General features: G+C 70.4%; 117 protein-coding genes, 1 pseudogene and 2 riboswitches (1 of these 120 running past the window's edge). Of the genes and pseudogenes, 59 read left to right on the forward strand and 59 right to left on the reverse strand.

Annotated features, from left to right (window positions below):
• Positions 1 to 289: 289 nt before the first annotated feature.
• Together OWR29_RS22695 and OWR29_RS22700 are read right to left on the reverse strand one after the other, a co-directional pair.
• Positions 290 to 1,567, reverse strand: a complete 1,278-nt coding sequence (locus tag OWR29_RS22695; RefSeq protein ID WP_267565142.1) for a sensor histidine kinase — start codon at positions 1,565 to 1,567, stop codon at positions 290 to 292.
• A 144-nt stretch (positions 1,568 to 1,711) separates the two neighbouring features.
• On the reverse strand, positions 1,712 to 2,101 hold the full coding sequence (locus OWR29_RS22700) for a hypothetical protein (RefSeq protein ID WP_267565143.1): 390 nt from the start codon (positions 2,099 to 2,101) through the stop codon (positions 1,712 to 1,714).
• Positions 2,102 to 2,222: 121 nt separating this feature from the next.
• Here OWR29_RS22700 and OWR29_RS22705 point away from each other — a divergent pair, with 121 nt between their 5' ends.
• The 4 genes from OWR29_RS22705 to OWR29_RS22720 all read left to right on the forward strand — a co-directional run bounded on the left by OWR29_RS22705 (position 2,223) and on the right by OWR29_RS22720 (position 6,651).
• The gene (locus OWR29_RS22705) at positions 2,223 to 3,101 is read left to right on the forward strand and encodes an alpha/beta hydrolase (protein WP_267565144.1); all 879 of its coding nucleotides are present in this window, start codon (positions 2,223 to 2,225) and stop codon (positions 3,099 to 3,101) included.
• Positions 3,098 to 3,931 (forward strand): sigma-70 family RNA polymerase sigma factor, encoded by an 834-nt coding sequence (locus OWR29_RS22710; protein ID WP_267565146.1) that lies wholly within the window; start codon positions 3,098 to 3,100, stop codon positions 3,929 to 3,931. The genes OWR29_RS22705 and OWR29_RS22710 overlap by 4 nt, the downstream gene beginning before the upstream one ends.
• Before the next feature lie 18 nt (positions 3,932 to 3,949).
• Complete coding sequence (locus OWR29_RS22715) at positions 3,950 to 5,875, forward strand: Xaa-Pro dipeptidyl-peptidase (protein ID WP_267565147.1); 1,926 nt, start codon at positions 3,950 to 3,952, stop codon at positions 5,873 to 5,875.
• Between the two features lie 98 nt (positions 5,876 to 5,973).
• Positions 5,974 to 6,651: a YoaK family protein gene (locus OWR29_RS22720; RefSeq protein WP_267565149.1), complete on the forward strand. Its 678-nt coding sequence runs from the start codon at positions 5,974 to 5,976 to the stop codon at positions 6,649 to 6,651.
• 72 nt (positions 6,652 to 6,723) lie between these two features.
• On the opposite strand, the gene OWR29_RS22725 is transcribed toward OWR29_RS22720, so the two are convergent.
• Positions 6,724 to 9,333, reverse strand: coding sequence for an Hsp70 family protein (locus OWR29_RS22725; protein WP_267565151.1), 2,610 nt, complete (start codon positions 9,331 to 9,333; stop codon positions 6,724 to 6,726).
• Between the two features lie 336 nt (positions 9,334 to 9,669).
• The gene (locus tag OWR29_RS22730; protein WP_267565152.1) at positions 9,670 to 10,026 is read right to left on the reverse strand and encodes a DUF6223 family protein; all 357 of its coding nucleotides are present in this window, start codon (positions 10,024 to 10,026) and stop codon (positions 9,670 to 9,672) included.
• Between the two features lie 324 nt (positions 10,027 to 10,350).
• On the opposite strand from OWR29_RS22730, the gene OWR29_RS22735 reads away from it, so the two are divergent.
• Positions 10,351 to 11,454, forward strand: coding sequence for a sensor histidine kinase (locus tag OWR29_RS22735; protein ID WP_267565153.1), 1,104 nt, complete (start codon positions 10,351 to 10,353; stop codon positions 11,452 to 11,454).
• Positions 11,451 to 12,107 carry a response regulator gene (locus tag OWR29_RS22740; RefSeq protein WP_267565154.1) on the forward strand — a complete coding sequence of 219 codons (657 nt, stop codon included), beginning with the start codon at positions 11,451 to 11,453 and terminating at the stop codon, positions 12,105 to 12,107. The genes OWR29_RS22735 and OWR29_RS22740 overlap by 4 nt, the downstream gene beginning before the upstream one ends.
• On the opposite strand, the gene OWR29_RS22745 is transcribed toward OWR29_RS22740, so the two are convergent.
• Positions 12,074 to 12,844 (reverse strand): class I SAM-dependent methyltransferase, encoded by a 771-nt coding sequence (locus tag OWR29_RS22745; RefSeq protein WP_267565155.1) that lies wholly within the window; start codon positions 12,842 to 12,844, stop codon positions 12,074 to 12,076. The two genes, OWR29_RS22740 and OWR29_RS22745, sit on opposite strands and share 34 nt — an antisense overlap.
• Positions 12,845 to 13,020: 176 nt before the next feature.
• On the opposite strand from OWR29_RS22745, the gene OWR29_RS22750 reads away from it, so the two are divergent.
• From OWR29_RS22750 to OWR29_RS22790, 9 genes are all read left to right on the forward strand, one after another.
• Positions 13,021 to 13,299 carry an MSMEG_0570 family nitrogen starvation response protein gene (locus OWR29_RS22750; RefSeq protein ID WP_267565156.1) on the forward strand — a complete coding sequence of 93 codons (279 nt, stop codon included), beginning with the start codon at positions 13,021 to 13,023 and terminating at the stop codon, positions 13,297 to 13,299.
• Positions 13,296 to 14,594, forward strand: coding sequence for an MSMEG_0569 family flavin-dependent oxidoreductase (locus tag OWR29_RS22755; RefSeq protein WP_267565157.1), 1,299 nt, complete (start codon positions 13,296 to 13,298; stop codon positions 14,592 to 14,594). Before OWR29_RS22750 ends, OWR29_RS22755 begins: the two co-directional genes overlap by 4 nt.
• Positions 14,595 to 14,700: 106 nt before the next feature.
• Complete coding sequence (locus OWR29_RS22760) at positions 14,701 to 15,504, forward strand: amidohydrolase family protein (protein WP_267565159.1); 804 nt, start codon at positions 14,701 to 14,703, stop codon at positions 15,502 to 15,504.
• 12 nt (positions 15,505 to 15,516) lie between these two features.
• The gene (locus OWR29_RS22765) at positions 15,517 to 16,029 is read left to right on the forward strand and encodes an MSMEG_0572/Sll0783 family nitrogen starvation response protein (protein ID WP_250029383.1); all 513 of its coding nucleotides are present in this window, start codon (positions 15,517 to 15,519) and stop codon (positions 16,027 to 16,029) included.
• Positions 16,030 to 16,056: 27 nt separating this feature from the next.
• A complete protein-coding gene (locus tag OWR29_RS22770; RefSeq protein WP_267565161.1) occupies positions 16,057 to 17,124 on the forward strand; it encodes an MSMEG_0568 family radical SAM protein in 1,068 nt (355 codons plus the stop codon).
• A 19-nt stretch (positions 17,125 to 17,143) separates the two neighbouring features.
• Positions 17,144 to 18,505, forward strand: a complete 1,362-nt coding sequence (locus OWR29_RS22775) for an MSMEG_0567/sll0787 family protein (RefSeq protein WP_267565164.1) — start codon at positions 17,144 to 17,146, stop codon at positions 18,503 to 18,505.
• Positions 18,506 to 18,730: 225 nt separating this feature from the next.
• Positions 18,731 to 19,552 carry a carbon-nitrogen hydrolase family protein gene (locus tag OWR29_RS22780; protein WP_267565165.1) on the forward strand — a complete coding sequence of 274 codons (822 nt, stop codon included), beginning with the start codon at positions 18,731 to 18,733 and terminating at the stop codon, positions 19,550 to 19,552.
• Positions 19,552 to 20,376, forward strand: a complete 825-nt coding sequence (locus OWR29_RS22785) for a carbon-nitrogen hydrolase family protein (protein ID WP_267565166.1) — start codon at positions 19,552 to 19,554, stop codon at positions 20,374 to 20,376. The genes OWR29_RS22780 and OWR29_RS22785 overlap by 1 nt, the downstream gene beginning before the upstream one ends.
• Positions 20,373 to 21,413 carry an MSMEG_0565 family glycosyltransferase gene (locus OWR29_RS22790; RefSeq protein ID WP_267565168.1) on the forward strand — a complete coding sequence of 347 codons (1,041 nt, stop codon included), beginning with the start codon at positions 20,373 to 20,375 and terminating at the stop codon, positions 21,411 to 21,413. Before OWR29_RS22785 ends, OWR29_RS22790 begins: the two co-directional genes overlap by 4 nt.
• A 731-nt stretch (positions 21,414 to 22,144) precedes the next feature.
• Here OWR29_RS22790 and OWR29_RS22795 read toward each other — a convergent pair.
• Both OWR29_RS22795 and OWR29_RS22800 read right to left on the reverse strand, forming a co-directional pair.
• Positions 22,145 to 22,852 (reverse strand): anti-sigma factor family protein, encoded by a 708-nt coding sequence (locus OWR29_RS22795; protein WP_267565169.1) that lies wholly within the window; start codon positions 22,850 to 22,852, stop codon positions 22,145 to 22,147.
• Entirely contained in the window at positions 22,849 to 23,814 is a 966-nt protein-coding gene (locus tag OWR29_RS22800) for a DUF1996 domain-containing protein (RefSeq protein WP_267565170.1), read from the reverse strand. Before OWR29_RS22800 ends, OWR29_RS22795 begins: the two co-directional genes overlap by 4 nt.
• Positions 23,815 to 23,893: 79 nt before the next feature.
• Here OWR29_RS22800 and OWR29_RS22805 point away from each other — a divergent pair, with 79 nt between their 5' ends.
• Positions 23,894 to 24,901 carry an NAD(P)-dependent alcohol dehydrogenase gene (locus OWR29_RS22805; RefSeq protein WP_267565172.1) on the forward strand — a complete coding sequence of 336 codons (1,008 nt, stop codon included), beginning with the start codon at positions 23,894 to 23,896 and terminating at the stop codon, positions 24,899 to 24,901.
• Between the two features lie 4 nt (positions 24,902 to 24,905).
• Here OWR29_RS22805 and OWR29_RS22810 read toward each other — a convergent pair whose 3' ends face one another.
• Positions 24,906 to 25,469, reverse strand: coding sequence for a TetR/AcrR family transcriptional regulator (locus OWR29_RS22810; protein ID WP_267565173.1), 564 nt, complete (start codon positions 25,467 to 25,469; stop codon positions 24,906 to 24,908).
• Positions 25,470 to 25,539: 70 nt separating this feature from the next.
• Complete coding sequence (locus OWR29_RS22815) at positions 25,540 to 27,453, reverse strand: zinc metalloprotease (RefSeq protein ID WP_267565174.1); 1,914 nt, start codon at positions 27,451 to 27,453, stop codon at positions 25,540 to 25,542.
• Positions 27,454 to 28,135: 682 nt separating this feature from the next.
• Between OWR29_RS22815 and OWR29_RS22820 the strand changes: the two genes are divergently transcribed.
• Positions 28,136 to 28,942 (forward strand): tetratricopeptide repeat protein, encoded by an 807-nt coding sequence (locus tag OWR29_RS22820; protein ID WP_267565175.1) that lies wholly within the window; start codon positions 28,136 to 28,138, stop codon positions 28,940 to 28,942.
• 190 nt (positions 28,943 to 29,132) lie between these two features.
• Here OWR29_RS22820 and OWR29_RS22825 read toward each other — a convergent pair whose 3' ends face one another.
• The 8 genes from OWR29_RS22825 to OWR29_RS22860 form a co-directional block, all read right to left on the reverse strand.
• Entirely contained in the window at positions 29,133 to 30,152 is a 1,020-nt protein-coding gene (locus OWR29_RS22825) for a lysylphosphatidylglycerol synthase transmembrane domain-containing protein (protein ID WP_267565176.1), read from the reverse strand.
• 79 nt (positions 30,153 to 30,231) lie between these two features.
• Positions 30,232 to 31,560 carry an L-serine ammonia-lyase gene (locus OWR29_RS22830; RefSeq protein ID WP_267565177.1) on the reverse strand — a complete coding sequence of 443 codons (1,329 nt, stop codon included), beginning with the start codon at positions 31,558 to 31,560 and terminating at the stop codon, positions 30,232 to 30,234.
• Positions 31,561 to 31,583: 23 nt separating this feature from the next.
• Positions 31,584 to 31,693: riboswitch (glycine riboswitch) on the reverse strand.
• Positions 31,694 to 31,805: riboswitch (glycine riboswitch) on the reverse strand.
• Between the two features lie 105 nt (positions 31,806 to 31,910).
• Positions 31,911 to 33,116 (reverse strand): glycosyl hydrolase, encoded by a 1,206-nt coding sequence (locus OWR29_RS22835; protein ID WP_267565178.1) that lies wholly within the window; start codon positions 33,114 to 33,116, stop codon positions 31,911 to 31,913.
• Between the two features lie 42 nt (positions 33,117 to 33,158).
• Complete coding sequence (locus tag OWR29_RS22840) at positions 33,159 to 33,947, reverse strand: carbohydrate ABC transporter permease (RefSeq protein WP_438872650.1); 789 nt, start codon at positions 33,945 to 33,947, stop codon at positions 33,159 to 33,161.
• A gap of 83 nt (positions 33,948 to 34,030) precedes the next feature.
• Positions 34,031 to 34,921: a carbohydrate ABC transporter permease gene (locus OWR29_RS22845; RefSeq protein ID WP_267565181.1), complete on the reverse strand. Its 891-nt coding sequence runs from the start codon at positions 34,919 to 34,921 to the stop codon at positions 34,031 to 34,033.
• Positions 34,921 to 36,258: an N-acetylglucosamine/diacetylchitobiose ABC transporter substrate-binding protein gene (ngcE, locus tag OWR29_RS22850; RefSeq protein ID WP_267565182.1), complete on the reverse strand. Its 1,338-nt coding sequence runs from the start codon at positions 36,256 to 36,258 to the stop codon at positions 34,921 to 34,923. The genes OWR29_RS22845 and ngcE overlap by 1 nt, the downstream gene beginning before the upstream one ends.
• A gap of 96 nt (positions 36,259 to 36,354) precedes the next feature.
• Positions 36,355 to 37,107: a sugar isomerase domain-containing protein gene (locus tag OWR29_RS22855; RefSeq protein WP_267565184.1), complete on the reverse strand. Its 753-nt coding sequence runs from the start codon at positions 37,105 to 37,107 to the stop codon at positions 36,355 to 36,357.
• Positions 37,104 to 38,030 carry a MurR/RpiR family transcriptional regulator gene (locus OWR29_RS22860; protein WP_267565185.1) on the reverse strand — a complete coding sequence of 309 codons (927 nt, stop codon included), beginning with the start codon at positions 38,028 to 38,030 and terminating at the stop codon, positions 37,104 to 37,106. The genes OWR29_RS22855 and OWR29_RS22860 overlap by 4 nt, the downstream gene beginning before the upstream one ends.
• A gap of 86 nt (positions 38,031 to 38,116) precedes the next feature.
• Between OWR29_RS22860 and OWR29_RS22865 the strand changes: the two genes are divergently transcribed.
• Positions 38,117 to 39,031 carry an N-acetylglucosamine kinase gene (locus tag OWR29_RS22865; protein WP_267565187.1) on the forward strand — a complete coding sequence of 305 codons (915 nt, stop codon included), beginning with the start codon at positions 38,117 to 38,119 and terminating at the stop codon, positions 39,029 to 39,031.
• 850 nt (positions 39,032 to 39,881) lie between these two features.
• Here the strand turns inward: OWR29_RS22865 and OWR29_RS22870 are convergent.
• Positions 39,882 to 40,628: a S1 family peptidase gene (locus OWR29_RS22870; protein ID WP_267565188.1), complete on the reverse strand. Its 747-nt coding sequence runs from the start codon at positions 40,626 to 40,628 to the stop codon at positions 39,882 to 39,884.
• A 183-nt stretch (positions 40,629 to 40,811) separates the two neighbouring features.
• On the opposite strand from OWR29_RS22870, the gene OWR29_RS22875 reads away from it, so the two are divergent.
• Positions 40,812 to 41,396: a dihydrofolate reductase family protein gene (locus OWR29_RS22875; RefSeq protein ID WP_267565189.1), complete on the forward strand. Its 585-nt coding sequence runs from the start codon at positions 40,812 to 40,814 to the stop codon at positions 41,394 to 41,396.
• Here the strand turns inward: OWR29_RS22875 and OWR29_RS22880 are convergent.
• Positions 41,369 to 41,776 (reverse strand): DoxX family protein, encoded by a 408-nt coding sequence (locus tag OWR29_RS22880; protein WP_267565190.1) that lies wholly within the window; start codon positions 41,774 to 41,776, stop codon positions 41,369 to 41,371. The genes OWR29_RS22875 and OWR29_RS22880 overlap by 28 nt on opposite strands.
• A 53-nt stretch (positions 41,777 to 41,829) precedes the next feature.
• Here OWR29_RS22880 and OWR29_RS22885 point away from each other — a divergent pair, with 53 nt between their 5' ends.
• Together OWR29_RS22885 and OWR29_RS22890 are read left to right on the forward strand one after the other, a co-directional pair.
• Positions 41,830 to 42,402 carry a GNAT family N-acetyltransferase gene (locus tag OWR29_RS22885; RefSeq protein WP_267565191.1) on the forward strand — a complete coding sequence of 191 codons (573 nt, stop codon included), beginning with the start codon at positions 41,830 to 41,832 and terminating at the stop codon, positions 42,400 to 42,402.
• Between the two features lie 81 nt (positions 42,403 to 42,483).
• Entirely contained in the window at positions 42,484 to 43,131 is a 648-nt protein-coding gene (locus OWR29_RS22890) for a hypothetical protein (protein ID WP_267565192.1), read from the forward strand.
• Here the strand turns inward: OWR29_RS22890 and OWR29_RS22895 are convergent.
• Complete coding sequence (locus tag OWR29_RS22895) at positions 43,115 to 44,125, reverse strand: LacI family DNA-binding transcriptional regulator (protein WP_267565193.1); 1,011 nt, start codon at positions 44,123 to 44,125, stop codon at positions 43,115 to 43,117. The two genes, OWR29_RS22890 and OWR29_RS22895, sit on opposite strands and share 17 nt — an antisense overlap.
• A 52-nt stretch (positions 44,126 to 44,177) precedes the next feature.
• Between OWR29_RS22895 and OWR29_RS22900 the strand changes: the two genes are divergently transcribed.
• Positions 44,178 to 44,975: a phytanoyl-CoA dioxygenase family protein gene (locus OWR29_RS22900; RefSeq protein ID WP_267565194.1), complete on the forward strand. Its 798-nt coding sequence runs from the start codon at positions 44,178 to 44,180 to the stop codon at positions 44,973 to 44,975.
• A 52-nt stretch (positions 44,976 to 45,027) separates the two neighbouring features.
• The gene (locus OWR29_RS22905) at positions 45,028 to 45,555 is read left to right on the forward strand and encodes a hypothetical protein (protein ID WP_267565196.1); all 528 of its coding nucleotides are present in this window, start codon (positions 45,028 to 45,030) and stop codon (positions 45,553 to 45,555) included.
• Here OWR29_RS22905 and OWR29_RS22910 read toward each other — a convergent pair.
• The gene (locus OWR29_RS22910) at positions 45,539 to 47,971 is read right to left on the reverse strand and encodes a tetratricopeptide repeat protein (RefSeq protein ID WP_267565197.1); all 2,433 of its coding nucleotides are present in this window, start codon (positions 47,969 to 47,971) and stop codon (positions 45,539 to 45,541) included. The genes OWR29_RS22905 and OWR29_RS22910 overlap by 17 nt on opposite strands.
• A 110-nt stretch (positions 47,972 to 48,081) precedes the next feature.
• Here OWR29_RS22910 and OWR29_RS22915 point away from each other — a divergent pair, with 110 nt between their 5' ends.
• A complete protein-coding gene (locus OWR29_RS22915; protein ID WP_267565198.1) occupies positions 48,082 to 48,435 on the forward strand; it encodes a hypothetical protein in 354 nt (117 codons plus the stop codon).
• Here the strand turns inward: OWR29_RS22915 and OWR29_RS22920 are convergent.
• Entirely contained in the window at positions 48,351 to 50,813 is a 2,463-nt protein-coding gene (locus tag OWR29_RS22920; RefSeq protein WP_267565199.1) for a M36 family metallopeptidase, read from the reverse strand. The genes OWR29_RS22915 and OWR29_RS22920 overlap by 85 nt on opposite strands.
• A 69-nt stretch (positions 50,814 to 50,882) precedes the next feature.
• Complete coding sequence (locus OWR29_RS22925) at positions 50,883 to 51,560, reverse strand: hypothetical protein (protein ID WP_267565200.1); 678 nt, start codon at positions 51,558 to 51,560, stop codon at positions 50,883 to 50,885.
• Between the two features lie 222 nt (positions 51,561 to 51,782).
• Between OWR29_RS22925 and OWR29_RS22930 the strand changes: the two genes are divergently transcribed.
• Positions 51,783 to 52,004, forward strand: coding sequence for a hypothetical protein (locus OWR29_RS22930; RefSeq protein WP_267565201.1), 222 nt, complete (start codon positions 51,783 to 51,785; stop codon positions 52,002 to 52,004).
• 9 nt (positions 52,005 to 52,013) lie between these two features.
• Here the strand turns inward: OWR29_RS22930 and OWR29_RS22935 are convergent, their stop codons facing one another.
• Positions 52,014 to 52,829, reverse strand: coding sequence for an AfsR/SARP family transcriptional regulator (locus OWR29_RS22935; RefSeq protein ID WP_267565202.1), 816 nt, complete (start codon positions 52,827 to 52,829; stop codon positions 52,014 to 52,016).
• Positions 52,830 to 53,149: 320 nt separating this feature from the next.
• Here OWR29_RS22935 and OWR29_RS22940 point away from each other — a divergent pair, with 320 nt between their 5' ends.
• The 3 genes from OWR29_RS22940 to OWR29_RS22950 are packed head-to-tail and all read left to right on the forward strand — an operon-like array spanning position 53,150 to position 57,478.
• On the forward strand, positions 53,150 to 55,447 hold the full coding sequence (locus OWR29_RS22940) for an alpha-amylase family glycosyl hydrolase (protein ID WP_267565203.1): 2,298 nt from the start codon (positions 53,150 to 53,152) through the stop codon (positions 55,445 to 55,447).
• Between the two features lie 10 nt (positions 55,448 to 55,457).
• Entirely contained in the window at positions 55,458 to 57,242 is a 1,785-nt protein-coding gene (locus OWR29_RS22945) for a carbohydrate-binding module family 20 domain-containing protein (RefSeq protein WP_267565204.1), read from the forward strand.
• A 17-nt stretch (positions 57,243 to 57,259) separates the two neighbouring features.
• Entirely contained in the window at positions 57,260 to 57,478 is a 219-nt protein-coding gene (locus tag OWR29_RS22950) for a hypothetical protein (protein ID WP_267565205.1), read from the forward strand.
• A gap of 54 nt (positions 57,479 to 57,532) precedes the next feature.
• On the opposite strand, the gene OWR29_RS22955 is transcribed toward OWR29_RS22950, so the two are convergent.
• Positions 57,533 to 58,270, reverse strand: a complete 738-nt coding sequence (locus OWR29_RS22955; protein ID WP_267565207.1) for a siderophore-interacting protein — start codon at positions 58,268 to 58,270, stop codon at positions 57,533 to 57,535.
• Positions 58,271 to 58,300: 30 nt separating this feature from the next.
• Between OWR29_RS22955 and OWR29_RS22960 the strand changes: the two genes are divergently transcribed.
• Positions 58,301 to 58,978, forward strand: coding sequence for an HAD family hydrolase (locus tag OWR29_RS22960; protein ID WP_267565208.1), 678 nt, complete (start codon positions 58,301 to 58,303; stop codon positions 58,976 to 58,978).
• On the opposite strand, the gene OWR29_RS22965 is transcribed toward OWR29_RS22960, so the two are convergent.
• Positions 58,960 to 59,283: a hypothetical protein gene (locus OWR29_RS22965; RefSeq protein WP_267565210.1), complete on the reverse strand. Its 324-nt coding sequence runs from the start codon at positions 59,281 to 59,283 to the stop codon at positions 58,960 to 58,962. The two genes, OWR29_RS22960 and OWR29_RS22965, sit on opposite strands and share 19 nt — an antisense overlap.
• 33 nt (positions 59,284 to 59,316) lie before the next feature.
• On the opposite strand from OWR29_RS22965, the gene OWR29_RS22970 reads away from it, so the two are divergent.
• Positions 59,317 to 59,859, forward strand: a complete 543-nt coding sequence (locus OWR29_RS22970; RefSeq protein WP_267565211.1) for a carboxymuconolactone decarboxylase family protein — start codon at positions 59,317 to 59,319, stop codon at positions 59,857 to 59,859.
• A 7-nt stretch (positions 59,860 to 59,866) separates the two neighbouring features.
• Here OWR29_RS22970 and OWR29_RS22975 read toward each other — a convergent pair whose 3' ends face one another.
• Positions 59,867 to 60,760 (reverse strand): GNAT family N-acetyltransferase, encoded by an 894-nt coding sequence (locus OWR29_RS22975; protein ID WP_267565212.1) that lies wholly within the window; start codon positions 60,758 to 60,760, stop codon positions 59,867 to 59,869.
• A gap of 105 nt (positions 60,761 to 60,865) precedes the next feature.
• Positions 60,866 to 61,453, reverse strand: a complete 588-nt coding sequence (locus OWR29_RS22980) for a TetR/AcrR family transcriptional regulator (RefSeq protein ID WP_267565213.1) — start codon at positions 61,451 to 61,453, stop codon at positions 60,866 to 60,868.
• Between the two features lie 74 nt (positions 61,454 to 61,527).
• On the opposite strand from OWR29_RS22980, the gene OWR29_RS22985 reads away from it, so the two are divergent.
• Complete coding sequence (locus OWR29_RS22985) at positions 61,528 to 62,163, forward strand: NAD(P)-dependent oxidoreductase (RefSeq protein ID WP_267565215.1); 636 nt, start codon at positions 61,528 to 61,530, stop codon at positions 62,161 to 62,163.
• Positions 62,164 to 62,235: 72 nt separating this feature from the next.
• On the opposite strand, the gene OWR29_RS22990 is transcribed toward OWR29_RS22985, so the two are convergent.
• The gene (locus tag OWR29_RS22990) at positions 62,236 to 63,015 is read right to left on the reverse strand and encodes a hypothetical protein (protein ID WP_267565216.1); all 780 of its coding nucleotides are present in this window, start codon (positions 63,013 to 63,015) and stop codon (positions 62,236 to 62,238) included.
• A gap of 105 nt (positions 63,016 to 63,120) precedes the next feature.
• Here OWR29_RS22990 and OWR29_RS22995 point away from each other — a divergent pair, with 105 nt between their 5' ends.
• On the forward strand, positions 63,121 to 63,825 hold the full coding sequence (locus OWR29_RS22995; protein WP_267565218.1) for a DUF4232 domain-containing protein: 705 nt from the start codon (positions 63,121 to 63,123) through the stop codon (positions 63,823 to 63,825).
• Positions 63,826 to 63,910: 85 nt separating this feature from the next.
• Here OWR29_RS22995 and OWR29_RS23000 read toward each other — a convergent pair whose 3' ends face one another.
• The gene (locus OWR29_RS23000) at positions 63,911 to 65,047 is read right to left on the reverse strand and encodes a DUF4386 family protein (protein WP_267565219.1); all 1,137 of its coding nucleotides are present in this window, start codon (positions 65,045 to 65,047) and stop codon (positions 63,911 to 63,913) included.
• 41 nt (positions 65,048 to 65,088) lie between these two features.
• Between OWR29_RS23000 and OWR29_RS23005 the strand changes: the two are divergent.
• Positions 65,089 to 65,238, forward strand: a pseudogene (locus OWR29_RS23005) (TetR/AcrR family transcriptional regulator); the annotation flags it as partial.
• On the opposite strand, the gene OWR29_RS23010 reads toward OWR29_RS23005, so the two are convergent.
• Positions 65,235 to 66,335 carry a GGDEF domain-containing protein gene (locus OWR29_RS23010; protein ID WP_267565221.1) on the reverse strand — a complete coding sequence of 367 codons (1,101 nt, stop codon included), beginning with the start codon at positions 66,333 to 66,335 and terminating at the stop codon, positions 65,235 to 65,237. The pseudogene OWR29_RS23005 and the gene OWR29_RS23010 sit on opposite strands and share 4 nt — an antisense overlap.
• A 126-nt stretch (positions 66,336 to 66,461) precedes the next feature.
• On the opposite strand from OWR29_RS23010, the gene OWR29_RS23015 reads away from it, so the two are divergent.
• Positions 66,462 to 68,354, forward strand: a complete 1,893-nt coding sequence (locus tag OWR29_RS23015; RefSeq protein WP_267565223.1) for a Na+/H+ antiporter NhaA — start codon at positions 66,462 to 66,464, stop codon at positions 68,352 to 68,354.
• Here the strand turns inward: OWR29_RS23015 and OWR29_RS23020 are convergent.
• Positions 68,351 to 69,325 (reverse strand): hypothetical protein, encoded by a 975-nt coding sequence (locus OWR29_RS23020; RefSeq protein ID WP_267565225.1) that lies wholly within the window; start codon positions 69,323 to 69,325, stop codon positions 68,351 to 68,353. The two genes, OWR29_RS23015 and OWR29_RS23020, sit on opposite strands and share 4 nt — an antisense overlap.
• 96 nt (positions 69,326 to 69,421) lie before the next feature.
• Here OWR29_RS23020 and OWR29_RS23025 point away from each other — a divergent pair, with 96 nt between their 5' ends.
• Complete coding sequence (locus tag OWR29_RS23025) at positions 69,422 to 71,047, forward strand: MFS transporter (protein WP_267565227.1); 1,626 nt, start codon at positions 69,422 to 69,424, stop codon at positions 71,045 to 71,047.
• On the opposite strand, the gene OWR29_RS23030 is transcribed toward OWR29_RS23025, so the two are convergent.
• Entirely contained in the window at positions 71,039 to 71,497 is a 459-nt protein-coding gene (locus OWR29_RS23030) for an EVE domain-containing protein (protein ID WP_267565228.1), read from the reverse strand. The genes OWR29_RS23025 and OWR29_RS23030 overlap by 9 nt on opposite strands.
• A 118-nt stretch (positions 71,498 to 71,615) precedes the next feature.
• On the opposite strand from OWR29_RS23030, the gene OWR29_RS23035 reads away from it, so the two are divergent.
• Positions 71,616 to 72,107, forward strand: a complete 492-nt coding sequence (locus tag OWR29_RS23035; RefSeq protein WP_267565229.1) for an anthrone oxygenase family protein — start codon at positions 71,616 to 71,618, stop codon at positions 72,105 to 72,107.
• 4 nt (positions 72,108 to 72,111) lie between these two features.
• Here OWR29_RS23035 and OWR29_RS23040 read toward each other — a convergent pair whose 3' ends face one another.
• The 6 genes from OWR29_RS23040 to OWR29_RS23065 form a co-directional block, all read right to left on the reverse strand.
• Positions 72,112 to 73,143: a hypothetical protein gene (locus OWR29_RS23040; RefSeq protein ID WP_267565230.1), complete on the reverse strand. Its 1,032-nt coding sequence runs from the start codon at positions 73,141 to 73,143 to the stop codon at positions 72,112 to 72,114.
• 71 nt (positions 73,144 to 73,214) lie between these two features.
• On the reverse strand, positions 73,215 to 73,841 hold the full coding sequence (locus tag OWR29_RS23045) for a response regulator (RefSeq protein ID WP_267565232.1): 627 nt from the start codon (positions 73,839 to 73,841) through the stop codon (positions 73,215 to 73,217).
• The gene (locus OWR29_RS23050; protein ID WP_267565233.1) at positions 73,838 to 75,004 is read right to left on the reverse strand and encodes a sensor histidine kinase; all 1,167 of its coding nucleotides are present in this window, start codon (positions 75,002 to 75,004) and stop codon (positions 73,838 to 73,840) included. Before OWR29_RS23050 ends, OWR29_RS23045 begins: the two co-directional genes overlap by 4 nt.
• Complete coding sequence (locus OWR29_RS23055; protein WP_267565234.1) at positions 74,994 to 75,365, reverse strand: hypothetical protein; 372 nt, start codon at positions 75,363 to 75,365, stop codon at positions 74,994 to 74,996. Before OWR29_RS23055 ends, OWR29_RS23050 begins: the two co-directional genes overlap by 11 nt.
• 71 nt (positions 75,366 to 75,436) lie before the next feature.
• Positions 75,437 to 76,849 (reverse strand): pyridoxal phosphate-dependent decarboxylase family protein, encoded by a 1,413-nt coding sequence (locus OWR29_RS23060; RefSeq protein ID WP_267565235.1) that lies wholly within the window; start codon positions 76,847 to 76,849, stop codon positions 75,437 to 75,439.
• A gap of 20 nt (positions 76,850 to 76,869) precedes the next feature.
• Positions 76,870 to 77,088, reverse strand: coding sequence for a DUF2278 family protein (locus tag OWR29_RS23065; protein WP_267565236.1), 219 nt, complete (start codon positions 77,086 to 77,088; stop codon positions 76,870 to 76,872).
• Positions 77,089 to 77,205: 117 nt separating this feature from the next.
• On the opposite strand from OWR29_RS23065, the gene OWR29_RS23070 reads away from it, so the two are divergent.
• From OWR29_RS23070 to OWR29_RS23095, 6 genes are all read left to right on the forward strand, one after another.
• Positions 77,206 to 77,508 (forward strand): peptidoglycan-binding domain-containing protein, encoded by a 303-nt coding sequence (locus OWR29_RS23070; RefSeq protein WP_267565238.1) that lies wholly within the window; start codon positions 77,206 to 77,208, stop codon positions 77,506 to 77,508.
• Between the two features lie 244 nt (positions 77,509 to 77,752).
• Positions 77,753 to 78,550: an alpha/beta hydrolase gene (locus tag OWR29_RS23075; protein ID WP_267565239.1), complete on the forward strand. Its 798-nt coding sequence runs from the start codon at positions 77,753 to 77,755 to the stop codon at positions 78,548 to 78,550.
• 10 nt (positions 78,551 to 78,560) lie between these two features.
• The gene (locus OWR29_RS23080) at positions 78,561 to 79,013 is read left to right on the forward strand and encodes a carboxymuconolactone decarboxylase family protein (protein WP_267565240.1); all 453 of its coding nucleotides are present in this window, start codon (positions 78,561 to 78,563) and stop codon (positions 79,011 to 79,013) included.
• A gap of 145 nt (positions 79,014 to 79,158) precedes the next feature.
• The gene (locus OWR29_RS23085) at positions 79,159 to 80,451 is read left to right on the forward strand and encodes a reverse transcriptase family protein (protein WP_267565241.1); all 1,293 of its coding nucleotides are present in this window, start codon (positions 79,159 to 79,161) and stop codon (positions 80,449 to 80,451) included.
• A gap of 5 nt (positions 80,452 to 80,456) precedes the next feature.
• A complete protein-coding gene (locus tag OWR29_RS23090) occupies positions 80,457 to 80,801 on the forward strand; it encodes a VOC family protein (protein WP_267565242.1) in 345 nt (114 codons plus the stop codon).
• Positions 80,798 to 81,466 (forward strand): HAD family hydrolase, encoded by a 669-nt coding sequence (locus OWR29_RS23095; protein ID WP_267565243.1) that lies wholly within the window; start codon positions 80,798 to 80,800, stop codon positions 81,464 to 81,466. The genes OWR29_RS23090 and OWR29_RS23095 overlap by 4 nt, the downstream gene beginning before the upstream one ends.
• Here OWR29_RS23095 and OWR29_RS23100 read toward each other — a convergent pair.
• A complete protein-coding gene (locus OWR29_RS23100; protein ID WP_267565244.1) occupies positions 81,460 to 82,029 on the reverse strand; it encodes a TetR/AcrR family transcriptional regulator in 570 nt (189 codons plus the stop codon). The genes OWR29_RS23095 and OWR29_RS23100 overlap by 7 nt on opposite strands.
• An 80-nt stretch (positions 82,030 to 82,109) precedes the next feature.
• Here OWR29_RS23100 and OWR29_RS23105 point away from each other — a divergent pair, with 80 nt between their 5' ends.
• From OWR29_RS23105 to OWR29_RS23135, 7 genes are all read left to right on the forward strand, one after another.
• A complete protein-coding gene (locus tag OWR29_RS23105) occupies positions 82,110 to 82,835 on the forward strand; it encodes an SDR family oxidoreductase (RefSeq protein ID WP_267565246.1) in 726 nt (241 codons plus the stop codon).
• A gap of 113 nt (positions 82,836 to 82,948) precedes the next feature.
• Entirely contained in the window at positions 82,949 to 85,027 is a 2,079-nt protein-coding gene (locus tag OWR29_RS23110) for a sensor histidine kinase (protein ID WP_267565247.1), read from the forward strand.
• Complete coding sequence (locus OWR29_RS23115) at positions 85,024 to 85,449, forward strand: roadblock/LC7 domain-containing protein (protein ID WP_267565248.1); 426 nt, start codon at positions 85,024 to 85,026, stop codon at positions 85,447 to 85,449. Before OWR29_RS23110 ends, OWR29_RS23115 begins: the two co-directional genes overlap by 4 nt.
• Complete coding sequence (locus OWR29_RS23120) at positions 85,446 to 85,856, forward strand: DUF742 domain-containing protein (RefSeq protein WP_267565250.1); 411 nt, start codon at positions 85,446 to 85,448, stop codon at positions 85,854 to 85,856. The genes OWR29_RS23115 and OWR29_RS23120 overlap by 4 nt, the downstream gene beginning before the upstream one ends.
• A complete protein-coding gene (locus OWR29_RS23125) occupies positions 85,840 to 86,436 on the forward strand; it encodes a GTP-binding protein (RefSeq protein WP_267565252.1) in 597 nt (198 codons plus the stop codon). The genes OWR29_RS23120 and OWR29_RS23125 overlap by 17 nt, the downstream gene beginning before the upstream one ends.
• On the forward strand, positions 86,430 to 87,383 hold the full coding sequence (locus OWR29_RS23130) for an ABC transporter substrate-binding protein (RefSeq protein ID WP_267565253.1): 954 nt from the start codon (positions 86,430 to 86,432) through the stop codon (positions 87,381 to 87,383). The genes OWR29_RS23125 and OWR29_RS23130 overlap by 7 nt, the downstream gene beginning before the upstream one ends.
• A 38-nt stretch (positions 87,384 to 87,421) precedes the next feature.
• A complete protein-coding gene (locus OWR29_RS23135; protein WP_267565255.1) occupies positions 87,422 to 87,757 on the forward strand; it encodes a nuclear transport factor 2 family protein in 336 nt (111 codons plus the stop codon).
• A 3-nt stretch (positions 87,758 to 87,760) separates the two neighbouring features.
• On the opposite strand, the gene OWR29_RS23140 is transcribed toward OWR29_RS23135, so the two are convergent.
• The 11 genes from OWR29_RS23140 to OWR29_RS23190 all read right to left on the reverse strand — a co-directional run bounded on the left by OWR29_RS23140 (position 87,761) and on the right by OWR29_RS23190 (position 97,869).
• On the reverse strand, positions 87,761 to 88,318 hold the full coding sequence (locus tag OWR29_RS23140; protein ID WP_267565256.1) for a DUF1349 domain-containing protein: 558 nt from the start codon (positions 88,316 to 88,318) through the stop codon (positions 87,761 to 87,763).
• A gap of 18 nt (positions 88,319 to 88,336) precedes the next feature.
• A complete protein-coding gene (locus tag OWR29_RS23145; RefSeq protein WP_267565257.1) occupies positions 88,337 to 88,624 on the reverse strand; it encodes a barstar family protein in 288 nt (95 codons plus the stop codon).
• A gap of 335 nt (positions 88,625 to 88,959) precedes the next feature.
• Entirely contained in the window at positions 88,960 to 90,276 is a 1,317-nt protein-coding gene (locus OWR29_RS23150) for a nitrate/nitrite transporter (protein WP_267565259.1), read from the reverse strand.
• Positions 90,273 to 90,575, reverse strand: a complete 303-nt coding sequence (locus tag OWR29_RS23155; protein ID WP_267565260.1) for a Rieske (2Fe-2S) protein — start codon at positions 90,573 to 90,575, stop codon at positions 90,273 to 90,275. Before OWR29_RS23155 ends, OWR29_RS23150 begins: the two co-directional genes overlap by 4 nt.
• Positions 90,572 to 93,028: a nitrite reductase large subunit NirB gene (nirB, locus tag OWR29_RS23160; RefSeq protein WP_267565261.1), complete on the reverse strand. Its 2,457-nt coding sequence runs from the start codon at positions 93,026 to 93,028 to the stop codon at positions 90,572 to 90,574. Before nirB ends, OWR29_RS23155 begins: the two co-directional genes overlap by 4 nt.
• Positions 93,028 to 93,375, reverse strand: coding sequence for a molybdopterin oxidoreductase (locus OWR29_RS23165; RefSeq protein WP_267565262.1), 348 nt, complete (start codon positions 93,373 to 93,375; stop codon positions 93,028 to 93,030). Before OWR29_RS23165 ends, nirB begins: the two co-directional genes overlap by 1 nt.
• Positions 93,376 to 93,396: 21 nt before the next feature.
• Positions 93,397 to 95,445, reverse strand: coding sequence for a molybdopterin oxidoreductase family protein (locus OWR29_RS23170; protein ID WP_267565263.1), 2,049 nt, complete (start codon positions 95,443 to 95,445; stop codon positions 93,397 to 93,399).
• A 68-nt stretch (positions 95,446 to 95,513) separates the two neighbouring features.
• A complete protein-coding gene (locus tag OWR29_RS23175; protein ID WP_267565264.1) occupies positions 95,514 to 96,284 on the reverse strand; it encodes a sirohydrochlorin chelatase in 771 nt (256 codons plus the stop codon).
• A gap of 25 nt (positions 96,285 to 96,309) precedes the next feature.
• Entirely contained in the window at positions 96,310 to 97,413 is a 1,104-nt protein-coding gene (locus tag OWR29_RS23180; RefSeq protein ID WP_267565265.1) for a uroporphyrinogen-III synthase, read from the reverse strand.
• A gap of 72 nt (positions 97,414 to 97,485) precedes the next feature.
• On the reverse strand, positions 97,486 to 97,683 hold the full coding sequence (locus OWR29_RS23185) for a hypothetical protein (protein ID WP_267565266.1): 198 nt from the start codon (positions 97,681 to 97,683) through the stop codon (positions 97,486 to 97,488).
• A complete protein-coding gene (locus OWR29_RS23190) occupies positions 97,684 to 97,869 on the reverse strand; it encodes a hypothetical protein (protein WP_267565267.1) in 186 nt (61 codons plus the stop codon).
• A 245-nt stretch (positions 97,870 to 98,114) separates the two neighbouring features.
• On the opposite strand from OWR29_RS23190, the gene OWR29_RS23195 reads away from it, so the two are divergent.
• Positions 98,115 to 98,591: a GyrI-like domain-containing protein gene (locus tag OWR29_RS23195; protein WP_267565268.1), complete on the forward strand. Its 477-nt coding sequence runs from the start codon at positions 98,115 to 98,117 to the stop codon at positions 98,589 to 98,591.
• On the opposite strand, the gene OWR29_RS23200 is transcribed toward OWR29_RS23195, so the two are convergent.
• Positions 98,559 to 99,461, reverse strand: a complete 903-nt coding sequence (locus tag OWR29_RS23200) for an AurF N-oxygenase family protein (RefSeq protein ID WP_267565269.1) — start codon at positions 99,459 to 99,461, stop codon at positions 98,559 to 98,561. The two genes, OWR29_RS23195 and OWR29_RS23200, sit on opposite strands and share 33 nt — an antisense overlap.
• Positions 99,462 to 99,515: 54 nt before the next feature.
• On the opposite strand from OWR29_RS23200, the gene OWR29_RS23205 reads away from it, so the two are divergent.
• The 5 genes from OWR29_RS23205 to OWR29_RS23225 are packed head-to-tail and all read left to right on the forward strand — an operon-like array spanning position 99,516 to position 103,596.
• Positions 99,516 to 100,202 (forward strand): TetR/AcrR family transcriptional regulator, encoded by a 687-nt coding sequence (locus tag OWR29_RS23205; protein ID WP_267565271.1) that lies wholly within the window; start codon positions 99,516 to 99,518, stop codon positions 100,200 to 100,202.
• Positions 100,192 to 100,473: a DUF4873 domain-containing protein gene (locus OWR29_RS23210; protein WP_267565272.1), complete on the forward strand. Its 282-nt coding sequence runs from the start codon at positions 100,192 to 100,194 to the stop codon at positions 100,471 to 100,473. Before OWR29_RS23205 ends, OWR29_RS23210 begins: the two co-directional genes overlap by 11 nt.
• Entirely contained in the window at positions 100,470 to 101,903 is a 1,434-nt protein-coding gene (locus OWR29_RS23215; RefSeq protein ID WP_267565274.1) for a flavin-containing monooxygenase, read from the forward strand. Before OWR29_RS23210 ends, OWR29_RS23215 begins: the two co-directional genes overlap by 4 nt.
• Positions 101,900 to 102,730, forward strand: a complete 831-nt coding sequence (locus OWR29_RS23220) for an SDR family NAD(P)-dependent oxidoreductase (RefSeq protein ID WP_267565276.1) — start codon at positions 101,900 to 101,902, stop codon at positions 102,728 to 102,730. The genes OWR29_RS23215 and OWR29_RS23220 overlap by 4 nt, the downstream gene beginning before the upstream one ends.
• Positions 102,727 to 103,596: an alpha/beta fold hydrolase gene (locus OWR29_RS23225; protein WP_267565277.1), complete on the forward strand. Its 870-nt coding sequence runs from the start codon at positions 102,727 to 102,729 to the stop codon at positions 103,594 to 103,596. Before OWR29_RS23220 ends, OWR29_RS23225 begins: the two co-directional genes overlap by 4 nt.
• Here the strand turns inward: OWR29_RS23225 and OWR29_RS23230 are convergent.
• Positions 103,532 to 103,888: a cupin domain-containing protein gene (locus tag OWR29_RS23230; RefSeq protein WP_267565279.1), complete on the reverse strand. Its 357-nt coding sequence runs from the start codon at positions 103,886 to 103,888 to the stop codon at positions 103,532 to 103,534. The two genes, OWR29_RS23225 and OWR29_RS23230, sit on opposite strands and share 65 nt — an antisense overlap.
• 9 nt (positions 103,889 to 103,897) lie before the next feature.
• Positions 103,898 to 104,731 carry an alpha/beta fold hydrolase gene (locus tag OWR29_RS23235; RefSeq protein WP_267565280.1) on the reverse strand — a complete coding sequence of 278 codons (834 nt, stop codon included), beginning with the start codon at positions 104,729 to 104,731 and terminating at the stop codon, positions 103,898 to 103,900.
• Positions 104,732 to 104,823: 92 nt separating this feature from the next.
• On the opposite strand from OWR29_RS23235, the gene OWR29_RS23240 reads away from it, so the two are divergent.
• The gene (locus OWR29_RS23240; protein ID WP_267565281.1) at positions 104,824 to 105,393 is read left to right on the forward strand and encodes a mycothiol transferase; all 570 of its coding nucleotides are present in this window, start codon (positions 104,824 to 104,826) and stop codon (positions 105,391 to 105,393) included.
• 13 nt (positions 105,394 to 105,406) lie between these two features.
• Here the strand turns inward: OWR29_RS23240 and OWR29_RS23245 are convergent, their stop codons facing one another.
• The gene (locus tag OWR29_RS23245) at positions 105,407 to 105,916 is read right to left on the reverse strand and encodes a hypothetical protein (RefSeq protein WP_267565282.1); all 510 of its coding nucleotides are present in this window, start codon (positions 105,914 to 105,916) and stop codon (positions 105,407 to 105,409) included.
• 70 nt (positions 105,917 to 105,986) lie between these two features.
• Positions 105,987 to 106,274, reverse strand: coding sequence for a DUF1905 domain-containing protein (locus OWR29_RS23250; RefSeq protein WP_267565283.1), 288 nt, complete (start codon positions 106,272 to 106,274; stop codon positions 105,987 to 105,989).
• A 129-nt stretch (positions 106,275 to 106,403) separates the two neighbouring features.
• Here OWR29_RS23250 and OWR29_RS23255 point away from each other — a divergent pair, with 129 nt between their 5' ends.
• A complete protein-coding gene (locus OWR29_RS23255) occupies positions 106,404 to 107,003 on the forward strand; it encodes a TetR family transcriptional regulator C-terminal domain-containing protein (protein WP_267565284.1) in 600 nt (199 codons plus the stop codon).
• Here OWR29_RS23255 and OWR29_RS23260 read toward each other — a convergent pair.
• Complete coding sequence (locus OWR29_RS23260) at positions 107,000 to 107,398, reverse strand: VOC family protein (RefSeq protein ID WP_267565286.1); 399 nt, start codon at positions 107,396 to 107,398, stop codon at positions 107,000 to 107,002. The genes OWR29_RS23255 and OWR29_RS23260 overlap by 4 nt on opposite strands.
• A 98-nt stretch (positions 107,399 to 107,496) precedes the next feature.
• Here OWR29_RS23260 and OWR29_RS23265 point away from each other — a divergent pair, with 98 nt between their 5' ends.
• Positions 107,497 to 108,510 (forward strand): glutamate-cysteine ligase family protein, encoded by a 1,014-nt coding sequence (locus tag OWR29_RS23265; protein WP_267565287.1) that lies wholly within the window; start codon positions 107,497 to 107,499, stop codon positions 108,508 to 108,510.
• On the opposite strand, the gene OWR29_RS23270 is transcribed toward OWR29_RS23265, so the two are convergent.
• Positions 108,491 to 108,928, reverse strand: coding sequence for a CBS domain-containing protein (locus OWR29_RS23270; protein ID WP_267565288.1), 438 nt, complete (start codon positions 108,926 to 108,928; stop codon positions 108,491 to 108,493). The two genes, OWR29_RS23265 and OWR29_RS23270, sit on opposite strands and share 20 nt — an antisense overlap.
• 88 nt (positions 108,929 to 109,016) lie before the next feature.
• Positions 109,017 to 109,580: a TetR/AcrR family transcriptional regulator gene (locus OWR29_RS23275; RefSeq protein WP_267565289.1), complete on the reverse strand. Its 564-nt coding sequence runs from the start codon at positions 109,578 to 109,580 to the stop codon at positions 109,017 to 109,019.
• 85 nt (positions 109,581 to 109,665) lie between these two features.
• On the opposite strand from OWR29_RS23275, the gene OWR29_RS23280 reads away from it, so the two are divergent.
• On the forward strand, positions 109,666 to 110,891 hold the 5' portion of the coding sequence (locus OWR29_RS23280) for a glycoside hydrolase family 3 C-terminal domain-containing protein (protein ID WP_267565290.1). Its footprint extends 958 nt past the window's final position; only the first 1,226 of its 2,184 coding nucleotides appear in the window; the start codon lies at positions 109,666 to 109,668; the stop codon falls past the right edge of the window.

The following is a 110,891-nucleotide window of genomic DNA, read 5'->3' on the forward strand; positions in this document are numbered from 1 at the left end:
CCCCCCCCCCCGCCCCCCCCCCCCCCCCGACCCGCCCGCTCACCACACGGCCCCTGCCGACACCGCGACCCGCCCGCTGACCACACGGGCCCGCCCACACCACGACCCGCCACTCACCACATGGCCTCTGCCGACACCGCGACCCGCCTGCTCATCACGGGGCTTCCAGCCACGCGGCGATCCACCCATCAGCCGCCACCCCCGGCCAACGAGCTCCGCCGCATGACACCGCCGGACAGCCGCGCCAGCCGGACGAGGGTCATATCGTCCGCTGAAGGCATTCACGGGTTCACCGCGCCCTCTCGTCCGCCGCGGACATCGGCGACGGTCCAGCGGGCGACGGACAAGCGGACTCGGCCGGGAGTGTCGCCGCGACCACGAAAGTGCCGTCCGGAGTTGGGCCCGCGGTCAGGTCACCGCCGAGCAAAGCTGCGCGTTCGCGCATTCCGCGCAAGCCGTGCCCACCGTGGCCTGTGCTCGTGGCGCCGCCGTTCACGACTCGGATGGCCAGCTCAGCCGGGCGATAGGCGAGGGTGAGCCGCACCGGATTGCCAGGTGCGTGCCGCCGCGCGTTTGTGAGCGCTTCTTGCACGATGCGGTACGCGGTTGCTTCGACCACCTGCGGCAACGATCGCTCGCGTCCCTCCACGGCCACTTCGACCGGCTGGCTGTCGATCAGCTCGTCGAGCCGCCTGAGACTGCCGACCGACTCGGCCGTCCAGCTGCCGACCGTCTGGTCGGTCCGATCTCGGCTGCCGGGCGGCCCCGGCTCGAAAGGCTGACCGTCGACCGGCCTGCCGGGTCGAGCGGGACTGACGACGGGCTCGCTGTCGATCGGCTCGAGCTCGGCCAGGCGTTCGATCGGGCTCGATCGGAGCGCGCCGACCGTCCCGCGCAGCTCGCGGGCCGCGCCCCGGCCGGCTTCCTGGACGCGCCCGACCGCCGTACGGGCGGCTTCGGTGTTGCCGTCCTCGATGGCCTCGGCGGCGACGTCGGCGTGCAGGGTCACCACCGACATGGTGTGGGCGAGCACGTCGTGCAGGTCGCGGGCCAGCGCCAGCCGTTCGTGCTGCACCTGCCGCTCGGCCTCGCGCACCGCCCGCCCCGCGACCTCGGCGCGCCACAACCGCCGGGACCGCACGACCTCGCCGAACAGGATCGCGGCCGCCATCACCGACACGGTTGTGGGCAGCTCATAGCCGTACAAGTAACCAGGGTCTTCGCCCCCGAGCGACCGCGCCAGCGACGAGACGGCGACCAGCGACGCGCCCGACCCCACCGCCCACCACAGCCGGCCCGCCTCCGTGGCCGAGTAGAGCGCCGCCCCGACCGGCAACGCCAGGCCGATGGGCGGTAACCCCAACGCGTAGTAACCGAGCAATCCGGCGCCCGACGCCAGCAGCACAGCCACCGGCCACCGGCGTCGCACCAGCATCAACGCGCCGAACCCCAGCGCGAACAGGTACGCCACCGGCGGAGCGCCGCTGCCCCGCACGTCGACGGCGACCGCGATGCCGACCACCACGGCGGTGGTCCCTCCGAGCAGCAGATCCGTCCGTCGGCCCATGAAGCCAGCCTCCCACCGCAACGGGGCCACGAGCCGCCCGATCAACCCCGAGCGCGTCAACGGTTCAGCGATCGATCCAGTTCAACGATCAGCGAGCAGCACCGCTCAGCACCACCGGACGGCGATGACCATGACTTCGGCCTGTCAGCGGAGCGGCGCAACTTGCCGCTTGGTCACCCTCAGCACCAGCCACGCGATCACTCCGAGCACCGCACCCTGGACGGCGTTGAAGATCAGGATTCCGAAGTAGCCGGGCAGCGGGATCGTCTCGGCCGAGTCCAGGAACGGCTGCAGCGCCCAGTTGAGCAGGATCGCGGCAATCCCGTAGGCGACGCCGGCCGCAACCGTCGTCAGCACCGGCTTGGCCGGCTTGACGATCACCACGGCAGCGATCCAGACCAGCGACACGAGCGCGGTAAGCACCAGCGGGCCGACCGGCTTGGCCAGCGGGCCGCTGTCGTACGCGCCGACGATGCTCAGCACCGGCCGGGCCAGCCCCACCAGCCCGAGCAGCACGGCGAGTCGAAGATTCATGAGGTCGACGGTAGAAGTGCGCGCAGGTGAGCGAATCCGCTCGATGTTGACAGCTTCGGTCAACAAACGACGTTCTTGGAGTGCGCGATTCCTTTCGCCGGCCGTCGTGGTCTGTACGGGCATGACGACTGGATCAGATCTGAATCGGGTGCTCTGGCAGGAGCGGGCCGCAGGTGACGCGAGCCGCGCCTGGGAGTCGCTGACCACCGAGCCCGAGGGCTTGCGCGAGGAGATGAGCGAGGACGGACTTTGGCTGCGGCCGCCCGGCGCTGCGGACGACCGCGTCGTGCTGGCCATCCACGGCGGCGGGTTCGTCAGCGGGTCGATCGCCACCCACCGCCGGATGTTCGGCCATCTGGCGCTGGCCTCGGGGCTGGCGACCCTTGTCGTCGACTACGGCCTGGTTCCGGACTTCGTCTACCCGTCGCAGATCGAGCAGGTGAGCGCGATCTACCGGCGACTGACCGGGCGGCTTGTGGCGGGCCGGCGGCAGGCGGCAGGCCAGCAGCCGGCCGAGCAGCATGAGGTGGGCGGGCAGCAGGTGGCGGGCCGGCGGCCAACCGGGCGGCGGGTGGCGTTGGTCGGTGACTCGTGCGGCGGAACTCTGGCCCTCGAAGTGGCGCTGCGTGAAGACGTACCGGAAACGCTTGTTCTCTTCTCGCCCTGGGTCGACTTCGAGACGTCGGGCGCGAGCTACGAAACCGGGAGCGACCCGTTCTTCACGCCGGAATTGGTGCGCGGTTTGGCGAAGCAATATCTGGCCGGCGCCACACCGGGCGACCTGGATTTGGCTGCGCTGCCACCGACGTACGTGCAAGTTGGCGGTGAGGAGGCCTTGTTGGACGACGCCCGAATGCTGGCCGCGCGGTCGGCGGCGGTCGAACTGGACGTCTTTCCGGGGCAGTTGCATACCTTTCAGATGGCGGCCGGGAACTCGCCGGTCGCCGACGAGGCCATCCGGAAGGCGGGATCGTGGCTGCGCCGCACAATGGCGTCATGACCGAGCCCGGCTTCGAGGCGGCGACCGAGGACCTGCGGCGCGAATTGACCGCGCACTGCTACCGCATGCTGGGTTCGTGGGATGAGGCCGAGGACGCCGTCCAGGAGACGTATCTGCGCGCCTGGCGTGGCTGGGAGAAATTCGAACACCGTTCCTCCGTACGCACGTGGCTGTACCGGATCGCCACGAATGTCACATTGACCGCGTTGAAAGGCCGCTCCCCGGCGGTGAGCCCCGCTGTCGACGAGCCGGCCATTCAGCCGTACGCCGAAAATCGGGACGATCTGCGGCTGGCTCTCATCGCCGGGTTGCGAACGCTCACGCCCGGTCAACGGGCCGTCCTGCTGCTCCGCGACGTACTGGCGTTCCCCGCGACCGACGTGGGCCGGATGCTCGACCTGACGCCGGGCGCGGTGAAGAGTGCCCTGCAACGCGCCCGGGCCCGGCTCGGCGAGGCCGCCCACCGCCCCGACGACGTGGCCGAGCCGACCAGCCCGGCCGCCCGCCGCCAGCTCGACGCCTACATGACGGCCTTTCGCACGGCCGACATCACCGGATTGACCGCCATGCTGCGCCAGGACGCGCGCCTCGAAATGATTCCCGGGGACACGTTCGACGGTTTCGAGAAGTGCGTGCCGGTGTTCGCCGCGGCGGTCGGCGAACCCGGCGACTGGCAGATGGAACCGGTCGTCGCCAACGGTCAGCCGGCGGCCGTGGTCCATTTCCGGGGCGAGCCGATGGGCGTGGCCGTCCTCGACTGCCGCCTCGACGGCATCGCTGCCGTCACCGTTTTCAGCGATCCCGGATTGGTCGCTCACTTCCGGTCATAGATGTTTTACGATGCGTCGATGTCAGGGCTACGAATGCGCACGCTCGCCGTCGCCGTCGTCGCGGGGGTCGGGGCCACACTGACCATCGCCGTCGCGCCGGCCGAGGCCGCCGGCACACCGCACGTCCGGGCCGGGGAGACAGTTCCGGTCTATTCCTACGAGAACGCCGTACGGGAAAGCGTCTGGGTGCAGACCACTCTGGACAACGATGACGACGGCGTGCCCGACCGGGTCGCCGTCGACATCGTGCGGCCGCGCGAGGCCGCCGACAAACGCATCAAGGTGCCGGTCGTTCTCGAGGCGTCGCCGTACTACTCGTGCTGTGGGCGCGGGAACGAAAGCGAGCTCAAGCAGTACGACGCCAACGGCACGATCACCAAACAGCCACTGTTCTACGACAACTACTTCGTTCCCCGCGGGTACGCGTTCGTGGCGGCCGACCTGGCCGGGACCAACCGCTCGACCGGGTGCGAGGACGTCGGCGGGCGCGAGGAGGTGCTCAGCGCCAAGGCCGTGGTCGACTGGCTGAACGGCCGGGGTCGTGCAACGTACGCCGATGGAACGCCGGCTGTCGCCACCCGCTGGACCAATGGCAAGACGGGCATGATCGGCAAGTCGTGGGACGGCTCGGTGGCCAACGGAGTGGCCGCGACCGGCGTCGAAGGTCTCGAGACGATCGTGCCCATCTCGGCCATCTCGAGCTGGTACGACTACCAGCGCTACAACGGCGTGCTACGGGCTGAGGACTACCCCGAGTATCTGCACCAGGCGGTCAGCGGCCGGCCCGAGAGCGTGTGCGACGCGACGCTCAAGGAACTCGACGAGGGCAGCGACGACGCGACCGGCAACTACAACGCCTACTGGGCCGAGCGCGACTACCGGCCGGATGCACGAAAAGTGCACGCTAGTGTCCTCATCGCTCATGGGTTGAACGATACGAACGTCACCACCGCGCAATTCGCTCAATGGTGGAACAGGCTGCGCGTTCCCAAGAAGATGTGGCTCGCCCAGCAGGGACACGTCGACCCGTTCGACATCCGCCGCGCGCAGTGGGTGGACACTTTGCACCGGTGGTTCGATCGTTACCTGCAAGGTCTGCGCAACGGCATCGACCGTGAGCCGGCGGTGTCGATCGAGACGGCGCCGGGCACGTGGGTGAACGAGCGCACGTGGCCCGCCTCCGCTGCGCGATCGGTCAAGGTCGCGCTGGGTGACGGTGATGGGACGACGGGCACTCTGGGTGGCCGGTCGGGCAGCGGTTCCCGTACGTGGACCGACGCGCCCGATCTGAGCGAGGCCACCGCGGTCGCCGCTCCCAACACCGCGGTTCCCGGTCGGGTGGCGTTCCTGTCGGCCCCGCTCTCCCAGCCCGTACGGATCTCGGGCACCCCGTCGGTCAAGCTGCGCGTGCAGGTGGACAAGCCGACGACCGAGCTCACCGCCCGGCTCGTTGACTACGGCACTGCGACGCGGGTCAACTACGTGGCCGCCGGCGAGGGCATCACGACGCTGACCACGGAGTCGTGCTGGGGCGCCTCGACCGCGGCCGACGACGCCTGTTACCGCGACACCGTCGAGAACGTCATCACCAGCGACCACGCCATCCTCACCCGCGGCTGGCAGGACGCGGCGCACCGGGTCTCGCTGCGGTTCGTGACGCCGCTGCAGCCCGGCCGCTGGTACGACGTGACCGTGCCGATGCAGGCGACCGACCAGCGCCTGGCGGCCGGTCACGTGCTCGGGCTCATCCTGCAGGCCAGCGACAACGAGTACTCGACGCCGCAGTCGACGGGGGCGACGATCAAGCTCGACCTGCGCGGTAGCTCGCTGACGCTTCCGCTGGTCGGCCGGCTGCCCGCGCCAGGCGCGACCGCCCCGACCGTACCGGCCGCGCCCGCCGCCACCAGGCTGGCGCCGCAGAAGTTCCAGCCCCTGCTCCCCTGAGGTCCGTTCCCGTCACGGTGGCTTCGGGCCACCGTGACGGGCGGAACAGTGTGGCGGCCGCCGTTGCCCGGCGAGGGCGGCGGCGACAGGATCGTGCAATGAGCGAGGCTGTCACGTCCGCCCCGGCCACACCGGTCGCGCAGGCCCGTCCGGCCGTCGCCGTCGTGCTGTCGTTCGCCGCGGGCGCGACCGACGCGTTCGCGTTCCTGCAGCTCGGCGGCATCTTCACGGCCAACATGACCGGCAACCTGATCCTGGTCGGGCTGTTCCAGCGGCCCGGCTACACGACGACGCTGATCGGGGCGACGGTGGCGGTGATCGTGTTCGCGCTGGTGGCCTATCTGGGCTTCCGGCTCACGCTGTCCCGGGTCGGCCCGTCCCGCGGCGCGCGCCTGTTGCTCATCACAGCGACGGTCGTCCAGGTGGCCGTCCTGGCCGGCTACGCCTTGACTGATCGCCCGCTCGAACGCGCATTGTTGTGCGTTTTCATCGCGCTGTCATCCGTGGCCATGGCCTGCCAGACGGTGATCGGCCGCACGATCGAGGCCCGCTCCGGCGTCACGACGACGTTCGTCACCGGCACTTTGACCAGCCTCATGCAGAACCTGGCCAACGGCAAACGCGATTTCCGTACGGTACGGACTCTGTCGATCGTGGCTTTGGTTGGCGGCGCCCTGTCCGGCGCGCTGGCCGTCGCGACCGATCCCTTGCTAGGCGCGGCGCTGCCCCTGGTGCCTTCACTCGTCGCGCTGGCCCTGCTCGCCACCCGCCGCTGAACCCCACGACATCAGCACACCGGCCGCCCAAGTTCGTCGCTCATCGCCGCGCGCTGCCGACCTAGACGACGTTCAGCGTCTCGAGCGAGCGCTGGAACGTGAGCGGCTGGCAGCCCGCGAGCGGCTCGGCACCCCGCTTTCGCCTGCGGCGCCCTGCGCTCCCCCGGCTTTCGCGCGAACCTCCGCCTTCGAGCGGCCCGATCCCGCGATGAGCAGCACGATGCCGACGAACGCGGCCGCCACCCCCGGCACGAACCAGGTGACGCCGGAGAGCTCGGCCACCACGAGGACGGGGAACCAGACGAGACCGGCGAGCAGAAGCCCCAGCCCGGCCACCATCAGCTTGTTCTCCTCCGGGCCGGTGTCAGCCTCCTCCGAGGCAACTGCGGCCTCGCGAGCGATGCGCGGCATCGTCCCGGTGAAGGCACGGAACGAGCCGGACGCCTCCATACCCACCGACGCCTCGGCCGGCCGCGGCCCGCCACCGTTGCCGGTCCGAACCACACCGGAAGCCTGAGCTTGCCCATCTCCTTCGACAGGGCTCGTGCTGAAAACTCCCGAGTTGCCCGACCGGAAAACGCCGGAATCGCTCACATCGCCGGAACGCTCAGCCTGCCGACCGTTCACGACCGCACCGGACTGGAACTCGCCCGTCGACCCGGCCCGGCCATTGCCGGCAACCGGGTTCGTTCGGAACGCACCGGAGCCGCCCGAGCGGAAGACGCCCGACTCGCTCAAGTCTCCCGAAGGCTCAGCCTGCCGACGGCCACCGGCGGCGCCAGGCCCGAACACGCCTGATTCGCTCAGGTCTCCCGAAGGCTCAGCCCGTCGACGCCCGCCAGGGGCATCCGTCCGATAGACGCCGGAATCGCTCAGATCGCGAGCACGGAACACACCCGACTCGCTCAAGTCACCCGGAGGTTCAGCCCGACGACGCCCGCCAGGGGCATCCGTCCGATAGACGCCGGAATCACTCAGATCGCGAGCACGGAACACGCCCGACTCGCTCACATCACCCGGGGGTTCAGCCCGCCGACGCCCGCCAGGGGCATCCGTCCGGTAGACGCCGGAATCGCTCAGATCGCGAGCACGGAACACGCCCGACTCGCTCACATCACCCGGCTCGGCGCCGTGACGGCCGCCCCCGGCACCGGGTCGGAAGACACCGGAGTCGCTCAGATTGCCGGAACTCTCAGCGCGTCGACGTCCGCCGGCACTACCGGGTCCAAACACGCCGGGATCGGCCGACCGCAAACCGCCGGCATCGCTCACAACGCCGGAACGCTCAGCAGCAAACTGACGCCCGGTTGCAGAGCCGGCCTCGAAAACGCCAGAGTCGCTCAGTTCTCGACCAGGGAAAACGCCAGAGTCGCTCAATCCGTGAGCCGGGAAAACGCCGGACTCGCTCAACCCAGGCGTCGATTCGGCCTGGCGTTGCCCACCGGCGATCGACCAGTCGTCGGCCGGTTCGACTCGGCGACGCCGGCCCGGAGCGGACGGCACGCCGAACTGACCGCTGTCCTCGCCGTCGGGACGGCCGTGGCGTCCCGGTTCGGACACGCTGTGCCGACCGCTTGCGCTCGCGTCCGGCTCGATCTGCGGCAGGGGCGCGCTGTGGCGCCCGGCCCAGTCGGCGTTCCGGTCGTGGGCATTGGGTTGCCGCGGCACCCGCCACTCCGAGTCCGCCGGCTCGTGCTCCCGCCGATCTGTGATCGGCAAGAGCCAGGTGGCACAGCCCTCGGCCACCACCAGCTCCGGCTCCGGCACAGCGGGAACAGTGGCGTACGGTCCGGCCGCGGCCGCCATGAGCTGGCCGAGCACTGGTACGCGGCTGGTCCCGCCGACGAGGAGCACGGTCACCGGCTCCTTCCAGTCGGCCAGCATCCCCGCCACCGCCCGCACCACGGGCTCGAACACCCGGGTGGCCACCGCCTCGAACTGCACCCGCGGCACAGTCACGCCCAGCTCGGCCAGCGGCACGAACAGGGCGGCGCTCTCCTGCCGGGACAACGCCTCCTTGGCCGCGACGATCTCGAGCATCAGCTTGCTGCTCGCGTTCTCGTCGTCCGGCGTGTCGGCCCGGTCCAGCCTTTCCCAAGCCGGCAGACCGCCCGAGGCGGCCACCCACGACCGGACGAGCTCCGTGAGCCCCGCGTCCAGCGCCTCACCCGCGGCGTCCGGAATGCTTTCGGCCGCCACCGGCTCGTACCCCACCGCCGTACGACGGAGAAGCGTGACATCCGCCGCCACCGCGCCCACATCGACGACCAGCACCGACGCCGTCTGCCCGAGCCGGCCCGCCGCCGCCTGCGGCTCCGGGACGACCTGGACGCGGCCCAGCCCCGCGACCGCCGCCGCCGAAGCCAGCGCCTCCCGCTCGCCGGCACTCCAGCCGAGCGGGCAGCTCACGACCGTTTCCACCGCCCCGCCGAGGCGCTGCAGCTCAGCCGCGATCGCCGCGAAGACAACCGGAAGCCTCTCCGGCCCCGGCCCGGCCGAAGGAAGCAGCCGCGACCCGCCGAACAGCAGCGGCCGCAGACCCCGGCCCGGCTCCGCCAGAACGACCACCGTGTTGCTGCTTCCGACACTGATGCCCAGACGCATGGCGCCCGGCGTCGCCCGCTCCTCCCCAGTCATTGGGGTGCAGTCTCGACCGCCGAGGCCCCGGGCAGCATCCCCCATCCAGGTGCGCTCCGCCGCCGCACCGGCATCAAAGCGCAGAAAACACCCAGTATGCGACCAAGATCACGCCTCCCTGACGCCGCTCCGGCTCCGTTTTTGCCGCCTGTGCCCCCGACCGATCAACCCCGAAGGCCATGCCGCCGTCCCATCCGTCACAGCCCAACGGCGACCAGCAGGATCGAGAAGGGCGCGATCCGCGAACCAACCACGTCCGTACGATCGGATCGTGGGTGTACGTGATGGCCACACCGAAGCAGACGCCTTCGGACAATTCGTGGTCTGTTCGAGCACCCAGATGCCTGGGACGTCCGAGGCCCGCAATCACGGTGGCCGGGCTTAACGAGGCGCTTGGGTCTCCGAGTGCCGCTCAGCCGGGGCTTCCCGCCGGGAGCGGATGAGAGCCAAGGCGCCCAGGCCCGTGCCGATCAAGCCGAAGGCCAACGCGGCCCAGGCACCGACCACGCCGTTACCCGTGCCGGGGCCGCCGTCGGCCACCGCGAGCACGAAGGCGCCCCCGAGCAAGCCGACCACGCCTGTGATCACCGCGGCCATCGGTCGACCGCGGCCGGCACGGCGAGCGACGGCCTGCCCACCGAGGACGACACCGGTCAGGGCGACCAGCGCGGCCGTGGTCGCCAGCAGGCGGCCTCCGGTCAAGTCATGGTTGGCCGCGAGCAGTTGCCAGTCGGTCATCGTTGTCCCCTCTCTGCGCGACCTTGCGCGCTCTCTGCGCGACACCGCACGCTCTCCGCGTGACGCCGCACGCTCCTGCGTGACATCGCACCTTTTCTGCGTGACACCGCACGCATCTGCGCGACACCGCACGCCTTCCGCATGACGCCGCACGCTTCTGCGCGACGTTGCACGATCGTGGCGGTTGTGGGCCCTCGCGCGCATCGAGCAGATGTGGACAGTTCGCGCTGCCGCGCGCGCATGATGCGACTACTACCGACGTGGTAGCGCGACTGCTTCGTTCGCACGAATCGCTGAGAGGCGTTGTGCGGTTATGGTGCCCGCATGAGCGCGACGCGCAGCGACCTGCGGGATGCGGCGGTCGCCGTCGGGGTGGCGGCGATCCTGCTCTTCGACGGGCTGTCGGGACCGCAGCGACCGGCCACCGGATACGCGTTGCTGGTGATCGGCGGCCTGGCATTGGCCGTGCGCGGCCGCTACCCGGTGGCCGTGCTCGTCGTCTGTGGATTGTGCGCTGTGGGCTATCGGGCGGCGGGTTTCGAGGTGTTCGCGGTCGCCTATCTGGTGGCGGTCTACTCGGCCGTACGGGCTGGACATCGCCTCACCACCGTGGTCATCAGCCTCGTGGTGCTGGTCGGGCTGCCCGGAGCGGCGCTGCTGTCCGGAGCCGAGGGCGCCGGCGCGGCAGTGAACCAGGCCCGGGGTGTGCTCGAGTTCGCCTGGCTGATCGCGGCCGGCGCGGCTGGAGAAGCTTTGCGGCAGGCCGAGCGGTGGGCGGATGAGGCCGAACGTACGCGGGAAGAGATCGCTCTTCGTCGAGCGGGCGAGGAGCGGCTGCATCTCGCGCGAGAGTTGCACGATTCGCTCACCCATCAGATCTCGGTCATCAAAGTGCACGCCGAGGCCGTCGTGCACCTGGCTCAGCGGCGTGGCGAGCAGGTGCCCGAGGCGTTGGTGGCGATCCGCGACGCCGGCCGCGAGGCATCACGCGAGCTGCGGGCGACCCTGGAGGCGTTGCGCGACGACGACAGCGCGCCGCCGCGCGGGCTTGCCCACGTTCCGGACCTCGTGCGTCAGGCGCAAACGGTCGGGCTGGAGGCCACGCTCACGGTCGAAGGCAGGCGGCTTGATCTGCCGGCCGCCGTCGACCGCACCGCGTACAGGATCGTGCAGGAATCGCTCACAAACGTCACTAGGCACGCAGCCGCGGCCACAGCGTCGGTTCGCATCGGCTACCAACCGGATGCGGTGTCCATCCGCGTCGACGACGACGGCCGGGCCGAACCCGGTCTGACGCCGGTGCCGGGCATCGGGCTGCTGGGGATGCGGGAACGAGTGACCGCGCTCGGCGGCCGGCTGCGGGCCGAGGCTCGCGATGAGGGTGGGTTCACCGTCCACGCCGTGCTCCCGGTGGAACGTACGCCATGATCCGGGTCCTGCTCGTCGACGATCAGCCGCTGATCCGCAGCGGGTTCCGTGCTCTGCTCGACGCCGAACCGGACGTCAGCGTCGTGGCCGAGGCCGGCAACGGCGAGGAGGGCCTGGCACTGGCCCGCCGGCACCGGCCCGACATCGCGCTGGTGGACATCCGGATGCCGGTCGTCGACGGCATCGAGACAACCCGGCGCATCGCCGCCGACGAAACGCTCACCGATGTGCATGTGGTGATCCTGACCAACTACGGCCTGGACGAGTACGTGTTCCGGGCGCTACGCGCGGGCGCGGCCGGTTTCCTCGTCAAGGACGTCGAACCGGAAGACTTTCTGCACGCGGTGCACGTGGCCGCGCGCGGCGACGCTTTGCTGGCGCCTTCGATCACGCGGCGGCTGATCGACCGGTACGTCGCCGAACCACCCAGCGTGCCTGGGCCGGCAGTGAGCGAACTGACCAACCGTGAGCGAGAGGCTGTCGCCTTGGCCGCCCGCGGCCTGTCCAACGACGAGATCGCCGCCCGGATGGTGATCAGCCCGGTGACCGCCAAGACCCACCTCAACCGGGCCATGACCAAGGTGCACGCCCGCGACCGGGCCCAGCTCGTGATCTTCGCCTACGAGTCCGGCCTGGTCGCGCCGCGCCGGTGAGTGCGCAGGACGCACGTCAGCATCGGCAAGGCGAACTCACCGTCCGCGGTCTCGGGGCGGCTCGCGAGGTAGGCGCGGATCCGGTCGAGCGTGGCGTTTCGTTCCTGATCCGGCATCACCAGCACGCCGGCCCGGGTCGCCAGTGTCGCTACCAGTGAGCCGGCGGAGCGACGTTGAGCATGCGGAAACGCTGCCTGTTCCGGTGAGCCGAACGGAAGTCGCATCGCGGCCGCCACGACCCGCCAGGCCGCCGGGGTGTCACGGGGACCGATCACTGCGCTTCCCGCGATCCGGGCCAGCTCCGCTACCCAGTCGACGCTGTCGTCGAGGACGTTCCAGAGGCCGGCCAGAACGCCATCGGGGGTCAGCACTCGAGTGATCTCGGGCCCGGCCACGTCCATGTCGAACCAGTGCAAGGCGTTGCCGGCCAGCACTGCGTCGACGGACGCCGCGGGCAGCGGGATCGCCTCGGCATTGCCCGGTAATGAGCGAACGCTCAACTGCGCGTTACGCAATTCGCTCAGCATCGCTCGATCGGGTTCGACCGCGGTCACTTGGGCGCCGAGGGCAACCAGCGTGGCGGAGAGCTTGCCCGTTCCGGCGCCGAGGTCGAGCACCCGCGGGCCCGACGCGTGTTCGAGCGCCCATCGCACTGCGGCCGGCGCATAGTCGGGGCGATGTTCGGCGTACGCGGAAGCGGCCGCGCCGAATGCAGAAGCGTGCGCGAGGTGTTCCATCCGATCACCGTAACGGCCGCAGCACGCTCGAAACGGCGTCGTCATCCGGGGCCGAAGTGAGCTGTTTCTAACGGCGGATTGTTCCGGTGGAAACTCCACGGAAACGCGCGATTCCTTGACTGTGAGCCATCACCAGCCGCTCTACCTGGGCGGACGGGCCGGTGGAGGGGTTCGCGATGCCGGAACGCTATGTGTTGGTGCGCTGGCCGGACGGCGATGCGCAAAGGATCTACTCGCCCTCGACGGTGGTCGAGGACTTCTTCTCCGCCGGGCAGCGGATGGCGGTCGGCGACTTCGTCGCGACCAGCCGGATTGCTCTTACGCAAGCGAGTGAGCGGGTGCGTCAGGCGTACGGATTCCCGTGCGGCAACGCGGCCCGGAGTCTCGCCTCGGTGGAGGCCAAAGCCGCCGCCCAGCCCGCCGGTGACGTCCTGGTCGAAGGGATCGAGTCGTGAGCGACGGACACGTCGGCGTCGCCGTGATCGGTGGCGGACAGGCCGGCCTCTCCATGAGCTGGCACCTGCGGCAGAGCGGCACCGATCACGTGGTGTTCGAACGTGATCGCGTCGGACATGAGTGGCGCGATCGCCGGTGGGACTCGTTCTGCCTGGTCACGCCGAATTGGCAGTGCCGGCTGCCGGGCTACATCTACAGCGGGGACGACCCGGACGGCTTCATGGCCGGCTCCGAAGTGGTCACTTTCCTCGAGAAGTACGCGGCCAGCTTCGATCCGCCGTTGCGCGAAGGTGTCCAAGTGAGCAGGTTGCGCCGCTCGGCGAACACCTTCGAACTGCTCACGAGCGACGGGCGGGTGACGGCCGATCAGGTGGTGATCGCGACCGGCGGCTATCACCGGCCGGCCATGCCCCGGCTGGCCGAGAAGTTTCCGCGCGGCATCGTGCAAGTGCACTCGTCGCAGTACCGGAACGCCGAGCAGCTGCCCGACGGCGACGTGCTGGTGGTGGGCACCGGCCAGTCCGGCTGTCAGATCGCCGAGGACCTGCACCTGGCCGGCCGGCGCGTTCACCTGGCCGTCGGCAGCGCACCCCGGGCCGCCCGGCGGTACCGCGGGCGGGACACGCTCGCCTGGCTCGAGGAGATGGGCCACTACGACAAGAACGTGCACGAGTTCGGCGACGCCGACGAGGTGCGGCTGCGCGCGAACCACTACATGACCGGGCGCGGCGGCGGGCGCGACATCGATCTGCGCCTGTTCGCCACGCAAGGGATGCAGCTTTATGGCCGTTTGCTGAGCGTCGACGACACCAACGTGCAGTTCGGTGACGACCTCGCGCGCAACTTGGACAACGCCGACGCGGTGGCCGAGGGAATCAAGAACGCGATTGACGCGTACGTGGAACGGGCGGGCCTCGACGCTCCGGAGGAGGCGCGGTACGAGCCGGTGTGGACGCCCGGCGTGCCGATGCCGAGTCTCGACTTGAGCGCGCTGGGCACCGTCGTCTGGGCAACCGGGTTCCACCGCGACCACCGTTGGATAGAGGTGCCGGTCTTCGACGGCCGTGGCTATCCGACACACGATCGCGGCGTCACGAGCTGCCCTGGCCTCTACTTCCTGGGTCTGCCGTGGCAGCACACGTGGGGCTCGGGCCGGTTCGCCGGCGTGGCTCGCGATGCCGAGCACCTGGCCGGCCAGATCGCCCGCGCCCGCCGCCGGCAGGTGACCGACGGCGTCAGCTGGCTCGCCGGCACACCGACCGAGACCTACCCCGACCTGGAGTGGGCGGCATGACCAACTGCACCAGAGGTCGCTGCGTCAGGAAGGCGTGCCCCACGAGGTCAAGCATGACCGCCTGCACCGGAGCATGGCCAGGCGGGCATGCGCCAGGAGGCACAGCATGACCAACGACGCCCACCGCCATCTCGGGGTTCTTCCGGCCTACCCGTTCTACGGCGGGCCGCCGGTCAAACCCGATGTGACCGCCCGCGCCACCATCGACGAGCTGATCAGCGATCTCGACCGCGAGAAGACTGAGCGCGCGTTGATTCTGCCCAACTACGGCGTACCCGATCCGGACGTGGCCTTCGGCTTCAACGACCTGGTCATCGAGGCCGCGCAGAAAGACGACCGGATCCGGTGCGGCCTGTGGGTATCCGCTTTGGAGCGCGACCGCGAACGGACGGCGCGCGCCCTGAAGAAGGCGGGCGAGCCCGGCGTACGGGCGTTGAAGATCAGTTTTCTGCTGGGCGGCAGCATCGACGACCCCGGGCTCGAACCGATCTTCGCGGCCGCTCGCGAGCACGACTTGGTCGTCCATGTGCACACTTCGCCCGGCGCGGCGTCGGATATCGACAAGGTCGGACAACTTGTCGAGCGCCACGGCGACGAAGTGAAAATCCATCTTGTTCATTTCGGCGGCGGGATGAGCGGCCACATCAAGCTGATCGGCGGCCGCTTCTTCGACTGGATCGCCGCCGGCAAGCAGGTCTACACCGACCTGTCGTGGGCGATCGGCTTCGCCCCGCGCTGGCTCGCGCAAGAGATCGACCATCGCGGCCTCGGCGCCGACCGGATCTTGTTCGCCAGCGACGAGCCGTGGGGCGACCACGCCGGTGAGCTGGCCCGCCTCAAAGCAGCGGCCGCCGGGCGGGAGCTCAGTGACGCCGTCTTCAAGACCAATTTCGACAAGCTGTACGCCTAGAAGGAGCACACCATGACCGACCTCACCGACCTCGAGCAGAAGAGCCTCAACGAGATCCCCCACCCGGCCCTGTCCGAGGGTTCCAGCATCTACGGCGGCACCAAGGTCTTCCCCGACTACAAGGCCGAGGAGGGACAGAGCTACTTCACGCTCGTGCACGGCATCGCGCACGAATCGTCGGTCAGCTTCGTCGCCGTCCTGCAGGCGACGCGCGCACTACGCAAGGGTTTCGAGGCGGCCATCTACTTCTACGGGCCGGGCTCGCTGAACTGCCTGGCCACCCGCGGCTTCCCGACCACCGGCACCTCGGCGTTCCCGGGCGAGCACAACATCAACAACTCGCTCAAGACGTTCATGGCCGAGGGCGGCAAGGTCTACTGCTGCCGGTTCGGGCTGTCGCTGCACGGCGCCCGCGAGGAGGACCTGATCGAGGGCGTCATCCCCACGCATCCGCTGGACGTTCAGGACGCATTGATCCACTACGCGCGCAAGGGCGCGATCATCAACTCGACCTACCAGCTCTGACCCGTCCAACCACCCCACCCACCACCCATGACCAGACTAAAGCGTTCTCTTGACGTCCGATCGGACCTGGCCGTGCGCGGCGTTCGGGTGGCCACACCTGTACGCCGGCCGGCCGGGGCCGGTCCCAGCGACGACGGTCACCTCGTGATCGACGGGGGCAATGCCGCCCTTCCGATCAACCCGCAAAGCCCTTATGAGGTGCGGGACAACAAGCTCTGGCTGGGCGAGTCCGACACTGGATTGTCGTTGTCCGTCGTACACCGACCGAAGTTCTACGACCTGACGACCGCCGACGGCATTCCGTACGAACAGATTGCGCGTTTGCACGGCAAGGACGTCCTGGCGACAACAGTTGTCCAAACGTGCATCCGGTACGCCGAGGACCAGCGCTGCCGGTTCTGCACGATCGAGGAGTCGCTTCGCGCCGGCGCGACGGTGGCCGCCAAGACCCCGGCCCAGCTGGTCGAAGTCGCCGAAGCGGCCGTACGCCTCGACGGTGTCCGCCAGATGGTCATGACGACCGGCACCACGACCGGCCCGGACCGCGGCGCGCGAAACCTGGTCCGCTCGGTGCGCGCCGTCCTGGAGGCGGTGCCGGGCCTGCCGATCCAGGTGCAGATCGAGCCGCCGGGTGACCTCGCGGTCATCAGGGACCTACGCGACGCGGGCGCAGTGTCGATCGGTATCCATGCCGAGGCGCTCGACGACGACATCCGCCTGAAGTGGATGCCCGGCAAGGGCTCGGTGCCGATGGCCGAGTACGAGGCGGCCTGGGACTACGCGGTCGAGGTGTTCGGGCGCAACCAGGTGTCGACGTACCTGCTGATCGGCCTCGGCGAGGACCCGGACGACCTCGTCGAGGGATGTCGCAAGCTGATCGACCGCGGCGTCTACCCGTTCGTCGTCCCGTTCCGCCCCATGGCCGGGACCCTGGCCCGCCGGGACGGCATATCCGGGCCGGCGCCCTCACTGGTACGAGATGTCTCGTCCCGGGTGGCCGCGCTGCTGCGGGAGGCCGGGATGCTCGGCAGCGACCAGGCGGCCGGCTGCGCCGCGTGCGGCGCCTGCGGCGTGCTCCAGGCGGCCGGCGGATGACCGGAGGAGGTTGCGCGACATGACTGATCTGGTGCCTGCACTGCTCGGATCGCCGCGTTTTCTGATCGAACCTGCACGAACGCTCACCGACTATCACCGGTTGCGCAGGCGTGTGTTCGTCGGCGAACAAGAACTGTTCGCGGTGAGCGATCTGGACGATCGGGATGACGATCCGCGCACGATCGTGCTCGAGGCGCGCGATTCGAGCGGAGCACTGCTCGGAGGTGTCCGGTTGGGGCCGGCTTCCGACGGGCCGGACATCGGGTGGTGGCAGGGCGGCCGTTTGGTCGTCGATCCGGCGGTGCGGGGTGCGCAGCGGATCGGGCCGGCACTTGTCCGGGCCGCCTGTGCGGCTGCGGAACAGGTGGGAGCGCTGCGGTTCGACGCGACCGTGCAGAGCCGGTTCCGGCGGATGTTCGAGCGGCTCGGCTGGGAGCCGGTGCGTCCGGTGACCGTTGCGGGGCGGCCGCACCACCTGATGCGGTGGCCCATCGGGCGGATCGCCGCGCTGGCCGGGGCGACGAAGAATCCGCTGGGTGCGCTGTTGGACGGGCTTCATCTCGGCGGGTCGGGATTCGTAGGAGACGACGGAGCGCCGGTACCAGGATCGGACCTGATCGCGGCGTGCGACGCGATCCTGCCGTCGATGGTGGAGCGCGACCCGGACTGGGCGGGCTGGTGCTCGGTGCTGGTCAACGTGAACGACCTGGCGGCGATGGGCGCGGCGCCGGTCGGGCTGCTCAACGCGGTCGGCGCCCGCGACGCCGCACATGCCGCCCGGATCATCGGCGGGGTGAGGCGGGCGGCTGACGCGTACGGAATTCCGGTTCTGGGCGGTCACACGCAGCTCGGAGTGCCGGCCGCACTGTCGGCGACGGCGCTCGGCAGGACCTCGAACCCGGTGCCGGGCGGAGGAGGCCGGCCTGGTCAGCGGGTCCGGCTCACGGTTGACGTCGGCGGCGACTGGCGGCCGGGCTACCACGGGCGGCAATGGGACTCGACCAGCCGCCGCACCGGCGAGGAACTGCGCCAGATGCAGGCGTACGCGGGAATCGCGCAACCCGACGCGGCGAAGGACGTGTCGATGGCCGGCATCGCCGGGACGCTCGGCATGCTGGCCGAGGCCAGCAGCTGCGGCGCCGTCGTGGACGTGGCGGCCGTACCTCGCCCGGCCGGCACCACCATGGGCGACTGGCTGACCTGTTTCCCAGGCTTCGCGATGCTCACGACCGGCGATCATCGCCCAGCGCCGACCGGCCCGGCCGTCGCAGCAGACTGCGGCGAACTGACAACCGGCGAGGGCGTCCGCCTGCGCTGGCCCGACGGCGAACTGACCACCGCCCTGCCCGGCCGCGTCACCGGAATGGGCCCCGCGAAATGAGCGAACGCGCATCCAACGAACAGCCTCGGACAACCGCCGGCACGGCGGCGGATGTCGCAATGAGCGAGCGCGCGCGAATGGAAGCGGAGAGATGAGCGAACGCGCATCAAGTGAACAACCCGCGGACAACGTTCGGCGCTGCGGCGGGGGTCGGGATGTAAGTGGACGCGCGCCAGCGAGCAGAAGCCATGTCATCAACGGGTACTGAAGCGTAGGAGGCAGAGCGTGATCAAGGTGGCTGCGGTCGCGGAGGCGTTCGACCGCGATCTCGAGGATGACTTTGGCCGCGTGGAGAAGTTGGTGGGGGCGGCGCGGGCGGACGGTGTGCGGCTGTTGGCGCTGCCTGAGGCCTGCTTGGGTGGCTATCTGGCCGATCTGAACGGGCAAGCGGAGCTGCCGCCGGCGTTGCGGGTGGACGGGCCGGAAATCGCGCGACTCATCGAGATCGCGGGCGACATGGTGGTGTGTGCCGGTTACTGCGAAGACGCGGGGGACGGCGTCCGCTACAACAGCGTGGTCTGTGTGGGTGACGGGCGGGTGCTCGGCAATCACCGGAAGGTGCACCAGCCGTTGCGCGAGGATGCCAGTTACGCGTCGGGGGAATCGTTCGCCGCGTTCGACACGCCGGTGGGCCGGGTCGGGCTGATGATCTGCTACGACAAGGCGTTTCCGGAGTCGGCGCGCTCCCTCGCCCTGGACGGCGCCGAGATCATCGTGTGCGTGTCGGCCTGGCCCGGCAGTCGCACCAACGCTCCGGCCGACCTGGCCGACGACCGGTGGACGCGGCGGTTCGACCTGTTCGACCGGGCTCGAGCGCTCGAGAACCAGGTCGTGTGGATCTCGGCCAATCAGGCGGGCACCTTCGGGTCGCTACGGTTCGTGTGCAGCGCGAAGATCGTGGATCCGGGCGGTGATGTGCTGGCCACTACTGGCTGTGCTCCTGGCATGGCCGTCGCGACCGTCGACGTCGCCGGATCGCTCACCGATGCCCGCCGCTACATGGGACATCTGCGCGACCGTCGCCCGGCCGCCTACGCCACGGCCTGATGGCAGTCACCCGGATCGCGGCCGCCGCGGCCCACTTCGGGCGGGACCTGGACCACGACCTCGGCCGGATCGAGAAGCTGATCGGTGACGCCCGCGAGGCCGGTGTCGCCCTGCTGGTGCTGCCCGATGCCGCGCTCGGCGGCTACCTGGCCGACCTGCGGCACCCTGACCCGGCCGCGTTCCCGCCCGCGCTCGATCCGGACGACCCCATGTTCAAGCACATCGCCGCGGCCGCTCGCGACATGGTCGTCTGCGTCGGTTTCTGCGAGGGCGACGGGGACGATCGCTACAACGCCGCGGTCTGCCTGAGCGGCGACGGTGTGCTCGGACGGCACCGGAAAGTGCACCTGCCGGCGGCGGAAGGCATCGTCTATCGCGCCGGCGACCGGTTCGGCGCCTTCGACACGCCGGTGGGCCGGATCGGCATGCTGATCGACTACGACAAGACGTTTCCCGAGTCAGCCCGCACCCTTGCGCGCGACGGCGCCGAGATCGTGGCCTGCCTGTCCGCGTGGCCGGCCAGCATCACCAACGCCGCGCCGAAGATGTCCCAGGACCGCCAATCCCGGCTGTTCGATCTGTACGACTGTGCGCGCGCCGCCGAGAACCAGATCGTCGTGGTGTCGTCGAACCAGACCGGCGCGGCGGGCGGCATGCGCTTCCTGGGCCAGGCCAAGGTGGTCGGTCCGGCCGGCAACGTCCTCGCCCGCACGTGGGCGAAGGCGGGCCTGGCGGTTGCCGAGTTGGACGTTTCGCTCGAGATCGCGCATGCGCGGCGCGTCCTCAGTCATCTGGCCGAACTGCGCCCGGGGGCCTACCGGTGAAGATTGCCCTGCTCACGTACTCGACCCGTCCGCGCGGCGGTGTCGTGCACACACTGGAATTGGCCGAAGCGCTCATAAAGCTGCATCACGAAGTGAGCGTTTGGACACTAGGGCGCGGCGGCGGCTTCTTCCGGCCGGTTGATCCACGAGTCCGCCTGGAAGTTGTTCCCTTCCCCGACCGGCCGGGCGAGTCGGTCGGTGAGCGCATCGTGCGGTCGATCGCGCTGTTGCGCGAAGCGTTCACTCCTGACGCGTACGACGTAGTGCACGCACAAGACTGCATAAGCGCAAACGCCGTCGACCGATGTGTGCGCACCGTGCACCACCTCGACCAATTCACCACGCCCGAGCTGGTCGCCTGCCACGAACGCGCAATCGTTCGTCCGTACGCGCACATTTGTGTTTCGTCGGCCGTCGCCGGCGAGCTGGCGGCCGGGTGGGGCCTGAACGCCACCGTGATCCCCAACGGCGTCGACTACGAGCGGTTCGCCTCGGCGGAACCGCTCAAGACCGAGCATCCGTATCTGTTGTCCGTCGGCGGCATCGAGCCCCGCAAGGGTTCGCTCGACCTGCTCGACGCGTACGCCGAGATGCACACCGACTTGCGTTTGGTGATCGCCGGCGGCGAGACCTTGTTCGACTACCGCGACTACCGCGCACGGTGGGACGCCCGGGCCGCCTCGCTCGACGTCGCGCCGACCGTGCTCGGTCCCGTGGATCATGACGCCCTGCCGTCGCTGGTCGCCGGTGCGGCCGCCTTCGCCTTCCCCTCCACCAAAGAGGGCTTCGGCCTGGCCGCCATGGAGGCGCTGGCCGCCGGCGTCCCGGTCGTCGTCCGCGACCTGCCGGTCCTACGCGAGGTCTTCGGCGACGCCGTCGGCTACGGCCACGACCCGTCGTCGCTGGCCGCCGCTCTCACCCAGGCCGTGAACCGGCCGAACGAGAATCGCCGCGCCGCCGGACGCGCCCTCGCCGCCGCCCACACCTGGGAGATCGCCGCCCGCCGCCACATCGACTTCTATTCGACGCTGCAGTGAACCGCGCACCCCGGAGACGCCGAGGCCAGCGCCTGCCAGCCGAACTGACCAGCGAGGATCGGCAGCCGCCCGGACGGCAGGCTTGCGGTGCTAGTCGATCGAGGCCGACCTGGGTTCGTCGTTGCGCATGTGACAGGCGCCGGTGTACAGCCGCAACAAACCTCCGCGCCCAGGTCGGCTCAGGCGGCGTGCATCCACAACGACCTCGGCCCCCGGGTCAGCTCAGCCGGAGTGCAGCCGCAACGCCTCCGCGCCCAGGTCGGCTCAAGCGGCATGCAGCCGAAACCCCCTCCACGCCGGTCAGCCCGGACAGCGTGCAGCCGAATCGACTGCCGCGCCGGGTCAACAACGAGCCAGACGCCGCAGTGCGGGCCGCCATCGCCACCACCCTGGCCCGGCGGGGACGCTCAGGTGGCGTACGGCCGCAACGACCTCCACGCCGGTCGACTGGCGCGGCATCCAGCCGCAACGACCTCTGCACCGGTCAGCCCAGAGAGCCCGCAGCCGCAACGACTCCCACGCCGGTCAGCCCGGACAGCGTGCAACTTGAACGACTCCGGCGCCGGTCAGGCCGGACAGCGTGCAGCCGGAACGATCTGCGCACCGGTCGACTCGCGCGACGTGCAGCCAAACGGTCTCCGCGCCGGTCAGCTCGGGCGGCGTGCACCCGGAACAGCCTGGCGGAACGGGCTCCTAAGCTGGTGCGACAACGGCGGGCTGCCGATACAGGCCTAGATGTCGACGCTGGCGAACTGTTTGCCTGCGGTGTTGACCACGCGGACTGAGCGGACGTCGGCCGGCGCCACCAGTGCGCTTCCGTTCAGGTTCGTGCCGCCTGCTTCGCCGGCTGGGGAGACCAGCCAGCTGCCGGCCTGGGCCACGTAGCCGTCCTTGGCGACAACCTCCAGCACGCACCGCTCGCCGGCTGGGATGCCGGACACGGCGGCGTTCACGCGCACCCAGCCGGCCGCGGGCGCCACCGCCACAGTGATGCGGGCGCCGGTGGTGGCGTCGACCGCCGTGGCCGTGCGCGTGCCGGGAACGGTGGTCGCCGGGGTGGTGGCCGCCGTCGTGGGCTGCGCCAGCGGGGTCTCGGGCGTGGTGGTGCGGCCGGCCAGGATGCCGCCGCCGATGGCCACCGCCACGAGCAGGGCCGCGGCTGAGGAAACCAACGCCGTACGGCGCCGGTTTCGATTGGTCGACTCGGTGCGCACCTGGCGCAGGGTGCGTTGCAGCAGCAGGTCGCCGCCGTCGGGTGGGCCCTCGAGCAGCATGGGCTCGGGCACCGCCTCCAGCGCGGCGCTCCACTCGCGCAGGGAGTCGACTTCCGTGCGGCATTCGGCGCAGGTCGCGAGATGCTCGTCGACCTGGCGCCTTTCCTCCGGCGTCAGCGTGTCGAAGAGGTAGCCGGCGATGTCGGCGTGCTCGGCCGGCGTCACGGCGCGGACCTCCGCACCGTCGTGTCGTCGCATTTCTGGCCGCGGTTGAGGCAGCTCACGACGCGGGCCATGGTCGCCTCGGGCATGAGGTTGACCAGGAAGCCGTGGTCGGTGGCGGGGTCGTGGTCCTGGTCGTCGAAGGCGTCGATCTGGTACCGGGTGCCATGGGGGATGGCGTACGCCATGGTGATCTGCAGCCGTGGGACGGCGAACGTGCCGACCGGGCACCCGCCGCCGGCGACCGGGAAGACCACGTGCTGGCGGTGGTTCTTGCTGTCGATCTGGCGGCCGTCCCAGCAGCTGGGGAAGTCGAAGATCCGCACCACGGCGGCGCCGTCGTCGCAGAGCGGGTACTTCATGGTCTGCCTCTCCGGAGTGTTCGAGCAGGTCCAGCGGCTGCGGGCGAGCGCCCCGCCGTTGGTGTGAGCGTAGGCGTCACCGACGGCCGCGCGCAGCAGTCGCGGCATCGGCAGCACCGGCCCGAGCGGGTTGCCGTAGTAGGTCATCGTCAGCGAGACCGGCACCTGCACCGGCCCGCCGTGCCCATTGTCGCTCGCCCCGGCAAGCCGCAGCACCGCCCAGTAGTAGGTGGAGGCGTCTCCGTTGGAACAAGTCGTCGGTTTTCCGGCCAGATCGGCGATGGTCGAGTCGGTCTGGACGCCCAGGTTGCCGATGTAGTCGTGCAGGTGGTGGACCGGCCCCGGCTTGCCCGGCGTGACCACGATGTTGGCCGTGTTGCGATGGCCCCGCTCGTTGCGGCCGCAGTTCCAGCTGTACGAGCCGGTGGAGGCGCCCGCGACCGGCCGGACCGCAGCCGGCACGTCCTGCGCCTCGTCCATGGTCGTGTAGTACGGCCCCCACGAACCGCGCACCAAGTGGACCGTGACCCCGGCGACCAGCACGAGCACGGCCAGCAGCGCTTCGAGGGCGAGCACCCGCCGCCCGGCCGAAGCCATCGACATGTCTCGACGATACCGAGCCCCGGCCTTCCCCGGTGCACCCAACTCTGATTGAGTACTCAATCAAAGACGAGGAGGCGCCATGAAGGTGCGAGCATTCGCGGCCCACGAGGCCGGGGCCGTCCTGCAACCCTTCCAGTACGAGGCGGGGCCACTGGGCCGTCTCGAGGTCGACGTGCGCGTCACGCACTGCGGGGTGTGCCACTCCGACCTCGGCCTGATCGACGACGAGTTCGGGCAGGCGAGATACCCCGTGGTGGCCGGGCACGAGGCGGTCGGCGTGGTCGAGGCCGTCGGCGCGGACGTCGACCCGGCCGATCTTCCGGTCGGCACGCGCGTGGGCGTCGGAGCGATCGCCGGCTCGTGCTTCCGGTGCGAGTGGTGCCTGCGCGGGCAGCACCAGTTCTGTCCGGAACGCGACGATACGGTGCTGCGTGGAAGCCGGGGCGGATTCGCCGAGTACGTACGCGCGAGCGACTGGCGGCACGTGTACCCCATCCCGGACGCGATCGGTTCGGCCGAGGCGGCGCCGATGCTGTGCGCCGGCACGACCGTGTTCGCTCAACTCGTACGCCATAAGCTCTCCCCCACCGACCGGGTGGCCGTGGTCGGGGTGGGCGGCCTCGGGCACCTGGCCCTCCAGTTCGCCGCCGCCTGGGGCTGCCACGTCACCGCGATCTCGTCCTCACGCGCAAAGGAGGACGACGCCAGCCGCTTCGGCGCCGCCGAGGTCATCGTGGGCGGCGCCTTCGACGGTCACGAGCAGGAGTTCGACTTCATTCTGTCCACGGTGTCGGCCGACCTGCCCTGGGACGAGTACCTGGGTCTGCTGAAACCGGCCGGCGTCCTCTCGGTGGTCGGCGTGCCTCCCGGGAAGATCGAGGTCGGCGCGATGGCGTTGCTGCCGCAGGCCAAGACGCTGGTCGGGGGCGTTCCCGGCTCGGTCGACGACACTCGCATGATGCTGGCCTTCGCCGCCCGCCACGGCGTGCGTCCGGTGGTCGAGACGTTCGCCATGGCCGAGTCGGCGGCCGCGCTGGACCGCGTACGCAAGGGCAGCGCCCGCTACCGCGTCGTCCTCGGGATGTGAGGCGCTACCGCAGCATGTTCTTCAGGGCGTCGAAGCCCCGGTCGCGGTAGTCGGCCGCCGCTTCCGGGTCGCGCAGCATGGCGTCCATGGTCGCGCCGGCCACCGCCTCGACCAGCGCGCCGGTGAACTGGATGGGCAGCCCGGCCAGCGGCCCCTTCGCCGCCATCCGGGTGAACAGGTCGACCCCGGCCGCGATGTCGCGTTCGGCGGCGTCGCGGCTGGTCGAGGTGATTATTTCGGACGCGTTGAGGGCGTTCAGGGCTCGTCGGCGCTCAGCGTGCACCGTGCCCCAGGCGATCCAGCGCTCCCACACCGCCCGCAGCTGCTCATCGTCCGACGAAGAAGCGGCGGACGGTGGGGGAACCATCACAGCCGCCCGCAGCTCCTCCTTGAGCTGCCGGTAGACGGCGTTGAGCAGCCCCGCCTTGGTCTCGTAGTGGTGGAAGATCGACCCCTGGGCCAGCCCACCCAGCTTGGCCATCGCGGCCGTCGACGCGCCGACCCCCTCGGCGGCGATCGTCGCGATCGCGGCCTCGGTGATCTTCCGGCGCATGGCGGTGGCATCCACCCGTCCATCATCGCGCACCGAAGATCTAGTGCCGCCGCGCCGCTGGTCCGCGGCGCGGCGGCGAACTCAACTACGGCTGGGACCGAGGCCCGTCGAGCGTGTCGATGAACTCGTGCGGGCTGTGCAGGTCGGACTTGGCACGTTCCGCGCTCGCCTCGGCCGCCATCGTCCTGGCCGCCGAGTTCGGGTCGACCCCGGCCTTCTTGGCCGCGGCGACAACCTTGCCGTACGCCGCATCGGCCAGCGCGTACGCCGCCCGGTACTCGTGCTTGGCGAAGGCCGCCTTGGCCAGACCCAGCAGCGCGTCGGCCTTGGCCAGGTCGCCCCGCACCTTGCCCGCCTTGCCGCTGGGGATGGTCGCGGCGAGCCGGTTGGCCGCCTCCCAGTAAGCAGCGGTCAGGAAGCGGTCGCTGTTGTCCCGGTCGAACTGCGAGAAGTCCCAGTTGACGTCGATGTAGCTCATCATCGAGTTGCTCTCGTCGCCCGACCAGGCGAAGAACGTCGAGCCGGACGGGCCGTAGTCCACGCCGGTCTCGCTGTCGTAGCCGTCGTGCGGGTGCGACATGCCCAGGTGGTGGCCCACCTCGTGAATCGTCGTCGTGCTCAGGCCGTAGCCGCTCTCGACGATGCTCTGCGAGAGGAAGTTGAACACGTACGACTGGTCGCCGGTCGCCCAGTCGTCGTCGGCGAACCCGAGCAGCGACGGGTCGACGTCCGGCGGCAGCACGTAGTTGAACACCGGGAGCTCGTAATCGACCCGGTCGCCGTCATCCTTCGTACGGGCCAGGTTTTCGCGGTTGTAGAGGAAGAGGTTGGCGTCCGAGGGCAGGCCGCTCTCGGGGTAGCAGCTCTCGCCGCTCTCGAAGCCGTCGTAGCAGGCCCGGTTCTTGGCGTCGAGGGCGAAGTCCTGGTTGTCGAAGTCGAGCTTGTTGCTCCAGCGCAGCTCGGACAGCTCGTCGACGATCAGCCGCGGCTTCAGGTACTGCTTCGAGGCATCAACACCGGGCCAGCCCTCGTACGTGTTGCTGTCGATGTTGATGGACCTCGGGGGCTCAGCCGTCGGCAGCTCGACCGGGTACAACGGCGACGTGGTCATCAACAGGTTCAGGGCCACGAAGCGCGTGATCTTGCCCAGGTCGCCGGCCAGCGCACTCGGCGCGCGGTAGCCACCGGCCCGGTACTCCCAGATCGGCGGCATGCGGTAGTCGGCCTCGCCGTCCCCGTCGACGTCGGCGTTCGTCACGTCGTAGTTCGCCGTGACCGACTCCGGGCCGGCCGACAGGTCGTGGAACCACACCCGGCGGGTGGCGCCCAGACCCGTCTCCTCGTCGTCGGCCGTGGTGCCGCCCCAGGCGATCATCTTGCGGCTGTCGCGGTTGGCGCCGAAGTCGTAACCCGTGTCCGGGTCGGGCTCGCCGGTTTTGGTGTAGACGTGGAACTTGAAGTCGGACCGCCCGTACCAGTTGATGAAGAAGACAGTGTTGCGGCGGGTGTCTACGCCGGCCGGTGGGTGGAAGGCCAGCCACTTCTCGACGCTGGGGGCGTCGATGGTGTGGTTGGCGGTGATGTCGAGGACGCCGGCCTGGGTGTTGTACGCCGTCTGGTACTGCGTCAGCGGCGCCGGCTTGGCCAGCCTCGACAACTGGCTGAAGAACTTGTTCTCGTACGCGCGATCGGTGTATTTGACTTTGTAGTCGTATTTGTAGGTGATGCCGAGCTTCTCGACCACGTCGTAGGAGAGCCTGGAGCGGACCACCGGCTCGTACTTGCGGGCGAGCTCGCCCTTGAAGGCGGCCTGTCCGACCTGGGGCTGCTCGTAGCCGAGGAAGACGACGTTGACCGGCACCGTCTCGGTCAGGCGGGGCTGACCGCCGGGGCTCAGGAAGTGATAACGGTGTGCGGGAGCCGCGGCGCCGGCGGGGGTGGCGGACGCCCCGACGAGTGCTGCGACCATCAATGCGATGAAGGCGCCTCTCCGTCTCATGCGGACACGTAACCATCAGCGACGGCCGATGGGAAGGCCCGGTGGACAGACGCCATCGAGCCCGGCCAATGGTGGAGAAACCGCGGCCAATCGGTCCCACGAACAGGGCATATCTGTCCCTCGATCGGTGGACGGCGGCGTTCCCGTGTGCAGCAGCCGCTATAAACCCATGACGTACGTGCATCCGGCCCCGCCCGAGGAGGCTGCCGCCATGGGGGCGCCCGACTCCGTTCCGTCCACCGCCGTCACTCCAACCGCCGTCCCGTCGCCACGCACCGGTGAGTCGCCGCACAGCGGAGAGTCGCCGCGCGAACCGGACTCGCCGCGCGCCGGGGAGTCGCCGCGTGCCGGGGACGGGGTCAAGTCGCTGGGGGCCCGGTTGCGCAGCCGGCTGGCCGCACGCAGGGAGCCCGACCCGGGCCCGGCTGAGCCGCCGGCCCCAGGCGTCGATCCGGCGGTGGGCCCAGGCATTGACCCGGAAGCGGGCCCAGGCGTCGACCCAGAAGCGGGCCAAGGCGTCGATCGAGCGGCGGCCCCGGACCGCGATCCGGCGGCAGAGCCGGACCGCGATACAGCTTCCGGGCCGGGCCGCGATCCAGCTTCCGGGCCGGGGCGCGATCCAGCTTCCGGGCCGGGCCGCGATACAGCTTCCGGGCCGGGCCGTGATCCGGCGGTGGCCGACGTGCCGAAGCAGCGGCGGTCGACGGCCGGGCGGCCGGACATCGCCGGGACGATCGAGGCGCTGGGCGACAGCAATCCGGCCGCGGCGCAGTTGCTCTGCCTGTGCTCGGTGCTGCACGTGGCGCCGGTGCCGGTCGACGTGTTCACCCGGTCGCTGGGCCGGCTGCCGCGGCCGCTCGGGGGTGTGGCTCCCCTGCAATTCAACGGCCTGGTGGCGGCGCTGGCCGGGCTCGGCCTGACGGTCCGCGGGACGGAAGGGTTGCGGGTTCCGGACGCGGTGCGCGAGGCGGTCCGCGACGATCTGGGCGACGAGGCCTCGGGAGTCTGCCGGGCCTACGCGGGTGAGCTGGTCGCCGCGGCCGCCCCCGAGGAGGTCTCGGATGCGGCGACCTGGCCGCGCTGGGCGGTGCTGGCCCCGCACCTGATCGCGGCCGGCGCCGCCCACAGTTCCGACCCGGCGCTGCGGACCGCTGCCTGCCGCCTGGTGGAAAGCCTGCTCTGGCGCGGTAAGGCCCGGCCGGCCCGCACGATCGCCGCCGAGCTGCACAGCGGCTGGCGCGAACTCCTCGGCTCCGACCACCCGGACACGCTGCGGTGCGCGCACGAACTCTCCCGCGCCCTGATCGCGGCGGGCGCCCTGTTGCCGGCCCGCAGACTGCTCGACGACACCATCGGCCGGCTGACGAGCTCGCTCGGCCCCGCCCACCCCCAGACCCGGGTGGCGACCGAGACCCGCCGCGGCGTCCTCATCCGCATGGGTGGCATGCCCCGCGGCAAGGCGGCCCATCGCCGCCGCCGGCAGCCCTGACGCGCCTTGGCGATGCTCACCGAGGCGGCGCGAGCAGAGCCGGCGGCCCACCCCAAGCGGCAGGAACAGGCCGCGGCGCGAGCAGCGCCGGCGGCCCGCCCCAACGGCACGAAAGGGCCGCGGCGCGAGCAAGGCAGGCGGCCCACCCCCAGCGGCACGAAAAGGCCGCGGCGGAAGCGAGGCGGGCGGCTCAGCTGATCGGGGCCGTGCGGGCCGGCGGGGCGGTGATCTCGCGGCGGAGGAACAGCGCGGCGACGCCCCCGGCCGGGAGCAGCAGCCAGCATGAGATAAGGCGGTAGATGACCACCGCGGCGGCCGCCGTCGCGGCGGTGGCCCCGGCTGCGGTCAGGCCGGCCACCAGGGCGGTGTCGATGACGCCGACGCCGCCCGGGGTCAGCGGCACCTGCCGGACGATCTGCACGCCCAGATAGATGCCGGCCAGGGTGGTGATGCCGACCGGCAGCCCGACGGCGTGACAGGTGGCGACCAGGCAGAGCAGGTCGGTGAGCCAGTTGACGGCGTAGTACAGGACACTGACGACCCACTCGCGGGCGCGCAGGGCGGCGCCCGCCTGCCAGGCTTCCCGGGCCGAGGCGAGCACCCGGCGCAGGAAGGCTTGCGGGCGTTCGGCGCCCGATTCGGCCGGCCGTCGCATCAGCAGCCGCCCGCCGACGACCGCGCCCGCCGTCAGGAGCACCAGGCCGCCGATGACGATGAGCGGCTGCGGCCCGGCCAGCAGATGCGGGTCGCGGCTCAGCACGGCCGCGCCCACGCCCACGTAGAGCAGCGCGAGTCCGCCGATCGAGGCCAGCCCGGAGACGATCATCGAGGCGGCCGCGATCTCTTTCGAGGCGCCCGCCCGCACGTACTGGCGGGCGGCGTACCCGGCCGAGACGGCGGAGCCCACCGGCATCGAGATCGAGACCGCCGTACGAGCCAGGGTCACCGACATCGTGAAGCGCGCCCCCACGCGTACGCCGAAAGCCCGGAAAATCTGCCGCTGCTGCCAGGCGAACGCACCCAGCGAGACCACCTGCAGCACCACGGCGAGCGCGACCCACCAGTAGTTGGCCCCGGTGAACGCCCGCAGGAAGTCGCGCGGATCGGGGAACCGCCCGTGCAGCCCGAACGCCGCCAGCGCCAGCGCGGCCAGCACGATCAGAGGCACCCGCAGCCGCGCCCACCACTTCGCAGACCCGGTACTCGGCACGCGGTGATCCTGACAAACGCGATCGACCCGAGCCACCTACTGTGATGTTGCTGTCACTAACTCTGGCCGAACAAGCGCCTCAGCACTCGATGACGTTGACGGCCAGGCCGCCCCGGGCGGTCTCCTTGTACTTGACCTTCATGTCGGCCCCGGTCTCTTTCATGGTCTTGATGACCTTGTCGAGCGAGACGTGGTGGCGGCCGTCGCCGCGCAGGGCCATGCGGGCCGCCGTGACCGCCTTGACCGCGGCCATGCCGTTGCGTTCGATGCACGGGATCTGCACCAGCCCGCCGACCGGGTCGCAGGTCAGGCCCAGGTTGTGCTCCATGCCGATCTCGGCCGCGTTCTCCACCTGCTCGGGGGTGCCGCCCAGCACCTCGGCCAGCCCGGCCGCGGCCATCGCGCAGGCCGAGCCGACCTCGCCCTGGCAGCCCACCTCGGCCCCGCTGATCGAGGCGTTCTCTTTGAAGAGCAGGCCGATCGCTCCCGCCGCGAGCAGGAAGCGCACCACACCTTCGTCGTCGGCGCCGGGCACGAACCGGGTGTAGTAGTGCAGCACGGCCGGGATGATGCCGGCCGCGCCGTTGGTGGGCGCGGTGACGACCCGGCCGCCGGCCGCGTTCTCCTCGTTCACGGCCATCGCGTACGCGGTCAGCCACTCCATGGCGTGCTCGGGGGCCCGCCCGGCCGCGCGCAGCTGCCGCGCCGTGGCCGCCGCCCGCCGGCGCACCTTGAGCCCGCCGGGCAGCACGCCCTCGGCCTCGAGCCCGGCCGCCACGCATTCCTGCATCACGCGCCAGATGTTCAGCAGCCCGCCGCGCACCTCGTCGGCCGACCGCCAGGCCGTCTCGTTCTCCAGCATCAGCCGCGAGATCGACAGCCCGGTCGACGACGTCAGCGCCAGCAACTCGCCGCCGCTCGCGAACGGGTGGGTCAGCTCGACCGCGTTCGGCCGCAGCACGCCGCCCTCGGCGATGACGAACCCGCCGCCCACCGAGTAGTAGGTCTTGCTCAGCAGTTCGGCGCCGTCGGCCGCGAAGGCCGTGAACGTCATGCCGTTCGGGTGGCCGGGCAGCGTACGGCGCCGGTGAAGAACGACGTCGACCTCGACATCCGCTCCGCACGGCAGGGTCAGCTTGCCCCGGCTGTGGATCAGGGCGGCCCGCGCGTCGGCGCCGGCCACGTCGACCGTCTCCGGGTCCTCTCCCTCGAGACCGAGCAGCACCGCCTTGGGCGTCCCGTGGCCGTGACCGGTCGCGCCCAGCGAGCCGAACAGCTCGGCCCGCACCGAGGCGGCCCGGTCGTCGAGCCGGCGGGCGAACATGCGGGCGGCGCGCATCGGGCCGACCGTGTGCGAGCTCGACGGGCCGATGCCCACCGAGAACAGGTCGAAAACGGACACAGCCATGCGGAAGCTCCTTCGAGAGGTGGCTCCCTCGCTCTGTCATGGGGCCTGAGAGCTTCATCGGCACGCGCGGCGCCGATTTGCACCTTGGGCGCGGGCTTCCCTTCTGAGAGAGAACCCGGCTTTCCAGAGTTGCCTGACCAGCGCGGTACGGGTGCCTGAGAGATTCTGAGGGAGAAGTTGCTCCTTCGGCGCCCCGCGGCCGAACGCGTCAGCGTTCGTAACGGGAACTCTCCCGCGACGGTCAAGTGGCTGTTCAGTTGTCGGACGAAAGCTATCGACGCCCGCGTGAACGGGTCAAGATCCTGCGGGGAAGCGGGACACGACGGTCCCGCCTCCCCCAGGTTAACCGCTCAGCAGCGGCCCAGGTCCTGCCACTGCTCGGTCCAGCCCGGTTCCGAGCCCTGAGTCCAATAGCGGGCGCGCCACAGGTGCACACCCTCACCCGACTTGGGCCCGTTCGGGTCGCCGAACTTGCTCTTCTCGTGCTTGACCAGGTTGCCGCCCGTGTAAACCGACGAGAACGCCCAGTTCGGCGCGTCGCTGCAGCCGGTGCCCGGCGGCGGCGTGGTCGGGGGCGTGGTGGGCGGGGTGGTCGGCGGCGTCGTGGGCGGGGTGGTCGGCGGCGTCGTGGGCGGGTTGTTCGTACAGCCGCCGGTCGAGGCCACCGTGTCGACGAAGGTGCTGCCGGCCGACCGGTAGCCGCCGGTCTGCGACGTCACCTGGGCCGGCGACAGCACCTGGTTCTTCGCGAACAGCACCCAGTCGACCTGCTGGATGTACGTGCTGAGCCCGCCCGAGTGGGTGGCCGTGTCGATGAACCACAGGTTCCAGTTGATCGTCATCGTCTGGCGCGGGAAGAACTTGCCGCCGTGGTCGCCGACCTGCACCCCGTCGATGTAGTAGACGACGTGCCCGTTGGCCACCTGGGCCACCAGGTCGTGCCAGCCGTCCAGCGAGCTCCGCTGTTCGGAGTGCACGTTGTCGGCGTACCAGGGCTCGTTCCGGTACGTGTACCAGGTCGTCTGGTAGTTGATCGGACCCTGCTCGCCCCACCCGCCGTTGGGCAGGTACTCGCTGATGTCGAGCTCGCTGTAGGTCGGGTCGAGGTCGCCGTTGAGCGGGCTGATCGTGAAGAACGTCTGGTTGATGTGGTCGCCGTCGTTGCCGCTGACCGGCGTGTCGGTGAAGCGCACCCGGCTGGCGTAGGTGCCCTCGAGGTAGCGCTTCTGGGTCGAGTACAGCTCGGCGTGCTTGGTGCCGGCCGCGGTGCCGTCGGTCGAGGCGGTCAGCTGCATGACCTTCTGACCGTTGTTGGTGGGGAACGAGATGCTGGACGGCGACCAGTTGGCACCGGGCACGCCCGGGCCGCCCTGGTAGCTGCGGGGTGTCCAGCCGTTGGCGGTCAGCGCGGGGTCGGCCGACGAGCTGTAGCTGAAGTCGTCGAACAGGTAGCCGCAGTCGGCGGCCGAGGCGGGCGTCGCCGAGACGGCGACCGCGAACGAGGCCGCCAGAACCGGCACCGCGAGCAATGAGTATCGACGTTTGTCGATCTTCATGGGCAGACTCCTCCTACTGAGAAGTGCAATGGGGATGGGGAGTTACTTGACCGCGCCGGCGGTCATTCCGGCGCGGATGTGCCGTTGGAACGCGACATAGGCGACCAGCACCGGCAGCATGGCAATGGTCAGGCCGGCGAACAGGCCGCTCCAGTCGCTGCGATACCCCTGGCTGACCGACAGGGCGGCCAGACCCTGCGCCAGGACGTACCGGTCCGGGTCGGGATTGAGAACCAGCGGAAGCAGGTACTGGTTCCAGAGCCCGAGGAAATTGAAGATGCCGACCGCGACCAGACCCGGCCGGGCCAGCGGCAGCATGACGCGGAAGAACACCGCGCCGTGCGAGCAGCCGTCCAGGAAAGCCGCCTCGGCGATCTCGCTCGGCAGCGTACGGAAAAAGGAATGCAGAAAGAAAACCGTGAAGGGCACGGCGTACGCGGTGTAGACCAGAATCAAGCCGGCGTACGTGCCGAGCAGGCCCAGCTGCTGCACCACGAAGAACAGCGGCACCAGCGCCAGAAACACGGGGAAGAACATCGCCGCGACGAATACGTAATAGATCAGCCGGTTGCCGCGAAATTCGTAACGGGCCAGCGCGTACGCAACCAGTGAGCCCAGCAGCATAGTGAGCACAAGAGCCGCGCCCACGACGATCAGGCTGTTGAGGAAATAGCGCCCGATGCTGGCCGCCGTCCACGCCCGCGCCCAGTTGTCCCACTGCGGCGACGCGGGCAGCGACCACGGCGAGTTCAGGATCTCGTCGTCCGTCTTGAACGAGCTGATCACGGCCCACAGCAGCGGCAACGCCGTTACGACAGCCCAGCAGAACATCGCGATCCCGGGCAAGGGATTTGTCCGTTTCGTCGCCGGCGAAGGCGGCGCCTCGACAGGCGTGCGACGGGTTTGCAGAAGCGTCATGCCAACTCCAACCGCTCGCGCCGGCCCGACCGCAGGGCAAGAACAGCCAGCGTCAAAGTGGCGAAGAACAACGCCACTCCCATCGCCGACGCGTAGCCGAATTTCCCGTACGTGAAAGCGGTCCGATAAAGCGACAGCCCGATCACTTCGGTCGCCCCGTCCGGTCCCCCAGGTCCAACTGTCATCACCTGGACCACCGCGAAAGCGTCGAGCGCCGCGATCCCCAGATAGACAAAGGCGACCTGCACCGACTCCCGGACAAGCGGCAGCGTGACTCTCGAGAAAGTCGCCCATTTACCGGCCCCGTCGAGCAGAGCCGCCTCGAACAACTCCCGCGGAATCCCCTCGATGGCCGCGCTGAACAACACGACATAGAACCCGACCGACGACCAGACCAGCACCGCCATCACGGCCACGAGCGCGAACGCCGGCTCGGCCAGCCACGAATGCGCCAGCCCACCCAGCCCCACCGCCCGCAATCCCGAATTGAGCAGCCCGGTGTTGGGGTTGTAGACGAACCCCCACAACACCGCGATCACCACGAGCGACAGCAACTGCGGGAAGAAGAAGACGATCCGATAGCCCTGCCCGATCCGCGCCGACGACGTGCGCAGCATCGAGGCCAGGAAAAGCCCGATCGCAATGGTCACCAGCGGCACGACGATGAGCAGCAAAGCGTTGTTGCGCACCGCGTCGAGAAACAGGGAGTCGCCGCCGAGGCGGACGTAGTTGTCCGCCCCGACGAACCGCGCCTCGCCGGCCACCCCGGTCCAGTCGGTCAACGACAGCCAGAACGCCTGCGCGTACGGCGACAGCACGAAGACGACGTGCAGCACCAGGGCCGGCACCAGCGCGCCGAGCAGGAACCGCCAGCGGCCGTGTTTCATCAGCGGGTGAACTTCGTGACGGACGAGTCCTTGGCCACCGCGTCGGCCGCCTTCTGGATGCGGGTCGACCAGTCGGCCGGGCTGATCCGCTTGTTGACCAGCTCGCCCGTCGCGTCGTCGACCGCCTTGGCCAGGGGCGCGTACCACGTACGGAATCGGTAGGTGAAGGTGTCGGACCCGGCCGCCGTGACCGCATCGCGCACCGAGCCCAGCCCCGACGAGAGCGTGAGCCCGTCGGTGGCCCCGGCCACGGCCGGCAGGGTGCTGTTGGCCTCGGCGAACGCGGTGGCCGACTGCTTCGAGAACAGGATCCGCAGGTACTCCTGGCCGCCGGCGGCGTTCTTGGCCTTCGCCGGCACCAGGAACGACTCGCTGCTGGCGGCCTGCACCGCGGTCACCGGCAGCTGGTCCGACGACGACCGGGCCGGCACCGTGCCCATCACCATGTCGAAGCCGGCCGGCGCGACGCCCTTCTGCTCGGCCTCGAGCCACGAGCCGCACGGGATGAACGCCGCCTTCTTCTGGCACCACGCGGCCTGGGCCTCGGTGTGCGACAGCGCCTCCGAGCCGCTCATCAGGTAGCCCTGCCCGGCCAGCTCGGCGAACGCGGTGGCCGCCTGCACGAGCCCGTCCTGTTTCCACGCGCCCGGCTGCAGATTGTCGACCGCCTTGACCAGGTCGGGCCCGCCCGCCTTGGCCGCCATCGAGAGCAGTGGGTCGTTGATGTACTCCGGGTACTTGCCCTGGTAGGTCCAGGGGGCGACGCCCGCCTTCTTGATCTCGGCGCACAGCGCCACCATCTCGTCCCACGTCTTCGGGTACGTCCAGCCGCGGTCGGCGAACAGCGACTTCGAATACCAGACACCCCACACCGTGTACGTGAAATTGAGCGCCACGGTCTTGCCGGCGAACGTGCCGTCGTCGACCACGCCGGGCAGCAGCGTGTCGCGCACCTTCTTGCCGGGCTGGTCGAGGCTTGGCGCGTCCAGCAGGTCGGCCAGGTCGGTCACCTGGTTGGCGCTCACGAGCGTGGCGATGTCGAGCCGGCCGGCGCCGGTGTTGTCGACGACGTCGGGCGGGGTGCCGGCCACGAAGCGGGGCTGCATGGCCTCGCCGACCTTCTGCAGGCCCTTGTGGTCGATCTTGGCGGACGGGTACTTCTGCTGGTACGTGGCCTCGGCTTTCACCGCGTACTCGTCGCCGTACCCGCCCTTGAAGACGACCACCTCGAGCGGGGCGTCGGCCTTGACCCCGAGCGGGTTCTCGGTCGTCTTCTCGGCGCCGCTGTCTTTCGCTCCGCCGGTGTCCTCCTTGCCGGAGGTGACACAGCCGCCCAACGCCGGTATGGAGAGGACTGCAGCCGTTTTCAATACCGTCCGTCGGCTGGGATAGGGTCTGACCTGGGAATCAGGGTTCATGACGGGCTCTGCCTCCTATGCGGTGCGCCGGATGCGCCCGGCGTACCGCGCCTCAATTTCCGCGTTGTGTTCCTTGCCGCCGGGCACGTTGTCCGACAGGTAGACGGGCGGGGTGATCCCCGCCGCGAGCAGGCGAGCCACCACCTCGGTGACGATCTGCTGGGCCAGCAGGGCCGCGGTGATCGACGAGACCGCGCCGACGGCCCCTCCGCCGGGCAGGGGCAGGGTGGCATCGCCGTACGGGGCCCCGTTGTCCAGCACCACGTCGGCGATTTCGCCGAGCTTGCGCCCGCTCGCATGCCGGCTGCTCACACCGGCCGAATGCTCGGCCGAGGTGATCGCCACGAGCTTGTGCCCGCGCTCCTTCACCAGCAGCGCCATCTCGACGACGGCGCCGTTGATGCCCGAGTTGGAGGCGATGACGAACGCGTCGTCCGGCTTGATCGGCGCCAGCTCGTACAACCGGTGCGCGATGTCCGGGTTGCGCTCGACGGTGGGGTCGGCGAGCGCTTCGAGCGGCTCACCGCCGTACAGGACGATGTCTCGCAAAGCGATCCGGTTGGTGGGAACCAGTCCCCCCGCGCGGCCGGCGATCTCCATGGCCAGGGCCTCGGAGTGCCCGCAGCCGAAGGCCTGGATCACTCCCCCGTTCCGCACGCTCTCGGCCAGGATGTCGGCGGCCTGCTGTTTCTGCTCGTCCTGGCCGCCGCCGACCTTCTTCACGGCGGCCTCGATTTGTCTGAGGTAGTCGGTGCTGGTGACGCTCACGGCTGTCCTTTCGAACGCCCGCGCTTGCGGGTGGGAATCTTCTCGGGCAGTCGGTGGGCGTCGACCGCGCGCACGGTCAGCTCCAGCGCGTCGGCGGTCCGCTCGTAGGTGCGCTGGGCGACCGCGACGTAGATCGTGTCGAGCACCAGCAGCTGCGAGTGCAGCGCGGACAAGGCGGCCAGGCGGAACGTCGTCTCCTGCACGGCGGTGGTGAAGACGACGTCGGCGATCTCGGCCAGCGGCGACCGGCTGAAACTCGTGACGGCGACGGTCAGCGCGCCGTGATCGGCGGCCTCGGCCAACGTTTCGATCACTTCCCGCGTACGACCGGAATGGCTCAGCCCGATTGCGACATCACCCGGCAGCAGCAACGCCGCGTTGGTCAGAGCAGTGTGCGAGTCGGTGCGATGCCAGACGGGCACGCGGATCCGCTCCAGCCGGAACGCCATCTCGCGGGCCGAGGTGCCGCTGGAGCCCAGCCCGAAGATCTCGACCCGCTTGGCCTCGGCGATCGCGGCCGCGACCTGCTCGACGGCGGCCACGTCCAAGCCGGCCGCCGTGTCCTGAATGGCCCGCGTGTCGGCGGCAGTCACTACCGCGAGTACGTCGGTCAGCGGGTCGCCCGGCGCGATGTCGCCGCTGATGTCGGTCTCCCACCGCGCCTGCTCGGCCCGCCCGGTCTCGGTGGCGATGGCCACCCGCAGGTTGGCGTAGCCCTTGAACCCCAGCGTGCGGCTGAACCGGGTGACCGTCGCGGTCGAGGTGCCCGACCGCTCGGCCAGGTCGACGATGCTGGCGTGCGCCGCGGTCTCCGGATCGGCCAGAATGGTCTCGGCGATGCGCGCCAGCGCCTCCGGCATCTGCGCCCCCTCGATGCGCAGCCGCCCGAGCAGGCCTCCGCTCTCACCCGTCACGTCGGTCATCCTTTTCATCAATGGCTGTTGCCGATGAAAATTACGACCGTCGACGCCTCTAGTCAATAACTGTTTCCTATGTTTCGATCCCTTCCATGGACCTGGTCGCAGGAGTGGACGCCGGCGGCACCGCCACGAAGGCCGTGGTGGCCACGCTGGACGGCACCATCGTCGGCCGCGGCGCCGCCGGCCCCGGCAACCCGCTGACGGTGGGCTTCGAGGCCGCCGCCGGGGCCGCCGCCGACGCGCTGCGAGCCGCGCTCGGCGCACTGCCGCCGTCACGGGTCGTCCGCGGCGTCGTGGGCGTGGCCGGCACGAGCAGCCTGGCGTCGGGTGACGGACTTTCCGCGTACGAACGGGCCTGGAAGGGTTTGAATCTGACCGCCCCGATGACGGTCGTGGGCGACGTGGTGACCGCATTCGCCGCCGGCAGCCCGGCGCAGTCGGGAGCCGTGCTCATCTCGGGCACGGGCGCCATCGCCGCCGAGGTGTCGGGCCAGGAAGTGGTGCGCACAGTGGACGGCAACGGCTGGCTGCTCGGCGACCACGGCTCGGGCCGCTGGATCGCTTTGGCCGCGCTCAGATCCGCCGTACGCGACTGGTCCACACCTTTCGCTGCCGCCTTGGCCCACCAGGTAGGCGCCCAGTCGTCCGACGCCTTGGTGGCCTGGGCGCAACGCCTGCCCTTCGCCGAGATCGACGCCCTGGCCCTATTGGTGTGCGCCCGAGCCCGAGCCAACGACCCCGAAGCCCGAGCCATCACCACCGCCGCCGCGACGGAGTTGATGCGCACCCTCGACGAGCTGGGCGCGGACGGCCCAGTCGTGCTGGCCGGCAGCCTGCTGACGCACGACACGCCCGTACAGGAAGAGGTGATGTCGGCCCTGCGGGCTCGCGCTATCGAGTTCGCCGTCAGCCGCGACCCGGCGGCCGGCGCAGCCTGGCTTGCAGCCCGCGACTTGGGCTCACTTCCCTCAGCCGCCCTGCACAACGCCTTGCTACCCCACTGACCGCCACGGCGACCTGGGACCTCTCCAGCATCCCCGCCGACGCCGACGCCGACCCGACCAGCTGCTCACCAACCACCCCACCCCGCCCAACCAGGGGGCGGGCCCGACACTACGCCGCGCCCCCGGCGGAAAGTGAGTTATCCACAAGGGACGGCGGGTGACGTGAGTGACATATCGCGGTCCGGACAGCCCGGCGAGCGCGTGGTCAGCCCATGGCAGTCTGTCGACACGACCGGCTCGTGATCACCGGCGAGGATCCCCAGGGCCTGCGACTGCTCAACGCAACTAGTGCCGCCTCCGCGAGCTCGACGGGGTCCGACTTCCAGTCACTGAGGCGGATGCCCGCAACGGCGACGCCACGGTTGTTGCCCGCAACGGCGAAGGGACCATCGGCGTCGGCAGCGATTGGTACGACCGGGAGATTCCCGTCGCCGTCCACGTGACCGGCGCGAAGTTGGTGGCGGTCGAAGCATTGCTCCCGCAGCTGTCCACCGCAGTCCGCCGCCTACCCCGCAACGCCAAGCCGGGCGCCCTGCGGGAGCGCATCGAGATGCTGCCTCGCCGTGCTGAAACTGTAAGCGCCCGAGGTGCTGAGCGGGGACCCCGGACGCAGTGGCCCGAGTTCTCGAGGCGGGCGCCGGACCAGCGGAGTGGGTGTCAGCGGCACCACCCGTAGCCGACGAATCCAACGCCGTGCTGCTGCGCGGGCGAGTCGCGCCCGCTCCTTCAACAGCACTGCGCAAGGCCCTCGATGGAAACGCGGAATTAGGCGAAAGGGTCCCAGGCTCCAGCAACTCCATAGCTGCACGCGACCCGGCGCTGGGGCTGCCGGGCCGCGCTCAGCCGGGCATCAGGCTGGGAGGCCGCCGACCTGGGTGTTGACCCAGGCTCGGATGGACGGCAGGTCGCCGTAGATGGAGGGGGCTGTGGCGCACGTCGAGCTGCTGTTGCCGGCTCGGCTGGTGACGCCGATCAGGTTCCAGCGGCCGCTCACCGAGCGCACCTGGGGGCCGCCCGAGTCGCCGTAGCAGGCGCCGGAATTGCCGTTCGTGTTGTTGGTGCAGATCTCGTACGCGGCGTCGATGCCGGCGCAGCGGCTGTCGGAGACGATCGACGTGTCGAGCTGGTGGGCCACGGTCGGCGACGAGCCGCAGCCGCGCGGGGCGCACGTCTGGCCCCAGCCGATGATGCGGGTGGCCGTGCCGACCGCCCCCGAGGTGGTCGGGATGGGCGCCGGGGCGTAGCTGACCGACGTGGTGAGCTCGAACAACTTCACGTCGATGCGCGGGTGGCTGACCGCCCGGCGGACCGGGACGACCGTGCCGCCGCTGCTGCGGTTGGTGCTTCCCACGCGTACGGAGGAAGGGGTCGGGCAATGCTTGGCGGTGACCACCCAGTTCGCCTTGATCAGCGAGCCGGTGCAGCCCGACGTGTAGACCATGAACGGGTAGTTCTCGGTGGCCGGCTGACCGCCGACGACGTTGCTGCCCACGCCGGGGTCGGCCGTCGGCGCGGCGACCGCTGACGCGGCCGGGGAGAGCAGACCCGCGGCGAGCACGCTCGCGGCGGTGAGCAGGGTCCGGGCGAGGAGGCGCATGAGGGACGTCCTGTCTGACCGGTGGGGGTGATGATGGGCCGGCGGCCCGGCCACACGCTAACCCTGAATCGATGTCTGTCGATACATGTCAGCTCGGGCCTATCTCGGGGTGATGGAAGTTGTCGGATCGGGGCAGGGCCGTTCGTGGGGTAGATGAAGGAAGCCAACGGGAAGGGAACTGCCATGACCGCCACGTACACCTGGGATGTCTTCTCCACGCTCGACGGATTCGGCTCGTACGCCGAGCCCGGCGACTGGGGCGGCTACTGGAGCAAGCAGGGGCCTGAACTGCTCGCGCACCGGGCTGCCCTGTTCGACACCCCGCAGCGGATGGTCTACGGGGCCACGACCTTCCGCGAGATGGCCGAGATCATGTCGTCCGGCCTCGACCCCAACGCGCTCGACGAGTGGAACATCCGGACGATGCGCTCCCCCGCCACCGTCATCTCGTCCACGCTGACGGACACGCTCGGCTGGCCCGACGCGACCATCGTGAGCGGGGACGCCGCCGAGACCGTGGCCCGGCTCAAGAAAGAGTCGGACGTGCCGCTGCGCTCGCAGGCCAGCCTGTCGCTGAACCGCTCGCTGATGGCGGCCGGCCTGGTCGACCGCATCCAGGTGACGATCTTCCCCGTCATCTCCGGGCGGACCGGCATCAGCCCCATCCTGGCCGGCGCGGCCGACTTCGACCTGGAACTGCTCGAGGCCCGTACGCTCGACGGCCGCACCCAGGAACTGGTCTACCGCCCCACCCTGCGCCGCAGATAGGGCACGGCGCCCGTCACGACCAGGGCCCACACCACGAGCAGGGGCTGGAAGAGCAGCCGGATCGCCCGGGCGGCATCGGTGTCGAGGCCGAAGCCGTCCCGGTGCTCGGTGAACTGGGCGATGTTGCCGGGCAGGATCGCCACGAAGAACAGGGCGGTGACCACACCCACGAAGGCCCGGGCGGGCTGCCGCCACGTGACGAGCAGAGCCAGCGCGAGGCACAGCTCCACCACGCCGGACGCGATCACCACGAAGTTCTCGTCGAGCGGCACCCAGGACGGCACCTGAGCCTGGAACTCCAAGCGCGCGAACGTCAGGTGGGCCGTGCCGGTGAACAACAGGAAAGCGCCCAGCACGATCTGCCCCGCCGTCCGCACCATGGCCGCACCTTAACTCGGTGGCCGGGCGGCCGCCGGTGTGTGATCGTCGCTGGGTGGCTCAGCCGATTCTGCGTACCGACCGCCTCGTGATGGTCCCGCTGGCCGACGAGCACCTTGAACTGGAGGTCGAACTCGACGCCGACCCGGAGGTGCTGCGGTATCTGTGGGGCCGAGCCCGCTCCCGCGCGGAGGTGGAAGCCAGCCATGCGGAGCGGATGGCACTCGGCCGCAAGATCGAAGGCCTGGGCTACTGGATGGCCTTCGACGCCGGCGACAACTTCGTCGGGCTGATGATGCTCCCGCCGACCCACGGCCCCGACCAGCCCGACGACCCGTCCGTCGCCGAACTCGGCTACCGCCTGGTCCGGCGCTTCTGGCGGCAGGGCCTGGCCAGCGAGGCCTCCCGGGCGCTGCTGGAGCACGCGTTCGGCACCGTCGGCCAGAGCCGGGTGATCGCCCAGACCATGGCCGTGAACGCCGGTTCCCGGGGCGTCATGCAGGCCGTGGGCATGCGACACGTACGCACGTTCTTCCCGACCTGGGACGACCCCCTGCCCGGCACGGAGGAGGGCGAGGTCGAGTACGAGATCACCCGCGACATGTGGCAGCGGCGTACTGTCGGCTAGTTGACACCAAGGGTGTTCATCTGATCACCGAGCGCGGCCGTACCCCGTCGCAGAAGCCGCTGCGACGAGGTGTGAGGACCCATGGCGACAGAGGATGGCTGGAGCCTGGCCAACAAGCTCGCGGCGGCGGCCCTGGTCGTCACCTTGGTCGCCGCGGTCTTTACGTTCATCCAGGTCGGCCAGGGCGCCGACTGGTTCTGCGGCACGTCCCTAGGCAAGCCCTGCGAGGCGGCCCCCACCCCCACCGTCTCGGTCAGCCCCGCGACGACGCCCCCGACCAAGACCCCGACCGCGAAACCGACAACCCACACACCCGAGCCGACCCGCACGACCGAGCCGACCAAGAAACCCACCGCCGCCGTGGCCTGGAGCGGCCGGGTCCTGATCCACAAGGCCGCCGGCATCGAACTGGACACCGCTCCGCCGAGCCAGGCGACCGGCCCGGCCGGCACCATCGAGGCCGCCGACATCCTGCTGGACAACAGCCGCTACGGCACCCACTACCGCCTGACCGCGATGTCCGGCGTGAGCTTGGCCGACATGACCCAGACCGGCACGCCCGACGCACGCTCCTGCCTGGATTCTCTGCAGACCGTCCCGGTCGGCGACGCCCCCGCCGAGGTCGGCACCACCCTCTGCGTCGGCACCGGCCGCGGAAACCTGACCATGGTCCGCGTGACCGGCGACGCCAACGACGGCCTGTACCTGGCCGTCACCCAATGGAACTAGGCGTCTCGGTGCTGGCGCGGATCTCGAGGCGGTGCGGGACGACCAGGCGGCGGGGGGCGGCGTCGCGGTGGGTGAGGCGGTCGGCGAGGCATTTCAGGGCGGCGTCGGCGATCGCGGGCTTGTCGGGGGCGATCGTGGTGAGGGCCGGGTTGGCGAAGCGGCCGTCCTCGATGTCGTCGAAGCCGGCCACGGCCAGGTCGGTGGGCACCCGCAGGCCGCGGGCGACGGCCACGTGCAGGGCGCCCAGGGCCAGCTGGTCGCTGAAGCAGAAGACGGCGTCGACCTCGGCGTTCGCGTCGAGCAGGCGGGTCATGGCGGCGGCGCCGTCGGGGCGGTGCAAGCGGTCGACCGGGATTTCCAGGGGCGGCAGGCCCGCCTCGGCCAGCGCCTGGCGGTAGCCCTCGGCCCGGCGGGCGGCGGTGCCGTTGACCAGGTGGGGCTGCAGGCCGACGGCGGCGATGCGGCGGCGACCGGTTTCGATCAGGTGGCGGGTCAGTTCGGCGGCGGCCGCTACGTTGTCGATGGCCACGTGGTCGAGCAGGCCGCCGGCGTCCTGCTCGCCCAGCAGAATGAGCGGGGCACTGTCGGGGCGGCGGGTCAGATCGCCGGGCGACAGGCCCCATGGGCTCATGATCAAGCCGTCGACGGTCTGGGCCCGTACGCCGTCAAGCAGTTCTCTTTCCCGGTCGGCGTCGCCGCCGGTCTGCTGCACCAGCAGGGTCCACGCGTACGCCTCGGCCCGGTCGGCCAGGTGACCGGCCAGCTCGCCGAAGTAGGGCGACGCGATCTCGGGCAGCACCAGCGCGACCAGGCCCGACCGGCCCCCGCGCAGATGCCGGGCAGCCGCGTTCGGCCGGTAGCCCAGCTCGTCGATCACCCGCTGCACGCGCTCGCGAGTCTCGGGGGCGACCAGCGCGAAGCCGGACACCACGTTGGACACCGTGCGCACCGAGACGCCGGCGCGCTCGGCCACCTGTCGCAGATTGGCACTCACGGGCCACATCCTACCGGTTGCAACGTTGCATGCCACGTTGCAATATGAAGGCATGAGTGAGAGAGAAGCCATCTACACCGAAGGCATCACCGCGCTCAAGGGCGCATTCAGCACCGAGTGGGCCGACGCCATGCGCGAGGACATCGAGGCCGCGTTCGCCGAGGCCAGCAGCCGCGAGGGCGGCGCGGTCGGCCGCGGCCCCAAGCGCTACTACGTCGAGATCCACCCCGAGCAGCTGCGCGGCTTCGTCGACCTGGTGACCCACCCGTGGGTGGTCGCCGTGTGCACCGACGTGCTGGGCCCGCAGTACGAAATCGTCGAGCTCGGCTTCGACATCCCGTTCGCCGGCGCCGTCAACCAGCCCTGGCACCGCGACTTCCCGATGCCCACCGTGACCCGGGACGAGAAGCGGCTCAACTCGCTCGCCTTCAACCTGACCGGCGTCGACACCACCGACGACATGGGCCCGTTCGAGATCGCCCCCGGCACCCAGTTCGACGACTCCCCCGAGTTCGGCCACGACATGTTTCCCCCGCGTACGCATTACGACCGCTACAACAAGCTCGCCGTCCGCAAGTACCCGCAGCGGGGCGACATCTCGGCCCGGTCCGCCCTGACCATCCACCGGGGAACCGCCAACAAGTCGCAGAAGTCGCGCCCGGTTCTCGTGCTCGGTGTGGACGCGCCCGACGCCACCAACGCCGACAAGCACGCCATGGCTGTCACCCGCGGCTACTGGGAATCGCTGCCCCAGCTGGTCAAGGACCACCTGCACTGCCCGGTGGTCGACGAGCTGACCCCGATCACCCAGAAGCACACCATCGAGGGTCTGGTCATGGGCGAGGCCTGAGGGCCTGTCCGGCCGAGCACGCTGGGCTGCGGCGAGGCCCTATGCTGCCCGGATGCCCTGGGAAGCCTCGAAACCGCCGCGCCCGCCCTCCCACCCCGTCGACCTGAGGCCGCTCGAGCGCGGCGACCGGGCCGTGCTCGACCATCTGGGCCAGCTCTACCGTTACGACCTTTCCGACGCGTACGGTCTCCTCCCGAACGCCGACGGCAGCTTCAACTTCCGCGAGCTCGACCGCTTCCGCCTGGCCGACGACCCCAAGCGGCGCGGCTGGCTGATCACGGCGGCCGGCCGGACGGCGGGCTTCGTCCTGACCGCCCCGGCCGGTAACGACGGCACCTCGATCGCGGCCTTCTTCGTCGTACGGGCCCTGCGCCGCACCGGCGTGGGCCGGGAAGCCGCCGTCCGCGTGATCAACCAGATCCCCGGCCCCTGGGAGATCGGCTTCCAGCGCTACAACGACGGCGTCGAGGCCTTCTGGTCCCGAGTGGCCACCGACGTGGCGGGCGACCAGTGGAAGATCCACGACGGCCCCGTCCCGGAGAACCGGCCGCCCGACACGTTCATCACCTTCGTCTCTTAGGTTCGTCCAGGGCCTGGCTCGTCCGACTCAGACCGGCCTGCGCCCTGGTCAGCTGCTCCTGATTGTCGATCTCGGTCGCGCAGGTGCGGGCGGCGACGTGCAAAGCAAGAGCGTCCTCCGGACGACCCGCGGCGAGCGCCGCCTCCCCCAAGCCGTTGAGCGACAAGGCCTCACCGACCCGGTCACCGCCTTCCCGGGCTATCGCCAGCGCTCGTCGATGACACTCCGCCCCCTCGTCCGGCCGGCCGACACGGATCGACAGGTCTCCGAGGTCCGCGATGAGATTCCCTTCGACGTCACGATGACCGAACCGGCGGACCATCTCCAAGGCTTGGCGGAGGTGTTCGCCCGCCGCCTCGTAGCGTCCGGCCCACATCTCAGCTTCGCCGAGCCCGCGCAGGGCGTACGCCTCCCCCGAGCGCAGACCGAATCGCCGGCATCCCGCCAGCGACTTCTCCAGATAATCGATGGCTGCCGTCAGTTCCCCCAGCCGGAGGTGAGCGATGCCCAACCCGCACAAAGCACTGTTCTCGCAGACGGGATCGTCGATGAGCCGGGACAGCGCCAGCGCTTGCTGGTTGCACTCGATCGCCTCCGCATATCGGCCCAGCAGCATCATGGCCGAGCCCAGGCAGTCCACCGCCCGCGCCTCGCCCGCCTGGTCGCCGGTTCCCCGGAAAAGTTCCAGTCCTCGCCGGTAGTACGCGGCCGCTTCCCGATGCTTGCTCAGCCAGGCTGTTGCGACACCGAGATTGACCAGCGCGTGCGCTTGATCGTTGTCATCGCCGACGCGCAGGGCGGCACGGACCGCATGTCCATGCACTATGACGGCGTCGGCGTTGTGCCCGGCGCTGAGGTACAGCCAAAGCGCGCGCGCCAGAGTGATCGCGTGAGCGGAAAGTTCGCCGACCACCATGGCTATGAGGGCGGGTCGTTCCGTGTCCAGCCAGGTCAGTGCGGCGCCCGCGCTGCTTAGATCTGGGACGGGGGTGACCGCAGGCGGGATCGATGCCTCCGGGCGCGCGCTGGCCCCGTAAAGGGCCTCCACCCCGTCAGCGACCGCAGCCAGGTAGTAGCCGAAGAGCCGATCGAGACCACCACGACGGTCTGCGGGCCGTTCCTCCTCGCGGGCCCGCGTCACCGAATGAGCACGGACCAGGTCGTGGAACGTGTACCGACCGGACTCGGTCTCCTGCAACAGGTGATCGGAAAGCAGCCGCTCGAGGCGGGCCTGGGCGGTAGGCAGACCGCTGTTGTCAAGCGCCGCCGCCACGTACGCGTCGAAATCTTGTCCCGGGTGCAGCGCCAGCCGCCTCAGCAGCCGCCGTAGGTCATCCGGCAGGCGGCGGTACGAGAGGTCGAGCGCGGCTTCGACCCCGGTCTCGAGCCGCCGCTCGGCATGGCGCTCGTCGAGCCGGTCGGCGTGATCGGTCAAGGTCCACCCCGGCGTACGACGTATCTGCCCGGCGACCAGACTCAGCGCCAGCGGTAGATATCCGCAGCGCTCAGCCAGGCGCGCCGCCGAGCCCGGGTCCTCACCGACCGGCGCCGCGCCGGCCAGCAGGGCCACCGCCTCGTCCGGGGCCAGGACGTCGACGGTGAGGCGCGTGGTCGTGCCCAGCCCGGCCAGGCTGCGCCGGCTGGTGATCAGCGTCAAGCAGCCGGGCGTGGCGGGCAGCAGTGGCCGCACCTGGTCGGCGTCGGCCGCGTTGTCGAGCACGACTAGCGCCCGCCTCCCGGTCAGCCGTGACCGATAGAGCGCGACGCGCCCGTCCAGCTCGTGCGGGATCCGCTGCCCCGGCACGCCGAGCAGCCGCAGGAACCCGTCGAGCACCGCCGCCGGGTCGGCCGGCGGCTGGTCGGGGTCGAACCCGCGCAGGTTGACGAACAGGGTCCGGTCGACGTCGCCGGCCCGGAGCAGCTGATGTCCGGCGTGGATGGCCAGCTGCGTCTTCCCGATGCCGGCCATGCCTTCGATGGCCGAGATCACCACCGCGTCGCCCCGCTGTGCGGCCTGCCGCAGGTGGCACAGTTCGGTCGTCCGGCCGGTGAAGCCGGCCAGGTCGGGCGGCAGGCCGGCGTGCACCCGAACCTGGGACGCGGCCTCGGCCCGTCCGGCGATCGCCTGCAGCGTCTGCCGCCACTGCACGACGTACCCGGGATCGGGATGCAACGCCTCGACCACGGCCACGACCAGGTCATCGCTGAGCCGCCGCCGGCCCGGGCGGAAACAGTCGGCCACCGTGGACCGGCGCGCCAGCTCGCGGGCCGGGCGCCCGGCCGCGGCCCACGCGGCGTTGACCCGGTCGGTGATCGTCTCGTACGAGGGGCGGCCCGCCCAGGCCTTCAGCAGGCGCAGCTGTTCGACGATGTCGTCGACGCGGCCCGCCCGAGCCGGATCAGGTGGACCTGCCATGGGCTGAGGCTAGGCCGGTCGCCGCCCGCGCGATGTCGCCCAGCGGACTCCGCCTCCGGGATCGTCCGGACTTGTCGTCCGTCCCCCGGCGACCGGCCGACACTCGATCCATGGAGTGGGACGCGGAGGTCGAGGTCGTCGCCGACCTGGAGCCGGGGCAGATCGGCGGCATTCTGGCCGACGCGGAGGACGTCGTCGCCCAGTACGAGCCCGCGGGCCGGGTGCTGCGGCTGCGGCACCGGCTTCGTGCGTCGCACTACGGCGCGGCGCTCGTCGAGGCGGGAAGCTGGCTCACCGGGGAGGCGCTTCCGGCCGTACGGCGGGAGGCCCGCGCCGGCCCGGTGCTCAGACTCACCGTGGCGGCGCGGGTCGAGGGCGGTCAGCTCACCACCCGCAGGGACGGGCCGGATTCGACGGCGAGGATTTCGTACGGGGTCAGGATCACGCCGCCGAGCAGGTGGTAGCGGCCCGGTGGGGGTGCGGCGAACTCCAAGGTGGCCTCGCCGCCGGAGCTGTCCGGGGGCAGGTGGCCCACGGCGGTGGCGACGACCCGGGTGTCCAGCGAGTCGGCCGAGGTGGCGACCACGTGCGCTATGTAGCCGGCGCCCCGGGCCTGGTCGGCGCCGGCGCCGGTCAGGGCGAAGCTGATCGTGGCGGTCAGCCGGCCCGGCTCGTCCTCGTCGTCGAAATCATCCCCGGAGGACCAGGGGGACGAGGTGGACGGAGAGCCGGTCGGGGCGAACGTCAGGTTGAGTATTTCGAGGCTCAGGTCGCCCGGTGGCGGACCGGCCGCCACGACCGGCTCGGTGGTCTCGACGAAGTACTGCACCTGGCGACCACCGTCGGGTTGGGCCGGTTCGCGGCCGTCGGCCTGGGCCACGTGGTGCTCCCGCACCTCGCCGTCGGCGTCCAGGAGCACGGTCACCAGATAGATCGGCGCGGTGGCCGGGGCTGCCTGTGCGGCCGGCGGCTCCGGTGCGCCCACGACCGGCGTACTGAAATCGGCCTGGATGCCTTGCAAGCGCGCGCCCAGCGACCGGGCGCCCGGGCCCATGCCGAAGCGGGCGAACGCGGCCCACACCGCCTGCTCGGCCTCGGCCCGCCGGTCGCCTGTCAGCAGGTTCCTCAGAGCGGTCAGGATCGCGTCGCGCATGTCGAGGAAGCCGGGGTTGGGGCGGGACAGCTTGAGCGCGTCCATCACCAGGGTCAGCGCCAGCTGCGGCGAGCCGAGCCGCCGGGTCATCTCCATCAGCGTGGCGCACCAGACCTCACCGACCTCGTGCACCTCCCGGTACTCGATGCCCAGGCGGCCGAAGTGGCCCGGGTGCTTGTCGTCGTAGCGGTGGCCGCGGATGCCGCCCGGCCGGTCGACCACCCAGGCGGCGACGACGTCGGTTCCGGTGTGCACGCAGGCGAAGTAGTCGCTCCAGCCCTCGCCCATGCCGGCGCTCTGCGGCTCGTCCAGCGCGTGCGTGTCGAGGCCGCCGCCGACCAGCCGGTTGGTCACGCCGTGGGCGAACTCGTGGAAGACGACCGACGCGTCCAGCGCCGTGTGCCGGTCGGTGGTGGTGACCAGGCCGAGCCGCAGCACCGGGCTGGTGCCGTCGACGGGGGTGAGCATCGTGGCCGTGCCGGGGACGCTGTGCGGGTACACCCGGGCCTCGACGGGATCGGTGCCGGCCCCGCCGCGGCCGAGGCTGTCGCGCTGGAAGTTGCCCTCGGCCTCGGTGAAGCCGAGCAGGTAGAAGAAGTCGTGGGCCGACGAGGCGAGCGCGAACGCGTTGACCACCCGCTGCTCGGCGCTTTTCGGGTCAGGGGCGAAGACGCCGTCCGGGCCGCCGCGAACCGGTGGCTCCGCGTCGCCCACGTGCGCCACCACGTTGTTGCCCGTCGTCGCGTCGCCCGGCAGCCACGGGTCGGGGAAGCCGTCCGGCAGGCCGGGCGGGGAGGCGAGGTCGTAGTCGCTCAGTGCCCGCGGGAAGGGAATCCGTTCCCGCTCACGGCCGCCGTCGATCAGGAAGACGTCGCCGGCGATCGACAGCACGGTCTGGTGGGCGTAGAGCACTGTCGCGTCGCCGGCGTCGACCACCACGACGTAGCTCTGCACGTGGTCGGGCAGCGTGACGTTGATCCGCCAGCTGAGCCGGGTGTCGCCGGGAGCCAGCGGGAACCAGACCAGGCCGGCCGTGATCGGCTCGGCGAACGGGCCGGGGTCGAGCACGGTCGTACGGTCCTGGGCCCCGGCCAGAACCGTCGAGACGCGCGGCGTGAAGTCGCCGACGTCGACCGCGGGTGGGTCGAACGGCTGCTGGAACTGGTCGTACTTGCCCAGCTCGTCGGGATCGGGCCGGGCGACGTGCCGGGCGGCCGCCAGCACCGCGTCCTCCACACGCACCCGCGGCTCGGCGATCAGCGACTCGTCGATGGTGACGCTGCTGCCCGCGGTCGAGGCCAGCGCGCCCGACGGGTCGAAGACCACCGCCTGGGCGGCCTGGAAGACCGGGATGCCCTGGTGCTGCTGCCGCAGATGGACGGTGTGGGCGCCGGCGCTGGTGGTCTGCACGACCGGGTCGGGCACGAACTCGGCCGGCAGCACCGGCGTCAGCCCCAGCAGCGGCCCGACCGACCGCAGATGCGCGAGCGCGCGGGCGGCGTAGTTGCCCTGTTCCGGCTCGCCGCTGGCCAGCTCGACGCGCGCCGCGTTGCCGGTCATCCGGTCGAGCGCCGCGACGCGTGCGGTCTGCTCCCCGGGCAACGCTTCCGACACCGTACGGGCCAGCGTCCGCAGCCGCTGCTCGTCCGGCTCCGCGACCGGAGTGCGGAGATCGACTTCCCGGCTCATGGAATCCTCCCCCTCTTCGGCCGGTCGCCCGGCGTCCGCGGGTGCGGGCGCCGGGCGGCTGGATGGTGGTTACTTCGGGTAGACGAGGTACCGCAGCGGAATGTTCTCCTGGACCCGGCCGGTGTCGGCGTCGACGATGGTGCTGGCGAACGCCGCGTACGGCTGACCGAAGTTGAGGATGTCGGCCGACAGGTTGGCCTCGAACAGCGCCGGCTTGCGACCGGGGTACGCCGCCTGGAACCAGAACTCGAGAAGCGTGAACGGGGGCGCCGGCGACGAGAACCGGTCCTGCCGGAAGTCGTCGGGGCCGTCGGTCACGTTGGTCAGGTTGATCTGGTCCATGCTGACCCGCCAGCGACGCCCGCTCAGCTGCACGGTCGGCGGCACGGCGAACCCGTTGACGATGTCGATCGTCGGGTTGACGAACATCACCGCGTAGATGACGGCCCACTCGCCGCCGGCGATGATCTTGCTGGGCTGGTACGGCGGTGGGCCACCGAACTGAATCGGGGTGAACGCATACAGGTCGAAGGCCACGTACGGCCCGACCGTGGGCTCGCCCAGTTCGGCGCCGCCGCCGCGCAGCGCGGCCTGCCGGCGGTCGAGCCGGCTCTCCATGCTCGCCCGGAAGCGGGAGAGCAGATCCTCGCCCGTCGTCCCGGCCTTCTCCCGCACGTCGTCGGGGGGCGCGACCGGCGCTACGGTGCCGGAGCTTACGGTGATCTCGTCTTTGGTGGTCGTGGTCATCGGGGAGCCTCCTCGTGGCCTTGCTGCCCGCTTGCCTTACCGGGCGACTCTCGCAACGGGCGCTTAAGCGGCATGGTCCGGCGACTTAGCCGCGGCGGCGGTCACGGTTAAGCGACTGGCACACGGCCGGAGTTTTGGGGCGGTTTCCGGCGGGAATGACACCACTCCCGGGACTCGGGGGCCCCGCCGAGTGACCAGGAGACGACAGTGGGTCCACACGAGATGATTGTGGTCAAATCGGGCGAGTCCGGCTCCGAGGAGTGGAACTGCCCCAGTTGCGGGCGGCGCCTGCTGCTACGGTGGCCGCCCCGCTTCGAGCGGGTCGTCCTGCTGCCGGGCGACGACCGGGTGCTGCACGTGGGCGGCCGCAACGAGGCGCCGAACGCCGGCCTCACCGAGACCGAGCGCACCTGGCTCGGCGAGCACGGCATCCTCTGGGACTAGGTTTCCAGCTCAGACCGGTTCGTGCCGCCGGATGCGGTGGTAGAGATCCTGCGTCTCCGGGCTCGGCTCGACACCGAGGTCCCGCGAGAGTGCGGCGACGCAGGCCCGGTGCTGCAGCAGGGCCAGGTGCGGCTGCCCCTGCCGGCTGTGGCAGTGCATCAGCCGCCGGTGGGCGGCCTCCCGGCAGGGATCGCCCTCGATGACGCGGGCGCAGAGGCTCGCGGCGGCGGCGTACCGCTCGGCGTCGAACGACAGTGCGCTGAGATCGTCCAAGGCGTCGACGTGGGCCAGGCGCAACTGCTCGCGAAGAAGCACAGGCCATTCCTCGTACGGGCTGTCGGCCAGAAAATCGCCTCGGTAGAGCCCGTCCGCCATCTCGAACTCGCGGATCGCCGCCTCCGCCCGGCCGGCCAGATGCAGCCGGCGGGCCTGGTGCAGGTGCCGGTCGAACTCGTCGACGTCGAGCCACAGGTCCACGTCGCGGTCGAGGCCGTAGCGGTTGCCGCCGAAGACGATGATCGGCCGGTCGGTGACCGTGCGCAGCGCACGCCGCACGCCGTGCAGGGCGACGTTCAGGCTGTTGCGCGCCGCCTCCTGCGTGGAGCCGGGCCAGAAGACGTGCATCAGCCGCTCGCGTGACGGCCACGGGTTGCGGTGGGTGAGCAGGTACGCGAACAGGGACTCGTTGCGCCCGCCGTGCCAGAGGCCGGCCGGGACGCCGTCGAGAGTCACCAGGTACGGGCCGAGCACGTGGACCGCGAGCAGCGGCCGAACCGGCCCGGGCTTCTCCGCTGTGAGCAGACTGGACCGGGACTGATCATCCATGCGGCACCTCCGGGGCTGCCACCCACCACGCTACGAGCACTCCGCCGTCCGGCACCGGTCGGATCAGGGACAGACCCGGTTGCACGATCGGACCGAGTTAAGAACGTAAATCTCTGCAAGCCCTTCCACCCCCTGCAAGCGCTTGCTATGGTCCGTTCCAATGTGAACGCGGGATTACGTCCTCGTCACCGGATTCGTCCCTGGTGGTAGAGGTGCCGCGGTTCCCATGCAGCGAAACCTGTCGTTGAAACCCCAGGTCGTTGGAGGAACCCGTGCCCCCACCCCGATGGCTTCTCGCCGTCCCCCTCAGCCTCGCGCTGGTGCCGGTCGCAGCCGTCGCGGCCACCACCGCGACCGTCTACTACAAGCCGCCGCCGGCCTGGTCGACGGTGAACATCCACTACGCGCCGACCGGCGGATCGTGGACGTCCGTGCCCGGCCTTCCCATGGATGCAGCCTGCACCGGCTGGTACCGCAAGGACCTGGACACCGGCTCGGCCGCCGGACTGCAGATCACCTTCAACAACGGCGCCGGCACCTGGGACAACAACTCGGGCCGCAACTACAGCACCGGCGTCGGGACGGTGGCCATCAGCGGCGGCGCGGTTTCTTCCGTCGATCCGTGCACGAACACACAACCACCCACCACGCCGCCGCCTGGTAATAACCCGGCCGTGACGAGCGGGCAGATGCTCGGCGGCGACCCGCGCAAGGAGAGCATCTACTTCGTCATGACCGCCCGGTTCGCCGACGGGGACAGCAGCAACAACCGCGGCGGCAGCCAGAATGTGAAGTCCGGCAACGCGGCCAACAACGACCCGATGTTCCGCGGCGACTTCAAGGGCCTGATCGACAAGCTCGACTACATCAAGGGCCTCGGCTTCTCGGCCCTGTGGATCACCCCGGTCGTGCTGAACCGCTCGGACTACGACTTCCACGGCTATCACGGCTGGGACTTCCACCGCGTCGACACGCGCCTCGAGTCCCCCGGCGCCGGCTATCAGGATCTGATCGACCAGGCGCACGCCAAGGGCATCAAGATCTTTCAGGACGTCGTCTACAACCACAGTTCCCGCTGGGGTGCCAAAGGCTTGTTCGTCCCGAAGGTCTGGGGCGCCCAGGACGGCCAGTGGGACGCCTTCTACAGCACCAAGGTCGAGGGCAAACAGTACGACCCGCTGGACGAGAACGCGGCCGGCCGCACCTACAACGGCGACCTGTGGAGCACCAGCGAACCGGCCGGCAACACCTGCCGCAACTGGGGGACGCCGACCGGCCAGAAAAGCGCCGAGGGCTACACAGTGCACAACTGCCAATGGCCGTCGCCGACCAGCGGCATGTTCCCGGCGAGCCTGTATCACCAGTGCTGGATCGGCAACTGGGAGGGCGAGGACGCCCGTTCCTGCTGGCTCCACGAGGACCTGGCCGACTTCAACACCGAGAACGCGACGGTGCAGCAATACCTGATCGACGTCTACAACCGCTACATCGAGATGGGCGTCGACGGCTTCCGCATCGACACCGCCGTGCACATCCCGCGGGTCACCTGGAACCGGCGCTTCCTGCCCGCCATCAAGCAGAAGCTGACCCAGAAATACGGCGCGCAGAAGGCGAACGACTTCTACGTGTTCGGCGAGGTGGCCGCCTTCGTGCACGACAAGTGGAACCGCGGCTCGGTCAACCACTCCGCGCAGTTCTTCACGTGGAAAGAACGGCGCGACTACAGCGCCGAGGACACCCAGGCCGCGCTCGAGCAGTACAACTACGAGAACACCCAGGGCCCGGCCGGGCAGCCGACCTCGACCAACGCGTTCCTGAACGGCAACAGCTATCACGCACCCGACCGCAGCCAGTTCAGCGGCATGAACGTCATCGACATGCGCATGCACATGAACTTCGGCGAGGCGTCCAACGCGTTCCACAACGGCAAGGACACCGACGACTCGGTGAACGACGCGACCTGGAACGCGGTCTATGTGGATTCGCACGACTACGGGCCCAACAAATCCTCCGTACGCTATGACGGCGGCACCGACGCCTGGGCCGAGAACATGGCGCTGATGTGGACGTTCCGCGGCATCCCCACGCTGTACTACGGCTCCGAGATCGAGTTCCAGGCGGGCCAGCCCATCGACTGCGGGCCCACCTGTCCGCTGGCGACCACGGGTCGCGCCTATTACGGCGACCAGATCGCCGGCTCGGTGACGGCCGCCGATTACGGCGTCGTCAGCAGCGCGAGCGGCGCGGTGGCCACCACGCTGGCCAAGCCGCTCGTGAAGCATGTGCAGCGGCTCAACCAGATCCGGCGCGCCATTCCGGCCCTGCAGATGGGCCAGTATTCCACCGAGGGTGTCAGCGGCAACATGGCCTTCAAGCGCCGCTACACCAATGGCGGAACCGACAGTTTCGTTCTCGTCACCATTTCCGGCAGCGCCACCTTCACCGGCATTCCCAACGGCGCCTACACCGACGCCGTCACCGGCGATGTCAAGACCGTCACCAACGGCACCCTCGCCGCCTCGGCCGGCGGCAAAGGCAACCTGCGTGCGTACGTCCTCACCCTCCCCGGTAACCCCGCCCCCGGCCAGGTCGGGCCCGCAGGCCCGTACCTGAAGTAAGGAGAAACCGATGAAAAGACTCGCCGCACCGCTGATAGCAGCGTTGCTGGCCGCGGTGACCGCGGTCGTCGTGATCGGCCGGCCCGAACAGGCCGACGCCAAGCCGGACGCGAACCCGGGCGCCCGGGACGTGATCGTGCACCTCTTCGAATGGCCGTGGGCGTCGATCGCCTCCGAATGCACGAATGTGCTCGGGCCGAAGGGCTTCGGGGGCGTGCAGGTGTCGCCGCCGCAGGAGCACGTCGTGCTGCCGGGCGCGGGCTACCCGTGGTGGCAGGACTACCAGCCGGTCAGCTACAAACTGCAGACCCGCCGCGGCGACCGGGCCGCGTTCGCGAGCATGGTGAGCACCTGCCACGCGGCCGGGGTGAAGATCTACGTCGATGCGGTGATCAACCACATGGCGGGCGGCGCCTCGACCGGCACGGGCTCGGCCGGAACCACGTACAGCCATTATTCGTACCCCGCCGTGCCTTTCGGGAACGACGACTTCCACCACTGCGGGCGCAACGGCAACGACGACATCGCCAATTGGGGCGACCGGTGGGAGATCCAGAATTGTGAACTGGTCGACCTGAGCGACCTCAAGACGGAAGCCGAGTACGTGCGCGGCAAACTGGTCGCGTATCTCAATGATTTGATTTCGCTCGGCGTCGACGGCTTCCGGGTCGACGCGGCCAAGCACGTTCCGGTGGCCGATCTGCAGAACATCTACTCGCGGCTGAACGGCAACCCGTACGTCTTCCAGGAGACGATCGAGGGTGGGGCCGGCGAGCCGAGCCCGACCGAGTACACCGGCATCGGCGACGTCACCGAGTTCCGCTACGGCGACGTGGTCGGCAACGCCTTCCGTGACGGCAACCTGCAGAACCTGCAAAACCTGCCGGGCCAGATGCTGCTGGCCGGCGGGGACGCGGTGGCGTTCATCGACAACCACGACACCCAGCGCAACGGGCGGGCGAAACTCACCTACAAGGACGGCACGAACTACGCGCTGTCCGAGGCGTTCATGCTGGCCTACCCGTACGGCACGCCGTCGGTGATGTCGTCGTTCACCTTCAGCAACCCGGACGCCGGGCCGCCCGCGAGCTCCAACGGCACGACGACCGCAGTGAACTGCTCGTCCGGCTGGGCGTGCGAGCACCGGTGGCGCACGACGGCCAACCTGGTCGCCTTCCACAACGCGGCGGCCGGCACGGGCGTGACGAACTGGTGGTCCAACGGCGGCAACCAGATCGGTTTCGGCCGCGGCTCCAACGCGTACGCGGTGTTCAACCGGGGCGGCTCGCTGAACCGCACGTTCAGCACGTCGCTGCCGGCGGGCACCTACTGCGACGTGGCCAACGGCGACTTCGCCAACGGCAGTTGCACGGGTACGTCGTACACGGTGAACGCCTCCGGCCAATTCACCGCCACGGTCCCGGCCAACGGCATGCTGGCGCTGCACATCAACGCCCGCGGCAGCGGCACCGGCCCCACCACCCCGCCGCCCACCGGCTGCACCACGGTGGCCGTCACGTTCGCCGCCAACGCCACCACCGTCTGGGGCGAGAACGTCTTCGTGCTGGGCAACCGGGCCGAGCTGAGCAACTGGACCACCACCGGCGGCGTGGCCCTGTCGTCGGCTACTTACCCGGTCTGGCGCGGCACGGTGAACCTGCCCGCCAACACCGCCATCGAATACAAGTACGTCAAGAAGAACGGCTCCACGGTGGCCTGGGAATCCGGCGCCAACCGAACCCTGAACACTGGCTCCGCCTGCACCCTGACCGTCAACGACACCTGGCGGTCCTGACTGATTGACTGGACCGCATGAGGCGGTCCCCAGCTTTGGTCACGCTCGCGATGCTCGTCTCCGGCTGCGCCGCCACGCAGCCCGAGGCGAGCATCGCCCAGTCCGGCATCGTGGGCTGCGCCGACCAGGCCGTCTGGGGCTCCGTCGTCGCGGTCACCGACGGCCGCGCGACCAACGCCTGGGAGGCCGCCGGCCGCCGGCACGACCCACGCTGCGACGACAACCCTCACGGCTGAAGCAGGTCGAGGAAGCCCCAACCGCCGCTCCTCGACCGGTCGCGCGTCACGCCGTCAGTCGTCGCGGCCGGCGCCGAAGCCGGGGCGGTTGGGGGCCCACTGTTGCTGGACTCGGATGGCGTGGCGGTTCCAGCCTCGTTGTTCGACCAGGTGGCGTTGGACCAGGCGGCACGTGTCGCTTTCGCCGGCCAGGTAGGCGGCTCCGGGGCCGGCGGGCAGGTCGAGGTCTTGGACGGCGCGCAGCAGAACGCGTGACGCCACGGCCGACGTACGGCCGCGGTGTACCCAGGGCATAGGCGGGAGGCCGTCGACGTCGGGGACCTCGTCGCCCGGGTCGGCGGTCTCGAAGACGCCGTGGACTACGGCGGCGCCGCGAGTGGCTCGGTGCAGCGCGGCCCGCATGGCCAGCAGCGGCACGGCACCCGTCTCGTCGCCGATGAACACGTGGAACCGGGCCGACTCGTCCACGGTGATCTTGGTGCGGGGCGGTTCGAGGGTCAGGCGATCGTCGGCCGCGACCGAGAGGGCCCACGCGCAACCCGGTCCCCCGGCGTCGTGCACGGCCACGCGCAGCACCAGCAGCGACGAGCGCGGATCGTGCCGCCAGATCGAATACACGCGGCGGGCAAAGCCGCCGCCGTCCGGCACCCGGGCCACAACATGGGCGCCGGGTCGCAGACGGAGGCGAGCAACGTCCGGTCCGACCAGCTCGATCTCGCGCATGTGCGACGTCAGCTCGCGCACCGCCCGCACACGCGTGGGCAGAGCAGCGGCACGCCGGGCGAACGTCACCGGGCGACCCTAACGGATAGGCTGACACCGATGCCTACCGTCCGTGGAGTGCTGTTCGACGCCGGTGGTGTGCTGACCCGCCCGGTCGGCGGCCGCTGGAACCCCCGCTACGACTTCGAGTCCATCGTCCGCGCGCATCACCCCGGCGTGCGGCAAGACCTTTTCCCGTACGCCATCACGACCGGCCAGACGTTCCTCGACGCCGGCACCTCGACGGCCGACCGGACCGACTACCACCGCACGATGCTGAAGGAGCTCGGCATCGACGACCCGTCGGCCGCCCTGCTGGAAGAGCTGGAGGCCCCGGCGGCCGGCCCGGTCATCGAGCTCTACCCCGACGCCCGGCCCACCCTGGAGCGTCTGCGGGCGGCCGGCCTGCGGATGTCCATCGTCTCCGACAACTGGGCCGGCCTCGAGGCGACGTTCGCCGGCCTGGACGTCGCCCACTACTTCGAGGGTTTCGCCATCTCCGAGGTGCTCGGCTGCCGCAAGCCCGACCCCCGCATGTACGCCGAGGGCAGCCGCCTGCTGTCCCTGCCGCCGTCGGCCTGCCTGTTCATCAACGACGACCCTGAGCTGGTAGCCGCCGCTCGCGATCTCGGCTACCACGGCGTCACTCTCGACCGCTCAGCCACCCACTCCTCGGACGGCGTGATCCGCTCCCTGGACGAGCTGCTGCCCGAAGTCCGTCACACGGGATCGGTGTAGGAGACCGGCTTGCCGGCGGCTTCGGCGTACGCGATCTCTTTGCTCGTGGATTCGCCGACGTACCCACCCGGGTTGACGATCAGAACCCGGTCGGCCAGGTCGATCTTGCTCAGGTGCAGGGCGCCCAGCGCGGCCTTCTGCTCGTCGGTGAGCGGCGCGTCGGCTTCGTGACCCGGAGCGCGGGAGAAGACGCCCGGCGCGAGCACGATGACACCGGCGAGGGTCAGCTCATGGTTCGCCGCGCCCATCTCCGCCGCGAAACGGGTGGAGCCACAGATGCAGACGATCTCCGGTCGGTCGGGCACGCCTGACCCTACCGCCTCTGCCAGGATGGGGTGGTGGCGTACATCGATCTTGGCGTGGACGAGACGGCCGATCCGGGGATCCGGGGGCTGCTCCGGTACCGGCCCGAAACCGGGCGGCCGCTGATGGAGTTGGCCGAGGTGCTGCTGCGCGGCCCAAGCACCTTGAGCCGCGGCGAGCGAGAGCTTATTGCGTCGTACGTGTCGGGTCTCAACGACTGCGGCTACTGCACCAATTCACATGGCGCCTTCGCCGCCGCGCAGCTCGACGAGGGCCGGCCGCTCGTCGAGCAGGTGCGCGCCGACCCGTCGTCGGCCCCGATCTCGGACAAGCTCAAGGCACTGCTGCGGATTGCCGCCGCCACGCGTAACAGCGGCCACGACGTGACCCCGGATCTGATCGCTCAGGCCCGCGAGGCCGGCGCCACCGACGCCGAGGTCCACGACGTGGTGCTGATCGCGGCCGCGTTCAGCATGTTCAACCGGTACGTCGACGCGCTCGGCACCCTGGCCCCCGAAGACCCGGCTCCGTACGAGGCAGCCGCTCCCCGCATTGTGGAGAACGGCTACCTCGCCTGACGGACTATTACGAGGCGACCAGCCGCAACGCGAACCGGCGGTAGCCGAGCCGCTCGAAGGACGCCACCATCGGCGCGTTCGTGCTGTCGGTGTCGGCCCGGATCGAAATGCCACCGTCCGAGGCCTCGGCGATGATCCAGGTGATCTCGGCCAGCAGGTCGTCGGCGTAGTGGTGGCCCCGCTGGGCGGGCACGACGCCGACATAGCCGACCACCGGGCCGCCGTCGTTGGCCGACGGCAGGGCGCAGCCGACCAGGGCGCCGCTTTCGTCGTACGCGAGCCGCCACCACTCCCTCGGGCCGCGCATCGACTTGTAGTCCTCGACGTCCTCGAGGGCCTGGGCGTGTACGCCGATCCGGGCCACGCCGGCCCGGGTGGCCACGTCCAGGCTGCCCACCGAGATCTGCTCGAAGGCGTCGACGAACGCCTCGTCGGTAGCGGGCTCGAATGTCAGGCGGGTCGTGCGCTCCGGAAGGGGTTGCGCGCTCGTCCACTCGTACCGGAAACGCTCGGTCAAGGTTTTGAGACCGGCCTCGTGGGCGGCGGCGAGGCGGAGGGTGATCGCCGGGTCGTCGCGGTGGGACGGCACGGTGAAGATGTGGTACTCGGTGGGTTGCGGCACCTGGCGGATCAGGCCGGCCCACATCGGGACGGGATCGGTGACGCCCGGCGCGGCCCACAAGCCGTCGAGGGCGAGCGGCTTGTCGCCGTCGGGGAAACCCCACCAGACGGCCAGACCCACGGGCTCATCACCGTCAAGGGCGAGCCACGTCCATTCGCGGCGGTAGCTGCCGCTGTCGAGGTACGCGGCGAAACGCTCGCGCGTGGTCGTGTTGACTGACGGTTCGGTCAGACAGGCAAGGATGAAGTCGAGGTCGGACTCGACCATGGTGCGGAACAACGAGGCCTCCTGGGCGTCGACGATCGAAGCGTGAACATGGCCCCTCCTTCCCTCCTCGATTGCTGTGGCCGGATCCTGCCCGAGCGCCGGCCGCCCGTCACGCGATTAACGCGGCGTGAGGCCGGACAGGACGGTTCTGATCAGCGCGGTCGCGAACGAGTCGAGGTCGGTGGTCTGCTCGGTGAAGTGGCCTAGGAAAGCCCGGTGCTGGCACGCGCCGAGCACGGCCAGGGCGGCCGCCGAGGGGTCGGCGTCGTCGTCGAGGCGGCCGATCTCTTGCTCGGCTTGCAGGTACGCGGCAAGCACCAGGCCGGGAACCTGCGGACCGGCGCCGCGTTCGCGCAGGACCGAGCGGTGGGCCGCCAGCAGCGCCGGCTCGGAGAACAGTGACGCGGCCATCGGGAACGCCTGGTCGTAGAAGTCGCAGGCGGCGAGCACCACCTCACGCAGCACCGTCGCGATCGGCTCGGCGCCGACCCGGTCCGAGAGCCCGCCCAGCACCGTGACCAGCGTCGTCGGCCCGCGCTCGCCCAGCACGGCCAGGAAGATGTCGGTCTTGTCGCGGAAATGCTTGTAGAGCGCCGCCTCGGACAACCCGGCCGCCCGGGCGATCTCTTTGGTGGTGGCCCGGGCCAGCCCGCGGTCCCGGATGACCTCGGCGGCGGCGGTGACGATGCGGTCGCGCGTGCTCAACAGCTCTCCTTGACACGGTGGTGAGTGCTCACTAACTATAGAGGTTAGTGAGCACTCACCAACCGGAAGAGACCATGAAACTCACCGTGTTCGGAGCTACCGGGGGCACCGGCATCCAGGTCGTACGCCAAGCCTGCGCGGCCGGCCACGACGTCACCGCCGTCGTCCGCGATCCCGCCCGACTGTCCCTCAAGTCACCGACGCTGCAGGTCGTGCAGGCCGACGTCATGGATCCGGCCGCGATCGCTGCCGCCGTCTCCGGCCGCGACGCCGTCGTCTCGGCCATCGGCCCGCGCGAGGGCCGCGCCCCCACCTCGGTCTGCGCCGACAGCGCCCGCGCCATCATCGCGGCCATGCAGCAGCAGGGCACGACCCGCCTGGTCGTGGTCAGCAACAGCGGCATGCACGTCGACGACCAGGACGGCGCTTTCGTCCGCGCCGTCGTCAAGCCGCTGCTGGGCCGCTATCTCAAGCACGCGTACGCCGACATGCGGCGCATGGAGGAACTGGTCGAAGCCTCCGCCCTCGACTGGACGATCATGCGCCCGCCCCGCCTGACCAACGCCGCCGCCACCGGCTCCTATCGCACCGCCCGGAACAAGAACGTCCGCGGCGGCAGCGTCATCGCCCGCGCCGACCTGGCCGCCGGAATCCTCGCCGCCCTGACCGACGACGGCACCGTCCGCGCCGCCGTCTCGATAGCCCGCTGACCCTCAGGCGCAGCGGGAAGCACGTCCGTTCAGCGGCTCGCTGAGCCTCAGGCGCACGAGACGCACGCCACCTCAGCGGCTTGCTGAGCCTCGGGTGCCGGCGGGCCGGGCGCGCAGCTCCGGCACCCGCGCGACCGCGGACGGGGCGCCGAGGCCGTGGTCGACGGACAGCAGCGACAGCAGGCGGACCGGCCGGTTGCTCTCGGCGGCGGCCTGCAGGCGGTGGTGGCCGTCGAGCAGGAAGTGGGTGAGCGCCCAGTGGGAGTAGTAGTCGGAGCCGTGATCCATGGCGGGCAGGCTGACGTCGAGGATGGACACAGCCACCAGGGGCGCGATGTCGTCGGCGGCCAGGTACTTCTCGACCTGGGCGCGCTCGTTCCAGCTGGGCGGGACCATCGGCACCACGAACTCGTAGAGGTGGGCGTCGTCGTCGATCACCGTCTCGAAGGTGCGGTAGTACGGCGTACGCGGATAGACCGGCAGCCCCCAGAACGACTCCAGCCCCCAGGTCTCGACCTGCTCCTCGGCGAAGTAGTCGCCGGGCCGTGACGGCTGCACCAGGCGCGGCTCGACCTCGAGCAGCAACGGCTGATAGTCGCCGCGCGGCAGCAGCGCCCCGAACGCCTCGATCGGGTCGTCGCCCTCGGCCGAGAACGTCTCGGTCGAGCCTTCCTGCCGCTCGAACAGGATCTGGCAGGTGCCGCACCAGAAGGACAGCTCGAACGCGGGCTTGTCGTCGACGAACAGCAGCCGCCGAGGATCGGACCGGTCCTCCTCTTCCTCGTCGGAGAAACGCAGCCGCGGATGGTCGGCGTCGCCCAGGACGCGCACGGGCTCGACATTGAGCAGCACGCGCCCACCCTAGGGCCAATTCGCCCCGCCCGCAGCGGCCCTGTGGACAGAGCGCTTTTGTGGATAACTCCGCCGGCCGTCCCGGAACCGATAACCTTTCGCGCCATGGACCCGCACGAGCCGCCATCGGCCCCGCGCAACGGCCGGCCGTCGGGGCCGATCGTTCGCCACTGGCGCAAGGCCAACGCGCTCGCGCTCCTCGTTGTCGTGCTGCTTGCGGGTTGCGCGACCACCCAGCCGTACGCCACCACGCCCGCGACGAGTCAAGCCGGCACCACGCCGACCTGCCCGGCCGAGGGCGTTCAGCTGCGCACCGACGACGTCGACGCGGCGATGGGCCTGCGAGCGCTCGGCATCACCCTGATCAACTGCGGCCACGCGCCCTACCAGGTCGACGACTATCCGAGGGTGCGCGCCCTCGACGAAGACCACTCCCCGCTGAACGTGACCGTCCTCGAGGGCGTCGGCGACATCGCCCCCGGCATACCGATCGCCGGCGCCACACCCCAGCCGCTCGTGCTGCAACCGGGCGAGCGCGCCGGCGCGGCCGTCGTGTGGCGCAACAAGTACGACGACATCCGCGAGCCGCCCGTCGACGTCGTCTACCTACGGATGGCGCCGCAGCTCGGCCGCCCGGCGCAACTGCTCGAACCCGAGGGCGGGCTCGACCTGGGCAGCACCGGCCGCCTCGCCGTCAGCCCGTGGGTCCCGCTCCCCGAGAACGGTCCCTCTCCCTCTTGGACGCCCCCGAATTCGGCCGCTCCGGAGGTGTCCGCGCCCCCGCCCACCGAGGAGCCGCCCTTGCTCTGACGCGCCCGATCGACGCTGCTCGCGGGTGCAGCCGAGCCACCACCCGCGGCGAGCCGAGCCGGAGGGGCCGACACCGGCGGCCCGGTTAGTGGGAGCGGACGACCAGGGTCTTGGCGGCCATGTCGCCGAGGCGGCGGCGACGGTCGGAGTTCATGACGATGAGGAAGCCGACCAGGTAGGCGAAGATGCCGTCGATCAGGCGCAGCAGCGTGCGGACGAAGCCGGACAGCAGCCCGGGGCGCCCGCCGGTCTGGGCGTCGATGACGCGGATGCCGGTGACCCACTTGCCGACCGTGAGGCCGGCCAGGCCCTCGAACAGCGTGTAGTACAGCAGCACGATCACGCTGAGCCAGGCCGTGCCGGTGTTGTCGAACTGGGTCAGGCCGAAGCCGGAGTCGGTGCCCTCGACGTCGAACGCGTTGACCAGCGCGGCGTTGATCAGGCTGAAGATGAGGCCGTCGATGATGGTGGCCACGACCCGCCGGCCCGTGACCCGGACCTGCGGGGCGCCCGCTGCGTACGTCATGGCCCGATCATGCCGGAAAGCGCCGACCGCATCAGCCCTGAAACTCTCGGCCGGCCGGCGGCGGATGCCGATGATCAGCAGGTAGCCGACCATCCACAATTCCCCCACCGTGGCCGGGTAGGCGAGCACGTCCGAAACCACGGCCGTGCCGGGCGCCGCGTACTGCAGGAAGGCACCGAGCACATACCCGACGCCGCCCACCATCAGGATCCAGCCCAGCGCCCGCGGCATGCCCGCACGCAGCGCGCACCATCCCATCGGAATCAGCCACAGCCCGAAGAACAGCCCGCCGACCGACCACAGTTGCTCACTCACCACGTACAGCGTCTGCACGGTGGCCGCCGCGTCACCGAACGGCGCCCGGGACACCTCGAGCGCCCCGCCCAGCAGCGCCCCGCTGACCAGCACGGCGACGGCATTGATCAGACCGAATGCCGCAATCTCACCGGCGGCCACGGGTGCCACCGTACGGAACAAGCGGAAGAACCAGACGGCAGCCAGCGCCTGCGTGACCACCAGCAGCAGTTCGAGCAGCACACCCACGCGAGTGAGCGATTCGTGGGCGACCAGATGGGCCAGCGTGGCGCTCGGATCGCCCGCGTCGAACAACTGCGGGCGGACGACCAGATAGCCGAGCCCGCCGAAGACGGCGAGCCCCAGATAGAGGATTCCGGTGACACGGGCGGTGCGGATCATGCTGCGCCATCCGTGGATGCCCGGCCTGCTCAGTTCGCGCCGCAGCGTTCCTGCCGCACATCACCGCCATGGTCGCGTCGGAGATCCACGCGGCGAGCGACCCCACGCTCGGCTGGTGCGACAGTCAGACCGAGTTCGCGTTCACCCTCGACCTGCTGCTGGACGGCCTGGAACGCCTCAAGGACAGCTAAGCCACCCAGGCGCGCTTGGCCCGGTGGCGCTGTTTGGTGCGGTACATGTCGGCGTCGGCGGCCGAGGCCAGCTGGGCGAAGTCGGTGCAGCAGGCGCCGTAAGCGTGACCGATGCTCGCCCCCACCTGGTACGGGCCGCTGCGGGTCTCGATCGGCTCGGCCAGCGCCCGGTGCATCCGCTCGGCCGTGGCCCGCAGCATCTCGTCGACGCCCTCGCCCGTGGCCACCAGCACGAATTCGTCGCCGCCGGTGCGGGCCAGCAGGTCGTCCGGGCGCACCAGCGCGGCCATGCGCGTGGCCGCCGTACGCAGGACCTCGTCGCCCGCGTCGTGGCCGCCGGCGTCGTTGACCGCCTTGAAACGGTCGAGGTCGATCACCATGACGCCCACCTCGCCTTCGGAGCGGCCGGCCAGCTCGTCGGTGAACGCCCGCAGAAGCGAGCGGTTGGCCAGCCCGGTCAGCGGGTCGTGGGTGGCCGCGTGGTGCAGGCGGGCCCGGCTCTCGGCCAGCTCGTGGTGCAGCCGGGCGTGGTGCACGGCCATCGAGGCGTGCTGGGCGAACAGCTCGAGCATCTCGCGCTGCACCGGGCCGGGGCGGCGGCCGTCGGTCGGCAGGTCGACGCTCAGTATGCCGACGAGCTCACCGGTCGGCGACGTGAGCGGCGCGAACAGCATGTCCTCGGGGTGCCAGCCGCCGGGGTCGGCCGGGACAGGCAGCGCGTCCGACGTCCAGGTGATCATCGCGTCGGGCATGTCGTTGTTGTGGTCGACGAAGTACAGCGACCCCCACTGCTCGGCCTTGGCGAACAGCTCGTCCCAGTTGGCGTGGGTGGTCGTGGTGCCGAGCAGCGAGCGGCGGATGTCCTCGGTGCCGTCGACCGACACCACCGCGAAGTCGCCGCCGGGCTGCAGCACGTTGACCACCGCGACCTCGAAGCCGGACGCCTTGGTGACCCCGTGCACCACCGCATCCATGGTCGCCGTGAGGTCGAGGCTGGCGTGCACCGCCTTGCTCACCTCGTGCAGCGTCCGCAGGCCGTCGAGCTGCGCGAGGGCGTCGGAGAGCTGCGACGACAGATCCTCGATGCTGGTCAACACGCTCCCCTTCTTCCGGCCCCCAACCCACGGATCTTATCCGCCCCGGGCCGCAGTGAAAGGCAGGTCTCAATAGGCGCAGCTCACAGACTGTGGCGAGGCGGCCTACCGCGTGCTTGGGTGTGATCCGTGAGCGACGCCATCGATCTCAGCGACTCCAGCAAGACCACCCGCTGGCGGCACCGGGTGGGCACCCCGCTGCGCGACTTCCTGAGCACCGAGGCGGGCAGCGCCGGCGTGCTGGTGGCGGCCATCGTCGCCGCGCTGATCTGGGCCAACGCGGCCGAGGGGAGCTACGAGTCGTTCTGGCACACCGAGCTCAGCCTCGAGTTCGGCAGCCGGGGCATCGCGCTCGACCTGCGGGAATGGGTCAACAGCGGGCTGATGACGCTGTTCTTCCTGGTGGTCGGGCTGGAGGCGCGGCGCGAGTTCGACCTCGGCGACCTGCGCGACCGGCGGCGGTTCGTGCTGCCCGCGCTGGCCGGCATCGTCGGTATGGCGCTGCCCATCGGCATCTTCCTGGCGTTCAACCACGGGCACGCGGGCGGGGCGGGCTGGGGGGCGGCCATGTCGACCGACACCGCGCTGGCGCTGGGGCTGCTGGCGCTGGTGGGGCGGCACGTGCCGGTGCAGGCCCGGCTGTTCCTGGTCACGGTGTCGGTGGTCGACGACGTGGTCGCGCTGATCGTCATCGCGGCCGCCTACTCCGACGACATCCGGATGGCGCCGCTGGTGCTGGCGATCGCCGCCTTCGCGCTGACGCTGGTGATGGTGCGGCTGGGCGTGCGCAGCGGCTTCGTCTACCTGCCGGTCTGCCTGGTCGTGTGGGGCGCGACCCTCGAGAGCGGCATCGACCCGGTGGTGTCGGGCCTGGCCATCGGCCTCGCCGCCGCCGCGTACACACCCGGTCGCGACGACCTCGAGCAGGCCAGCGACCTGTTCCGGTCGTTCCGCGAGCAACCCACCCCCGAACTCGCACGGTTCGCCCGGCTCGGCCTGCTGAAGTCGCTCTCCCCCAACGACCGGCTGACGCGCACCTGGTCGGGTGTGTCGAGCTACCTCATCGTGCCGCTGTTCGGCCTGGCCAACGCGGGCATCGCGATCGACGCGGGCTTCCTCGGCGACGCTCTGGCGTCGCGGGTCACGCTGGGCGTCTTTTTCGCGTACGTGGTGGGCAAGCCACTAGCCATCACCGGGGTGTCAGCCCTGGTGACCTATTTCAGCCGGGGCCGCATCCGCCCCGGCGCCGGCTGGGCGTCGGTGCTGGGCACCGGCACGATCGCCGGCATCGGCTTCACCGTGTCGTTCCTGATCGCCAACCTGGCCTTCGAGGAGCCCGAGCTCTCCGAGGCCAAGCTGGGCCTGCTGCTGGCCATCCCGGCCGCCTCCCTGATCACCTGGACGGTCTTCTTCGTGACCAACCGGCTGCCGCGGCCGAAGAAGGCGGTCGCGCTGCTGGGCGACGTCGAGGAGCTGACCGACCTGATCCCCGACGTCGACCCCGACCGGGACCACGTACGCGGCCCGGCCGAGGCCTCGGTCACGCTGGTCGAGTACGGCGACTTCCAGTGCCCGTACTGCGGCCGGGCCGAGCCCATCGTCCGCGAGCTGCTGACCGACGACGACCTGCGCTACGTCTGGCGGCACCTGCCACTGACCGACGTGCACCCGCAGGCCCAGCTGGCCGCGCAGGCGGCCGAGGCGGCCGGACTGCAGGGCAAGTTCTGGGAGATGCACGACCGGATGTTCACCCAGCAGGACCACCTGCGGATCGCCGACCTGCTCAAGTACGCCGGCGAGCTCGGCCTCGACCAGGACAAGTTCCACGACGACATGATGCAGACGACCTGCAAGGACCGGATCACGGCCGACCTCGAGTCGGCCGACCTCAGCGGCGTCTCCGGCACACCCACGTTCTTCATCAACGGCCGGCGGCACTACGGCTCCTACGACGTCCAGACGTTGAAGGAGGCCATCCGCGTGGCCCGGGTGCGCGCGAAGATCGCCGCCAAGCGCCACTAGCTCAGGCGGCTCCCCGCCGGGACCGGTGACGGGAAGCCCAGGACCGCCAGCTTGCCGCGCACCTGGTTGCCGGCCTCGCAGTCCTCGGTGCAGGCGGTCGGCGGGTTGGCCACCTCGGTCGCGTCCTCGCCGGTCACCATGCCCATCCGGCCACCGCTGGCGACGTCCCAGATGCTCGTGCCGCCACAGTGGTCCTTCGTCTCGGTCAGGCCGAGCGTGTTCGTGAAGTCGGGGCCGCACTCCGGCTGCGGCACCCGGGTGGCGACCTGGGCGCTGTCGCGCAACACCAGCTTCGGAGCGGCGTCACTCCCGATGTTGACGCGCGGGGTCACGCGTACGCAGGAAGGCCCGGCCGGACCGGAGGCCGGGTCCACACAGCCGGAGCCCAGCCACTGACCCAGCTTGGCCCGGAAGTTCGGGTTGTCGTAATAGAAGGCGGAGCCGGCCAGGGTGTGGGTGATCCGGGTGGCGGCGCCGTCCCCGCGCTCGGGCTCCATCTGAAAGATGCCGCCCTGCGCGCAGTCCTTGGCCTGGATCTTCATGGTGAGCCCGCTCGGCCCGGTGCGCGAGATGACCATGTCCTCGTCGCGCAGCTCGAGGCTGATCCCGCTGGTGAGGGCGAGGCCCCGGTGGTCCGGCACCTTGCTCGCGTAGACCGGGGTGAGCCGCCCGCCGGTCATGTCACCGGTGTTGGCCGCCCCGGTAAAGGCGTAGTCGTAGATGGCGAAGGTGGCCGGGTCGATGCTGAACTGCGTGTACTTCCCCTGCACGGTGAACCGCCCGGCCGGCGCGGCCACGGTGCCGCGGAACCGGTCCTTGGCCCCCTTCTTCCCGAGTACGGAGTAACTGCCGCCGGTGCAGAATTTGGAGCTGGCCGCCTGGGCGGCAGGCTGAGCCACCACCGAGACCAGCGGAACCGAGACGGCCAGGGCGGCCATCGCCGCGAAGCGCTTCGAGCGCGTGATCGACATGCCCCGGACTCTCGCCCCCGGCCGCCTAATCACGCGTTAGTTGATGGTTAAAGCAACGCTAAGCCGCGCCGGCCGGGCGCCCATAGAGTCTCCGGTGTGGAGCGAGTAGCGGGGGCTAAGGCGCGGGAAGCGCGGACCTTACTGTCGGCGGCACTGGCCAACGGGCCGCGGGAGCTGCTCGACTTTTTGTTGCCGCTGTGGGCCGGGGCGGCGCTCGGGGCCAGCGCCACTGAGGTGGGGGCACTCGTGGCGGCCGAGCTGGCCGTGTCGGTGGTGGCGCGGCCGGCGGCGGGCTGGCTGGCCGACATCCGGGATCGGCGGTGGGTGGCGGCGGCCGGGGCTCTGCTCTACGCGGCCTCCTGCCTGGGGTACGCGTTCGCGGGCGGGTTGGGCGTCGCCTTCGGCGCCGCGGCGATGGGCGGCGTGGGCGGGGCGTTGCTCTGGGTTTCCGTACGAGCCATGGCCGGCGAGAGGCTGGCCGACGACAGCGCCGTCTATCCGAAGCTGACCGCGGCCGAGGAGAACGGCGCGTGGATCGCCTTCGTGGCCGGGTTCGCGGTGCTGCAGGCGGCCGGCTACCGCTACGTCTTCCTGGCCTGCGCGGCGGCGTGCGTCGTCGCGGCCGGGGCCCTGCTGAGCGCGCCCGCCCGAGCCGTTCCGCCGGCGCCTCCTTTGCCCGGCAGCACCTTGCGACGCCTGCGGCCGATGCTGCTCGCCGTCGTCATCACCATGACGGCCGAGGCGGCGATCGGCCTGCTGCTCCTGCTCCATCTGCAGCGGCGCTTCGACCTGGAGATCGTCGAGATCGCGTACGTCTTCCTGCCCGGCGCGATCGCCATGGCCCTGCTGCCCACGTGGCTCCACCGCTTCGTGCTGCGCCACGGCCGCACGCGCGTGCTGGCCGCGGCGTCGGTGTCGTCCGCGGTCTTCGCGGCCGCCCTCGCGTGGGCGCCGCATCCCGCGGTGATCGCGGCACTGTGGATCCTCAGCGGGGTGGCCTGGGCCGCCGTGATCCCCATCCAGCAGGCCGTGATCGCCGAAGCCTCGGGCGCCCAGGTCGGCCGGGGCATGGGCGCGTACGAGGCTGCGGTCCTTCTCGGCAGCCTGATCGGCTCCCTGGCGGCGGGCGCCCTCTACGACGCCGGGCCGTGGGCCCTGGCCTGCGCCCTGTCCGCCGCCGTCATCCTCTCCGGCGCCGTCCTGGTCCCCTGGTCCGTCCGCGCCGTCGGCGTGCCTGACTTCCCACCACCGCCGCCGCCCGCCGCCGCGCCCGCCCAGGAAGTCACCGCGCCGAACACCCAGCAAGCCGGCCCGGCACCCGCCCAGCAGACGGACTCACCGCTCGCGCAACAAACCGGCCCTGCGCCCGCCACACAGGCCGACCCGCCGCCCCCGCAAGGAGCCGACTCCGCGTTCAACCCGGCTCCCGCGCCGGAAGGCGAGCCGGCGCCCGAAGCGGAGGCCGTGCGGGAACGTCGCCGCTCCCCGTACCGCAAGTTGGCCGAACACGCCGCGCTCTACACCGTGGCCCAGATCGTGCTGCTCATCCTGGCCGAGTCGTGGCTGCTCGAACTCGTACGCGGCAGCGCCGACGCCCTGAACGGCACCCGCGAGGGCGGCGCCTCGTTCCTGTACGGCGCCGGCCGCATCTGGACCTTCATTCTGATCATCGACGTCGTCTGGACCATCGTCACGGCACGCCGCGCCGCCAGGTCACGCTGATTCGGGAAGAGGTTCCATCGCCGACAGAATGGTCGCGAAGTCGTCGCCGGGGATGGTGAAAAGGCCACGACGAAACGGCAGGCCCCAGTGGGTCGGGTCGGCGATGAAGGACAGCCGCTCCGCGAGCGGCTTGGCCTCCGGCCGCCGCCGGCAAGCATGGAACCGCGCCGCCAGCCGCCACGGGCGAAAGTCCTCACTGACCCAAGCCTGATACGGCTCGTCGCCGGTGATGGTCGCCCAAGCCGTGAACTGCCGGACAGGCTCACCCCCGTGCAGGCTGGTGCGAGGCGAGTAGAAGATCATCTCGTCCCCCGGCTGCGGCCGGCCCAGACGTGTCCGCGCGCCGTGGTCCGCCTGCGTGAAGCCTCCCTTTGCGGCGGCTTCCACGTGGTCCAGGCTGACCGTGTTGATCCAGAACCGCTGCTCTCCGGCGGCCGGGCCCTTCGTCATGTGCGCTCCACGGTTGAGTCCAGTGCGTGTCAGTATACTGACACAAGCAAGCGTCTCGCGTATGAGCCGTGGACTCTCGACGATGGAAGCCGGCGCGGCCCGCCGGTTGACTTGAGGCATGTTCGCACTGAGGGTGACCGCGCTGATCGCGGCAACTATGACGACCGGGCTGATGGCCGGTGTGTTCGGGCTCTACCAGCACACCGTGATGGTCGGGCTCGGCCGCTCCGACGACCGTACGTTCGTCGGGGCCTTCCAGGCGCTCGACCGGGCCATCATCAACCCCTGGTTCATGCTCAGCTTCGTCGGCGCGCTGCTTCTCACGGCCATCTCGGCGTTCCTGAGCCCGGGCCGCCAGATCCTGCCCTGGGTGCTGGCCGCGCTCATCCTGTACGCGCTCGTCTTCGCCATCACCGTGGTCGTCAACGTGCCGATGAACGACGCCCTCAAGGCGGCCGGCGCCCCCGACCAGATCCCGGACCTGGCCGCCGTACGCCATGCTTTCAACGAAGCCCGCTGGACCGCCTGGAACCTGGTGCGCACGCTCGCCACCACCGCCGCCTTCGGCTGCCTCTGCTGGGCGCTCGTAGTGCGCGGCAAGCTCGGTTAAGGCGTCACATCTTCTTCCGGCGACGCTCCGACGTCTCGTGCCAGAAGTACCAGTCCCGTCCGCTCCAGAAGAACGTTTCGTCAATCGACACGGGCTCGGTGCCCTCGGGCCACACCCCGCTGACCGAGATCGAGTCGATCGTGATTTCGGCTGTGCGGAGAGCCTCGCCGTTGCAGCCGATCAGCGCCGCAGTGCACCCCTCGACAGTCAACGTGCCGAACCCGCCGCTCAGGCGGGCCGTGGGCGGCCGGTCGTGTGCCTGCGCCGCATCGAAGATGGCCTCGGACGACATGGAGCTCGCCGCGTGCGCAACGGCCTCGTCCAACCCGCGCAGACAAACGAGATCGCCCGGGGTAGCCAGCAGGCGGGCCAACGCCCGCACGAGCCCGGGGCGACCAGGAATGAGTTCCGCGATCGAGGCGGTCGCGGTGTCCTCACGCTTCTTGTCGTGAATCACCACTCTCGCTCTGTCCCCCACCGACGCGCGTTCACAGTCGTAGACATTCACGTTCATGTGCTCGGCGGATCCCGTGGAAACGATCTCGCGCGTACGGCGCGTTTCCAGGCTCGCGAACACCAACGCTTGGAAGACGCCGTTCAGAACCAGGCTGTCGGGATCGTCGACGAGGCGCCGAAGAATGTAACTCGCTACGAACCCGATACTTTCCCGCAGTTGCCCGGCGTCGAAAGCGACCGTATCGATCTGACGCACCAAGCGGTGTTCGAGCTTGCCGTCGTCGCTCACCACCACACAGAAACTGTCCCGGACCTCGACTCGGTCGATCACGCCGAACAGGCTGACGGCCGGGACATCGATGGAGTCGGCCAGGACGGTCACCTCGATCGGCTCCCACTTCTCGAACTCGCTCGAGGGCACCGCGGGCCGCACTGGCGAGACGATATCGGTGATCTCGCAGCGCACCGGGTGAACTTCCAACGGCAGCATCGAGGGGGATTTAGGGATGACGTCGGCCTCGGAGTAATGCACGGAGTATTGGTCGCCGTACTCGGGCGAGGAACGATTGATCTCACGCATGACTTCAGGGTGTCAGCGAAGCCTTGCGCATCGCCACATTTCGATCACCCGATGGTCTCGGGCTCGAGAACTCAGATGCCGGCGTCGCGGGCTCGGGCTATGGCCTCGGCCCGCGACGCCACGTGCAGCTTGCTGAAGACGTTGCTGACGTAATTTCGTACGGTCTTGGCGCTCAGGCTCAGCTCGCCCGCGATGACGTCGTTCGTCAGGCCTCGGGACATCAGCTGCAGCACGTTGCGTTCGCTGGAGGTCAGGCCCGGGAACGGTTCGGCGGGTGGGCGGCCGGCGAAGAACGCCACGATCCGCGACGCGATGGCCGCGCTGAAGATGGCCTCGCCGTGGCCGACGGCCAGGATCGCGCGGGTCATCTCCTCGTCGTCGGTGTCCTTCAGGACGTAGCCGCGCGCGCCCGCCCGCAGCGCCGCGAAGACGGAGTCGTCGTCCTCGAACATGGTCACCACGAGGATGTGTGGTCCGTCCGGCAGTGCGGCCAGCCGCCGGATCGCCGTCAGGCCGTCGCCGCCGGGCATGTGCAGGTCCATCAGCACGAGCTGCGGCTTCAGCGACAGCGCCAGCTCGACAGCGGCCTTGCCGTCGGTGGCCTCACCGGCCAGCGAGACACCGGGCATCGAGCCCAGCAGAGCCCGCAATCCCTTGCGGAACAACGGATGGTCGTCGGCCACCAGCACCGTGATCATGAGCTCCCCCAGGCGAAGCTGACGGCGACGCGCGTACCCCCGCCGGGCGCCTCGCCGATGGCCAGCGTTCCACCCAGTTCGCTGCTGCGCTCGCGCATCGACCGGTGGCCCACCCCGGCCAGGTAGTCGTCCGGCAGCCCGCGCCCGTCGTCGGTGACAGTCAGCGTCACCCCGTCCGCAACCACCGCCAACTCGACCGCACAAGTGGCCGCACCCGAATGCCGCGAAGCGTTGTGCAGCGCCTCCGCGGCGATCCGGTACAGCGCCACCTCCACCGCCGCCGGCAACTCCGGCATCGGCGACGGCGCGGACACCGTACGCGCAAGCCCGTCGCCCGACCGCAAGTTGCGCAGCGCATCGACCAGTCCGAACTCGTCGAGCATCGGCGGCCGCAGCTCGTAGACCAGGCGCCGGATGTCCGCCGTGGCCTGGCGAACATCCGCGCGCAACTCTTCCGCCAGCTCCGCCGCTGCCTCCGGTGAGTCCTGGACCGTACGCTGCAAGACCCCCAGCCGCAGCCCGAGCGACGCCAGCGTCGGACCCAGCCCGTCGTGCAGATCGCGCCGGATCCGCAGCCGCTCCTCCTCGCGCGCCGCCACCAGCTGCTCCCGGGAGCGGGCCGCGTACAACGTCATCGCGACCTGCCGTCCCAGATCCTCGAGCAGCCTCATGTCGGCCGCCGACAGCCTGTCCCGCCGGCGCCGCGCGCTCACTCGCAGCGTCCCGAGCCGCTGCTCCTGATAGCTGAGCGCGATCTCCACCATCGAGGCGCCCTCGGGCACTTTCCCGTACGAGGTCACGACCCGACCGTCCGACTCGATCTCCACGTACGGCAGGGCCATCGTCCCGGCCAGGGCGGCCGCCACCGAGGGGAGCAGCTGCCGCGACACGTGACCGGCCACCTCGTACGCGTTGTCCCGCTGCCCGTAGGCGAGCTGGTGCACGCCCCGGTCGAGCCAGGCCGACACCGGCGCCCACGTGACGGCGACGACGGCGAACGCGACGGCGTGCGACCACCACGGAATCTCGTCGAGCGACCCGATCGGCCGGTGCGGGAAGGTGGCGATCACCGCGACCAGCCCCGCCACCACCACCGCGTACCAGAGAAGCAGGAAGGGGAACAGGAGCTGGTAGAGACGGCGATTGGCCGTGTCAGACCGCACTGACGACCCTTTCCCGCCACAGGCAGAACGAGATGACCACGATGTGGTGCACGAGCATGAGCGAGGCGAACACCATTTCGGCGCCGGTGCGGTCGAACAGCAGCGAGCTGACCGCCTGCACGATCCAGAACGCGTTCACCGCGATGAGCAGCACCGCGCCCCACTTCTGCAAGCGCCAGGCGCCGTACGCGGCCACGAGCGCCAGCACGTCCGAGGTGAAGCTGCCGAGCACCAGACCGAACGGCGCTTCGCTCTCGCGCGCGCCGAGCACCAGGTTGGGCAGGTCGAACAGCGTGATGCCGATGATCGCCACCAGCACCGACAGGGCGGCCGCGATCCGCAGCGCGGTCGAGCGGGTCATGCGTCCCATGAGAAGCCCTCCGATTCGAAGTTGTCGAGGGCCTTCAAGCTAGGAATGCGCCGTCCCACCGGTCACGATGCGCGTGTCCCCACTTCCTGGGACAGCTTGTGGGTCAGTTCGAGCACGACGTCGGCGAACACGTCGATGTCGGCTTCGGTGGTACGCCAGTTGACGATCGCCGGGCGCAGGGCGACCTTGCCGTCGTACACCGTGGTGCCGGCGTAGACGCGCCCGTCGGCCAGCAAGGCGGCTCCCAGCCTCCGGTTGAAGTCGTCGAGGTCGGCCACGCCGGTCGGGACCGCTCGGAAACAGACGATGCAGAGCTGCACGTCGGCCAGCCGCTCCAGCTCGGGCGCGGCGTCGACCCGGGCCGCCAGCTGCTGGGCCAGATCGAGGTGGCGCTCGACCATGTCGCGATGACCCCTTTTCCCGTACGCGGCCAGCGTGGCAAAGATGGGCAGGGAACGCGCGCGGCGGGACGACTCCGGCCCGTACAACGCGTACCCGCCGGCCGGATCGCCCGGCCCGGGCAGGTAGGCGGCGCCCGGCATGCCGAAGGCCGCGCCCAGCCTCGCCTGATCCTTGACGAAGGCGAAGCCGCTCTCGTACGGCACGTTGAGCCACTTGTGAGCGTCGGCCGCGATCGAGTCGGCCCGGTCGACGCCGGCCACCAGATGACTCGTACGCGGGGAAAGCCTTGCGAACAAGCCGAAAGCGCCGTCGACGTGTAGCCAGCAGCCGAACTCCCTCGCCAGATCGGCCAGCTCGCCCACCGGGTCGAAGTCGCCCGCATTGACCTCACCCGCGTTGGCGATGATCACGGCCGGCGCGCCCTTGAGCGAGTCCAGGTGCCGCCGCATGACGCCGAGGTCGACCCGCCCGACGCCGTCCCGCGCGCACACGGTCACCGAGTTGCGCCCGTGCCCCAGCATCTGCAATGCCTTGCGGGCGCTCGCGTGCACGTAACCCGACGACAGCACCGGCATCCGCGGCAGCTCGGCCAGCCCGTCCTCGGCCGTGTCCACCCCGTGCTGGAACCCCCACCAGTGCGTGGCGCACCCCAGCGAGGTGAAGTTGGCGAACGTCGCGCTCCCAACCAGCGCCCCGCCCCACGAGGCCGGCAGCCCGAACAGCTCCTTCAGCCACCCGAGGGCGACCGCCTCCACCTCGTGCGCGAACGGCGACGAGATCTTCGAGAACGCGTTCTGGTCGAGCAGGGCGGCCGTCCAGTCCGCCGCGAGCGCGGCCGGCGTCACTCCCCCGGTCACGAAGTGAAAGAACCGCGGCCCGGCCGAAGCCGTCCCGGCCGCCGTCCCCACCCGCAGTAGCCGCTCGACGACCTCGGCCGCGTCACCCGATTCGGGCAGCGGCCCACCGAGCTCGGCCAGAAGCGACAACGCCTGCGAGTCCTGCACGGGCCGCGAGGCCAGCGACGCGAGATAGGGGCCGGCGGCCGCGTGCACCTGGCCCAGAAGATCCGACATGCCCGCAGCCTACGGCCCGATCAGGCCGGATGGCCGTCGTCGCCGGTGCGGTCGGCCTGAGTCGAGAACTTCGAGACGAAGACGTCCAGCTTGCTGTCGACGTCCACGGCGCACTTGTACCGGCCCGCGGGCGCGTCCACCCGCAGGTTGACGTGGAACCAGCGACCCTGGTCGTCGGGCTGGTCGCGGAAGTGCCGTTGCAGCACCCCGGCCAGCACGCCGTACCGCTCGAACGGCATGCGGCCAGTCAACCAGCCTTTGCCACCGCCCGGCTGTCGGCATGGCGACGGTGACGACTGATCGATTGACACCGCCGGGCCCGAGGAACACGCTCCCGATCAGGAGAGGAGAACCCGATGGCCATCCCGCAGATCCAGGTCAAGTCGAACGTCCGTGAGCTCCGCAAGAACGACGACCCCGTTCCGGACGACGAAGTACGAGCCGTGCAGTTCATGCTCGCCTTCGTGAGCGGTGGCTATTCACCGTTCGACCGCGCCCTGCGCCCGGCGGACGGGGTGGACGGCCGCTTCGGCCCCAAGACCGACGAACGGGTCCGCCGCTTCCAGACGAAAGAAAAGCTGGAAGTCGACGGCATCGTCGGCGAGGAAACGTGGACGGCCCTGCTGGAGCGGTGGAACAACTTCCAGACCGTCGGCTGACGCTGGTGCACCGTGAGCGAGATCCGGCCGTTCCGCATCTAGGACGGGCCGACCGACGTCCGCCGCCTTGACTGTGCCCTGAGGGCGCAGGATCACATGGGTCCGACCGCGGAGACCGGACCTGGTGACGGAGGCTGGACATGAAGCGACGGCGTGGCATCGCCCTGATGGGGATGCTCGGCCTGCTCGGGGCGCTGACAGCGGTGCTGCCGGCGGGCGCGGACGAGGCGGCGGCCGGGCTGGAGTGGGCCGCCCGGCCGCCCGAGGTGGTCACCGCGCCCGTACGGGTTGGGCCGGACGCCCGTGCAGGTGCGCCGCACGTACTTCGACCTCGCCGAGCGCCTCGACCGCACCCCGGCGCCCGAGCCGGAAACTCGGCCCGCGGGCCACGCTGATCACCGCCGAGGAGAGCGGCCACGGCACGTACGTCCTGGGCGACAACGCCTGCGCGCTGAACCTGGCCACGGCGTATCTGGTCGACGGGAAGCGGCCGGCCCGAGACACCACCGAGGGCGGGGAGCAGACGCTTCGCGCCCTCGACGCGGAGCTGGCCGCGAGCATCGAACGCCAGCAACGGATGCGCGAGGAACTGGCCGCGGTGCTGCGCAACCCCGGCCTGGTCGAGGCGCCGCCCGGCTTCGAGACCCACGTGGCCGCCCTGACCAAGTCCGACCGCTCGTTCATGCTGCTCACCGCCCGCATCTTCGAGCCCGAGGTGGTCGACGTGATGCGCGACCTGCACACCCGCCCCGAGTCCGCCGCGGCCGCCGAGTTCGACGCCCTCACCGAGGACGCCCGCCAGCGTTTGGCCGAGCGCTACGCCGCCGAGATCCGCCGCGACCTGGACGAGAACCCCGTCCTGGCCGCGGCCGTCGACAAAGTCAATGCGGGCGGCGACCCGAACACCCAGCCGGTCCTGCTGCACGCAGTGGTCGAACTGTTCAACCCGACCCAGATCGACGTCCGGCAGCGAGTCAACGCCCTCCTCTACCCGGATACTTCTTGTCCGAGTATGGTTGCGGACAATAGTTGTCCGAGTTGAGGAGTCCAGCATGACCGGCGAACCCCGCCTGAACCTGCCCAAGGCCGCGCCCAAGGCGGCCCGCGCGCTCTACGCCGCCGATCAGGCGGTGCGCGAGTCGCCGCTCGACCCGGCGGTGCGGGAGCTGGTCAAGCTGCGCGTCTCGCAGATCAACCACTGCGTGCACTGCGTCGACCTGCACAGCCACGAGGCTCTGGAGCTCGGCGAGAAGCTCGACCGGATCCTGCAGCTGGTCGCGTGGCGCGAGTCGGCGCTGTTCAGCCCGGCCGAGCGGGCCGCCCTCGAGTACGCCGAGGCCGCGACCACCCTGACCGAGCACGGCGTCAGCGACGAGGTCTGGGCCGGCGTGCGCGACGTGATGACCGACGAGGAACTGGGCGCCCTGGTCGTACAGGTGGCGCTGATGAATGCCTACAACCGGTTCGGCGTCCCGCTGCAGATGCCGGCCCAGCCGAGGAACTGAGGCGGTTGCCGGCTGGTCACTATGCTGGGCGGGTGGCAGCGTGTCCTGAGCTGGCTTTCGTCCGCCGTTCGCGGTGGCGAGGGCTCTCCGGGGCAACCCCGGGGACGTTCGTTTGAGCTCCGCAGCGCATCGCCGGCGCGCTTCTGTGCTTCGCGCGGCACGGCGCCGGCACGACCGGGAATCGTCGGGGCACGCTGCCGCACCGGGCGGGGTGGCGGGCGCGCTGGCCGATGCGCTGCTGACCACTGACTGGCGGCAGGGTCAACTGCTTGCGGCCGTACGATCGGTGGTGGCGGGACGCGTGCCCTGGGCTCGCCGGCTGGTGGCGGCCGTCCGGTGGGCGTACCCGCAAGCGCCTCGCGACCGGCCCCGGGAGCTTCGTCAGTTCCTGACCGCGCGCTCGCTGACTCGGCGGGCGGTCATCCGGCATCGGATCGCGGCGCCCACTCAGGTCGTCCGGATGCGGTGGAAGGCTCCGGCCATCGGCGATCTCGGCGAGCTGGCCGACTTCCTCGGGCTCGACGGCGACGCGCTCGACTGGTTCGCCGACCGTCGTGAGATCAATCGGCACGCCCGTGACGAGAAACTGCGTCATTACCGGTACGCGTGGCGCCCGCACCGGTTGATCGAGGCGCCCAAGCCGCGGCTGCTCGCCCTGCAACGCCGCGTGCTCCACGAGATCCTGTCCCGGGTGCCCGTGCACCCCAGCGTGCACGGCTTCGTGCCCGGCCGCGGAACCCACACGTTCGCGCGCGCCCACACCGGCCAGGACGTGCTCATCAGCCTGGACCTGCGCGCCTTCTTCACCAGCATCACGGCCGCCCGCATCTACGGGTTGTTCCGCGGCATCGGTTACCCCGAACCGGTTGCGCACGCGCTGACCGCCTTGACCACCACCCGTACGCCCGCACCCGTTCTTCGCCACGCGCCCGCCCCGCACCTGGCCGCCCTGCTGCGCCAACCGCACCTGCCGCAGGGCGCGCCCACCTCCCCCGCCCTGGCCAACCTGTGCGCCTACCGCCTGGACCGACGGCTCAGCGGACTGGCCGCCCGGTTCGGCGTGACCTACGGCCGGTACGCCGATGATCTGGCCTTCTCGGGCACTGCCGACAACGATCGGCTCATTGCGCTGACGACGCGGATCGTGGCCGAGGAGGGCTTCCGCGTCCATCCTCACAAGACGCGGAAGAGGAGCCGGTCCCAGCGCCAGGAACTGACCGGCCTGGTCGTCAACACCCGCCCCGCCGTGCCCCGCGAGGAGTACGACCGGCTGCGCGCGACCCTGCACAACGCGGCCGTCCACGGGCTGGCCGAGGCCAACCGCGACGGCCACGCCGACTTCGCCGCCCACCTGGCCGGCCGCGTCGCCTGGATGTCCCACCGCCACCCGACTCGCGCCGCCAAGCTCCACAAGTTGCTCGCCCGCGCTCTAGCCTGATCGCCATGACCGTTGACCTCTTCGCCGGCGTGTCGATCCGGGACTACGCCGCCGCCACCGCCTGGTACGAGCAGCTCTTCGGCGCCCCGCCGTCCTTCCTGCCCAACGACAAAGAGGCGGTGTGGGAGGTCGCCGAGCACCGCTACGTCTACATCGAGGTGCGCCCCGACCACGCCGGCCACGCCCTGCAGACCCTGTTCGTCGAGGACTTCGACGCCCGCCTGGCCGCGATCGCCGCCCGCGGCCTCGAGCCGGCCCAGGTCGAGACCTACGAGAACGGCGTCCGCAAGGCCACCTTCCGCGACCCCGACGGCAACGAGATCGGCTTCGGCGGCGCCCCGGTCGAATGAGCAAGCGCGTCGTCCTGCTCGACCTCGACGGCACGCTGCTCGACTACTCCGACGACGACTGGCGGCTGACCGTCCGCGCGACCTGCGCCGGACTGGCCACAGCGGCGCCGGGCCTGGACGCGGCTGCGCTTGCTACGACGTACGAGCGAATCTGCCTTGGTCATTGGCGGGTTGCAGCGTCGGCGGTGATGCTGGCGCCGAGCGGCTCGCCGCACGGTCACGACGTCTGGCGCGAGCATTGGCACGAGGCCCTGAGGGTCCACGGCCACGGCGACACCGAGCTGGCCCGGCACGCGTTCGAGCTCTACCGCGCCGACCGGCTGGCCCGCTACCGGCTCTATCCCGACGTGCCGGCCGCCCTGGCCCGGCTCCGCGAGCTCGCCGACGGCCTGGCGGTGGTGACCAACGGGCCGGGCGACACCCAGCGCGAGAAGATCGCCGCGACCGGCCTCGACGCGTACGTCGACGTGGTCGTCACCTCGGGCGAGACCGGCCACGCCAAGCCCCGGCCCGAGATCTTCCACATCGCCCTGCGCGAGCTGGACGCCACCCCGGACGAGGCCTGGCACATCGGCGACAGCCTGACCAGCGACGTGGCCGGCGCCCGCAACGCCGGCCTGGCCGGAGCCGTCTGGCTCAACCGCACCGGAGCCGCCGGTCAGTGAGCGAAGATGCCGGCCGTTCCCATCGCCACGCGGCGGCGGGCGGCCGGCTCGTCGTCGCCGAAGCGGTCGACCGCCCACGACAACGCCAGCACCAGCTCGTACACCTCGTCGGCGGTGATGCCGGCGTCCGCGTCGCCTGCGGTCTGGGCCGCGTCGAGCAGGGCGCCGGTCCGGGTCAGCAGCGGGTCAGCGGCCGGCTTCATGGGTGACTCGGCGTCGTTGTGGGCGGCGGCCAGGCAGTACGGCAGGTCGTGCCAGATCCGCAGCTGCCAGGTCAGCGTGGCCAGCCACTCGGCCAGCGCCTCGCGCGCCGAGCGGGTCCGGGCCAGCGAGTCGGCCTCGCCCAGCGCCTCTTCGATGCTCGTCCGCATCACCGCGGCCAGCAGGTCGTCGCGGGTCGGGAAGTTGCGGTAGAGCGTCGCGTTTCCCACGCCCGCACGCAGGGCGATGCCGTCGAGCGACGTGAGCACCCCCTCGGCGTCGAAGATCTCGCGCGCCGCGGCCAGGATCGCGTCGCGGTTGCGCTGGGCGTCGGCGCGCATCGGACGCTTCGTTGTCGCCATCACCACATCCTCGTTGACTATCCGGGGAGTCTCCCCACATAGTTTTCCGGGGGAACTCCCCAGTTATCGAAGGAGTCTAGATGAAGCAGTCACTCGACGGCCGCACGGTGCTCGTGACCGGCGCCAACGGCGGGCTCGGCGAGCACTTCGTGCGGCAGGCGCTCGAGCGCGGCGCCGCCCGGGTCTACGCCGCCGCCCGTACGGAAAAGAACTGGAACGACACTCGGGTGCGAGCACTGACGCTCGACCTGACGCGCCTCGGCGACGCCGAGCGTGCCGCGGCGGTCGCGACGGATGTCGACCTGCTCATCAACAACGCGGCCGTCGCGCCGGTCGGCGACTCGATCTCCGGCCCCGAGGACGTCCTGCGGCAGACCTTCGAGACGAACTTCTTCGGCACGCTGCGCGTCGCCCGCGCGTTCACGCCCGTGCTGGCGGCCAACGGCGGCGGGACGCTGCTGAACATCCTGTCCTCGGCGGCCTGGATCAACGTGCCGACCGGGTACGCGGCCTCGAAGGCAGCCATGTGGTCGGCCACCAACGCCCTGCGGTTCGAGCTTCGCGAGCAAGGCACCCAGGTCGTCGCACTGCTGGTCGGGATGATCGACACGGCCATGTCGGCCCGCTGGGACGTGCCCAAGGTCGCCGCGGCCGACGTCGTGGCGCAGGCCTACGACGCCGTCGCCGACGGGTCGATCGAGGTGCTGGCCGACGAGCCGACCCGGCACCTGAAGTCGCGTCTGAACACGCCGGCCGAGGAGCTGTACCCGTGGCTCGACGAACAGCTGGCCGGCTTCAAGGCCTGACCGCCTCTTTCGGGTTGTCTTGGCGGCCGGGCGTGGACTAGCGCTCAGCCCGGTCGATAGCGTTCCGACGCCGTGCGAGCGCAGAGCGTAGAGATCGACAGGGGTGAGTGCTCGTGACCACCATTCGCCGTCGCGTGGCGCGGACCCTCGCGCTGCCGGTGGCCGCCGTCCTGGTGCTGCTGGCCGTCGTGGTGGCGATCGAGGCCCGCGGGTACGCCCGGGCCGCGAGCGCCGCCCGGGCGGTGAGCCACGTTCTCGCCGTACAGGACCTGGTTCAGGAACTTCAGACCGAGCGCGGGCTGGCCGCCGGGCTGCTCGGCGGCAACGCGGGTTTCCGGGCCGAGCTGGCCCCGGCCCGGGCCCGCGTCGACGAGCGCCGCACCCGCCTCGACCGCCTGGTGACCGGGCCGCTGGACGCCCTCGACGGCGTCCGGATCAGCACCGACGCCGCCACGATCAGCCGGGCCTCCGCGTTCGGCTTCTACACCGCCCGGATCAACGACCTGAGCCGCATCGACACAGATCTCGACGGCGCGGGCGACACCGAGCTGCGGCGCGGGGCGAGCGCTCTGCGGGCGCTCGGCGACGCCAAGGAGGCCATCGCTCAGGAGCGCGCGTTCCTCAACGGTGTGTTCTCGGCCGGCGGCTTCCGCAAGGGCGAGTTCCTGCAGTTCGTCACCATGCGCTCGGCCAAGGACGCGGCGCTGGCCACCTTCACCCGGTACGCCACACCCGAGCAGCGGGCCTCGGCCGATTACGTCTTCGGCACCGGCGCCGGGCAGGTCGCCCGGCACTTCGAAGATCTCGCGCTGGCCTCCGGCGACGGCCGCGACCTGCAGGTCAACCCGCAGTCGTGGTGGTCGGCCCACACCACCGTGCTGGACGACCTGCTGCGCCTCGAACAGCACGTCGGCTCGGTGATCAGCGTCCGCGCCGAGACGCTGCGCGACCAGGCGACCCGCCGCATGATCGGCCTCGGCGTGATCGTGCTGTTGTGCGTGGCCGGCGCGATCTGGCTGGCCGTGGCCGCGTCCCGCTCGATCGCGCGCCCCCTCGCCTCGCTGGCCGCCCGCGCCGATGAGCTGAGTCAAAGTCAACTTCCTTCCGCTGTACGGCAGGTGGCGGCGGGCGCCGAGGTCGATGCCCCCGATTTCGAACCACCAGTGGGCGCCACCCGCGAGGTGCAGGCCGTGGCGGCCGCGTTCGACCGGGTCCAGCGGACGGCCTACGCGCTGGCCACCGAGCAGGCCCAGCTGCGCCGGGGAACCACCGACAGCCTGGCCGACCTGGGCCGCCGCCACCAGAACCTGCTTCGCCGCCAGCTCGGCCTGATCACCCGGCTCGAGCGCGAGGAGGCCGACCCGGCCGGGCTGGCCGACCTGTTCGAGCTCGACCACCTGGCCACCCGCATGCGCCGCAACGCGGAGAGCCTGCTGGTGCTGGTCGGCGCGACCGGCCCGCGTCCCGGCTTCGAGCCGGTGCCGGTCGAGGACGTGGTGCGGGCCGCGGTGGCCGAGGTCGAGGAGTACCGGCGGGTCACGCTGCGCCGGATCGACGAGGTGCGGCTGGCCGGGACGGCGGCGAGTGCGGTGGCCCACCTGCTGGCCGAGCTGATCGAGAACGGGCTCGCGTTCTCCTCGCCCGAGGTGGACGTCGAGCTGCAGGGGCGGCTGGTCGGCGACCGCTACCTGATCGCCGTGGTCGACCAGGGCATCGGCATGACCGGCGCCGACCTGGACGAGGCGAACCGGCGGCTGCGCGGCGAGGGCGACTTCCTGACCGCGCCCGCCCGCTATCTGGGCCACTACGTGGTGGGCCGGCTGGCTCGCGACCTGGGTGCCGAGGTGGTGCTGACGCCCTCGCCGGTGACCGGGGTGACGGCCCGGGTGGTGCTGCCGGCGGCGCTCATCGTGGCCGAGCCGGCCCTGCCGCCGATCACCGTCGAGTACCTGCCCGCGCCCGCGCCCGCACCGGCCGCCCTGCCCCAGCAGCGGCCCGCCCCGATGGCGGAGGGGGACGTGGCCCGTACGCCCAACGGCCTGCCCCGCCGCCCGCCGCGCGCACCCCGAGTCACCCGGCTGCACGCCGCGCCCGGCCCGGCCGACCTCTCCCCCGACGAAACCCGCTCGCGCCTGACCGCCTTCCGCAGCGGGGTCGCGCGCGGCGCCCGATCCGAGGAACCGCAGACATGAGCGTGCAGGCCACCGGAGACCGGCATCAGTTCAACTGGCTGCTCGGCAACTTCGTCCAGCACACCGACGGCGTACGGGACGCAGTGGCAGTTTCGTCCGACGGCCTGCTCATCGCGGCCTCGGACGGGCTGGAGCGCGGCGAGGCCGACCACCTCGCGGCCATCGTGTCCAGCCTGGCCAGCGTGGCCCGCAGCGCGTCCCGGCGCTACGACTTCGAGGCGCTCAAGCTCATCATGATCGAGATGCGGCGGGGGTTCCTGCTCGTGTCGGTCATGGACGGCGGCAGCTGCCTGGGCGTGGTGGCCGGCGCCGAGTGCGACGTCGGCCTGGTCGGCTACGAGATCTCGCGGCTGGCCGAACGTTTCGGGACGCTGCTGACGCCCGCGCTGATCGCCGACTCCCGGCAGCATCTGCGGCCATGAGCTGGGCTCCCGACCCGCGGATGATCCCGCCGGCGCCCACTGTTTCGCCCGCGGCGGCGCCCGAGCGGCCGCTCGACACGGCCGACGAGCAGTTCCTGCGCCCGTTCATGGTCACCGGCGGGCGCACCCGGCCCCGGCACGACGGGCTGCGGGTCGAGACGCTGCTGCACGCCACGCCGGATGCTCTGGGCGCTCCGTTGCGGTTCGAGGCCCGCCGGATCGTCGAGTTGTGCCGCACCCCGCAGACCGTCGCCGACCTGGCGGTGGCGTTACGGCAGCCGTTGGGTGTGGTGCGGGTGCTGGCGGCCGACCTGGTCGCCGAGGGGCATCTGCGCATCGAGGACCAGCTGGGCGAATTGCCGCTCGCGTTGATCGAAAGGATCCGGGACCGTGTCAGCGCACTCTAGCGCCGTCCTCGCGCCGGTGGCCGTCAAAATCGTCATCAGTGGCGGTTTCGGCGTCGGCAAAACCACATTCGTGGGGGCGATCAGCGAGATCGAGCCGCTTGTGACCGAGGCCGAATTGACGGAACGCTCGGTCGGCGTGGACGACACTTCGGTCGTACGCGGGAAGACGACGACAACAGTGGCGCTGGACTTCGGCCGGATAACGCTCGACGAGGCGCTGTTGTTGTATTTGTTCGGCACGCCCGGGCAGGACAGATTCGCCTTCCTCTGGGACGACCTGGTCGACGGCGCGCTCGGGGCCATCGTGCTGCTCGACACGCGCCGGCTGGAGGACTGCTTTCCCGCCGTCGACTATTTCGAGGACCACGACATCCCGTTCCTGATCGGCGTGAACAATTTCGACCAGGCCCGGCGGTTCGAACTCGACGAGGTGCGTGACGCCCTGGGAGTCGACCCCCGGGTGCCCGTGGTCGAATGCGACGCGCGCCGCCGCGATTCCGTCAAGGGAGTGCTGATGGCACTGACCGAGGAAGTGCTGACCCAGCGACTGGCCAAGGCGCACGCGGGGTCGGCATGGTGAAAAGCTTTCTTCGTACGGTGGTGGTGTGCGCTTTGCTGGGCGGGTGCTCAGCCTCCACAGCCACCGTGGTTCCCGCGCCCGGCGCACCGTCGTCGAACTCGTGCGGCACCGTGCGAATTGCGGTGAACCCGTGGGTCGGCTACGCCGCGAACGTCGCCGTGGTGAGCTATCTGTTGCGCCAGGAATTGGGCTGCACCGTCATCACGTCCGACCGCACCGAAGAGGAATCGTGGGCGGGCCTGGCCCGCGGCGAACTGGACGTCATTCTCGAGAACTGGGGCCACGACGACCTCAAGAAGCGCTACATCGACGACCGCCGGGTCGCCGTCGAACAGGGGCTCACCGGCAACCGCGGCGTGATCGGCTGGTACGTGCCGCCGTGGCTGGCCAAGGAACATCCCGACATCACCGACTGGCAGAACCTCAACAAGTACGCGGATCTGTTCCGCACTTCCGCGTCCGGCCGCAAGGGACAATTCCTCGCCGGCGACCCCTCGTTCGTCACGAACGACGCCGCCCTGATCCGCAACCTGCGCCTGGACTTCACGGTCGTGCACGCCGGCAGCGAGGACGCGCTGATCGCCGCCTTCCGCCGCGCCGAGCAATTCCGTACGCCGCTAATTGGCTATTTCTATGCCCCGCAGTGGCTGCTGTCGGAGATTCCGCTGGTGCACGTGACGCTTCCCCGCTACACCCCCGGCTGCGACGCCGACCCCAAGAAGGTGGCGTGCGACTACCAGCCGTACGACCTCGAGAAGATCGCCAGCAAACAGTTCGCCGACTCCGGCAGCCCCGCCGCCGAACTCATCAAACGCTTCACCTGGACCAACGAGGACCAGAACGCCGTGGCTCGCGATTTGACCACCGAGAAGCTGCCGCCCGACCAGGCCGCCAAACGCTGGCTCGACGCCAACCGCCCCACCTGGCAGGAATGGCTGCCGGACTGACCTGTCACATCCGCCGGAGCCGAACGGTCTCTAGGGGCATGACCGACGACAACCTCAGCAAGATGAACGACCTCGACTTCCGCGCCTGGAACAAGGCCGACTGGAACGGCCTGTTCACCGACCTCCACACCGACGACGTGGTCGTCTACTTCCAGGGCAAACCCTCCACCACCGGGCTGACCGACCACATCGACGCCATGAAGGCCCTTGTCGAAGCGAACGGCGGCCAACCGGCCCAGCTGAAGTCCCACCCCGTAACCTTCGGCGCCGGCGACTGGACCTGCGTAGTCGGCGAATTCGAGAACGGCAGCCGCATGGTGACCGTGGCCAAATGGCGCGACGGCGCCATCGCCGAGGAACACATCTGGCTGTGACCGCTATTCGAGGCCTTCCCGCGGAATCGGTTCACCGACCCGGAAGCCGCGAAAGCTGACCTCGAGCCCCGCCCGCTCCGGCGAGCAGCACATGACGCCCACGTCGACCGTCTCCGGCAGATCCAGATGCCCCAGCCGCACCAGCTGCCACGAACCGTCTTCGGCTCCCCGGTGCACGCACACCGCCGAGCCGAAGCGGGTCAGCCGCAGGGCCAGCTCACCCCCGTAGTCCGGCACCGGCACCACCGACAGGTCGGACTGGCCGCGCGTGACCACAGTGCTCAACTGAACAGCGCCGGAGGTGACCTCGAGCCCGGTCTTCAGCCAGGTGCGCTCGCCGGCCCGCAGCATCAGCCCGGCCTGGTCGAACAACGCCGCATGCCCCGCCGACACCACCACCTCGGCCGTGAAGTCCCCACGCACCGCCCGGTGGTAGAAGTGCCCGTTGTCGGTGACGTACCCGTAGAACGTCTCCCGCCAGAAGTCCGTCTTGAGCCCGGTGACCACCCGGACCACGCCGTCCTCATCCGACCACTGCGGCGGTTCGTTGAGCCACAACATCGCGCCAGTTTAGGACCGTCACGCCGAGACTTCGTAGGTGAAATGGTCGGTCCAGGTCCGGGCGGCATCCCACTCGGCCGCTTCCCGCAGAACCCGGTCGATCCGCTCGAACGCCGCGGCGCCCATGGCCGCCCGACTCGCCTCGGCCGATGCCCACACCAGATGCACCGGCCGAGGCACATCGGTGGTCAGCCTGTCCCACAACGCGGCGAGGTTGTGCCCGTAATAGGGACCGAAGTCGAGGAGCGCCGCCAGCCGCCGGTGAAAGTCGGCTTCGGAGCGGATCTCGTTGCCGTCCAGCTGCACTCGCACAACCGAACGATAGCCAAGGTCGGCAGCTGGAGCTGCGCACTCGCCGCGCCCGGCACGTTGATGAGCAGCCGTCCGAACGGAGGGTCAGGGTCGTCGGCCAGCGGGGCGGCGACCCGCCGGACCTCGAGCGAGATGTCCCGCTCGCCCAGCGCGCGCATCGCCCCGGTCAGCGCGCGCCCGTAGAACGGCTTGGCGCTCATCGCATCCGGATCCGGGTCGCCGTAGGCGCCGTTCATCGCCCGTGACGCGGCCGCTTGCGAGACGCCGGCGGCCCGCGCCACGTCGGCCGGCGTGGGCCGCTGTTCCATCATGATCCAGAAATATCGGGATCAGACGCGGGTCGTGGCCGGCCGGAGGTAGACGGCCCACGTGACCAGGACGCACAGGGCGTAGAAGGCGATGAACCCCAGGTAAGCCGCGTCCGCCTCCTTGGTGGTCAGGAAGGACTGGCGGAAGGCCAGGTTCACCAGCACGCCGCCGAATGCGCCGATCGCGCCTGCGATGCCGATGACCGCGCCGGACAAGCGGCGGGCCTCGTGGTCGTCGCCGGGGTGCTTGCGCTTGAAGATGGCCGGGATCATCTTGTACGTCGAGCCGTTGCCGACGCCGCTGAAGACGAACAGGGCGATGAACCCGACGATGTACAGGGGCAGCGACCGCATCTGGGCGGCCAGCAGCACGATCGACGCGCCGACGGCCATGGCGATGAAGTTGTAGAACGTGACTCGCGCGCCGCCGAGGCGGTCGGCCAGGGCTCCGCCGACCGGGCGGATCAGCGAGCCCAGCAGCGGCCCCAGGAACGTCAGGTACGCCGCCTTGACGGGGGTGCTGAACACGTCGGCGAACTGGACCTGCAGCACCTGGCCGAAGGCGAACCCGAAGCCGATGAACGAGCCGAAGGTGCCGATGTAGAGCATCGACATCACCCACGTGTGCGGCTCCCGCACGGCGTCGCGCATGCCGTGCTTCTCGTTGCGCGCCTGCGTCAGGTTGTCCATGTACAGCGCCGAGCCCAGCGCCGCCAGCACGATCAACGGGATGTAGATGCCGGCCACGATCCCGGGGTGCCCGGCGCCAAACACGGCCAGCACGAACAGCCCGACCAGTTGCACCGCGGCCACGCCCAGGTTGCCGCCGCCCGCGTTGATGCCGAGCGCCCACCCCTTGAGCCGGTCCGGGTAGTACGCGTTGATGTTGGTCATCGACGAGGCGAAGTTGCCGCCGCCCACGCCGGCCACGGCCGCGATGATCAGCAGGGTCGAGAAGTCGACGCCGGGCCGGATCAGGAAGGCCGCGAGGACGGCCGGCACGAGCAGCAACGAAGCGCTGAACACGGTCCAGTTGCGGCCGCCGAACCGGGCCACGGCGAAGCTGTACGGGATCCGGAGCGCCGCCCCGACCAGAGTCGGCACGGCGGTCAGCAGGAACTTGCCGGCCGGGTCAATGCCGTACTCGGGCCCGAGAAAGAGAACAAGCACCGACCACAGTGACCAGACCGAGAAGCCGATGTGTTCCGACGTGATCGAGAAGATGAGGTTGCGCCGGGCGATGGCCGCGCCGGTCCGCTCCCAGAACGAGCGGTCCTCGGGCCGCCAGTCGTCGATCCACTGACCCTTCAACGAGGGCGCGGGCAGAGTCGCAGTCATGAGAGGTCCCCCAGAAGGATCTTGCCGTCGGCCACCCCGACGGGATAGACGGTCAGGTCGGGCTGCCCGCTGAGCGAGCAACCGGTGGTCAGGTCCCAGGCGTTGAGGTGCAGCGGGCACAGCACCTGCTTGAGGTCGATCTGGCCGTCGGCCAGGGGGCCGCCCTTGTGCGGGCAGACGGCCTGAGTCGCGCGGAAGGAGCCGTCCCGCAGCCGGAAGACGGCGACCATCTCCCCGTCGACGGCGAACGTGCGGCCCTCGCCGGGCGGTATCTCGTCGGCGTACCCGATGGCCCTCATGCGCGCACCGGGACCTGTGGCAGAACGGTGAGCGGCAGCGACGTACGGAATTGGCCGGGTGTTGCCGGTTGTTCGCGGTCCTTCCACGGATCGCGATAGGCGGCGACCGATGCGTCCATCGCGGCGTCAAGTGAAGAGGCGATCCCGTCGGCGTCGTCGACGACAATTTCCCGTACGCGCTCGATCCCGATCCGCGGCACGAACGCGTACGTCCGCTCGAGCCAGTTCGCGTTCTCGCGGTAGTACTGCAGGAACCGCCCGGTCAGCGTGATGACTTCCTCGGGCGTCTCCACCGTCGTCAGCAGATCGCCCTTGCGGATGTGGGCGCCGGCCGCGCCGCCCACATAGATCTCCCACTTGCCGCCGTCGATGGCGACAACCCCCAGGTCTTTGACGTACGCCTCGGCACAGTTCCGCGGGCAGCCAGTGACCGCGAGCTTCATCTTCCCGGGGCCCTCGATGCCCTGATACCGCTCCTCGAGCGCGATCCCGAGGGCCGTCGAGTCGCCCACGCCGAACCGGCAGAAGTCCGAGCCCACACACGTCTTCACCGTGCGGAAACTCTTGCCGTACGCGTAACCGGATGGCATATCCAAATCGGCCCACACCTCGGGCAGCTTCTCTTTGGGGATGCCGAGCAGGTCGATGCGCTGTCCGCCGGTGAGCTTGACCATCGGCACTTCGTGTTTCTCGGCCACCTCGGCGATCCGCCGCAACTGGGCCGGGGTGGTGACGCCACCCTTCATCTGCGGCACCACCGAGAACGTGCCGTCACGCTGGATGTTGGCGTGCACACGGTCGTTGATGAACCGGGCGTCCCGCTCGTCGACGTACTCGCCGCCCCACATCATCTTGAGCAGCGACGCGAGGCCCATCTTGCTTTTCGCGTCCTCCTCGCCGCCGAGTTTGGCGAACACGGACGACACGGACTTCAACGAGTGCAAACGGATAGCCTCTATCAGTTCCGGCTTGGGCATCGGAATGCCCGGCACGTAGTACGAAGCGGCCGGATCCTCCTCGACCTCGCCACCCGCGGCCCATTCGACGATCCGTTGCACGAGCGGCTTGCAGGTGCCGCAGCCCTTGCCGGCCCGGGTCTTGTCCATGACCCCGGTGACCGTCTTGCAGCCGCCCTGCACGACCCCGCAGATCGCGCCCTTGCTGACCCCGTTGCAGTTGCAGACCTGCTCGTCGTCGGCCATCTCGTCGACCTTGACCTCGCCGGCCGGTCCGCCCAGATCGAACATCAGCTCGGCCCGCTCCTCGGGCAGCGCCAGCCCGCGGTCGAAGGCCTGCATGAGGAACGCGACCTTCTTGACGTCGCCCACCATCGTGGCGCCCACGAGACGCCCGTCGCGGATGATGACGTTCTTGTAGATGCCCTTCTTCGGCTCGGTGAACGTGAGCGACTCGTCGTCCTCGTGTTCCGGCGCCTTCAGGCCCATGGCCGCCACGTCGACCCCGGCCACCTTGAGCTTGGTCGCGACCTGCGAGCCGTGGTACTCGGCGAACGGGTTCACGCCGGTGAGGTGGTCGGCCAGCACCTTGGCCTGATCCCACAACGGCGCCACCAGGCCGTAGACCTCGCCGCGGTGCTGGGCGCACTCCCCCACGGCATAGATGTCGTCCTCGTCGAGGCAGCGCATCTGGTCGTCGACGACGATGCCGCGCTCCACCGCCAGGCCGCTGGCCGCCGCCATCTCGGCGTTGGCCCGGATACCGGCCGCCACTACAACGACGTCGCACGGGATGATCCGCCCGTCGTCGAGCTTCACGCCGGTGACCGCGTTCTTTCCGAGAATTTCCGTCGTACGGCCGTCGACCACCACCTCGATGCCGAGCTTCGCCTCGATCGTGGCCCGCAGCGTCTCGCCCGCCACCTCGTTGAGCTGAGCGTTCATGAGATGGCCGGCGGCGTGGATCAGCGTGACGTGGGGCAGGTGATTCTGCAGGCCCCGTGCCGCCTCCAGCCCGAGCAAGCCGCCCCCGATCACGACGGCCCGCTGGTGCTCCCGCGCGTACCGGATCATCGCCCGCGTGTCGTCGAGCGTGCGGAAGGCGAAAACCCCTTGGTGGTAGCCGCGTCCGGGACGGTGGATGCCGGGAATCGGTGGCACGAAGGCGCGGCTGCCGGTGGCGATGATGAGCTTGTCGTACGGCGTTTCCGTGCCGTCCTCGGCGTACACGCGCTTGGCGAACCGGTCGATGCGCTCGATGCGGGTGCCCGTGTGCAGCGTGATGCCGTTGTCGGCGTACCAGGAAAGGTCGTTGAGGAAGATGCCGGACTCGTCCTCCACGCCCGCGAGGACGTTGGACAGCATGATCCGGTTGTAGTTGCCGTACGGCTCGTCGCCGAACATGGTGATGTCGAAGTCGCCGCCGCGGGCGAGAATCTCTTCCACCGTACGGGCCCCGGCCATGCCGTTGCCGATGACGACCAGGCGCGTCCGCATCAGATCTCCACCAGCCCGAGGTCGACGACCAGGGTGCCCGGGACGCCGGCCGGCGCGGCCAGCCACAGCTCCACGGTCGTGCCCGCGGTCAGGTCCTCGACCACGCGCAGCGGCACGTGCACGTTGCCCTTGGCCCCGATCGGGAAGTACCGCATCGGGCTGCCGTCACGCATCAGCACCACGCTGACGAGTTCGGCCGCCGCATTGCCGCCGCGGAAATAGACGGCCTGCGCGGTGATGCCGCTGGGCACCACGTAGGACAGCGCCGGATCGATCGGCGCGGGCCGGTCGAGACCCTTGCGCTCGAAAGGGAAGACACCTTGCAGGAATCGTGGCGTGGAATGCACCGCTGTTCGGTTCCTTTCACTTCACGGGATCAGACGGGTGATGGCGACCGCGCACGCCTTGAAGGCGGGCATCCGCGAATGCGGGTCGAGGGCCGGATTGGTGAGCGCGTTCGCGCCCGGCCAGTGGAACGGGGCGAAGACGGTGTCCGGGCGGATCCCGTCGGAGAGCCGGGCCCGCAGCACCGCGGCGCCGCGGCGGCTGCGCAGCTCGACCAGGTCGCCGTCGGCTATGCCGTGGCGGCGGGCCAGGTCGGGGTGGATCTCGGCGCGGGGCTCGGGCAGCGCCACGTTGAGCGCCTTCACCCGCCGGGTCTGGTTGCCGCTCTGGTAGTGCTGCATGTTGCGGCCGGTCGTCAGCACGTACGGGAATTGCTTGTCGGGCATTTCGGCCGGGTCCCGGTGCTGGACGGCGATCAGGCGCGCCCGGCCGTCTTTCGTCGGGAAGGAATCGGCGAACAGGCGGGGCGTGCCCGGGTGGTCCTCGCTGGGGCACGGCCAGAAGACGCCGTCCTCGCGCTCGATGCGCTCGTAGGTGATGCCGGCGTAATCGGCGATGCCGCCCGCGCTGGCCCGGCGCAGTTCGTCGAAGACCGCGCGCGGATCGCTCTCGAAATCCCGGCTGAGGCGGCCCGACAACTCGGCGAGCATTTCCAGATCGGATTTGACGTCGGGCGGCGGTGGCAACGCGCGCTTGCGGCGCAGGACGCGGCCCTCGAGGTTGGTCATCGTGCCCTCCTCCTCGGCCCACTGGGCGACCGGGAGGACGACATCGGCGAGTTCGGCGGTCTCGGACCGGAAGATGTCGGAGACGACGAGAAAATCGAGGGCTTCCAGCTTGCTGCGCACGTGGTTGCTGTGCGGGGCGCTGACGACGATATTGCTGGCCAGCACCATCAGCACCCGCAGGCTGTCGTCGGTGAGCATTTCGTACGCCGACTTGCCCGGCCCCGGCAGGTCGTCGGGATCGATTCCCCACACCGCGGCGACGTGTTTCCGGGCCGCCGGGTCGTCGAGTTTCCGGTAACCCGGAAGCTGATCGGCCTTCTGCCCGTGCTCGCGTCCACCCTGCCCATTGCCCTGACCGGTGATGGTCCCGTACCCGGAGAAGGGTCTGCCGACCAAGCCGAGCGCCAGGGCCAGATTCAGGTACGCCTGCGCGGTATCGGTGCCGTTGCTGTGCTGCTCGGCGCCGCGCGCGGTCAGAATCATCGCCGGCCCCTGGGTGGCGAGCAGGCGCACGGTTTCCCGCAGGCGGTTCTCCGGTACGCCGGTCATGCGCTCGACCCGCTCGGGCCAGTACGCATTGGTGGCCGCCTTCACCGCCTCGAACCCGGTGGTCCGCGCCTCGAGGTAGTCGCGGTCGACATACCCCTCACGAATCGCGATGTGCAGCATTCCGTTGGCCAGCGCCAGATCGGTGCCCGGCAACGGCTGCAGGTGGAGATAGGCACCCGCCGCGGTATTCGTACGCCGCGGGTCGACGACGATGTGGCGGGCCCCGTGCTCCCGCCCCGCGTCCAGATATTGCATGCTCGGCGGCATCGCGTCGGCCGGATTCGCGCCGACCAGAAGAACGGTCTTGGCCTGCGCGATGTCCTCGAGCGGGAACGGCAGCCCGCGGTCGATCCCCAACGACCGGTTGGCCGCGGTGGCCGCGCTCGACATGCAGAACCGGCCGTTGTAGTCGATCGAAGAACTGCGCAACACGACCCGTACGAACTTGCCGAGCGCGTACGCCTTCTCGTTGGTCAGCCCGCCCCCGCCGAAAGCGCCGACACTGTTCCGCCCGTACTTCTGCTGCGCGGTGGTGATGGCCGCGGCAATGCGGTCCAGGGCCTCGTCCCAGGTGGCCTCGCGCAGCGGGCTGCTCCGGTCGCCTTTCCGGACGAGCGGGGTGAGCAACCGATCCCGGTGATCGAGCAGGTCGGCCGCGGTGAAGCCCTTGGCGCACAGCCCGCCCTTGTTGACCGGGAAATCACGCGGTTCCAGCCGCACCCGCGGAATCTCCGGGGTGAGCGTCATGCCGCACTGCAGCGCGCAGTAGGGGCAATGCGTATCGGTCGCCGTCACACCCCGAATACTCGGGCCCGTATGTTTAGCGCCGAGTCCTCAGCCGTTGCCGCGGCGTACAGAAATCCCTACAAGCGCCCGTCCGCCGTTGTGAGAAGCGCGGCCTCGTACCGCCGAAGCACCAGGTCAGTGACGGCCGGGTCGAGACAGAGCGGCGGGGTGATGTCATCGGCGCCGGATTGCCGGAGGCCGCGGTAGAACAGCCCGTCAGCCAGGAAGTAGGCGGCAATGGCGACGCGCCGGGCACCCTGCGCGCGGAGCTCGGCGACGACTTCCGGCACCCGAGGGCCCGGCCCCGACACATAGCCGACCCGAACCCCTGTGGATAACTCGGCTCGGATGGATCGGCGCTGAGTAGGATTGTCCCCACCACCAACCCCAACCCCGGGCGGGCGGGGGAGGCGGTGGCTCACCGGCGAATCGATCTTCAGGCTGCCGGCCAAGCGGACGGCCAGGCGCTCGACGTCGGCGCGCCAGGCCGGATCGGAGGAGCCGGCGGCGGCCAGCACCACGGCGTCGGCGGGCGGCAGGTGGCGCAGCATGCTGTCGAGCAGCACGTCGTCCGGGCCGAGCGGCTTCGTCACCAGAATGGGTGCACCGGCCACGGCTTCGGCTATGTCGACGCGTACGTGATAACCGGCCGACAACAGCAGCGGAACGACCACCGCGTCGGGCACCAGGCGGGCGACCTCGGCGATCTTCGGTTCCTGCACGTCCACATAGCTGAGGCGGACGTCCAGGCCGGGGCGGCGAGCGGCCACCCTCGCCACCAGGTCACGGATCTGGGCCTGACCGGCCGGACTGCGGGTGCCGTGGGCGACGGCGATCAAAGCGGGCATGCGAACGCCTTCCAACAGAGCGAGGTCAGGCGGCGGGTTCGTCCAGACGAAGGCGGTAGCCGCGCTTGATGACGGTTTCGATGTGGCGGCCGGAGCCGAGCGCGGTGCGCAGCCGGGCCACGGCCACGTCGACCGCATGCCCGTCGTTGCCGCGCGGCAACGCGGCGATCAGCTGATCCTTCGAGACGACGACGCCGGGGCGGGCGGCCAGCGACGTCAGGATGGCCATGGCGGCCGGCGCAAGCGAGTGCGGCACCCCGTCGATCAGGACGGCGTGTCCGCGCAGCTCCAGCGTCGACCCGGCCACGTTCAGCTTGACCGAGCGGCGCGGCAACTCGTCGGTCAGCGTCTTGATCAGCGCGCCCAGCCGATAGCGCTCCGGCATCACGACCGGGATGCCCCTTTCCGCGAGCGGCGCCGCGGTCACCGGCCCGACGCAGGCCACCAGGGTTTCGCGGCCGAACCTTTCCAGTACGGCGGACTGCCCCTCACCCGCCACCCGGAGGAACGCCTTGACGGCCGGCGCGCTCGTGAAGGTCACCGCGTCGATCTGCCCGGCCGCGATCTGCTCGGTCAGACGCCGTACGGGCCCGAGGTCGGCCGGAAGCACCCACCGGTACACCGGCACCTCCACCACGGCGGCCCCCGCCCCGCGCAGGGCGTCCACGAACTCCGTCTGCGGCTCACCGTGCTCCTGCACCACGATCCGCTGCCCGGCGACTCCCTCGGCGAGCAGCCGCTGCAGGATCTCGTCGGTCGACTCCGTCTTGGCCGCCCACTCCTCGCTGAGCCCGGCCGCGCGGATCGCCCCGCACGGCTTCGGCCCACGCGCGATGATCCGGGCCCGGCCGAGCACTTCGCGCAGCCGTTCGGCCATGCCCCAGCCCTCGGCCGCCTCGAGCCAGCCTCGGAAGCCGAAGCCGGTTGTCGCCACGACCAGATCGGGAGCGAGCCCGATGCAGGCCGCGGTGGCCGCGTGCAGCGCCTCGTCGTCGGCCAGCGGCACGATGCTGATGGCCGAGGCGGTGACGACCCGGGCGCCGCGCCGGGTGAGCAGCGCGGCCATCTCGTCGCGCCGCCTCTCCGCGGTCACGGCCACGGTGAAGCCGGTCAGTGCGCCCTCAGTCATGCCGTCAGGTTTGCGAAGCCCAGTTACCGCGATGTCGTCAACGTGTTTCGGGGGCAATAAGCCGGGTTCACCTCAGCGCGGGAAGTCCCCGTCCGACTCGTCCTGAATGCGACGTACGGCGGCGAGCAGGTGGAACACTTCGATCCGCCCGTCCAGGAACCCCATCCGGTAGTCGGCGCCGGTCGCCGGGTGTCCCGCGCGCACCGGGTCGCGATGCCCGGCTATGCCGTCCGACCGCCCGGTGACGTACGCGTAGATCTCGTCGTCCATTCAGCGCTTGCCGTCCATCGCCTTGCGGATGGCCGCGATCAGATCGGCCTCGAACGCCTCGAGCTCGCCGTCGGCCAGCCCCACGCGATAGTCGGCGTCCTGGCCGCGCTCGCGGTCGCGGCGCCCGGCCACCCCGTCGGCCCGCCCCTCGTCGTAGGCCCGCAGGGCGAAGTCAGCGTTGTCCAACTATTCCTCCTCGAACGCTTCAGCCGCGCGTTCGAGCGCAGACACCACGACCCAATCTCACACGGCGGTCCGACCTTTTCCACCCCCCGATCCGGCCCGCCGAAAACCCTAAAGTCCAAGGTCAAGAGCGCGATCAGACAGAATCAGTTCCGCACCTTCACGCAAAGTGATCAAAAAATTTCCGTACGTCATGACTTGTGCCCGAAAGGTACGCTGCCGCGGTGGAAATACTCGAAGGTCCGGCCGTGGAAGCCAAGCCCGAGCGCCACACCGCCGGCATCCGCGTGGTCACCCCGTTCCGCGGCATGTTCGCCGTCCGGGACCAGCTGATGGACGAGCTTTACACCTGGCTCGACGCTCGCGGTCTGACCTACGGCCCGACGTTCTTCCGCCTGCACGTGGTGGCCATGGAAGCCGACATGGACATCGAGGTCGGCGTGGTCCTGGACAAGCCCGTCGACGGCGACACCCGAGTCATTCGCGGCATTCTCCCCGCCGGCGATTACGCATTCCTCAAATACGTCAACCACGGCCGCCGAGCCAACGGAACCCTCATCGACTGGATCCGCGCGCAAAACCTGCCGATGGACGTCGTCGAAAACCCCGCCGGCGACCGTTTCGCCTGCCGCTACGAGGCCTATCTGACCGATCCGCGTTCCGAGCGCATGAAAACCAAATGGCAGATCGAACTAGCGATCCGCCTGCAGGGGCAGCAGGCCTGAGCGGTTCCACAATGCCCGGCCCGGGCCGCCGATGAGATCCAGACCGCTCAGGTACGCGACCACGCGCTCGCCCGACCAGCGGAGCGTCTGCTGGAAGTGGGGGTTGGCGCGGGCGGCGGCCCGCCCCTCGGCCGGGGTCAAGCCGATCGACCGGTAGACGGCCGGATGGATCAGGCGCGTCCCGCACAGGTAGGCGGCCCGGGCGATCACCACCTTGTCGAACGCCAGCCGCCGGCGGCTCGCCGCTCGCACCTGGCGGGCCAGTTCTTCGCGGGCGTACCGCACGTGCCGGGCCTCCTCGACGACGTGGATGCGCGACACCATGCGGACGAGCGGTTGCACCTGGTCGTCGGCCATGGCCTCGCGTTGCAGCGTGTCGAGGATTTCCTCGCAGATCAGGATGGCGGCGAACATGCGGGGGCCGGTGGCCGTGGCGCCGATCCACTGGCCCAGGAACTGGTTCACGCCGTCGGGGCGGTAGACGGGCGTGCCCAGGGTGGCGATCATCCGGCCGAACATCACCGAGTGGCGGCACTCGTCGGCCACCTCGGTCAGGCCGTACTGGGCGTGGGCGGCCGTCGGGTCCTGCCGGTAGTAGGCCCGGATCAGCAGCTGCATGAGGATCGTCTCGAACCAGATGCCCAGGCCGGCGATGCTGGCCACCTCGTGCCGGGTCAGCGTGATGCGCTGCTCCTCGGTCAGCCGCTCCCAGATCGGCGTTCCGAAAAGCGAGGACCGGTGCGGCGGTACGAAGTACCGGCCCGGCACCATCGGGGCGTCCCAGTCGATCTCCACCGCCGGCTCGTACGAGTGCTCGGCCGAGGAGCGCAGGAGCCGGTCGGCGGTGCGGTCGCGATCAGTCAGAGACATGAAACGGCCTCCCAAGGCTTGACGTTACCCGGGGTAACAGTTACTTCTAGTACTGTGAACTCGGAGGAGACACCGGTCAATACCGACGGGCGCCGAGGCCGCTGGGCGGGCCATCGTGAGCAGCGCCGGGCCGAGCTCACCGAGGCCGCCATCGACGCCATCCGGCGGCTCGGGCCCGAGGTCGGCATGGACGCCATCGCCGCCCACGCCGGGGTCAGCAAGCCGGTGCTCTACCGCTACTTCGCCGACAAGTCGGAGCTGTGGCTCGCCGTCGGCCGGCGCTCCGGAACCCTGGTCCTCGACGCGATCGTCCCGGCCGTGGCCGCCGTACGGGAAGAACGCGAAGCCGTCCGCGCGGCCGTCGACGCCTATCTGGCCCACATCGCGGCCGACACCAACCTGTACCAGTTCGTCGTGCACCAGCCCGAGATCGCCCGGCATCGCGACGTGGTCGCCGACGTCGTCGACACCGTGGCCAGCGGCCTGGCCCGCATCTTCGGCGACCGGCTGCGGGCGCGGGGGCTCGACTCGGGCGCCGCGCTGCCCTGGGCGTACGGCGTGGTCGGTTACGTGCAGTCGGTCGGTGACTGGTGGCTGCGGCAGCAGCAGCCGATCAGCCGCGAAGCGCTCGCCGACTACCTGACGACTTTCCTGTGGAGCGGGGTATCCGGCATCCGCCACGCCGCCGACGTGCCGGGCGGTCTGGCGGCCTATCGGGAGGAGACCAGCGGTGGACGATGACGAGGAGTACCGCGGGCCCGCGGTGCTGACGATCGGCGACGTCGGCCATCCGGTCGAGGTGCGGCTGTCGGCCCGCTTCGAGCCGGTCGAGGGCCGGTTCCGCTGGGCCGGCCGCACCGGTCCCGACGACCTTCTTCGCGAGCGCGTGTCGGCCGGGTTGCGCGAGGCGTCGCTGACCATCGGCAAGACCATCGAGGTACGTCTGAGCGAGCCCGACCCGTGGGGCGGAGTGCGGCTTACGGGGACGGGCACACCGCCCTGGTTCGCATGAGCGACCACTTCGACGTGCTCATCATCGGCGCCGGCCTGTCCGGGATCGGCGCCGCGTGGCGGCTGCGCGAGGCGTTCCCGGCCAAGACGTACGCCGTCCTGGAAGCCCGCGAAGCGATCGGCGGCACCTGGGACCTGTTCCGCTATCCCGGCGTCCGCTCCGATTCGGACATGTTCACGCTGAGCTATCCCTTCCGCCCGTGGACCGACACGCAGTCACTGGCCTCCGGTGACAAGATCCGGGCGTACATCCAGGAGACCGCGGACGAGGCCGGTATCACCCGCCACATCCGGTTCGGGGCGAAGGTGGCCTCGGCCGACTGGTCGTCGCGGGAGTCGCGCTGGACCGTGCGGCTGGCCGACGGGACGACGCTGACGTGCGGCTTTCTGTACGCGTGCACGGGCTATTACTCGTACGACGCGGGCTACCAGCCCGATTTTCCGGGTCTCGAATCGTACGCCGGGCAGTTGATCCACCCGCAGTTCTGGCCGGCCGACCTGGACTACCGGGGCAAGCGGGTGGTGGTGATCGGCAGCGGCGCGACCGCGGTGACGCTGGTGCCGGCGATGGCGCCCGAGGCGGCCCACGTAACGATGCTGCAGCGCTCCCCGACGTACCTCACCTCGCTCCCCCGCCGCGACGTGGTTGCCGACGCGCTGCGCCGGGTGCTGCCGGCCAAACCGGCCAACGCGCTCGCCCGGGCCAAGAACATTCTGCTCACCCAGGGCTTCTACCAACTGGCCCGGCGGCGGCCCCAGCGCGTGCGCAAGGTGCTGCGGACCATGGCGGTACGCGGGCTCGGTGACGAAGCGTATGTCGACGAGCATTTCAAGCCGCGATACGACCCCTGGGACCAGCGACTGTGCGTGATCCCCGGCGGTGACTTGTACGAGGAGATCCGGGCCGGCCGCGCGTCGGTCGTCACCGACCGGATCGAGTCGTTCGTCCCCTCGGGCATCCGCCTGGCCTCCGGGAAGGTGCTGGAGGCGGATATCGTCATCTCGGCCACCGGCCTGAAGCTGCTGCCCATCGGCGGCGTGGACGTCTCGGTCGACGGCGAGCCGGTCAAGATCGGCGAGCGGGCGGCCTACCGCGGCCTGATGCTCAGCGGCGTGCCGAACCTGGCCTACTGCATCGGGTACGTCAACGCGTCCTGGACGCTGCGGGCCGACCTGTCCCATCGCTACGTCATGCGGCTGCTGCGGCACATGGACCGGCACGGGCTCGCTGTCGCCACGCCGACCAGCCCGGGTGGCACCGGCCGCCCGCTGCTCGATCTTTCTTCCGGGTACGTGCAACGGGCGCTCGATCTCTTCCCGCGTCAGGGCGAGCGGGCCCCGTGGATCGTCCGCCAGAACTACCTGCGGGACGTGATCACCACGCCGCGGGCCGATGTCACCCGCGACATGACCTTCCAGGAGGCCTCATGACCCCGTACCGGTTCGCCGGGCGCACCGCCGTCCTGACCGGCGCCGCCAGCGGCATGGGCGAGCAGCTGGCGTACGGCCTGGCCCGGCGCGGCAGCCATCTGGTGCTCGTCGACATCTCGCCCCTGGACGACGTCGCCGCCCGCATCCGTGAGGCGCACCCGGCGCTGCGGGTCGAGACCATCAAGGCCGACCTGAGCGACCGCGACCAGGTGAAGGCCGTGACCGAGCAGGTGCTGGCCGACAATCCCGCGCTCGGGCTGCTGATCAACAACGCCGGCATCGCCCTGGGCGGCCGCTTCGACCAGGTCACGGTCGAGGAGTTCGAGACCGTGATGAACGTGAACTTCCGCGCCCCGATGCTGCTGACCCACGCGCTGCTACCCGCGCTGACCGCCGCGCCGGGCAGCCACCTTGTCAACATGTCCAGCCTGTTCGGTCTGATTGCCCCGTACGGTCAAAGCGCCTACGCCGCAAGCAAGTTCGCGCTGCGCGGGCTGAGCCAGGTGCTGCGGGCCGAGCTCGCCGAGAACGGGGTCGGCGTGACGACGGTCCACCCCGGCGGCATCCGGACGGCCATCGCCACCAGCGCCCGCATCGGCAGCAAGGTGCCGGCCGACCGAATCGCCCCGCAGCTGCGCTCGTTCGACGCGCTGCTCACCTACCCGGCCGACAAGGCGGCCACCGAAATCCTCGACGCCGTGACCCGCCGCAAGGCGCGCCTGCTGATCGCGTCCAGCGCCAAGCTGCCCGACCTGCTGGCCCGCGTCGCGCCCGTCGGTCACACGAAGCTGATGGAGTTGCTGACCCGCCGCCTGGGCGCCAAGTGACCTGGATCGACGTGCGGGGCGCCCGCATCCGGTACGAGGCGAGCGGTCCCGCCGACGCCCCGCCGGTGGTCATGCTGCACGGCATCGGGCGCAGCCTCGAGGACTGGGAGCCGCAGCGTCCCCTGCTCGACGCCGACCACCGCGTCATCACCCTGGACATGCCCGGGTTCGGCCTGTCCCAGCGTCTGCCGGCGAGGACGACGCTGAGCTCCCTGGCCGACGGCGTGTGGGCCACACTGGACGAACTGGGCGAGGCTCGACCCGTACACCTGATGGGAAACTCGCTCGGCGGCGCCGTCGCCATGCGGATGACGGCCGATCAGCCCGCCCGCGTCCGCACGCTCACCCTGGCCAACAGCGCCGGCTTCGGCAAAGAGGTGACGCTCGCCCTGCGCCTGCTGGCCGTCCCGTTCCTGGGCCGCTCGCTGCTGGGCCGCATCGACCCCCGAGCCGCCCGCCGCGTCGAGCGCTCGCTGTTCTTCGAGCGGGCCCACGTCACCGAGGAGCGCATCGCGCTGGCCGTCACCATCGGCAAGCAGCCCGACTTCGCGCCCGTCTACCTCGAGATCGCGAAGGCCCTGGGCGGCCTGCGCGGCATAGCGGCTCCCTGGCGCGCCGAGTTGCTGTCCCGCCTCGCCGAGAATCCCAAGCCCACTCTGCTCGTCTGGGGCGACCACGACCTGATCCTCCCGGCCACCCACCTCGAAGCGGCCCGCGCCGCCTTCCCGCACGCCGAGTCCCACCTGTTCCCCGACACCGGCCACATGCCCCAGCTGGAACGCCCGGCCGAGTTCGCCGCCCTCACCCGCCCGCTGCTGGCTGCCGCAGAGGCTCGAGCCCTTCCATCTCCAGCACCACAAGAGTGAGATCCTCAATCGCGCGGGTCGTGTGGTCCTCCCCCGCGCGCCACAGGACGGCCTGCCCGGCCACCACCGGCTGCCACTCGCCGTCACCCGACCGCACCGACCCGCTACCCGCGGAAACCAGCATCACCTGGTTCACCGGCGCCGGATGCCGCCCGATCTCACCGCCCGCGGCCACCCGCAGCACGGTCACCGCCAGCTCATCGCCCCGCACCACCGCCTTCGCGGTCAAACCCTTACTGCCGTACGCCTCGATCGCCCGGCCGGTAGCAGGCCCGTAGTCCAGAATCTCCACGCGGGCACCCTAGCCAGCAACAGCTCGGGCCGTGGCCTCGTGGAAGAGCATGGTGACGTGGTTGGCCGGGATGCGTTCGGCGGTCAGGCGCGGGAGCTGGGCGCGGCCCGCTTCGAGGGCGCGGTCGGTGATGAACGGGCGGGTGGAGTCGTCGCCGTCGTGTTCGGCCAGGATGACGTGCACCGGGACGTCGAGCGCGGCCAGCAGCGGGAGCGTGGGGTCGCCGGTCAGCGTGTCCACGGCATCGTCGATCAGGCGGGCGCTGTCCACGCGCGGGCGGCCCGACTCGTCGAGCAGGTAGGACGCCCACTGCAGCAGGCGGGGGCGCAGGTCGGGGCGGCGGGCGAGGGCGCGACCCTCGACCTGGTCGACGAACGTGCCGCCGTCGGGGAAGGCTTTGCCGAGCGGACGGGTGATCATCTTCCATTGGGCGCGCACCACGAGCGGGCGCAGGGTCCACCGCGGCTCGGGCAGGACGCCTCCGTCGAGCATCACCATTGCCCGTACGCGGGAACCGAGCTTTTCGGCGACCAGGGGCGCGAGATAGCCGCCCATCGAGTGCCCCACCAGCACCACCTCGTCGAGCCCGCCCTCGTCGGCCACCCGCACGACCTCGGCCGCGTGCCCGGCCAGCCCCGGCCCGGCCTGGGTGGTCAGCGAGCCGCCCCGCCCCGGCAGATCCGGCGCGACCACGCGGGTGCCCGGCATCGCCTCGGCCAGCGCCCGCCACACCTCGGACGTGTTGGTGAGCCCGTGCAGCGCCAGCACGGCCGGGCCGCTCGCGCCGGAGTTCCAGTCGGCGCAGGTGAGTCCGGCGATGTCGCGCCGTTCGTGCTCAGTCACGCGGCGACCCTACTGCCCGCGCGCTCGCCCGGCCCGCCGGGAGGGCCGATTACCGGAAGCCGACCGTCCGGAATGGTGCCTATGGTGAGGTCATGACCGACATTCCGTGGGAGCCGCCGCTGGCCGGCACCGAGACCGAGCACCTGCTGGGCGCGCTCGACCGCATGCGCACGACGTTCCGGTGGAAGGCCGACGGCCTCGACGCGGCCGCGCTGAACGCCAAGGTCGGCCAGTCCTCGCTCACGCTCGGCGGACTGCTCAAGCACCTGGCCCTGATCGAGGACCACACGATGGCCGCCAAGATCCTTGGCGTTCCCCTGACCGGCTGGGACGACCTCGACCCCAACGACGACGACGCCGAGTTCACCTCGGCCGCCGGCGACGAACCCGAGGCCCTGTACGCGCGATACGACGACGCCGTGGCCCGGTTCCGCACGAACCTGGCGGCCGCGCTGGCCGACGGAGGCTTGGACCGCCCGTCCGCCGCCGTCTGGCCCGACGGCTCCACCTTCAGCCTGCGCCGCGTCCTGTTCGACCACCTGGAGGAGTACGGCCGCCACTGCGGTCAGGCCGACATCCTGCGCGACGCCATCGACGGCCGCGCCGGCGAGGACCCGCCCGCCGACTGGCGTCCCACCTCAGGCCACTACACGTTCCGCTGAGCCCGCAATCCGGTCACGACCAGTAAGGGGGCGGGTAGCCACCCAGCGATTTGGATTTCGGGCCGAGCACATAAGCGGGTCCCCGATCCAGCCCGCACTGGTCGGGCTCGTCCTTGAACACCTCGTCCGGGCTGACCGACGGAGGTGACGCGGGAGCTTCGGCCGACCACGCGTTACCGATCCGGCCCGTGTCCGGCGAGCGTTCGCGGCCGGACCGCGAGTCTCGTCCGGCTCGGGCCGACGTAGCAATCTGCTCCATGCTGACAACCGCCGCTGACCCTGCGCCGGAAACTGCGTTTCCACGCGCCGGTCGGTTGCCGGCCCCGTCGGCGACATGGACCGCCTTGGCCACCGATAGAGCACCGGCGGATTTCGCCGGCGGCGACGAGACACCCGAGACTGCCGGGAGCGGCACGGAAGGAATCGGCGTGCGGCGCCGCTCGGGCGTCGGCTCGGAGGAGCCGGACGCGTTCGCACGATCGCCGGTCCGGTCCTGGTCGAATACGTCCTCCGCGTGCGCCATGATTCATCGTCGCTCACGCCCGTCCGGGCCGCCACTCCGATTAACCAGGTGGCACAGCGTGGCGCCGTGGTCAGGCGTCGACCGTCAGGCTCACGGTCACGGTGTCGCCGATCTCCAGGTTCTCGCCGCGGCGCACGGCGGTCTTGATCGGGACGATGTAGCGGCCGTCCTTGGGCCACAGCGAGGTCGTCCAGTCCGTGCGGCCGATCCGGGCGGTCACCGGAATCATCCCCCAGCCATAGCTGACCAGTGACGACGCCGACTCGATGGCCGCGCACTGCTCGTCGGGCACGGTGACGAAGTGCCACGGGGCGGGGCCCCGCCAGAACCAGATCTCCCCCGTGAACCGCAAATCCATGGGCACACCTTAGTGCGCTCCCGCTCGCCACCCAGCGCCAGAAATCGGTCGTGTAAGCACGCGTGGTTGGGGTAACCGGCGCGTCGCCGCGGAAGGCAGGGCCGCGGTGTGACAGAAGCGAGGAAGCGGTTGCCCAAGATTGTTGACCACGACCAACGGCGCGTCGAGATCGTCGAGGCGTTCCTCTCCGTAGTGGGAAGGGACGGGCCGTCCGCGGCCAGCAGCCGTGCTATAGCGGCGGAACTGGGTGTCGGGGCGGGTGCGCTCTGGCACTACTTCGACAGCCTGGACGCGGTGGTGGCCGCGGCGTGCCGGCAGGTGCTCGAACGGACCGACGCCCGGATCGTGGCCGCGACCGAGGGCCGGCGCGGGCTGGCCGCGGTCGACGCGACGCTGCGCGAGATCCTCCCGCTGGCCAAGCAGACGCGGGACGAGGCGCAGGTGGTGGTCGGCTTCTGGGGGCGGCTGGCCGTGGACCGGCAGATCGCCACCGGGCAGGCCGACGCGCTGGACATGTGGGGCGACCGGGTGGGCCGGCACCTCGCCGAGGCGGTCGACGACGGCGAGCTCGTCCGGTCGGTGCCGGTCGACTGCCTGGCCGAGGTGCTGCTGTCGATCGCCGTGGGCCAGCAGGTGCACGCCGTCCTCGACGCCGAGCGCGGCGACCCGCAGCGCCAGCTCGCGCTGGTCCAGCACTGCCTGAAGCCGTGGCGGACGGGCCCGGCCTAGGCGACGAAGATGCAGAACGGGTGCCCGGCGGGGTCGGCGTAGACGCGCAGCGGCTCTTCCGTGTCGTCGCTGCGGTCGTACAGCAGCTTCGCCCCCAGCCCGAGCGCCCGTTCGTGCTGCACGTCGAGCTCGGCCGCGGACGGCACGGTCGTGTCCAGGTGCAGCTGCTGGCGCACCGGCCCGTCCGGCCACGTGACCGTGGGCAGCTCGTCGACCTCTTGGAAGGCGAGCGCCCGGCTGCCGTCGGGCCGCAGCAGCACCAGCCAGCCCTCGCCGTTCTCGACCTCGTCGCCGGGCCGGTAGTGCAGCCCGAACATCTGGCGGTAGAACTCGGCCAGACCGCGCACGTCTTCCGCGTCGAGCACCGGTTGGAGGATCGTCGGGTATCCGCTCATCCCGACAGCCAACCATGAACGGCCAATACCTATCATGCAGATAGGAATGCTATGGTGTGGCGTTTCCGCCGGACCGCTACCCCTCAGCGAGGCGCCGCGTGACCACACCGACCGAGCAGGCCGCCGCCCTTCTTCTTGCCGAGCACGCCTTCGCGCCGGCCACGCCCGGCTTCGTCGGGGCCGAGGTCGACCTGCCGCTGGGCGCGCCCGGATTGCCAACCGCCCTGCTCACTGCGTTGGCCCTGCGCCCGGTGCTGCGGCACGGCTTCCTCACCGCGTCGTCGCCCCGGATGGCCGTCGTCAGCGGGCCACCCTCCCCCGGGCTCGAGGCCTGCCTGTCCCGGATGGCCGACGATCTGGCCAGCCCTCTGCCGCTGCTGGGCGCCGCTTCCGCGCCGCAAGGCAACGGCGAGGGCGGCGTACGGGTGTCGCTCGAGGCCGGACTCGACGGGGGCGGGCCGCTCGGGCTGAGCCGGCGCTGGGCCCTGGCCAACACGCTCGCCCCGGTGCTCGCGGCCGCCTTCGCCAACTCACCCCTGCTCGACGGCCAGCCGGCCGGGTGGCGCAGCACCCGCCAGTCCCGCCACCGGAACCACCCGGTGCTGCTGCCCGTCGCCGATCCGCGTGCCGCCTGGGCCGCGTACGTCCTGGGCTCGGACGGCCCGTTCCGGCAGGCCGCCCGGCCGCGGTTGAGCGACCTCGTGCGGCACGTCGACGCCCTGCGACCGCCGGTGGCCGCGCGCGGGCACCTCGAGATCGACGTGGCCGACCGGCAGCCCGGCGACGGCTGGCGGGTCGTGGTCGCGGTGACGTCGGTGCTGCTCGACGACCCGCGGGCGGCCGCGGCGGCCGAAGAGATCACCGCGCCGCTGGCCGCCGAGCCCCGGTTGTGGGAAAGGGCGGCCCGCGACGCGCTCACCGACCCCGTGCTGGCCGCCGCCGCGCGGGCGTGCTTCGTCGAGGCGTACGGCGCCCTGGCCCGGCACGGCGTGCCGCGTGACCTGCGGGACGCCGTCGCCGAGTTCACCGAGCGCTTCGTCATGCGGGGCCGATGCCCGGCCGACGACGTGCTCGACGCCCGTACGCGGGAAATCAGGCCCGTTCCCCGGTGATGTACTCCTCGAGGCTGCTGCGCTCGTGCTCGAGCTCGTCGATGCGGAACTTGACCACGTCGCCGATGCTGACCACGCCGCGCAGCGACCCCTCCTCGATGACCGGCACGTGACGGAACCGGCGCTCGGTCATCAGGCGCTCCACCTCGTCGAGCACAGCGTCGCGGGTCACCGAGCGCACATCGCTGGTCTGGATGGCGGCCACCGGTTCGGTCAGCACGGTCGCGCCGCGGGCGGCCAGCGCCCGGACGATGTCGCGCTCACTGACGATGCCCTCGACCCGGTCGCCGTCCCGGCTGACGATCACCGCGCCGATCTTGTGCTCGGCCAGGACGGCCAGGAGCTCCGTCACGTCCGCCTCGGGTGACACCGTCACCACTTTTTCGCCCTTGACCCGGAGAATGTCGCTGATCCGCATGGTCGCCCACTCCCGTCCGCTGGGGTAACCCGCGGACCTCGCAACGCCGCGGGGCATACGCCTAGATGCCGCTATTGCGGACGCGATGTCAAGAGGTGGGGAACAGCCGCGCCGAGGCTTGCTCCCATTCCGACACCAGGTCGACCGTTTCGGGGTACCGCAGCCACTGCAGCTGCAGCCCGTCCATGAGCGCGACGATCTGCCGGGCCAGGGCGCCCGGGTCGTCCGACTCGCCGGCCGCCAGCTCGCTCAGCATCTCGACCGTGTGCTTCTGACGCTCGCTGAAGTATTTGTGGGCCGGGTGGTCGGGGGTCAGCGACTCGGCCTCGAGCACGGCGAACAGCCGGACGATCTCGGGCTGGGCCGCGTTGCGCCGCACCAGGGCCGCGCACGTCTCGCGCAGGGTGCCCGGCGCCTGCTCGTCGACCGCGCGCATGTCCTCCTCGTCGCGGTGGTCGAGCACCGCGACCAGCAGGCCGTCCTTGGAGCCGACGTGGTGCAGCAGGCCCGGCACGGTCAGGCCGCAGCCGTCGGCGACGTCCTGCATGGACAGGCCCCAGAAGCCGCGCTCGGCGATCAGCCGGGTGGTGACCTCGACGATCTGCCGGCGGCGTTCGGCGGCGGGCAGCCGCGCACGGTCTCGCCGATACATGTCACTCACCCCTTGTTCGCCACACAGCGTAGAGGTTATGTTACAGCGAAGTTATTACCTACTAGGTACTCAGTAAGGACTGATCGTGGAGCTGACCGACCAGGCCGCCCTCACCAGTGGCAGCGCCTTCTGGAAGACGACCGCCGCCGGTGACGTCCCGGCGATCACGCTCACCGACGGCCCGCACGGCGTCCGGCTGCAGAGCGACGCCGGCGACATGCTGGCCGGCCGCCCGGCCACCTGCTTCCCGCCCGCCGTGGCCTCCGGCTCGACCTGGGATCCGGCCCTGCTGCACCGCATGGGCGAGGCGCTGGGCGACGAGTGCCGCGCCATGGACGTGCAGGTACTGCTCGGCCCCGGCATCAACCTCAAGCGCACCCCGCTCGGCGGCCGCAACTTCGAGTACTTCAGCGAGGACCCCGTCCTCTCCGGCGTCCTGGCCACCGAGTGGGTGCGCGGCCTGCAGAGCAAGGGCGTCGGCGCCTCGCTCAAGCACTTCGCGGTCAACAACCAGGAGACCGACCGCATGACGGTCAGCGCCGACGTCGACGAGCGCACGCTGCGCGAAATGTACCTGCGCGCCTTCCAGCGGGTCGTCACCCAGGCCCAGCCGTGGACGGTCATGTGCGCCTACAACAAGGTCAACGGCGTGTACGCGTCGCAGCACCACTGGCTGCTGACCGAGGTGCTGCGCGACGAGTGGGGCTTCGAGGGCATCGTGGTCAGCGACTGGGGTGCGGTGGTCGACCGGGTGGCCGCCCTCGCCGCCGGGCTCGAGCTGACGATGCCCGGGCCCGACGACGCCGGCGACGCTCTGGTGGCTTCCGCCGTCCGGGACGGGAAGCTGCCGGCTGAGGTGCTCGAGGCGGCCGTGGCCCGCATCCGCGCGCTGGTCGACAAGGCCGTGAAGACCACCGGCACGTACGACGCCGAGGCGCACCACGCGCTGGCCCGCGAGATCGCCGCCCGCGCCATCGTGCTGCTCAAGAACGACGACGAGATCCTTCCCCTGCGTACGGAGGGCCAGTCCCTCGCCGTCCTCGGTGAATTCGCCCGTACGCCGCGCTACCAGGGCGGCGGCAGCTCGCAGATCACCCCGACCCGGCTCGACGACGCGCTGGCCGAGATCACCGCCGTCACCACCGCCCCGGTGCGGTTCGCCCCCGGCTACCGCACCGACAACGACGCCGCCGACGAGACGCTGATCGCCGAGGCCGTCGCGCTGGCCGAGGGCAGCGACGTGGCGGTCGTCTTCGTGGGCACGACGCGAGAGACCGAGGGCGCCGACCGGGCCGACCTCGACCTGCCCGC

Origin of the sequence: Paractinoplanes pyxinae (genome assembly GCF_026626335.1) — a bacterium.
Lineage (GTDB): Bacteria > Actinomycetota > Actinomycetes > Mycobacteriales > Micromonosporaceae > Actinoplanes > Actinoplanes pyxinae.

Coding starts and splice junctions, on each gene's coding strand:
- OWR29_RS23140 (WP_267565256.1), bottom strand. CDS start 88,318: ATGTTGTGGCTCAACGAACCGCCGCAGTGGTCGGATGAGGACGGCGTG.
- OWR29_RS22865 (WP_267565187.1), top strand. CDS start 38,117: ATGGACCTGGTCGCAGGAGTGGACGCCGGCGGCACCGCCACGAAGGCC.
- OWR29_RS23270 (WP_267565288.1), bottom strand. CDS start 108,928: ATGCGGATCAGCGACATTCTCCGGGTCAAGGGCGAAAAAGTGGTGACG.
- OWR29_RS22815 (WP_267565174.1), bottom strand. CDS start 27,453: ATGAGACGGAGAGGCGCCTTCATCGCATTGATGGTCGCAGCACTCGTC.
- OWR29_RS23200 (WP_267565269.1), bottom strand. CDS start 99,461: ATGTCTCTGACTGATCGCGACCGCACCGCCGACCGGCTCCTGCGCTCC.
- OWR29_RS23220 (WP_267565276.1), top strand. CDS start 101,900: ATGACCCCGTACCGGTTCGCCGGGCGCACCGCCGTCCTGACCGGCGCC.
- OWR29_RS22875 (WP_267565189.1), top strand. CDS start 40,812: ATGACCGCCACGTACACCTGGGATGTCTTCTCCACGCTCGACGGATTC.
- OWR29_RS22830 (WP_267565177.1), bottom strand. CDS start 31,560: ATGGCTGTGTCCGTTTTCGACCTGTTCTCGGTGGGCATCGGCCCGTCG.
- OWR29_RS22905 (WP_267565196.1), top strand. CDS start 45,028: ATGCCCTGGGAAGCCTCGAAACCGCCGCGCCCGCCCTCCCACCCCGTC.
- OWR29_RS22945 (WP_267565204.1), top strand. CDS start 55,458: ATGAAAAGACTCGCCGCACCGCTGATAGCAGCGTTGCTGGCCGCGGTG.
- OWR29_RS22695 (WP_267565142.1), bottom strand. CDS start 1,567: ATGGGCCGACGGACGGATCTGCTGCTCGGAGGGACCACCGCCGTGGTG.
- OWR29_RS23045 (WP_267565232.1), bottom strand. CDS start 73,841: ATGATCACGGTGCTGGTGGCCGACGACCATCCGTTGTTCCGCAAGGGA.
- OWR29_RS23120 (WP_267565250.1), top strand. CDS start 85,446: ATGAGCTGGGCTCCCGACCCGCGGATGATCCCGCCGGCGCCCACTGTT.
- OWR29_RS23180 (WP_267565265.1), bottom strand. CDS start 97,413: ATGACTGAGGGCGCACTGACCGGCTTCACCGTGGCCGTGACCGCGGAG.
- OWR29_RS22960 (WP_267565208.1), top strand. CDS start 58,301: ATGCCTACCGTCCGTGGAGTGCTGTTCGACGCCGGTGGTGTGCTGACC.
- OWR29_RS23030 (WP_267565228.1), bottom strand. CDS start 71,497: ATGACGAAGGGCCCGGCCGCCGGAGAGCAGCGGTTCTGGATCAACACG.
- OWR29_RS23100 (WP_267565244.1), bottom strand. CDS start 82,029: ATGGCGACAACGAAGCGTCCGATGCGCGCCGACGCCCAGCGCAACCGC.
- OWR29_RS22860 (WP_267565185.1), bottom strand. CDS start 38,030: ATGACCGACGTGACGGGTGAGAGCGGAGGCCTGCTCGGGCGGCTGCGC.
- OWR29_RS22890 (WP_267565192.1), top strand. CDS start 42,484: ATGGCGACAGAGGATGGCTGGAGCCTGGCCAACAAGCTCGCGGCGGCG.
- OWR29_RS22745 (WP_267565155.1), bottom strand. CDS start 12,844: ATGGAACACCTCGCGCACGCTTCTGCATTCGGCGCGGCCGCTTCCGCG.
- OWR29_RS22985 (WP_267565215.1), top strand. CDS start 61,528: ATGAAACTCACCGTGTTCGGAGCTACCGGGGGCACCGGCATCCAGGTC.
- OWR29_RS23060 (WP_267565235.1), bottom strand. CDS start 76,849: ATGTCGGATCTTCTGGGCCAGGTGCACGCGGCCGCCGGCCCCTATCTC.
- OWR29_RS22775 (WP_267565164.1), top strand. CDS start 17,144: ATGACTGATCTGGTGCCTGCACTGCTCGGATCGCCGCGTTTTCTGATC.
- OWR29_RS22720 (WP_267565149.1), top strand. CDS start 5,974: ATGAGCGAGGCTGTCACGTCCGCCCCGGCCACACCGGTCGCGCAGGCC.
- OWR29_RS22900 (WP_267565194.1), top strand. CDS start 44,178: ATGAGTGAGAGAGAAGCCATCTACACCGAAGGCATCACCGCGCTCAAG.
- OWR29_RS22760 (WP_267565159.1), top strand. CDS start 14,701: ATGACCAACGACGCCCACCGCCATCTCGGGGTTCTTCCGGCCTACCCG.
- OWR29_RS22840 (WP_438872650.1), bottom strand. CDS start 33,947: ATGTTCTGCTGGGCTGTCGTAACGGCGTTGCCGCTGCTGTGGGCCGTG.
- OWR29_RS23055 (WP_267565234.1), bottom strand. CDS start 75,365: ATGACCCGCTCGACCGCGCTGCGGATCGCGGCCGCCCTGTCGGTGCTG.
- OWR29_RS23040 (WP_267565230.1), bottom strand. CDS start 73,143: ATGCGTGAGATCAATCGTTCCTCGCCCGAGTACGGCGACCAATACTCC.
- OWR29_RS23215 (WP_267565274.1), top strand. CDS start 100,470: ATGAGCGACCACTTCGACGTGCTCATCATCGGCGCCGGCCTGTCCGGG.
- OWR29_RS23135 (WP_267565255.1), top strand. CDS start 87,422: ATGACCGACGACAACCTCAGCAAGATGAACGACCTCGACTTCCGCGCC.
- OWR29_RS22835 (WP_267565178.1), bottom strand. CDS start 33,116: ATGAAGATCGACAAACGTCGATACTCATTGCTCGCGGTGCCGGTTCTG.
- OWR29_RS22930 (WP_267565201.1), top strand. CDS start 51,783: ATGATTGTGGTCAAATCGGGCGAGTCCGGCTCCGAGGAGTGGAACTGC.
- OWR29_RS22705 (WP_267565144.1), top strand. CDS start 2,223: ATGACGACTGGATCAGATCTGAATCGGGTGCTCTGGCAGGAGCGGGCC.
- OWR29_RS22725 (WP_267565151.1), bottom strand. CDS start 9,333: ATGGGGGATGCTGCCCGGGGCCTCGGCGGTCGAGACTGCACCCCAATG.
- OWR29_RS22910 (WP_267565197.1), bottom strand. CDS start 47,971: ATGGCAGGTCCACCTGATCCGGCTCGGGCGGGCCGCGTCGACGACATC.
- nirB (WP_267565261.1), bottom strand. CDS start 93,028: ATGCGGACGCGCCTGGTCGTCATCGGCAACGGCATGGCCGGGGCCCGT.
- OWR29_RS22845 (WP_267565181.1), bottom strand. CDS start 34,921: ATGAAACACGGCCGCTGGCGGTTCCTGCTCGGCGCGCTGGTGCCGGCC.
- OWR29_RS22880 (WP_267565190.1), bottom strand. CDS start 41,776: ATGGTGCGGACGGCGGGGCAGATCGTGCTGGGCGCTTTCCTGTTGTTC.
- OWR29_RS22740 (WP_267565154.1), top strand. CDS start 11,451: ATGATCCGGGTCCTGCTCGTCGACGATCAGCCGCTGATCCGCAGCGGG.
- OWR29_RS23035 (WP_267565229.1), top strand. CDS start 71,616: ATGTTCGCACTGAGGGTGACCGCGCTGATCGCGGCAACTATGACGACC.
- OWR29_RS22770 (WP_267565161.1), top strand. CDS start 16,057: ATGACCAGACTAAAGCGTTCTCTTGACGTCCGATCGGACCTGGCCGTG.
- OWR29_RS22805 (WP_267565172.1), top strand. CDS start 23,894: ATGAAGGTGCGAGCATTCGCGGCCCACGAGGCCGGGGCCGTCCTGCAA.
- OWR29_RS22750 (WP_267565156.1), top strand. CDS start 13,021: ATGCCGGAACGCTATGTGTTGGTGCGCTGGCCGGACGGCGATGCGCAA.
- OWR29_RS23185 (WP_267565266.1), bottom strand. CDS start 97,683: ATGGACGACGAGATCTACGCGTACGTCACCGGGCGGTCGGACGGCATA.
- OWR29_RS23105 (WP_267565246.1), top strand. CDS start 82,110: ATGAAGCAGTCACTCGACGGCCGCACGGTGCTCGTGACCGGCGCCAAC.
- OWR29_RS22995 (WP_267565218.1), top strand. CDS start 63,121: ATGGACCCGCACGAGCCGCCATCGGCCCCGCGCAACGGCCGGCCGTCG.
- OWR29_RS22935 (WP_267565202.1), bottom strand. CDS start 52,829: ATGGATGATCAGTCCCGGTCCAGTCTGCTCACAGCGGAGAAGCCCGGG.
- OWR29_RS22920 (WP_267565199.1), bottom strand. CDS start 50,813: ATGAGCCGGGAAGTCGATCTCCGCACTCCGGTCGCGGAGCCGGACGAG.
- OWR29_RS23250 (WP_267565283.1), bottom strand. CDS start 106,274: ATGGATTTGCGGTTCACGGGGGAGATCTGGTTCTGGCGGGGCCCCGCC.
- OWR29_RS23245 (WP_267565282.1), bottom strand. CDS start 105,916: ATGGCGCACGCGGAGGACGTATTCGACCAGGACCGGACCGGCGATCGT.
- OWR29_RS23260 (WP_267565286.1), bottom strand. CDS start 107,398: ATGAGCGGATACCCGACGATCCTCCAACCGGTGCTCGACGCGGAAGAC.
- OWR29_RS23130 (WP_267565253.1), top strand. CDS start 86,430: ATGGTGAAAAGCTTTCTTCGTACGGTGGTGGTGTGCGCTTTGCTGGGC.
- OWR29_RS23065 (WP_267565236.1), bottom strand. CDS start 77,088: ATGCCGTTCGAGCGGTACGGCGTGCTGGCCGGGGTGCTGCAACGGCAC.
- OWR29_RS22950 (WP_267565205.1), top strand. CDS start 57,260: ATGAGGCGGTCCCCAGCTTTGGTCACGCTCGCGATGCTCGTCTCCGGC.
- OWR29_RS23000 (WP_267565219.1), bottom strand. CDS start 65,047: ATGATCCGCACCGCCCGTGTCACCGGAATCCTCTATCTGGGGCTCGCC.
- OWR29_RS23095 (WP_267565243.1), top strand. CDS start 80,798: ATGAGCAAGCGCGTCGTCCTGCTCGACCTCGACGGCACGCTGCTCGAC.
- OWR29_RS23240 (WP_267565281.1), top strand. CDS start 104,824: ATGACCGACATTCCGTGGGAGCCGCCGCTGGCCGGCACCGAGACCGAG.
- OWR29_RS22710 (WP_267565146.1), top strand. CDS start 3,098: ATGACCGAGCCCGGCTTCGAGGCGGCGACCGAGGACCTGCGGCGCGAA.
- OWR29_RS22700 (WP_267565143.1), bottom strand. CDS start 2,101: ATGAATCTTCGACTCGCCGTGCTGCTCGGGCTGGTGGGGCTGGCCCGG.
- OWR29_RS23070 (WP_267565238.1), top strand. CDS start 77,206: ATGGCCATCCCGCAGATCCAGGTCAAGTCGAACGTCCGTGAGCTCCGC.
- OWR29_RS22785 (WP_267565166.1), top strand. CDS start 19,552: ATGGCAGTCACCCGGATCGCGGCCGCCGCGGCCCACTTCGGGCGGGAC.
- OWR29_RS22730 (WP_267565152.1), bottom strand. CDS start 10,026: ATGACCGACTGGCAACTGCTCGCGGCCAACCATGACTTGACCGGAGGC.
- OWR29_RS23080 (WP_267565240.1), top strand. CDS start 78,561: ATGACCGGCGAACCCCGCCTGAACCTGCCCAAGGCCGCGCCCAAGGCG.
- OWR29_RS23275 (WP_267565289.1), bottom strand. CDS start 109,580: ATGTATCGGCGAGACCGTGCGCGGCTGCCCGCCGCCGAACGCCGCCGG.
- OWR29_RS22915 (WP_267565198.1), top strand. CDS start 48,082: ATGGAGTGGGACGCGGAGGTCGAGGTCGTCGCCGACCTGGAGCCGGGG.
- OWR29_RS22925 (WP_267565200.1), bottom strand. CDS start 51,560: ATGACCACGACCACCAAAGACGAGATCACCGTAAGCTCCGGCACCGTA.
- OWR29_RS23020 (WP_267565225.1), bottom strand. CDS start 69,325: ATGTCGATCACGCGCTCGAAGCGCTTCGCGGCGATGGCCGCCCTGGCC.
- OWR29_RS23115 (WP_267565248.1), top strand. CDS start 85,024: ATGAGCGTGCAGGCCACCGGAGACCGGCATCAGTTCAACTGGCTGCTC.
- OWR29_RS22765 (WP_250029383.1), top strand. CDS start 15,517: ATGACCGACCTCACCGACCTCGAGCAGAAGAGCCTCAACGAGATCCCC.
- OWR29_RS23090 (WP_267565242.1), top strand. CDS start 80,457: ATGACCGTTGACCTCTTCGCCGGCGTGTCGATCCGGGACTACGCCGCC.
- OWR29_RS22870 (WP_267565188.1), bottom strand. CDS start 40,628: ATGCGCCTCCTCGCCCGGACCCTGCTCACCGCCGCGAGCGTGCTCGCC.
- OWR29_RS23150 (WP_267565259.1), bottom strand. CDS start 90,276: ATGACTGCGACTCTGCCCGCGCCCTCGTTGAAGGGTCAGTGGATCGAC.
- OWR29_RS22715 (WP_267565147.1), top strand. CDS start 3,950: ATGTCAGGGCTACGAATGCGCACGCTCGCCGTCGCCGTCGTCGCGGGG.
- OWR29_RS22800 (WP_267565170.1), bottom strand. CDS start 23,814: ATGTCGATGGCTTCGGCCGGGCGGCGGGTGCTCGCCCTCGAAGCGCTG.
- OWR29_RS23175 (WP_267565264.1), bottom strand. CDS start 96,284: ATGCCCGCTTTGATCGCCGTCGCCCACGGCACCCGCAGTCCGGCCGGT.
- OWR29_RS22735 (WP_267565153.1), top strand. CDS start 10,351: ATGAGCGCGACGCGCAGCGACCTGCGGGATGCGGCGGTCGCCGTCGGG.
- OWR29_RS23155 (WP_267565260.1), bottom strand. CDS start 90,575: ATGAGGGCCATCGGGTACGCCGACGAGATACCGCCCGGCGAGGGCCGC.